Here is a 115343-nt window from a genome sequence, read left to right as displayed (position 1 = left end):
CATGATCTTCGGTGACGGCGCGGGCGCGGTCGTGGTCGGACCCGCCGAGGAGAACGGCATCTCGCCGACCGTGTGGGGCTCCGACGGCGAGAACGCCGAAGCCATCGCGCAGGACGTCGACTTCCTGGAATTCATGAACAAGGCGCAGCGCCTGCAGGGCACCGACCCGGCGGTCGAGGCGGTCGGCCGGATGTCGCTGCACATGGAGGGCCCCAAGGTCTTCCGCTGGGCCGCGGTCACGCTGCCGCGCGCGCTCTCCAGCGCCATCGAGCTGTCGGGGGTGGCCAAGGAGGACATCGAGGTGTTCATCCCGCATCAGGCCAATGCCCGCATCAACGAGCTGATGAAGAAGAATCTCGGTCTCGCCGAGGACATTCCGATGGCCAACGACATCGAGAACACCGGCAACACCTCCGCCGCCTCCATCCCGCTGGCGATGGAGGAGATGCTGGTGACCGGTAAGGCCAAGGGTGGCCAGCTGGCGCTGCTGCTCGGCTTCGGCGCGGGCCTGTCCTACGCGGGTCAGGTCGCGGTGCTGCCCCCGGCCCCGGCCGAGCCGTCGTTCTGATTCATGCCCAACCTCTTTCGCGCCGCGTTCGCCGGTGCCGCCGCGCTGACGGTGTTCGGCGCGGTCACCGGTCGCGAGAAACTCCAGTGGGCCGCGAAGCCGCTGCTGATGCCGCTGCTGGCCGCCGATGTGGCGGTCAACGGTAGGGACCTGGATCCGGCCGATCGCGCCGTGCTGCTGGGTGCGCTGGCTGCGGCGACCGTCGGCGACGTGCTGCTCATCGACCCGGACGACGATCGCCGATTGATCACGGGCGCTTCGTCTTTCGCGGTCATGCAGACCGGGTACTCGTGGCTGTGGTTCCGGCGCGGCGGTCGGCCGCGCGCGCAGATCGCCGGCCCTCGGGTGGCGGCCTGGCTGGGTGCGGCGACGCTGATGCGGTTCAAGGCGCCGAGTGTGGCGCTGCCGCTCACCGTCTACGGTGCGACCCTGGGCACCGCGGCGACGCTGGCGTCCGATCCTGGGCTGGCCCGGGACGCGAAGAACATCGCGGGCGTGAACATTCCGAACTCGGATCCGCGCAGCCGGTTGGCGGTCGGCGCATTGCTGTTCACGCTGTCCGACGGATTGATCGTGCTGCGGCGAATTTTCGCGCGCGGCGAGAAGTCGCGGCGGGTCACCGAGGGCGTCATTCTCGGGACGTATGCGGCCGCGCAGTATCTGCTCGCGGATCCGCGAGCACACCGCGGATAACGAGTTCTCCTGCTCCGAAACGAGATCCGGCAGCCGAATTGGATTCGACTGCCGGATCTCGTTGTTCGTTTATCCCCGAGGGATCAGGGCAGGACCTGCGGAATGACATCCGGGGCCACCGCGCCGACGATCAGGCCGACCAGCGCGCCCTGGAAGGCCGGGCCGAGCATGCACAGCGGGATGAGCGGAATTCCGATGATGGTCACACCGCACACCACGGCGCCGAACGCCGCGCCGACAATGGCGCCGGCGGCCGCGCCATTACCCAGCGGATCATGGTTGGCGGCATTGGGATTGGTGGTGATGTCCTGCAGCGCAACCGGCTGCGCGGATTCCGGGGCGGCGGGCGCGTCCGGGGTGACGGCGGCATCGGCGATGGTCTGGACGATGGCGACCGGCTGCTGGGCGGCGACGGGCGCGGCCGCGGAAGCGGTGCCCGAGCTCGCGAACATGGCGGCGACGGCCAGCGGCATCGCCGCGACGAGAGCCTTACGGCCGAACTTCCCAATGGTGTTACGCATGATTTTTCCTGTCCTCCAGGCCCCCGCACGCTGAACTCAGATGGCGTGCAAAACGTTTCGAGTTGCCAATGCAACGGAACAAGTTCTATCCGAAAGCTCTCACCGAATCAAGTCTGTTCCCTGCTATTCGGTGAAAGCGGAATTGTGTTCGCCGCCACCGTCTCCGGTCAGTGCGCGGAGATCGCGGTCAAAAGGTCGCGTCCACCGGCGGATTCTTCCCACCAGGCGGTGTGGCCGAGGAAGTAGTCGGCATAGGCGATTTCGGCGTTCTTCTCATTCCCGCCGGGGATGACGCCGAGAAAGTAGTCGATCTCGGAGAGTTCGTACTCGCAATGGGCGAGTGGAATCAATGCCGGCAATGCATTTCGTTCGGGAATGGTCAAGGGGCGTACCGATTCGTATGCCGATACGAGTGCGCGCACCTGATCGGTGCGTATCCGCGCGGGTCCGCCGTCGCGAATCGAAATCCAGTCCACGGCACAGCGTTCGACGGCGATGGCGAGATCGTGGACCGCGGTGGTGCGGTCGCAGAGGCCGAAGTCGATGACGGTCGAGACCTCGCGGTCACGCCACAGCAGGTTGGTGCCGTGCCAATCGTTGTGTGTCCACAGCGGTTCCAGCTCGGCGAGCAGCGGACGCAGTCGCTCGGCGGCGGGGAGTTGAACGCGCGTGACGTCGCCGCGCCAGTCGCGGGCGGCGAGGAACCCGCCGAGCGCGGGGCGCTGTTCGGCGCGAACCTGTATCGCGGCAAGCGGATCCGTGGCGGCGAACAGGGCGAGGCCCGCGAGCAGTGGGCGGGGTCGGCGGGCCGGTGCGTCGTATCCGGCGGCGGCGAGGTGCAGGCGGGCGAGCATCCTCCCAGCCGCTGCGGCGTCGTCGAGCGAACGGTAGGGGGTCCAGGAGAAGACGCCCGCGTATTCGTCGACGCCGCCGCCGAATTCCTGCACCTCGTAGGTGAATTCGCCGCGTTCGAGGGTGCGCGGTACGGCGGGGATCGGAATGCCGCGGGCGCGTAGGTGATCCATGAAGCCGTGTTCCTCGCTCAGGGCTTCGGCGTCGCGCAGGGCGCGGGGGAGGCGTTTGACGATGACCGCGCGGCCGTCGGGCAGCCGGACCCGCGCGGTCGCCGAGAGCGGTCGCGGACTGCGCCATTCGATGACCGCGCGCCCGGCGGCATCGGTATGTCCCGCAACGGTTTCCACGCCGACCGCCGCACTCGCCTCGGCGGCTGTCAGGGGTGGCCAATCGGGTTCGACCAGGGCGTCGTGCCCCATGCCGAACACTCGATCCGCCCCGGCGGTCACCGGGTCAGGCTCGCTGCCGCTGCACGGACACCAGGAGCGCGGTCACCGCCGCGGCGATCAGGAACGAGAACAGCGAGGCCGACGACCACCAGCCCGGATGCACGTGCAGGGTGTCCTGCGCGTCGGTCCAGAATTTCGTCCACCAGCTGATGGAGCCCGGATTGAACAGCTGGTAGGTGACGAATCCGATGGCCCACGGCAGCAGCATGAGCGGCCGGGCGGGGGAATGCTGGGTGAGGTCCCAGCCGCGGCGGCCGCGCCCGAAGAAGTAGTCGACGATGAGCACCGCGCACAGCGGCACGAACACCGAGCCGATCAGCACCAGGAAGTTGGCGTAGCTGGTGAAGTCGTGCACCGGCAGCGCCAGCAGCGTGACCGCGAGCCCGACCAGCCCGGCCAGCAGTCGGCGGTCGACGCGCGGCAGCAGGTTCTGGATCGACATGGCGGTCGAGTAGATGTTGGCGAAGGACTGATCCGATTCGCGCAGCACCAGGACCGCGAAGAACAGCCAGCCCGCGGTCACACCGAGGAACGAGTCGAAGATCTTGCCGGAGTCGCCGCCCGATTGCAGGATGGCGATGATGCCCAGCAGATAGCACCAGATCTGCGCGATCGAGTAGCCGGTGACGGTGGCCCCGGCGGCGGTCTTGGCGGAGCGGGAGTGCCGGGTGTAGTCGGCGGCCAGCGGCACGAACGAGATCGACACCGCGAGCGCCGAGTCGACGGCGGGCCAGAAGCCGCTCCAGCTGGTCTGCGGTTGCGCCGGAATCGGTTGGCGCAGTAGCTGAACCGTGAAGTAGAGCATGGCGATGGCGACCGCCGCCGACACGTACTTGCGCAGTGCGCGCACCGAGCTCAACGGCCAGATGGCCATGGTGGTGGACAGGATGCCCGCGGCCACGATGACGATCCAGTGCGGGACCTTGTCATGGGTGAGCGCGGAGACACCCAGCGCGATGACGGTCAGCTCGTACACGCCCCAGCCGATGCACTGCACGATGTTCGCGGCGGTCGGCAGGTAGGAGAGCTTGGTGCCGAACAGTCCGCGCAGCACCGCCATGGCGGGTGCGCCGGTGAGGGTGCCGACCGCGCCGGGTCCGGCGACCATGGCCGCGCCGAGGACGGTGCCGAGCACGGTGGCCAGCAGGGCGCCCGCGATGGGCAGCGGCAGGGTCTGTCCGGCGGGCAGCAGCACCACGGCCGCACCGCTGAAGCCGATCAGGCTGACGCCCAGGTTCAGCCAGAACGCCGCCTGATCGGTGAACCCGAGGGTGCGTGGCGGCGCGGTGTCGAGCACCAGCGGCGCTTCCTGGTGGTCCGGTTTGTCGGCGATCGTCATGGTGTCCGATGCTACGACCAGGATGGGGCGAATCGGGCAGCCAGCCCTGTTGCCCGATGCATATATCTCACGAGGTCACAGGCACAGGATGATGCGGTCGCGGTTGTGCGGGTCGACGCGGATCGAAATCGTGCCGCCCACCGCGATTCTCGGCTTCACCACCGGTTCCACGTCGAAGACGATGCTGCCGTAATAGGTTTCCGAGCCCGGCACCACCAGTTCGAGGTCGAGGGCGGTGATCTCGGTGCAGTGGTCGGTGCGCTGGAGTGGATGCACGCCTTCGATATTGGCCCAGCCCTCGAGGCCGCGGCGGCGCAGGCGGCGGTCGGAACGGGTGGGGCGCTGGGCGAGCAGCATGCCCAGTCCGGCGAAGGTGCCGAAGAGTCCGACCAGGGTGATCACCTGGACGGGGACGGTTCCGGGTGGGGTGAGCGGCATCAGCCAGCCCAGCCAGAGGCCGAGGGCCAAGAGGTATGCGGCGGTCACGCCGAGCACGGTGCGGGCAATGCGCGCGTGGTCCATGACACCCTCCAACCACGGCTGCCGGAACTCCAGGATAGTCCCGAATGCGGTGCGGGGTGGCGGTATCGGTCGAGGTCAGGCTGGGGTTCGTAGCGCGGTCAGCGCGTCGAGGTCGAGGGGCAGGGGTAGGCCGTCCAGATCGAGGGTGACCCGGCCGGTGTACACACCGTTCGGTTCGTAGGTCTGGTGCCGCAGCCGATACACGGTGAGCCGCGACGTCGCCTCGATGTCCAGCAGCCAGTAGTGCGCGATGCCGGCCTCCGCGTACTCCGCGAACTTCATCACCCGATCGGTGCGTCGCGAACCCGGCGACACGATCTCGATGGCGGCCAGCACATCCGGCGGCCGCACCCGGGTGGCGTGGTCGGCCCCTGCGTCACCGCCCACCACCAGCACATCCGGCACCCGCACGGTCGGCGGCGTGCCGTCGTCGATGATCAATTCGATGCGCGCCATGGCGGCCACCCGCCGCGGCAGCGCCGGCTCCAGCTGAGCGGCCAAGCGCCACACCGCGAGTTGATGCCGCGGCGGCTGCGGCGCCACCAGCAGCACCCCGTCCACGAGTTCGCGGCAGTGCCGATTGTTCTCCGGCAGCAGCGACCACTCGGCCAGGGTGATCAGATGATTCGGCCAATACGCAACCGATTTCAGCAATTCCGCGGAACTCGACGCAGGCATGGACCCAGTCTTCCACGCTCGGCAACTACGCAGCGACGTTTCAACCCTTCAACCGCAAAACGGCCAGGACTCGCCGGTGATGCGAATCCGACGGCGGCAGTTCGAGCTTGCTGAAGATATTGCCGATGTGTTTTTCCACAGCCCGCTCGCTCACCGTCAGTGCCTGCGCGATGGCCGAATTGGACAGGCCCTGGGCCATGGATTCGAGCACCTCGCGTTCGCGCGGGGTCAGCCGGGCCAGTGAATCCTGTTGCCGGGCAGCGCCCATCAGCTGGCTGACCACCTCGGGATCCAGCGCGGTGCCGCCGGTGGCGACCCGGTGCAGGGCGTCGACGAAGTCGCCGATATCGGCGACCCGGTCCTTGAGCAGGTAGCCGACGCCGCTCGCGCCGGAGGCCAGTAGCTCGGTGGCGTAGCGGGTTTCGATCCACTGCGAGAACACCAGCACGCCGGTGCTCGGATGTGAGCGGCGCAGGGCGAGCGCGGCCAGCAGACCCTCGTCGGTGAAGCTGGGCGGCATCCGGACGTCGACCACGGCGACATCCGGCACATGTTCGGCGACCGCCGCGTGCAGACCGGTCGGATCGCCGACGGCGGCGGCGATTTCGAACCCGCGTTCCGCCAGCAGCGCGGTGAGCCCGTCGCGCAGGATGGCATTGTCCTCCGCGATCACCACGCGCAGCGGTCGATCCGTCGTGTCCATGCCCCCGATCATCGCGGGCCCGCGATCGGCAGCAGCAGGGTGACCACGGTCGGACCGCCCACCGGACTGTCCACCAGCAGCGACCCGTCCACCGAGCGCGCCCGTGCCGCCAGTCCCGAAAGACCGCCCACCACAACGGTTTCCCCCGAAACCTCGGTGGGTTGCAGTGCACCGCCCTGACCGTTGTCGCGCACGCTGACCGCCAGCAGGTCCGCACCCGACGGCAGCACCGCCACCCAGATCCGTTCCGCACCAGCGTGTTTCACCACATTGGTGAGCAGCTCGGCAACCGAGAAGTAGGCGATGGTCTCGATGGCCGGACTCGGCCGCACCGGCAACACCACCCGCAGCTCCACCGGGATCGCGCACCGCGCCGCCAGGGTTTCCAGCGCCGGTCCCAGCCCGAGATCCAGTGCGGGCGGGTGAATGCCGCGCACCAGTTCCCGCAGTTCGGTCAGCGCCTCCTTGGAACCGATGCGGGCCTGCGTCACCAGTTCGATGGCGTCGTCGCCGACCACCATCCGTTCCTCGGCGCGGCCCAGCATCATCGCGATGCTGACCAGCCGGGCCTGGGTGCCGTCGTGCAGGTCCCGTTCCAGGCGGCGCAGGGTGGCGGTGGAATCGTCGACCACGGCGCGACGGCTCTCCTGCAATTCGGCCACCCTGCGGTCGCGGGCGGTCGGGGTGAGCAGCCAGTACGACAGCGCCCGATGCAGCAGGCAGACGCCATGGACCAGCCACGGCAGCAGGAAGCAGCCGAGGATCCCGACGATCGCGACACCCAGCACCCGCGGCCAGGTTTCGACGTAGACGTCGCCGAACTGCATCATCGAATGGTGGGCGACGCCGTGCGAATCCACATTGGTCGGGTTGAACACCGCCCACACGATCGGGGAGACGGCGACCAGGACGGTGACCGCGACCACGATCAGCACCGTGTAGCCGAGCACCACGCCGAGCACGAACTCGAACAGCAGGAAGGCCAGCGCCCGCCAGCTGGCGCGATCGGTGAAAACGCTGCGCAGCCAGCCGATCGGGCCCGGCGCGGCCACGAACGGCGGCGGCTCGGGCAGCACGGTATCGAGCAGCGCCCGGGCCAGCCAGCGATAGACGCGGCCCCAGACCCGTCCGCCCAGCAGCACCGTCGCCAGTACCGGGACACCGATCACCAGGATCGAAAGGTACAGCGCGCCACCGAAACCCGCGAACAGGTAGACGGTCGCGACCAGGCCCAGCGCGAAAACGGCCAGCAGATAACCGAATTCCTTCCAGGTCCGGGCTCGGAACGGGGTCGCGAGGAAGACGCGCAGCCCGCCGAGCGCGGACTGTGCCGGAGTCGCGCCGTGCGGTGAACCCGTCGAATCGGGCGCGATATGGGGTGGAACGGCCGTCTCGGTCATGCCTACATCGTGGCGGTCGGGTGGGTGCGCGGGCGATGGTGCGGGCCCGGAAATCCGGGGTGTAGCCAGCACCACCCCCTAGCATCGACGCCATGACCTACGACCTGCCGGGCGCCGGCCCGAAGCCGGAGGACGACAAGCCCAAGCCCGAGGACGGTCAGCCGTCGGGCGGGCCGTCGCTGGAGAAGAACCCCGGCAGCGTGCAGGACAGCCCGGCCGCTGCCCAGTCCGGGACCGCACCGGAAACACCGGGCTACCCGCAGTACGGCGCCGGGTCCGCACCCGCGTACGACGCGCCCCCGCCGGGATACGGAACTCCGGCACCGGGCTACGACGCGGGCACCGGAACCCCGGGCGGCTACGACCTGCCGCCGGGCTTCGGTGCGGGACAGCAGCCGTACGGCACACCACAGGGGTACGGCACTCCGCCGGGCTACGGCGCACCGCAGGGATACGGTGCGACACCGGAATTCGGCGCCCCGCAGGGCTACGGCGCGAGCCAGGAATTCGGTCAGCCGGGATACGGCCAGCAGGCCTACGGTCAACCGCAGGCGTACGGCCAGCAGGGCTACGGCGCACCCGGTTACGTGCCGCCGAACCCGTATCCGCCCGCGCCGGGCCAGAACTGGGGCGCGGCCGGTTACTACCCCGGGCAGGCGTATTACGGTGCGCGCCAAGATCATCCGATGGCGATCATGGTGCTGATCCTCGGCGTCCTGAGCATCGTGCTGTGCCAGTTGATCGGACCGGTGGCCTGGGTGCTGGGCGCGAAGGCGCGCCGCGAGATCCAGGAGTCCAACGGCGCGCTCGGCGGCAGCGGCATGGTGACCGCGGGGTGGATCTGCGGCATCGTCGCGACCGGCATCATGATCGCCGCGGTGGTGTTCTTCGTGGTCCTGGCCGTGATCGGTGCGGCCTCCAGCTGAGGCGGCCGCTAGCATCGCCCGGGTGAGTTCCGCCCCGACAGCCGATGACACCCCCGGTCCGACCGAATGGGGTGAGCATCCGCACGGGGTGGGCCCCTGGCGTGCGGAGTACGACACCGAGCCGCCCGCCGACCCGCGCCTGGATCCGGAGTTGCTGGCGCACGGTGACCGCCGCAACGTGGTGGACGCCTACCGGTATTGGCGGCGGGAGGCGATCGTGGCCGATATCGACGCGCGCCGGCACCCGTTCCATGTCGCCATCGAGAACTTCGGCCACGACGCGAATATCGGCACGGTGGTGCGGACCGCGAACGCCTTCGCGGCGGCCGCGGTTCACATCGTCGGGCGCAAGCGCTGGAATCGCCGGGGCGCCATGGTCACCGACCGCTATCAGCACATCCATCATCACGAGGACACCGCCGCGCTGCTGGATTTCGCGGTCGCGCACGGGCTCACCGTGGTGGCGGTCGACAATGTGCCCGGTTCGGTGCCGATCGAGACCGCGCAGCTGCCGCGCGACTGCCTGCTGCTGTTCGGCCAGGAGGGTCCGGGCGTCACCGATGCCGCCAAACAGGCCGCCCGCCAGACCGTCTCGATCGCGCAATTCGGGTCCACCCGCAGCATCAATGCGGGTGTCGCCGCAGGTATAGCCATGCACGCCTGGATTCGACAGCACGCGGACCTGACGACCGCCTGGTAGCGCCGGTATTCAGGAGTGTCGTAACAAAATGGCCACAGTCGGGGGCATCCGGCAGGCAAGATAAGTCCTATGACTTCGCGGACCGGGCGCAATATCGAGCCGACCGCTGCCCTCTGGTCGGAGCGGGCGGATCTGGCGGAGTCGGCCATCCTTTCCAGACATCTGCGCACGTTGGTGGGGGTGCCGGGCACCCAGCTGGGGGTGGTCGGCTGGCCCGCGACCAAGCGGGAGCGGCTGTTCGCCTTCTGGCACTACTGGTGGCAGGCGCACCTGGTCGACTGCGCGGTGGATGCCGCGAACCGCGCCCCGACCCCCGCGCGGCAGCGTCGGCTGTGGTCGATCGCGCACGGCATGCGGATGCGCAATATCACCGGCTGGACCAACAACTACTACGACGATATGGCTTGGCTGACAATCTCTCTGGAGCGCGCCGAGCGCACCCAGGGGGTCAGCGAGGTGCGCGGTGCGCTGCTGGCTCTGGAGAAGGCTCTGGTCAACGGGTTCGAACCGCAGTTCGGCGCGGTGCCGTGGCGTAAGGGTTCGGACTTCTTCAACGCCCCTGCCAACGGTCCGGTCGGTATCGCGATGGCCCGGCTGGGTCGCTACGGCCGCGCCCAGGAGATCGCCGACTGGCTCGACGAACACCTGCGCGACAAGGAGACCGGTCTCATCTTCGACGGTATCCACCTACCCTCCGGCGAGGTCGAGACCCCGGTCTACAGCTACTGCCAGGGCGTGGTGCTGGGCCTGGAAACCGAACTGGCCGTGCACACCGGGGAACCCCGCCACACCGAGCGCGCACTGCGGCTGATCGACGCCATCGACGAGCACCTCACCGCGGGCGGCATCGTGACCGGTGACGGTGGCGGCGACGGCGGCCTGTTCAACGGCATCCTGATCCGCTACGTCGCGCTGGCCGCAGTGATGCTGCCCGGCGACGAGACCGTGCACATCGACGCCCGGCGCAAGGCCGCCACCATCGTGCGCAGGTCCGCGACCGCCGCCTGGGAGCACCGCCTCGACGTCGAGGGGGAGCCGTTGTTCGGCGCGGACTGGCGGCAGCCCGCCCGGCTGCCCGGCATCGCGGGCGCGGGCATCTTCGAGGGCGGTTCGGTGAGCGCCTCGCGCAGCCCGGAACGCGATCTGTCCGTTCAGCTTTCGGGTTGGAAACTGATGGAGGCCGCGCACACGGTGACGGCCGCCGGACTCTAGGCTCCGCGTCCCCACACGTCCGGCACGGTCGCGGCTTCCGACCCGTCGAGGTCGAAATCCTCTGCGGGGCGCGCCATTTCCGCCCGGTACTGGCGCAGACCGAGCAGCGTGCCGAGCACCAGCCCGACGATCAGCGTGCCGATCACCACGGGCATCAGCCAGGAGATGTTCTCCAGGAAACTGCCCGCGTAGTAGCCGATCAGCAGCAGTACCGGAGCCCAGATGATCGCGCCGACGGTCGAGGCGATGGTGTATTTGCGGTGGTCCATGCCGGCCGCGCCCGCCACCAGCGGGCACAGCGTGCGCACCCACGGAATCCAGCGGGCCACCAGCACGGCCAGGAACCCGTGGCGGTGCAGCAATTCCGTCACCCGGCCCAGATTCCGGGTGTTGATGTATTTGCCGTTCTTGCGCGCGACTATGTGATGCCCGGTGCGCTGCCCGACCACATAGCCGACCTGATTGCCCGCGATGGCGGCGATCATGGTGCCGACGGCCAGCGCCCACACCTGGGCCTCGCCGTTGAGCTGGGAGGCCATCACGACACCGGCGGTGATGAGCATGGAGTCACCGGGCAGGAACAATCCGATGATGAGCGCGCACTCGAGGAAAACGAAGGTGAGCACTACCGTCCAGACCAGCACCGGCCCGGCTGTCTCCAGCGGTCCGAAGCCGCCGGAGGCGAAGGTTAGCGGGGTGGTGGACACCGATGGCTCAGCGGTTCGGCTCGTTCGCCGTGGCGGCCAGCTCCGGCTGCTCGGGGACGGATCCGCGGTGCAGCAGGCTCTTCGCCACCGTGATGATGCCCGGCAGGATCGAGATCAACACGATGAGCAGGAAGATGGCTTCGACGTTCTTGCGAATGAATTCGACGTTGCCGAGGAAGTATCCGAGGATGGTGACGCCGCCGCCCCACAGCACCGCGCCGATGATGTCGACCAGCGCGAACTTGCGGTAGTCCATCTTCGAGACACCGGCCAGCACCGGCATGAACGTGCGCACGATGGGCACGAAGCGGGCCAGCACGATGGTCTTGGGGCCGTGCTTCTCGAAGAAGGCGTGCGTCTCGGTGAGATAGCGCTGCTTGAAGAAGCGGGTGTCTTCCTTCTTGAACAGCGCGGGCCCGATGGTCCGGCCTATCCAATAGCCGCTCTGATCGCCGAGCCAGGCGACGAAGGCCGTCGCGGGCACCAGCCACCAGATGTTCATCCCGGCCGGCGGATGCGCCTGAGCCGCCAGCAGACCGCCAGTGAACAACAGCGAGTCGCCGGGCAGGATCGGGAACAGCAGACCGGTCTCGATGAAAACGATGACGAGGATCGCCGGGAGCACCGCGTGCGACAACCACGTCTCCGTCAGGAGGTGCATGGGGTCCAAGATCGCGGGCAGCGCGGCGTTGGTCGTCACGGCATCGGATACGGCCAGCAAGGTCACGGCCACCACAGTACCGGTACCTCGGACATCACACCCAACCTCGAAGCAACCTCACGAACTTGTGGGGTATCAGAGGCCATTGGCCAGGAGAAAACGTGCTGCCTTATCGTGTCAGCTGACAGAATTTGTCGTACGCGCCACACACAATGGAGGTCACTGTGCCCATCGCGACTCCGGAGATCTACGCCGAGATGATTGCTCGGGCCAAGCAGAACTCCTTCGCGTACCCCGCGATCAACGTCACGTCTTCGGAGACCATCAACGCGGCCATCAAGGGCTTCGCGGACGCGGGCAGCGACGGCATCATCCAGTTCTCCACCGGCGGTGCGGAATTCGGTTCGGGTCTGGGCGTCAAGGACATGGTCGTCGGCGCGACCGCGCTGGCCGAGTTCGCGTATGTGGTCGCGGCGCGTTACGACGTGACGATCGCGCTGCACACCGACCACTGCCCGAAAGACAAGCTGGACACCTTCGTTCGTCCGCTGCTGGCCATTTCGGCCGAGCGCGTGAAGAACGGTCAGCTGCCGCTTTTCCAGTCGCACATGTGGGACGGTTCCGCGATCCCGATCGACGAGAACCTGGAAATCGCCAAGGAACTGCTGAAGCAGGCGCACGCGGCGAACATCATCCTCGAGGTCGAGATCGGTGTCGTCGGCGGTGAAGAGGACGGCGTCGAGGCCGAGATCAACGAGAAGCTCTACACCTCGCCCGAGGACTTCGAGAAGACCATCGACGCGCTGGGTTCCGGTGAGAACGGCAAGTACCTGCTGGCCGCCACCTTCGGCAACGTGCACGGCGTCTACAAGCCGGGCAATGTGGTGCTCAAGCCCGAGGTGCTGGCCGAGGGCCAGCGGGTCGCCGCCGCCAAGCTGGGTCTGGGCGCGGACGCGCAGCCGTTCGACTTCGTCTTCCACGGCGGTTCGGGCTCGCTGAAGTCGGAGATCGAGGACTCGCTGCGCTACGGCGTGGTGAAGATGAACGTCGACACCGACACCCAGTACGCCTTCACCCGTCCGGTCGCCGGGCACATGTTCGCCAACTACGACGGCGTGCTGAAGATCGACGGTGAGGTCGGCAACAAGAAGGTCTACGACCCGCGCAGCTACCTCAAGAAGGCGGAGACCTCGATGGCCGCCCGCGTGCTCGAAGCGTGCAACGACCTGAACTCGGCGGGACGTTCGATCAGCGCCAAGTAAGCTCAACGGTCGGGATCGTGCTGAAATCGGTTCGATCCGGGCAATTTTCGAGCGGCGGGCGCGCCGCGGTCTCTATCGAGGCAGGTGGCATGACTGTCGATGTGCGGGTCCTGGGCCCCGTGCAGCTGTTGGTCGCCGGCCGGTCCGTACCGGTCGGTGGCCCCAAGCCGCGTGCGCTGCTGGCGGCGCTCACGGTGAACCGGCGGCGTGCGGTGTCCTCACAGGCGCTGGCCGATATCGTCTGGAACGACGATCCACCGGATTCCTATCAGGCCAGTCTGCAGGTGTTCGTCTCGAACATCCGCAAGACGCTGCGCACGGCCGGGGTCGATCCGGTGGCGTTGCTGCGCACCGAATCCTCCGGCTATCGCCTCGAAATCGACGATGACGAATGCGATCTCGGACGGTTCGAGACGCTGCGCCGCGAGGGCGCGGAAGCGGCCGCCGTCGGCGATCCCAACAGTGCCGCCCGGCTTTTCGGTGAGGCGCTGGGCGAATGGAGCGGCCGCGCCCTCGACGATCTGTCGGGGCTGGGGTTCGCGGAGAGCTTCGCCACCGCCATGGACGAGGAGCGGCTGCTGGTCGCCTCCGCCCGCATCGACTCCGAGATCTCGCTGGGCCGAGCCTCTTCGGTCGTCGGCGAACTGGTGTCGATGACCAACGCGCACCCGCTGCGGGAACCACTGTGGGCGCAGTTGATCACCGCCCTCTATCTTTCCGGCCGCCAGGCCGACGCGCTGGACGCGTGCCGCCGGGTGCGCACCGTGCTCGCCGACGAGCTCGGCATCGATCCGGGTCCGGCGCTGGTCGCGCTGGAGCAGAAGGTGCTGCGTCAGGAACCGTTGAGCACCGGCCAGATTCACGAGGTCGAGCGGATGGCGAAGGCCATGACCGAGACCGTCACCGAGATGCCGCGGGCGGTGCGGGCCGGGCAGTTGCGAATGGCCGACGGCCGGGTCGCCCCGATCGCGGCTTCCGGCATGAAGATCGGCCGGATGACCGACAACGATCTGGTGCTGGAGGATCCGAAGGCCAGCCGCTATCACGCCCAGATCACTCCGAGCCGGGCCGGGCTGCTGATCAAGGATCTGCATTCGGCCAACGGCGTTTTCATCAACGAGGAGTCGATCGAGTCGGCGGCGGTGCTGGCCGACGGGGACGCCATCCGCATCGGCAGCACGGTGCTGATCTTCCAAGCCCTGCGCTGACCGGGCGCATTCGCTGTATTACGCTGCTGCACCGTTGGTTTCGGTACCCGGGGTGGTAGCGGTACGGCGTGTGTCTCGATTCGGTCGAGATCGGCGCAGTGCCGGTGATTCGCCGGGTTCCGGGGGTAGGGTCGCGCCCGGATGTGTCCGGGAAGCGGAGAATGTCGAGAGGTTGAGTGCATGGCCAAGCGGCTGCTGGCAGCTGCGGGGGCAGTCGTTTTCGGGGCGGGAGTGATGGTCGGGCTCGGTCGGCCGATCGCGGCGGCGGATCCGGATCCCGCTGCGGCCGCGACCGTTCCGGGTATCGGGCCCTGCTCGACCGACGCGAAACCGCAGCATGAATCGCTGGTCCCCAAGACCATCGAGATGCCGCTGTCGTATCCGGTGGTCACCGTCGACACCGGGCCGCTGCCGGAGAACACCAAGCGGGTCAAGATGGAACTGCCGTCGGACCCGTGCGTGAACCCGTGCCCGGATCTCACCGACGGCCCGGCCCCCGCGCCGACCCTGCCCGAACAGCTGGGTTTGCCGCGCCTGATCCTGCGGCCGCAACCGTTCAATTTCGCGTTCCCCAACCCGAATCCGCAGCCGCTGCCGCCCGGACCGGCCCCGGTGAACCCGCCCGTCGAGGCCGCGCCGCAGGTTCCGGCCCGCGCGGTCCCGCAGATCTCGAACGTCACCGAGACGGCCAAGCTGACGGGTGCGAACTCGGTGAACCGCACCGACAAGCGCTGGCAGGTGCAGGGCACCGATCTGGGCATCATGTGGGAGTCCGCGCCCGACGAGATCGCCATCGCCTTCGGTGACACCGTCGGCCACGACTTCCATCCGCCGGGCGGCATGGGCGACGACTGGCGCTCGAACCTGTTGGCGTTCAGCAAGAATCGCGACCTGTCGCAGGGCGTCACCTTCGACCACATGGTGACCGACGACCGCTGCCACGCCTCGGAACTGCTGAGCAGCCGCAAGATGGACAATATCGAGATCACCACCATCCCGACCTCGGGCTTCGCCATCGGCGACCGGCAGTACATGAGCTACATGTCGATCCGCACCTGGAACTCGATTCCCGGCACCTGGTACACCAACTACGGCGGCATCGCCTACTCCGACGACCACGGCGAACACTGGACCAAGGACCCGTACGCCAAGTGGGACAACATCTTCGGCGTCTCCAACTTCCAGGTCGCGGCCATGGTGCCGCAGGGCGACTGGGTGTACATGTACGGCATCCCCAATACCCGCCTGGGCTCGGTCGGGCTGGCGCGGGTGCCCCGCGACCAGGTCCTCAACGTCACCGCCTACCAGTACTGGAAAGACGGCGCGTGGATTCCGGCGCGTGACGGGCTCGTCGACGTCTCACCGGTGGTCGACGCTCCGGCCGCCGAACTTTCGGTGCGCTACGACGCCGACCGCAAGGTGTGGCAGATGAGCTACCTGGACACCGCGAAAGCCGCTCTGGTGGTGCGTGAATCGGATTCGCCGCAGGGTGTCTGGTCCGACAGCGCGGTCACCGTGAGTGCGCTGCAATTCCCGGAGCTGTACGGCGGGTTCATCCACCCCTGGTCGACCGGTAAGGACCTGTACTTCACCATGTCGACCTGGAGTGACTACAACGTCTACCTGATGCACGCGACGCTGGGCTGATCAGTCGCGTTGCGGGACAGCCGAAAACAGAGCGGGCCGCGCGAAACGCGCGGCCCGCTCGATGTTTTCGGGATCTCAGCTCAGCCGGATCTCGGCGACGGCGCGGCCGAAGAGCTTCTTGCCCTCCGAGGTCGCGCCGAGAACCACGGTGGCCGTGCCGTTCTCGGTGTCGACCGACTTCACCTTGCCGGTGAACTCGACGACGGTCGGCGCGGTGGGCTCGACCGGCACGAAGCCGGAGAACCGCACGCTGAACTTGCCGATGGCGGCCGGGTCGCCCAGCCAGTCGGTGAGGTAGCCCGCGGTCAGGCCCATGGTGAGCATGCCGTGCGCGACCACGGTCGGCAGGCCGACCAGTTTGGCCGCGGTGTCGCTGAAGTGGATCGGATTCGGGTCGCCGGAGACGCCCGCGTAGTTCACCAGGTCGCCGCGGGTGACGGGGACCTTGGCCGCGGGTAGCTCGCTACCGGCGGCGACGGTGTCCCGGGTGGGGACGGTGTGCACCGGGCGGGCGGGCGCGGGGGCGGCCAGCTCGGCCACCTCGTCGGGCGCCAGCAGGATCAGGGCGTTGGGGTCGGCCTCGGACTCGCCGGGGACCGCGACATGGCCGTGCATGACCACGCCGGTCACCGTCTGCACCATGGCCGGATCGATCTCGACGCCCTTGCGGGCCACGATGGTGGTGGTGGCGACCAGGACCGGCAGCACGTCGGCGTCGGTGAGGGTGACCTTGACACTGATGAAGTCGTTGTCGCCGAAGCTGCGGATGCTGTCGACCACCACGTCCACGCCCAGGCGGTCCTCGGCCAGGATCGGGCGGTGGTATTCGAAGACCTGATCGGTCTGCAGGATCTGCGAGACGTCGTACTCGGTGAGCACGGTGCCGATCAGCGAGCGGGTGGTGGCCGCGCCGATCACCGACGCGAAGGTCGGCGAGGCGATCAGGCCGCCGTGGCCGAGTTCGAGGGCGGCGGCCTCGCGGTGGTGGGCGGGGTGGTTGTTGCGGACGGCGCGCGCGAATTCGCGGACCTTCTCCCGGCCGACGTCGTAGTGGTCGCGAACCCGGAAGTGACGGCCGACCAGTTCGGTTGCCGTGGGGCCGGTCTCCGCTGCGGCGACCGCCGCCAGAATTTCTGCTGCCGTTTCCGGCATGATGTCCGCTGCCGTTTCCGGCATGGTGTCTTCTCCCTGCAAATCGATACCCGGTGGGCCCGCGTCGGTGCGGCATGTGCACGGCGATCCGATGGCGTGCACTACAGCGCGGCGGCTTTGCAGCCGCAGCACCGTTCCGCGAACGCGGAACGGGCCGACATGGCTGGCCCAGACAATCCGACGTATATTACCGGCGGGTTGGACCAGTGACCAGGGCTTTGTGATGTTCATCGCGACCGGGGCCGCGAATGCTTCACTTACCGGTTTGCGGGTCGCACACCTTCCACGATCCACCGTCATTGCGGAGATCGAAGGTGCGCGCCGAGGTCTTCGACGGGTCCGCGGCGGTGTACACGGTGGCCTGCGCCATCGCGGTATCGCCGGTGACCTTGACCGCGTCGACGCTCTTCACCAGCGGAATGCTCTTCTGGTCCTTGGACGTTCGGTACACGCCCGCGAACTGATCCGCCGAGATGTTCTGGTAGAAGTCGTGCTGCGCGCCACAGGTAACCGACCGCAGGGTATCCAGATTGCCGCTGGACAGCGCATCCGTGTACGAGGTGATCGACTTCTGCACCAACGCTTCCGGCGAATTGTTGTTGCTGTGCTGCACGACTCCGAACACCACGCCCGCGATGGCGATCACCGCGACCGCGGCCGCCGCCACGATCATCCACAGCTTCTTCGACCCGCGCCCGGCCTGCGCCGGGGCGGCATCGGCCACCTCACCGGCGGCAGGCACCCGCAACGGCTGCGCCACCGGCCGATCCCCACCGGGAACCCCTTGCGGCCCAACCTGACCCGGCCCACCCGCCGGTCCCTGCGCACCCGCACCGACCGGTCCGGGCCCGCCCTGCCCGGGCGCGATACCGCCGGGCGCACCGTTGTTCCCCTGCGGCCCACCGGGACCCTGCGCTGCACCCGCACCGACCCGCTGCGGCCCCACCAGTCGCGGCCCGCCGATCGGCTGCCCCGGCATGGTCGGCTGCATATCCGCGGGTGAGGGCGCGCTGGCCGGTCGCCGCGGCCCCATGGGCGGCCGCGGCGGTGCGGGACGAGTCTCGTCGACGCCACCCTCCTCCGGCCGATTCCCCTGCGGCCCGACATTCCGCGGCCCCACATTGCCGCGCGGCGACTGCGGCAACTTGCTGACCGCCCGCCCCTGCGGCCCCGAAACCCGCATCTTCTGCGTCGCCTGATCCCCGGTGACGATCGGCAACGCAGTAGTGGCGTCATCCATCCCCGCCGGGAACTTCTTGATCACAACAGTTTCCGAGTCCCCACCCGACCCCTGCTGCCCGCCGTCACCTTCCCCGTCGGCCTCACTCTGCCGCGCACCCGCGCCGCCATCAGCCGACTCACCCTGCTGCCCAACACCTCCGGGCCCATTCGCAGCCCCGCCGCTGTTGGCCGCGCCGCTGTTGCCCGGTGCACTGCTGCTGCCCTGCGCCCCTTCACGTCCCGCCGCGCCGGATTTCTCAGTCGCACCACCGTTATCGGTAGCGCCCCCGGAACCTCCCGACGCCTGGCTCTTCCCGGCCGCAGTTGGGTCACCGGTTCCACCATTGCCTGCCGTATTGCCGCCACCGGCCGCACCCGCGTCCGCGCCGCCACCGACAGTCCGCCCCGCGATAGCCGCACCGGCAGCAGCCGCGGCAGCAGTCCGCCCCGCCACACTGTCAGCGCCCTTACCCGCCGCCTGCCCCGACTTACCCTCTCCAGCAGGCGTTCCACTCTGCTGCCCAGCCTTCGCCGCCCCACCCCGCTCGGGCCGCTGAATCGGAATGAACTGCGTAGGAGCATCATCCGCCCCCGCACGCACACCACCCGACTGCTGCTTGCCCACGTTCGCCCCTTGCCCGCCCGGGGCAGACTGCTGTCCACCGGCTCCGGGCTGCTGCACGCGAGACGCACCCTGCTGCCCACCCGAAGCGGACTGCTGTCCACCACCGTTTGGAGCATCCTGCGGCGCATCAGTGTTCGAGGCCTGGTTTCCCGCGGCAGACGGCTGTCCGCCCTGACCTGGGCGCTGAACATTCGACACGGGCTGCTGCCCGCCGACGCCGGGGCGCTGAATATTCGTCACAGGCTGCTGGCGAGCGGCTCCGGAGGGCTGATTGCCACCCGAGTTCGGCTGCTGCGTACCCGGACCGGACTGCTGCCCAACAGGATTCGACTGCTGATTGCCCGCGACCGGCGGCTGCCCGCCTTGTCCCGGTCGCTGCACGTTGGGGACAGGCCGTTGCCCGCCAACTCCTGCCGGCTGGTTGTCACCCGAATTCGACTGCTGAGCACCGGCACCGGGGCCCGACTGCTGTCCGGCGGGAGCGGACTGTCCGCCGAGGTTCGACCGCTGTCCGCCCGGGCCACCCTGCGACGCACCGGCATTCGGCTGCTGGCTTCTTGCGGCGGGAGGCTGGCTACCGGAGCCCGGGCGCTGCGTGTTCGGCGCACTCGGCTGTCCGGGGGCTCCCGAGGGCTGGTTGCCACTCGCGGTCGGCTGGTTCGGGGTGGGCTGGGGGCCGGAGGCGCCCTGGCCGGGGCGGCGGATCTGGATCATCTGGGTGGTGCTGTCGGCCGGGGGCTCCGGGGCGGGGTTGCTCGGGGGAGTTGAGACTGGGCGGTTGGCCTTGTTGGCGGGGGTTGCCGTGGGGCCCCCGGCGCGGGGGGTTTCGTAGTGGATGGTGGCGAAGCCGGGCTTGGCGGGCGGGTTGGCCTGGGCCGGAGCGGGATTCGCGGTGCCACGGGTGGGGAGGGCCGGGCCGCGGGCGGGGATCACCTCGGTGGCGGCGGTGTCGGCGGGGGAGTCGGCCGGGGTCTCGGCGGCGGGGGCCGCCTGGTCCGCCGGGGCCGGGGTGCTCGCGTTCGTGTCCGTGCCAGTGCCTTCAGGGCGGCCTGCCGGGTGGGCAGGGCCTTGTGGCTGCTGGTCGTCGTTCGTGTCGGACACGCGCTACCCCTCACTTCGGCGGAGATGTGATTCGACGGTCAGCCTACTGAGCATTCCGGGCGTCGGTGCAGAATGATCGGCATGACCTCCTTCGGTGGCCTGCTCGGCCCGCAGCCCGTCCTCCTTCCGGAATTCACCGACGCGGAAGACGCGCTGCTCGAGAAAGCGGACCCGGTGCAGGTCGCGGCCGCTCATCCGACCGCGTCGATAGCCTGGGCCTACCTGGCCGAAGCCGCCTTCGAGCGGGGTGAAGCCGCCGACGGCGAGATCAACCACGACATTATCGCGGCCTACGCGTTCGCCCGCACCGGCTACCACCGCGGCCTGGATCTGTTGCGTCGCAACGGCTGGAAGGGATTCGGCCCGGTGCCGTGGAGCCACGAGCCGAATCAAGGTTTTCTGCGGAGTGTCGGCGTGCTGGCCAAGGCGGCCCGCGCCATCGGCGAGACCGACGAGTACGCCCGCTGCCTGGACCTGCTGGAGGACTGCGACCCGCGGGCCGCCGCCGAACTCGGCCTGGACTGAATTGACCAGTGGCCTAGGCGAAACCCTCGACGCTGCCCGCGAGAGCAGCGTCATGCGCATGCGCAAGGCGGCCGACCGGGTGCGGTCGTCCTTGCTGCCGATCGCCCAGTGTGCGATCGGCGCCGGAGTGGCCTGGTTCATCGCGCACGATGTCATCGGCCACGAGCATCCATTCTTCGCACCGATGGCGGCGATGATCTCCATCGGTGTCTCCTTCGGCGCCCGGCTGCGGCGCGCGGTCGAGTTGATCGTCGGGGTGGCGGTCGGCATCGGCATCGGCGACCTGTTCGTCACCCAGGTGGGCACCGGCGGCTGGCAGATCGTGCTGCTGGTGTTGATCGCCATGAGCGCGGCCGTCTTCCTCGACGGCGGCCCGGTGATCACCATGCAGGCCGCAAGTTCCGCGGTGCTGGTGGCGACCCTCTATCCACCGGGCAACGGCGGTGCCGCATTGCGCATGATCGACGCGCTGGTCGGCGGCCTGGTGGGCATCGTGGTGGTGGCCGCCATCCCGCTGCATCCGGTGCGCCGAGCCCGTGAGCAGGCGGCCGGGATCCTCGGGGTGATGGGCGCCGCTCTCACCGAATGCGCGGACGGCCTGCTGGAACAGGATTCGACGAAGATCAAGACCGCGCTGGAGGCCGCTCGCGGCACCCAGGGTTCCATCGACGCGCTCCGCAACACGCTCGAGGGCAGCCGCGAGATCATTCGAATGTCCCCGCTGTACTGGAACTCTCGCTCACGCCTGCAACGGCTGCGCGACGCCTCCGATCCGCTCGACAACGCGGTCCGCAATTCGCGGGTCCTGCTGCGCCGCGCCCTCACCTCGGTGCGCGACGACGAGGTGCTCAATCCCGGCCTGATCGTCGAGGTCGAGAAGCTCGGTCAGGCAGTCGATGTGGTGCGCCGGATGATGCTCGCCGACCCGGACGAGAAACCCGATCCGGCGGAGGCGACCCGCGTGCTGCGCTCGGTCGGCAAGGCCGCGACCAAGGACCTGGTCGAGGGCGCGGGCCTGTCCGCGCACGTGGTGTTCGCGCAAACCCGTTCCATCGTGGTCGATCTCATGCAGGTGTGCGGCATGCGCCGCCTGTCGGCGATGGCCCTGCTGCCGCCGACGGTCCCGCACCCGTACGTGACGCCGATCGACTGAAACGTGAGTAGCGCACTACTCGCGCCGATCCGACTGTGCCGCTCTACCGTTCGAAGCACAGGCCGGACTCACGAGGGGTAAGCCCGGCTCCCCGGATTCGCGACCGCGCCGTCGCGAATGGGGCCGCCCGGTTCTTCGGAGTCATCCGGGCGGCCCACCCGCGGGTCAGGTCCAGAAGCGGGTCAACCGGCTGCCCATCGACCACCAGCCGCCCTGCAGCCCCGACAGTTCGAACAGCCAGTTGATGGAGTCGAAGAAGATCTGGTTGAGCTGCGGCGTGAACAGCAGCGCGAACAGGATCAGAATGCCGAACGGCTTGATCTGATCCAGCGATCGCCGCGTCTGATAGCTCAGCGACGGCTCGATGATCCCGTACCCGTCGGTGCCCGGGATCGGCAGCAGGTTCAGCACGGTCGCCGTGATCTGCAGGAACGCAAGGTAACTCAGCCCGAACCAGAACGACTCGTGCGAATTCAGGCTTCCGTAGAACCGCACGATCACCAGCAGCACGACCGCGCACACCGCGTTCACGGCAGGTCCGGCCGCACTGAGGATCCGCTGCGTGCGTGGACTGAAATTGTGCGAGTGCACGTACACCGCGCCACCCGGCAGCGCGAACCCGCCCAGCGCGATGAACAGCACCGGCAGCCCGATCGACAGCAGCGGGTGACTGTATTTCAACGGGTTCAACGTCAGATACCCGCGCATCTCGACCTCGCGGTCCCCGGCCCGCCACCCCACGAAGGCGTGCGCGAACTCGTGCAGGCAGACCGTCACGATCCAGCCCGCGACGACCATGATGAAGACCCCGAATTGAGCCTGCCGCGTGCCGTATTCGGCGTCCCAGGCCAGGGCCCCGCCCGCGACCGTGATCAGCACGACGAGCAGGAAGATCGGACTGGGCCGGATCGCTCCGGTGGCCCGCCCCACGGCGCTCGGATAGTTCACGTCTGCTGCTCCCGTCGAGCGGTCGGCCGGATGGCGCGGTCGGTTACGGACCGGTCGTCCGCGTCCCCATTCTGCGGGGTGATCAGCGAACCAGCAGCCACGGCTCGTGGTTGCGATAGAAAGTCGATCGTTTCACGACCCGATCGGTGGTGATCCCGTCCCGGGTGACGATGCCGCCGCTGGTCCCCAGCTGCACGGCCCGGCCTTCGACCCAGCGCTTCTTGCGCAGCCCGCGCTGCACGGTGGCCTGTAGTCCCGGCAGTTCCGGCATCGGCGAAATGTGCAGGGCCGCAACCTTTCCGGTGAACAACCGGGTGTCGTCGACGTAGGCCTCGCCCTCGAGTTTCGCGCCCTGTTCGCCGACGATGGTGGCGCGGCCGATCAGCACCTTGCCGGTGTCGTCGCGGATCAGCGGGGTCTCGGTGGCCTTGCCGTCGATGGCGCGTTTGGCGGCCGCGGATCCGGTGCCGGTCTCGTAGGCGCGCGACCCGTAGGTGCGGTCGACGGGCACGTAGCCGATCTCGACGTGCAGGCGTTCGGTGCGCAGCAGGTGGGTGAGCACCGCGGCCAGTCCGGCGTCCTCACCGAGCACGATCAGCCGGGGCAGGCTGTCGGCGGCCATCACGGGCAGCAGTTCGTCCAGCGCGCTGGTATCGGGAATCGCCGCGGTCTGGGTCAGGGGCAGGGATGCCAGGGCAATGGGTACGGGCGCGCCGTCGCAGCGGAGAACATGGGTACTCAACTGCCGAACACCCTCCTCTGGATCACGGACACCACTCGCCTCGCTGCGTCTTTCGATGGAACCCCCTGCCGGCTCCCTCTCCCCGTGCCACCATAGCTCTGTCGCACAGGCCGTGCCGTTCTCAATGCGCATCCGTTACGTCTGATTCGCCAGTGGGCGGGCCGCACACCTGCCCGGATGTGGCCATCCAGTAAACTGACCCTCCGGCCACCGCCTTCTGACGGCGGGTAGCTGCAGCATCGTGGGTGCTGCGCGTCGATCCCGTAGGAGACACCACATGCCGGCAATCGTGCTGATCGGCGCCCAGTGGGGCGACGAAGGCAAGGGCAAAGCAACCGATCTGCTCGGCGACCGCGTGCAATGGGTGGTCCGCTACCAGGGCGGCAACAACGCCGGTCACACCGTCGTGCTGCCCAACGGTGAGAGCTTCGCGCTGCATCTGATCCCGTCCGGCATCCTCACCCCCGATGTGACCAACGTCATCGGCAACGGCGTCGTGGTGGATCCGGGTGTGCTGCTGGCCGAACTGGCCGGTCTGGAAGAGCGCGGCGTGGACACCTCCCGCCTGCTGCTCTCCGCGGACGCGCACCTGATCATGCCGTACCACGTGGCCATCGATAAGGTCACCGAGCGCTTCCTGGGCAACAAGAAGATCGGCACCACCGGCCGTGGCATCGGCCCCTGCTACCAGGACAAGGTGGCGCGCGTCGGCGTCCGCGTCGCGGACGTGCTGGACGAGAAGATCCTCACCCAGAAGGTCGAGGCCGCACTGGAATTCAAGAACCAGGTGCTGGTGAAGATCTACAACCGCCGCGCGCTGGACCCGCAGCAGGTGGTGGACGAGGTGCTGGAGAAGGCGGAGGGCTTCAAGCACCGCATCGCCGACTCGCGGCTGCTGCTCAACGAGGCCCTGGAGCGCGACGAGATCGTGCTGCTGGAGGGTTCGCAGGGCACCCTGCTGGACGTCGACCACGGCACCTACCCGTACGTGACCTCCTCGAACCCGACCGCGGGCGGCGCGGCCGTGGGCGCGGGCGTCGGCCCGAACAAGATCACCACGGTGCTCGGCATCCTGAAGGCGTACACCACCCGCGTCGGCTCGGGCCCGTTCCCGACCGAACTGTTCGACGAGTCCGGCACCTACCTGGCCAAGACCGGCGGTGAGGTCGGCGTCACCACGGGCCGCGCGCGCCGCACCGGTTGGTTCGACGCCGTGATCGCCCGCTACGCCACCCGCGTCAACGGCATCACCGATTACTTCCTCACCAAGCTGGACGTGCTCTCCAGTCTGGACACCGTCCCGATCTGCGTCGCCTACGAGATCGACGGCGAGCGGGTCGAGCAGATGCCGACCACGCAGACCGACTTCCACCACGCCAAGCCCATCTACGAGGAGATGCCGGGCTGGTGGGAGGACATCTCCGGGGCCCGCACCTTCGAGGATCTGCCCGCCAACGCGCAGGCGTACGTGAAGCGGCTGGAAGAGCTTTCGGGCGCGCGCATGTCGTGCATCGGTGTCGGCCCGGGCCGCGACCAGACCATCGTCCGGCACGACATCCTGGCCTGATCAACGGTCGTACAACGTGATTCGCCCCGGCGCATTCGATTGCGCTGGGGGCGAGTCGTTTTCAGGCCCGGCTCTGGGTGGCCGCCGTAGTCGGTTCGAGCACGCTCTGCAGTGGCGCGATGGCCGCGGTGAGCGCGTCGCCGCCGTCGGTCCAGCTCACGCCCGCGGGCTGCGAGGTGAGCACCACCACGGCGTAGCGCAGCGGCTGGCCGGCGCCGGTGCCGACCAGGCCGGTGGTGTCGAGGGTGGTCTCGTCGTCGAGGGTCATCCAGCCCTGCTTGATCGCCCAGCTGTCACCGGTGAGTCCGTCGGGGATGCCGAAGAACTGGTCGGTGCCGTCGGCGGCGGTCTGCTCCGCGCCGCCGAGCGCGTTCATCAGGATGTCGCGGGACGGTTCGGGGACCACCGTGGTGATGTAGTGGTAGACGCTGACCACGTCCGCCGGGGTCATCAGGGTCTCGCCCCATTCGTCGGGGTCGGTGGGCGCCTGGGTGCCGGTCAGGCCGATCAGGTCGACCATCCGGTTCACGATGTCGTTGCCGCCGTTGGCATCCCACAGGCCGTCGGCGATGTCGTCGTCGCTGGCCGAGAGCATCTGCGAGACCTCCGCCGCGGTATCCGAATCCGGTTGCCAGCCTTGGCTGTCGAACGCGTCGAGGGCGATCAGCAGCTTCACGACGGACGCGGTGTAGAACTGCTGCCCGGTGTCGAGGCCGACGAGCGTCGCGCCGGTGGTGGTGTCGGTGACGTCGATGCCGACCTGGGTGCCGGGTTCGGCGGACTGGATGGCCGCCTGCATCTGCTGCGCCAGCTGGGTCGCCGCGGCCGGGGTCAGCGCCGTCGCGGACTGCGCGCTCGCGGCGGTGGTGGAACCGGTGCCGGACTTGGCCGCGATCGCCGCCGTCGCAGCGGTCGTGGCGGGTGTCGCCACGGTGTGGTGTGCGTCCGCGATGGCGATCGGCGCACCCCACAGTGCCGCAGCCGACACCGCCGCCACGCACACCCCGGCGGGCACCGCCCGCCGCCACTGCACCCCCGCACGCTTCCGGTTTCGACTCATACCTGGTTAATCGTTCGGGGGCTGCCTGCATACGGTGAGCCAGCTGCGAGAAAGCTGTGAGACTTCGCGCCGGGAATCAGTAGCAGGTGAGCGGCGACAACGGGTCTCCGGCGTGCGGCGTGAGACCCACGTAAGCGGCGGCGATGGACTTCACCGCGATGCGGATATCGGCTTCCTCGTGGGTGAACGGCAGCCGGATGAACCGCTCGAACGCGCCCTGCACACCGAACCGGGGTCCGGCCGCCAGCAGCACACCGTGATTGGGTGCGGTGGCGGCGAGCGCGGTGGAAACGGGCGCGGGCAGCTGCGCCCACAGCGACATGCCGCCGACGCCCGGCGTGACCCGCCAGTCGGGAAGGTCCTCGCTGAGCGCGTCGAGCAGGGTGGTGCGGCGCGAACGCAGCTGCTGCCGCCGGTTGGTGAGGATCTCGTCGGCGTGCCGCAGCAGGTGGACGGTGGCCAGCTGGTCCATGACGGGCGTGCCGAGGTCCACGGTGGAGCGGGTGCCGAGCAGCTTGGTGATCAACGGCTGATTGGCGCGCACCCAGCCGACCCGCAGGCCGCCCCAGAACGACTTCGACGCCGAACCGATGGTGACGATCTCCGAGCCGCGCGCGAAAGCCGCCACGGGCGGCGGGGATTCGAGCTCGGTGAGGTTCAGGTCCACCATGGATTCGTCGACGATCACCGTCATCCGGGTCTCGCGGGCGATGGCCGCGAGTTCCGCGCGGCCCTCGACGTCCAGCAGGTGGCCGGTGGGGTTGTTGAAATCGGGGATCAGGTAGGCGACGCTGGCCGCGGTCTGCCTTGCGGCACTGCGGATTCCGTCGAGATCCCAGCCGTCGGGCCGCATCGGCACCGGCACCGGGCGCGCGCCGACATCGCGGATCGCCTCGATGGCGTTCGGGTAGGTGGGGTGCTCGATGAGGACCCGTTCGGCCGGGGTGGTGAGCACATTGAGCAGCAGGCGCAGGCCGTGCTGTGCGCCCAGGGTGATGAGGATCTGGTCGGGTTCGGTGGGCAGGCCGCGGTCGGTGTAGCGGCGCGCGAGGGCCTCGCGCAGCATGAGCACGCCGACCGGGTCCATGCCGTGGGTGCCGAGGTAGGTCGGAAGACCTTGCAGCGCAAAGGAGTATGCCTCGGTCATCTGCACCGGGGCGGCCATCGCGGCATAGGTCATGTCGATGGTCGGGACCTCCGGCTGCGCCATCATGGCCAGGATGCTGCGTGCCGGTTTGGTGCCGTCGTGCACGACGGTCGGCGGCAGCGCCACCGTGCTGCGCGAGCCCTGCCTGCTGATCAGGTAGCCGTGTTCGCGCAGCAGCGTGTACGCGGAGGTGACGGTGGTGCGGCTGACGGCGAGGCTGGTGGCCAGGTCGCGTTCGCTGGGTAGCGCCACTCCGAGTGGTGCGCGCCCGTCGTGGATGAGCAGTCGAATGCTCTCCGCCAGTGCCACATACGCGGGCCGTGCCGTCCGCTTGCCATTGTCCGCGGCCCGGGTGGGCTCGGTCGGAGCGGTGGATTCGTCGTGCCGCCACCGGCCCAGGTCGCGGGTGAGGCTGGCCGCCCCGATCACTCGTGTTGCCATACAGGCCAGTATCAGGGCACTGGATATTTTCTTCAAGTCCAGCTGGATTCACCATTGGGTGCATGCTCGCACTGCTCGCCTCCCTCCTGATCGTCGCCGTGTTCGCCGGCGCGGTTTACTACTTCGCCCCGAAATCCGGCGAACGCTGGGGTGTCATGCTGGAGCGCTACCGCCCGCACGCCCCCATGTCGGACTGGTCAGTCGGCGAATTCGAATCGTCGCGCCAGCACGCGGACCTGGCCGCCCTGGCCGCCCGCCAACCCGACCCGAACCCCACCGCCTGGCCCCGCCGTCTGCGCCGAGCCGCCCCCGCGGTCTCTCGCCTCTCCGAAATCCCGTGCCGGGGAGAAACGGTCCAGTTTTAACCAACTGGCCCGCAACAAGTCCACCTGCTCGGACTGGCCTGCCCACCCGATCGTGCTGCGCGGTCTGTCGGACCCAGCAGGCACACTGGGTGGCATGTCCGCCCCGGCCCGCCCCCAGGCGTCGGCGACGCTCTTCGACACCGCGATCGGCACCTGCGCCATCGCCTGGAGCGCCACCGGCGTACTGCGCTTCGCCTTCCCGGAACCCGACCTGGAAGACGTCCGCGACTACATCCTGCACAAGCACCGACTCGTAGACATCCAGGAAACCGCCCCGGACGCGGAGATCACCCGCGTGATCGACGGAGTCCGAGCCCACCTCGCCGGCAACCTCGACGACCTCCGCTGGATCCCCCTGGCCCCCAACCTCTTCAACGATTTCGACCGAGCCGTCTACACCGTCACCCGAGCCATAGACCCCGGCCACACCCTCAGCTACGGCACCGTCGCAACCCGCATCGGCCACCCCGGCGGCGCCCAAGCCGTCGGACAATCCCTGGGCCGCAACCCCATTCCCCTGATCATCCCCTGCCACCGAGTCCTCGCTGCCGACAACGCCCTGACCGGCTTCTCCGCCCCCGGCGGCATCGACACCAAGGTGCGCCTACTCGAAATCGAACGCACCCCCGGCTTCGGCGAACCCACCCTGTTCTGAATCGCGCGGTCAGGCTCCGGCTTTGACGATCGGGCCGTAGTAGACGACCGGGAAGCCGGTGCCGGTGCAGAAGACCCAGACGTCCGCGCCGGGGGTGAAGTGCAGGTAGAGCGGGCGGTTGGTGACCATTCCGGTGACGGGGTCGGAGCCGACGAAGGGGGGTTGGAGGCTCCAGCCGCCGCAGTTCCACCACTCGTTCTCGGGGACGTCGATGCGGATTACGCCGCCGGGTTCCGGGGTGGGAACCGGCGTGGCGGAAGCGGTCTGGGCGGTGAGGAGGCCGGTCGCGAGGACGGCTCCGGTCAGGGCTGCGGTACGTAGTGCGGTTTTCATTCGATTCCCCAATGGTGTGGTCGGGCGGCGGAAAAGCTCGGTGCCGCTGGCTGATTCGAGGCGGTCAGAGGGCTCCGCCGAGGAAGAAGCCGGCGCTTCCGCCGGCCGCGCCGCCGAGGGCGCCGCCGATGGCTGCTGCGGGGAGGCCGACTGCCGCGGCTCCGGCGGCCGCGCCTACGGCGGCGCCGATGAGGGCGCCGCCGGCCATGCCGCCGGGGATGTCGATGGGGGCGGTCCAGGGCAGGACGGTGGCGCTGATCGTGCCGAGGCCGAAGCCGATCGCGGTGCCGACGGCGGCACCGGCCAGGCCGCCCGCGATTCCGCCCGCAACTGCGACGGGGATGCCTGCGGCGGCTGCGCCGAGGCCGGCGCCGATGATGCCGCCGCCCAGGGTGCCCGCGGCGATCTTGTCGGAGCGGCTCGGGTTGACGCCGATGGAGTTCAGGCCGGTGGCGAGGGCGGCCTCGGTGTTGGCGGCTACGCCGTTCACGGTGTCGAGGGCCGGGTCGGGGAGTTGGTCCGGAGCGGGGGCGGTGAAGTCGCCGATGCGGACGGTGCGGGGCGGCGGGGCGATCGGGGCCACCGGGGCCACGGGGGCGGGGGCGTGCAGGGCGCCCAGGTCGACCGCCGGGGCCACGTCCCGGTTGGGGATCGGGCGGTAGTTGGCCGGGATCGGGTAGTCGGATTGCGGCTGCGGCTGGACCTGCGGCGCAAGGGGATTCGGGGTGGTGGTGACGCCGGGCTGTACCGGGCGGGGCTGGTGGCCGAGGCGGTCCTGGTCGGCGGCGGGGGTGGTGACGCCGGGCTGTACGGGGCTGGAGGTGATCGCGCGGGGGCCGGTGATGCCGTCGCCGGGGTTACCGGCGGCGGGCGGCTGTGCGCCTTCGGCGGGTGCGGCGGCCTCGGGGCCCGAGTGGCCGGGTGCCGGGTGGCCGGGTGTCTGCGGCGAGCTGGACTGCCCCGCTGCGGTATTCGGCGCGGCGGTGTCGGCCGCGTGGTCGGTGGTGCTGGAGCAGCCCACTGCGACCGCGAGCGGGATCGCGCCCGCGATGACGATGCGCCGGGCGATTCCGGCCTTCATTCCCTGATGCCGACGACTCACGTCGAAACACCCACCTTCCGAACATTATTCGATCGACTCGGCCCTGCGGGCCGTCCTGTCACATTTGGTGATTCGCACTCGGCTGGCGGCCGGCGTGCCGCACTTCCGGTAGGCGGGGCCGTCCGATCCGCGCGAAGACGAATCGGAGGACCTGCCGAGAACCGCACTCGATCAGCGAATCGGCTTACCGGACAGCGCTTCTGGATCGACCTGGCGATTGTCGTGCCGATGGCCGCCGGACCGCTCCTCGCCGTAATTTCAGGGGTGCGAACCTGCCGCCGCCCGCGCTCGGGCGGCGGCCGAAGAACTAGAACGCGCCGTTGACGACCGTGTCGACGTCCGCGCCACCGATGACCGCACCGATGCCGCCGCCGACCACACCGCCGACCACCGCGACCGGAATGCCCACGACCGCAGCGCCGATCGCCGCACCGGCCGCGGCCCCGGCCGCAGCGCCGACACCGAGTCCGATGAGCGCGCCGCCGCCGACCATCGCCGGTGCCTCGGGCACCGCGATGGCGGCACCGATCCCGCCGGTGGCGGCGGCTGCCGCGCCCGCGGTCGCCACGAGCACGCCGGTGCCGATGCCCGCACCGATGGCCGCGCCCGCGGCCGCGCCGGCCAGGCCGCCGATGCCGGCTCCGACCAAGCCGCCGCCGATAGCGGCCGCACCACCCAGCAGTGCGGCACCGGTGACCGCGCCCGCAGCGCCCATGGCGGAGATCTTGTCGGAGCGCGACGGGTTGACGCCGACCGACTGCAAGAAGGTTGATGCTCCCGCTTCGAGATTGGCGGACGCGTCGTTGACCGGGTTCAGGATGTCGTCCGGCACCTCGTCGGGAGCCGGGGTGTAGAAGTCGCCGATCCGCACGGTGCGTGGCGGGGGCGCGATGGGTGCGACCGGTGCCACGGGCTCGGGGTAGTGCAGTTCCTGCCAGTTCACGGCGGGGGCCGGTTCGGTCTGGACCGGGACGGGCCGGTGGTTCTCCGGCACGACGTATTCGACCTGCGGCGAGGTCGGTGCCGTCGGACCGACGGTGGTGCCGGGCTGCCGCGATTCGGAATTACCGGCCGCACCCGGTGAACCCGCGCCGGGCGCGATGACCCCGGGCTGCGGCACGGCCTGCGCGACCGAGGCGCAGGCGATGGCCATGGCCACCGGCAGCACGCCGACGGCGGGACGGATGGCGTTGCGGAATACGCCGGTATTCATTTCTCGATGCCGACGGGTCACGCCGAAAACACCACCCTCATCAGATTGGAACGTCTCCCCTGTGGCGTCCAGCAGGCCACTCGGCGGGATGTTAACTGATAGGAAGCTGTGTGATCCAGTGCGGAAATCGGCTAGGGCACCCGTGACGTAAAAGGGCGAGACATTTCACACATAAGTCCAGGTAGTCGACGTGTCAACCACCTTCCGGGCTTAATTATCCAATTTGCCCGAAGATGACCCGCTCCGCATGAGATCCGCGAGCGCTTCCCGATCAGTGACGTCGAGCTTGATGCACGCCCGATACAGATGCCCCTCGACGGTGCGCACCGACACCGTCAGCCGATCCGCGATCTGCCGGTTGGACAGTCCGGCCGCGACCAGGTTGGCGATCTCGCGTTCCCGCGAGGTCAGCGGGAGCGGTTGCGCGGACTGTCGCAGCGCGGGCGTGGACGCCCCGCCGCAGGCGGCGGCCAGCCGGTTGGCGGCGGCCGCGGACTCCAGTAGCCGCCGCCGATCCCCGGCGCGTTCGTGGGCGTCGGCCGCCTGCGCGGCCGCGTCCGCCGCCGACAGCAGCGCCCCGATGTCCTCGAATTCGGCTGCGGCGGTGTCCAATCCGGGTCCGTCGTGGGCGGCGACGGCGACCGCGTGCCGGGCCTGCGCCTGCACCAGGCGGCCGTCGATGCGGGCGGCCAGGTCGGCGAGCCGCCCGGCCACCGTGTGGTCGCCGAAGCGGGCCGCGGTGTGCAGCGCGATGGCCTCGATGGCGTGCTGATGCGACCGTGCCGCCAGGTCGGCGGCGCTGAGCGCGAGCCGGATGGCCGGGGTGACGGTGCCCTCGGCGGCGGCCTGCTGGGCGCGCGCGAGTTCGAGCAGGGGTTCGTAGACGGCGCTGTGCCGTCCGCCGCGTTCGGCCGCGGCGGCGATGGATTCGGCGGCGTCGGAGGCCCGCCCCAGCGCCGAATACGCTTCGGCCAGGCGGAGTCTCGCCGGGAACATCCAGGCGGCCGCGCCCTCGGTGGTGAGGGCCGCGAGGGCCTGTTCCAGGTTGTCGATGCCCTGCGGGAAGTGTCCCTGGGCCACGTCGACGGTGCCCTGCAGGATCTTGGTCATGCCCCAGGCCAGGTATTGGCCGGGGGAGGAGTAGCCGTAAGAGCTACTGGCGCAACGTCTCGCGGCGTCGAGTTCGCCGGTGAAGGTGAGCGCCAGCACCTCCGCGTGCGTGGACATGAACCGGTTGAGCCCGTCGATATGCGATTCGACCGCGTGCCCGCGGGCCGCGTACCGGCTGGCGGCCTCGCCGCGCCCCATCAGCGCCAGCGCGAGTCCGCCGCCGAAGGCCGCCCACCACACCGCCCACGGGGGTGCGTCGGTGGCGGCCATGACGGGTTCGGCGAGCGCGAACGCCTCGTCGAGCTTGTTCTCGTTGACCGCGGTCGCGGAGGCCAGACCGTCCAGGGTGGCAACGACTTTCGGGTGTTTCGCCCGGCTGCGCACCTGTTCGAGGACGGCGTCGGCGCGGTCGGCGTCGCCCATGGACCACAGCAGGTTGGAGACCCGGGTGCTGCCCCAGCGGGCCAGCTGCACCTCGTTCAGCTGGTCGGGGTCGAATCCGGCGAGGGTGCGTTCGGCTTCGATGCGATGCCCCTGCCACAGCAGGGCCCGGGCCAGCAGGTCGGCGGCCTCGACGCCACCGCGGCGTTCCACGGCGGCGCGCGCGAAGCGTTCGCCCAGTGGCAGATTCGCCAGTCCGATGGCGTCCGCGGCGGCGGCCTCGAACAGTTCGAGGTCCGCGGATTTGTCGCTGTCCAAAGCCAATTCGGCGAGCCGGATGCGTTCGGCGGCGGAGTGCACCGGCCGGTCCTTGAGCGAGGAGTACAGCCGTCCGCGCAGTCGCCGTGCCGACGCGATGCCCAGGCGCCGCCGGATCACCTCGCCGAACAGCGGGTGGTTGTAGCGCACCAGCAGCTGGCGGCTGTGCTCGACAATCCTGATGAGACCGCGTGATTCGGCCGATTCGACGGCCTCGTCCCCGGCGAGTTCGGACAGCACGTCGAGGTCGATGGGTTCGCAGAAGGTGAGCAGTTCCAGCACCCGCAGTACCGCTTCGGGCAGCTGCTCCACCCGATCCTCCAGCAGCGCAGCCAGTTCCGAGGTGACCGCGGCCCGCCCGCGCAGCTGCCACACCCCGTTGACCTGCCGCAGCGTCCCGGCTTCCAGCGCGCCCTCGATGAGGTGACGCAGGAAAAGCGCGTTGCCGCCGGAGGATTCCCACATCAGGTTGGCGGTGAAGCCTTCGAGTTGCCCGCCGAGCATGGATTCCGCGAGTTCGATGCTCTGCCGCTGGGTGAACGGCCGCAGGTCCATGCGCAGCAGGTGCCCGTCCTTCCACAGCGAGGTGACCGCGTCGGGCACCTGGACGCCGCTGCGCACGGTGGCGACGATGTGGGCGGCCTTGTCGATGGCCAGTTGCAGCAGCAGGGTGGCGGAGAGCTGGTCGAGCAGGTGGGCGTCGTCGACGCCGATGATGGTGTGCCCGTCGGCGAGCAGGGCTTCGCGGGCGGCGGCCATGAAGGTGACCGGGTCGTGCGCGGTGTAGACGCCGACCATGTGCGCGAAGACGCCGAGTGGGATGCTGCGCGCGGATTCGGTGCCCGCGACCCAGCGGATATTGCCGCCGACGGCGGCGGTGGCCTGCCGGGCGAGGGTGGTTTTGCCCACTCCCGCGTCGCCGGTGAGGACGGTGCCGACCACGTCGTTGCCGGTGAGTGCCGAGGTGATCGCTTCGAGTTCGCTCTCCCGCTCGACCATCGGCCAGTTCCGAGCCATGGGTTCAACTGTAGTGCGCGAGGGCTTCGTGAGCAGTGGGAACGACCGCCGGGGGAACCGGCGATTTATTCGTTGACCAGCCGTAATCCGGGGCTGCGGACCTGTCGGCGGTCGACCAGCCAGACCATGACGGTCTGGTCGGCGGCCGGGTCGAGGGTCGCCACCTCGATCTCGACCTCGCCGCGCAGCGGGTGCGCGACGGTCAGCACCAGCGAGCGGCGATCGGTGACCAGGTGCTCACGCCAGCGCCGATCGAACTCGGGGTACCGACTCAGGGTGGCGATGGTCGATTCGATGGCGGTGTCGTCCGGGAAGCGGGTCTGCGCCGCACGCAGCGCGGAGGCCACCAGGTCGGCGAGGGCCGACCAGTTCAGGAAGACCTTCTGCGCCGCCGGATGCGCGAAGACGTAGACCGCGAAGTTGCCGTGGATCTCGTCGTCGAAAAGGCCGAGGGGTTCGGCGAAGTCGCGCCAAGCCGGGTTGTAGGCCAGCAGGTTCTGCCAGCGGCCGATCATGAAGGCCGGGGTGGGCTGGAGGGCGTCGATGACGGCCTGCACGGTCTCGGAGACCTCTTCGCGAGCCTGCCCGCTGGCGGGGCAGCTGGTCTTCTGTTCCATGCTCATGGCCAGCTGCCCGAAGTGATGGCGTTCGATCTCGTTGAGCCGCAAGGCTTCCGCGAGTGCGCCGAGCACCGCCATGGAGGGGTTGGTGTCGCGTCCCTGTTCCAGGCGGGCCAGGTAGTCCGCGCTGACTCCGGCGAGGGCGGCGACTTCCTCGCGGCGCAGGCCGGGGGTGCGCCGGCGGCGGCCAGCGGGCAGGCCGACGGTTTCGGGTTGCAGCTGGGCGCGCCGGGCGATCAGGAATTCGGCGAAGTCGGATCGGGACACCACTCCATAGTGCCTGTTCCCGGTCTTGTTATCCCAGCCCTGTCAGTCCCTGGATCACCACGGTGTGGATAAGCGGACCGAAGTCCGGTTATGGTGGTTGACATGACGACTTCCGAGCAGACCACTCTCGCACCCGGCGCCTGGACCCTCGACGCGGCCCACTCCTCGGTCAACTTCACCGTGAAGCACCTGGGCATCTCCAAGGTCCGCGGCCGTTTCAACCGGTTCGAGACCGCCTTCGTGGTGGACAACACCGGTGCCGCCGCCATCGAGGCCACCATCTGGTTCGACTCCTTCGACACCGGCAACGAGATGCGCGACGGCCACGTCCGCAGCGCCGACATCCTCGATGTCGAGAACCGCCCGCACCTGACCTTCCGCGTACCGGAGCCGGTCGCGCTGACCGAGGAGTTCCAGGTCGTCGGCGAGGCCACCATCGGCGGCATCACCAAGCCGGTCACCCTCGACGTCGAGTGGGGCGGCGTGCAGGTCTTCCCGCAGGACAACAAGGAGCACGCCGGCTTCAACGCCACCGGCACCATCAAGCGCAGCGAGTTCGAGGTGGCCCCCGGCCTGCCGACCGCCATGCTCAGCGACAAGATCGCCATCGAGCTGGACATCCAGCTCGTCGCGCCGGACGCGTAAGCTTCGACGCTCGGACCCCGAATCATCAAGCGGCGGCATCGTTTACGATGCCGCCGCTCGGCTGTTTTCGGGATTTTCTAGTCGGCCCAGACCGTTTCGATCGGGGTGCCCTCGTTCGGCGGCGGGGTCGGCACGGCGGACGGGGTGCGCGAGAACCGCGGCGCGGGTGCGTGCTGCACCACGCCGTCGAGTTCGATGAGTCCGGTGCGGGCCTGGATGTGCGGGTTCTGCTCGGCCTCGGTGAAGGTCAGTACGGGTGTGGTGCAGGCGTCGGTGTGCTCGAAGATGGCCCACCACTCGTCGCGGGTCCGGGTCTTGATCTTGTCGGTGAACAGCTTGCGCAGCTGGTCCTGCCCGGCCGGATCCAGCTGATGCGGCAGGCCTTCGGGATCGATCTCGAGGCCCTTCAGGAATTCCGCGTAGAACTGCGGCTCGATGCAGCCGACGGCCAGGTACTTGCCGTCGGACGTCTCGTAGGTGTCGTAGAACGCCATGCCGGTGTCGAGCAGGTTGGTGCCGCGTTCATCGGACCACAGTCCCATGCCCTTCATGCCCCAGATCATGTGCGACAGCGACAGTGCGCCGTCGATCATGGCCGCGTCGATGACCTGGCCCTGCCCGGAGTTCTGCCGTTCCACCAGCGCGGCCAGGATGCCGAAGACCAGGAACATGGAGCCGCCGCCGAAGTCGCCGACCATGTTCAGCGGCGGGACCGGCCGTTCGCCCTTGCGGCCGATGGCGTTGAGCACACCGGTCAGCGAGATGTAGTTGATGTCGTGTCCGGCGCGGTCCGACAGCGGGCCGAACTGTCCCCAGCCGGTCATCCGGCCGTACACCAGGCGCGGATTGCGTTGCAGCGCAACGTCGGGACCCAGGCCCATGCGCTCGGTGACGCCGGGGCGGAAGCCTTCGAGCAGCACGTCGGCCTTCTCGATGAGCCCGAGCACCTTCTCGATGTCGGCGGGATCCTTCAGGTTGGCCTCGACGATGGTGCGTCCGCGCCACTGCGGCCGTTCCATGAAGCCCGGGAACTGCCCGGCGCGCTGTACCCGCACCACGTCCGCGCCGAGGTCGGCGAGCAGCAGCGCCGCGTGGGGGCCGGGCCCGATCCCGGCCAGTTCGACAACGCGGACGCCCGCGAGCGGGCCCTGCCTGGTGGATGAAGTGCTCACGTTCTGCCTCGTTCATCGTCGAATCGGCGCACCGGCTCACAGCGCCGGTATTGACGCTATGACAATAACGCGGACCCGGTGCGGCCTGGCAAGCCGGGCACGGCCATCCGGGGACCCGGTCGGCTGTCCGTTTCCGCGCGCATGCCCGACAATGCGGGGACGAGGCGAACGAAGGAGTCCGGGTGAGCGCGTGGGGCGAGCTGCTGGTCGGCTTGGCGATCCTGATCGGGTTGGCGGGCATCGTGGTGCCGATCCTGCCCGGGGTGATTCTCATCTTCGCGGCAGTGCTGGTCTGGGCGATCCTCACCGGCGGGTCCGCCGCCTGGACCGTATTCGCCGTCTGCACAGTGTTTCTCGTGCTCAGCGGTGTCATCAAGTACACCTGGCCCGGTCGCAAATTGAAGGCCGCGGGAGTGCCGAACCGTGCCCTGCTGGTCGGCGCGGTGTTCGGCATCGTCGGCTTCTTCATGGTCCCGGTCGTCGGCCTGTTCCTGGGTTTCGTTCTGGGCGTTTACCTTTGGGAACTCTGGCGATTGCGCGCCCAGGGACCCGCCTGGACCTCCACCGTGCACGCGCTCAAGGGCGCGGGTCTGTCGATGCTGATCGAACTCTTCGGCGGCCTGCTGGCGGCCGGGACCTGGCTGCTGGGCGCGGTCCTGATCTAGCGCACGGGGGACGGCGCGACTCGCCGCCCGGGCGGTGTGCTGCCCGATAAAGAAGACCGATCGGTGTTCTATTGGGTTGCGCCCGAGGGAGGTACTCATGCGCGGCCCGTCGCTTCCGCTCACCCGCGACACCCTGCTGTCGCCGGTCGTCCTGCCCGCGCTGATCGCGGCCGCGATGCTGCTGCCGATCCAGCCCGCCACCGCCGGTCCCGTCTTCGACGGTGCGACCCTGCTGGCCACCAATGTCGAAGGCGCGGGCGCTCGTTTGGCCCTGTCCTCCGGAAAGTTCGTCGAGGACACCGCGAATGGCTGGATCGACGTGGTGGACCGCAACGGTCGGCTCGTCGAACAGGTGGTGCCGCAGGTCCTCGTCGACGGCGTGGTGATGCCGCTGGAATTGACCATCGGCGGTGCGGGCAGGGAACTTTCGGCACGGGTGATGGGTGTGGTCACCGAGGGCGCGCGGATCGCGGCGAGCGGAGTGCGGCGGGCGGGTGCGGCCGCGGAGGCCTGCGTCGACAAGGGACTGTCGACCGCGGTGGTCGCGGGCCTCATCGCCGCCATCACCGGTGGGCTGCTCGCGGTGCTGTCGCTGAACCCGGTCGGCATTCTGACCGCGGCGGCGCTGGCCGGGATGGCGGGCGCGTGGAGCGGTTTCACCGAGGGCTGCGCCCGGGGCGCGCTGGAGAGTTTGCAGCATCCCGAGGCGACCTCGGTGCACGAGCTCGATCAGATCGCGCTCTGAGCCGAGCGCTTCCGGACTAGCCGCGTTTGCGGCGGCGCGGGTCGATGATCGGCAGCGGAAGGGTGTCCGGCGCAGGCTGTTTCGCCAGGTCCGCGACCGGTAGCCGCAGGGTCGGCGATTCCCCGGTGGCCCTCGGCGGGGTGCGGTCCGGATCCGCGAGCCGGGTCACCCGGGCGGGCAGGCCGTAGAAGGCGCGGGCATTGTCGTCCAGGACGCGGCGCAGGTCGGAGCCCACCGCGTCGCCGATCAGGTCGATATCGGTATTGCGGAACGGGCGGCCCGCACGGGTGCCGGGCAGGTCCGAGCCGAACATCAGCGCCTCGGGGTTGACGGTGTGGATTTTGCGCAGTGCCGCACCGATATTCATCGACACCCGCCCGAATCCGGAGGCCTTCACCTTGGCCCCGCGGTCGACCAGGTTGAGCAGGTACGGCAGGCAGTCGTCGGACATGCCCATGTGATCGATGGACAGTTTCGGCAACTTGGTGATGACCGGTTCCAGCGAGCCCAGCATGGAGCCGTCGATGTAGAGCTCGACGTGCCAGCCCGCCAGCTCGTAGGCGCGCAGCGCCAGCATGGTGAGCCCGACGATGTCGCCGCCGCCGCGCTTGAGGTTGAAGCGGATGGCCCGCACCCCGGCCCGGTTCAGGTCGATGATCTCCGCGTCGGAGGTGTCGATGTGCAGGTTGGTGACGCCCACCCAGTTGTCGCCGAGTTCGCCGAGCGCGGCCAGCAGGTAGCTCTGATCGTTGCCCTGGAAGGAGCCGCTGACCACCGCACCACCGTCGATATCGAAGCGCGCCATCCGGCGGCGATAGTCGGCGATGGTGTAGGGGTCGGGCAGGTAGCCCTCGTTCTCGATCAGCGGGAACCGCGGATCGATGATGTGGACATGGGCATCGAACACCAGATCAGCATGCCTCAGAACGGTGACATGTGTGGATGACCTTGTCCGGCTGGCGGATTCGTGCTGGTCACAGCACCCCGCCCGCCGGTTCGGTCTCCTCGGTCAGTCGGCGGTGACGATCTTGCCGGGCTCGCTGGCGGCGAGCATCTCGTCGCGCTCGACGACCTTGACGCGCTCGCGGCCCTGCGGCTCGCCCAGGGCGCGCTCGTGCGCGTCGAGGCGGTACCAACCGGCCCACGTGGTGAACGGGACGCCCTTGGACTCCAGGAACGCGGTGACCGCGTCGAGTTCCGGCTCGGGGGCCGGGGCGAAGTTCGCGGCGTCGTCGAGCAGGCAGGCGATGGTCTCGTTGGCGTCGCCCTTGGTGTGGCCGATGAGGCCGACCGGGCCGCGCTTGATCCAGCCGGTGACGTAGGTGGCGGGCTCGTAGCGGGCGGAGCCGTCGGCGTCCTCGTCGACCAGCACGCGGCCGGCCTCGTTGGGGACGGTCCCGGCCTGCTCGTCGAAGGGCAGCGCGGGGATGTTCTGCGACAGGTAGCCGACCGCGCGGTAGACGGCCTGGATGTCCCAGTCCTTGAATTCGCCGGTGCCCTTGCAGTTTCCGGTGCCGTCGAGCTGGGTGCGCTCGGTGCGCAGACCGGTCACCTTGCCGTCGGTGCCGACGATCTCCGAGGGGCTCTCGAAGAAGTGCAGGAACAGCTTGTGCGGGCGGTCGCCGACATCGCGAATGGCCCACTGCTCCAACGTATTGCAGATCATGTCGACCTGCTTGGAGTGGCGGCGCGCGGCCTCGGAGCCCTCGTCGTAGTCGATGTCCTCGGGCGCGACGATGACCTCGATGGTCGGCGAGTGATCGAGCTCGCGCAGTTCCAGCGGGGTGAACTTGGCCTGCGCGGGACCGCGGCGGCCGAACACGTGCACCTCGAGGGCCTTGTTGGCCTTCAAGCCGTCGTAGACGTTCGGCGGGATCTCGGTCGGCAGCAGTTCGTCGCCGGTCTTGGCCAGCACGCGCGCCACGTCCAGGGCGACGTTGCCGACGCCGAGGACCGCGACCTTCTCCGCGTCCAGCGGCCAGGTGCGCGGCACGTCCGGGTGGCCGTCGTACCAGGACACGAAGTCCGCGGCACCGAAGGAACCGTCGAGGTCGATGCCCGGAACCTCCAGGGCCCGATCGGCATTCGCGCCGGTGGAGAAGATGACCGCGTCGTAGAAGCGGCGCAGATCCTCGAGGGTGATGTCGACGCCGTAGTCGATATTGCCCAGCAGCCGGACCTGGTCCTTGTCGAGCACCTTGTGCAGGGCGGTGATGATGCCCTTGATACGCGGGTGGTCGGGGGCGACGCCGTAGCGGATGAGGCCGAACGGCGCGGGCATGCGCTCGTACAGATCGATGCTCACGTCCGCATCGGACTTCATCAACGCATCGGCGGCGTAAATACCGGCCGGTCCGGCGCCCACGATCGCAATGCGTAGCGGGCGGGTCGCTGCACTCTGTTCGGTCATTCTTCCGCGCACCCTTTGGGTCGAAACTAACTTGCCGTCAATACTCAGCCGTCGTTCTTAGCTTAGGCTAAGTTGACGCCCTGGCTCCGGGTACCCTCGTTGGCCCCCGACGCTGCAGCGTTGCTGCGATGTACTGCTATTCCGCACCTGGGGCGGAAATTGTGCTGATTCTATCGGTGACTCACGCCGTGCTCCGCGCGCAGGGCGGTGAACTGTGGGAATGCCGTGCGTCCGGGCGGGCGTCGACCAGGCATGATCAAGCCATGAGCGACGTCGAGGAAACCCCGGCCGAAATCGATCAGGGCGACAACCGCAGCATGTGGCCGTTCCTGGTCGCGGCCGGTCTGATCGTCTTCGTGGTGCTCGGCATCGTGATAGCGACCCTGGTGTCGCCGGTTGAGAAGAATGTCACAGATTCCGATCGGCTCTCGCTCGTGGCCACCCGGTTCATCGCGGTCGCCGACGGCACCGACAAATCCGGTGAGTCCTACGCCTGCAAGGACTTCGACGCGAACCGCTCCCCGCTGCGCGTCGCGCAGGCCACCGGACGCCAGATCACCTTCGACAAGCTCACCGATGCCGCCGTCGACGGCGACAAGGCCACTGCCCAGGTGAGTTTCACCGTCGACGGGCTGCAATCCACCTCGACATGGCACTTCACCCGGGCGGATTCCGCCTGGTCGGTGTGTAATTAGGGATTTCGGCCGCTGACCGATGGAAACGTTTGACACCGGGGCCTCGGGTTGGGCAATCTCATCCCAGGTCATGAGTATCAGCGCCAAGCCCCGGCTCGCTGATCGGCAACCCTCCTCCGCGGTGGGGTGCTCCGGGTGACGACCTGGCCACGCGTCGAACCACGACGCGGCAAGTGCGGATTCACAGGAGGTACAGGTGAGCTACGCGGGTGATATCACGCCCAAACAGGCGTGGGAGCTGTTGCGCGACAACCCGGACGCGGTGCTGATCGACGTGCGCACGGAAGCCGAATGGCGTTTCGTCGGCGTGCCCGACACCAGCGGCATCGGCCGACCCACCGCGCTGATCGAGTGGGTCGACGCCACCGGCACGCGCAACGATCGCTTCACCGACCAGTTGCAGCAGGCGCTCGGTGAGCGTGCCGCCGACTCGGACGCGCCGGTGATCTTCATCTGCCGGTCCGGCCAGCGCTCCATCGGCGCGGCCACCACCGCCACCACCCTCGGCATCGCACCGTCCTTCAACGTCGTCGACGGTTTCGAGGGCGGGCTGGACGGGCAGGGCCATCGCGGCGTCACCGGTTGGCGTGCCGACGGCCTGCCATGGAGGCAGTCATGATTCACGGTGGTTCGTTCGAGCGTCCGCTGCCCGAGGGCGTCGGCCCCGCCACGCTCGGCGTGCGCGGCGGCACCCGGCGCAGCGGCTACGACGAGACCTCGGAGGCGCTGTTCCTCAATTCGGGTTTCGTCTACGAGAGCGCCGAGGCGGCCGAGGCCGCCTTCACCGGCGAGATCGAGCACTTCGTCTACTCGCGCTACGGCAATCCGACGGTCGCCATGTTCGAGGAGCGACTGCGGCTGATCGACGGCGCGGAAGCGTGTTTCGCCACCGCCTCCGGCATGTCCGCGGTGTTCACCGCGCTGGGCGCGCTGCTCGGCGCCGGTGATCGACTGGTGGCCGCGCGCAGCCTGTTCGGCTCCTGCTTCGTGGTCGCCAACGAGATCCTGCCGCGCTGGGGCGTGGAGACCGTCTTCGTCGACGGCGAGGACCTCGACCAGTGGGAGCGGGCGCTGTCGGTGCCGACCCAGGCCGTGTTCTTCGAGACCCCGTCCAATCCGATGCAGGCGCTCACCGATGTCCGCGCGGTCTCCGACCTCGCGCACGCGGCGGGCGCGAAAGTGGTGCTGGACAACGTCTTCGCCACTCCGCTGCTGCAGCGGGGCTTCGATCTCGGCGCGGATATCACCGTGTACTCGGGCACCAAGCACATCGACGGCCAGGGCCGGGTGCTCGGCGGCGCGATCCTCGGGCCGAAGGACTACATCGACGGCCCGGTGAAAACCCTTATGCGCCATACCGGTCCGGCCATGAGCCCGTTCAACGCCTGGACGCTGCTCAAGGGTCTGGAGACCATGCCGCTGCGGCTGCGCCAGTCGGTCGAGTCCGCGCTGCGGCTGGCCGAGTTCCTGGAGAGCCACCCGGCCGTGGCGTGGGTGAAGTACCCGTTCCTGTCCTCGCACCCGCAGTACGAGCTGGCCCAGCGCCAGATGTCGGGCGGCGGCACGGTGATCACCTTCGAACTGAAGGCTCCCGAGCACGAGGCCAAGAAGCGCGCCTTCGAGGTGCTCAACGGGCTGCGCATCATCGACATCTCCAACAACCTGGGCGACGCCAAGTCGCTGATCACCCATCCGGCCACCACCACGCACCGCGCGATGGGGCCGGAAGGCCGTGCGGCCGTTGGCATCACGGACGGCGTGGTGCGGCTGTCGGTCGGGCTGGAAGACATCGAGGATCTGCTCAACGACCTCGATCGCGCCCTGGGCTGATCGAAAACTGTCCAAGAAAGGCCGGAACCCACGAGGGTTCCGGCCTTTCTCGCGTTTCGAAGAGCCATTGACAGCATCCTGTCAAAGATGACAGTATGCTGTCATGATGAAGACCGTGCACCTGGCCGTCTACGACACCTTTTCCGACTGGGAGCCCGGCCACGCGACCGCGCACATCAACCGCCCGCTGTGGCATCGCGAGCCGGGAACCTGGCAGGTGAAGACGGTCGGACCCACCGCTGAACCGGTCACCTCGATGGGTGGCATGCGCGTCACGCCGGACGTCGTGCTCGCGGATCTGAAGCCCGCCGACAGTGCCATGCTGATCCTGCCGGGCCTGGCCCTGGAAGCGGATCCCGCCGCGTTCGGCCCCTTCGGCGCGAAGGCGCGCGAGTTCCTGGCGGCCGGTGTGCCGGTGGCCGCCATCTGCGGCGCCACCTTCGGTCTCGCGGCCGAGGGCCTGCTGAACGACCGCCCGCACACCAGCAACGCGGCGGAATACCTTGCCTACAGCGGATACTCGGGCGGCGAACACTTCGTCTACGAACCGGCCGTCACCGACGGTGATCTGATCACCGCGACCGGCACCCGCCCGGTGGAATTCGCCCGCGCCATCCTGGGCCGCCTCGACATCTTCGAACCGCACATCCTGGAAGCCTGGTACCAGCTCTACGGAAACAACGATCCCGCAGGCTTTTTCGCGCTCGCCGAGTACGAGGCCGGTCGTACGGCCGCGACGGTATGACGGCCGACGGTCAGCGGCTGTTCGCCACCGCGGCGGTCACCTCGTTCAAGCTGAACGGCCAATTCCTTTCCATCGCCGAGGAATTGGCCAAGCCGTCGGGTATCACGGTGGCCTGGTGGCAGGTATTGGGCGCGGTGCTGCACGAACCGCTGCCGGTGGCCGGTATCGCCCGGGAGATGGGCATCACCCGACAGAGCGTGCAGCGCGTCGCCGATCTGCTGGTCGACAAGGGCTTCGCCGAGTATCACCCGAACCCGGCGCATCGCCGCGCCAAACTGGTGGCCATCACCGAAGCCGGTCACGACGCGGTGCGCGCCATCGATCCCCAGCATGCCGCCATGGCGAAGCGGCTGGTGGCGCAGCTCGGAATCGATGAGCTGGCCCGCATCGTGGACGCGCTGACCACTTTGTCCGCCGCGCTGGACGCCCTCGAATAGCTCAGGGGGACAAGCGAACAGCTCAGGCGGAGAACGGATCCTTGGTCTTGCCGACGAGCGAGGCGACCGACGGCAGGATCGAGGTCGGGCGGTAGGGGAACTGTTCGACCAGGGCCGGGGTGGAGATGCCGGTGGTGACCAGGATGGTGCGCATGCCCGCCTCCAGGCCCGCGATGACGTCGGTGTCCATCCGGTCGCCGATCATCACGGTGGAGCGGGAGTGCGCGTCGATGCGGCGCAGGGCCGAACGCATCATCAGGGGATTGGGCTTGCCGACGTAGTAGGGCTTCTTGCCGGTGGCCTGGGTGATGAGGGCGGCGACCGAGCCGGTGGCGGGCAGGATGCCTTCGCGGGAGGGACCGGTGGCGTCGGGGTTGGTGGCGATGAAGCGGGCGCCGGCGGCGATCAGCCGGATGGCGGTGGTGATGGCTTCGAAACTGTAGGTGCGGGTTTCGCCGAGCACCACGTAGTCCGGATCGGAATCGGTGAGTACGTAACCGATTTCGTGCAGCGCGGTGGTGAGGCCGGATTCGCCGACCACGTAGGCGGTGCCCTCGGGGCGCTGTTCGTGCAGGAAGTTGGCGGTGGCCAGCGCGGAGGTCCAGATGGATTCGATGGGGATGTCCAGGCCGGTGTGCTTGAGCCGGGCCTGCAGATCGCGCGCGGTGTAGATCGAATTGTTCGTCAAGACCAGGAACGGGATGGCGTTGTCGCGCAGTTCGGCGAGGAACTGGTCGGCTCCCGGGACCATGTGATTCTCGTGGACCAGCACACCGTCCATGTCGGTGAGGTAGGACAGGATCGGGTCTGCGCTAGAAGTGGTCACGCCGCACATTCTCCGCTATCGGGCGGGGGAGTGCTCATATATTCCGGCTCTGACTGACCGTCCGACCAGTCTCATCCCTGGAATATCGTCCCCCGACCCCGGGTTCGACCCGTCGGGTGTGACCCCTGCCGCATCCCGTCCCGCCGCTGACCTATGGTGCGAGGTATGGCCGTTCCATGCCGGTTTGTCACCACGCGCGATGCCCGGCACTCAGGACGGTCGAGCGGGAGGTTGGGCCCGTACAACCCAAGCGCAGCAACGCGACAGGAGTGCCGCAGGTGAAGAACCTCAAGCTCGGATACAAGGCATCGGCCGAACAATTCGGCCCGCGCGAACTGGTGGAGCTGGCGGTGTCGGTCGAGGCGCACGGCCTCGACAGCGCCACGGTCAGCGATCACTTCCAGCCCTGGCGGCACAACGGCGGGCACGCGCCGTTCTCGCTGGCCTGGATGGCCGCGGTCGGCGAGCGCACCAAGCGCATCCAGCTCGGCACCTCGGTGCTGACCCCGACCTTCCGCTACAACCCGGCCGTGATCGCACAGGCCTTCGCCACCATGGGCTGCCTGTACCCCGACCGCATCATGCTCGGTGTCGGTTCCGGTGAGGCGCTCAACGAGATCGCCACCGGCTTCCAGGGCGAATGGCCGGAATTCAAGGAGCGTTTCGCGCGCCTGCGCGAGTCGGTCGACCTGATGCGCGCGCTGTGGACCGGTGAGCGCACCGACTTCGACGGCCAGTACTACCGAACCGTCGGCGCGTCGATCTACGACGTGCCCAAGGGTGGCATCCCCGTCTACATCGCCGCGGGCGGTCCGCTGGTGGCCCGCTACGCCGGTCGCGCGGGCGACGGCTTCATCTGCACCTCGGGCAAGGGCATGGACCTCTACACCGAGAAGCTGATGCCCGCCGTCGAGGAGGGCGCGGCCAAGGCCGGGCGCACCATCGACGACATCGACCGGATGATCGAGATCAAGATCTCCTACGACACCGATCCCGCTCTGGCACTGGAGAACACGCGCTTCTGGGCCCCGCTGTCGCTGACCCCGGAGCAGAAGCACTCCATCACCGACCCGATCGAGATGGAGGCCGCCGCCGACGCGCTGCCGATCGAGCAGATCGCCAAGCGCTGGATCGTGGCCAGCGATCCGGACGAGGCCGTCGCGCAGATCAAGCCGTACCTGGACGCCGGGCTCAACCACCTGGTCTTCCACGCGCCGGGCCACGATCAGCCGCGCTTCCTGGACCTGTTCCAGCGCGACCTCGCACCGCGCCTGCGCGCGCTGGCATAAGTACCGCACGACACAGCCGACGCGACGGCGTCCGGGCCCGGAGGCTATGGGCAAATGTCCTCCGCCGGACGCCGTTTCGCGCTTCGGAACCGGGCTCCGAGCGGGACATATGTCATGTGATTGCAGTCGCTTCACCAGCGTCCCGGGTATCGGTCGCGCCGGAAACCCCTGCTGAGACCGGCCGAACGGGATTGATAGCTGACATGCATCAATCGGCTCACCTGTCGTGTTGTCCGGCAGACGCGGAAATCGGCCCATAACGGTCGGTAGTCTTTCGCTCATGGCTGCCACCACGGTTTCCAGCGTGTACATCGCGTCCCCCGAGGGCGACACCGGCAAGTCGACGGTGGCCCTCGGCGTCCTGCAGGCCATGGCGGCCACCACCCCGCGGGTCGGAGTCTTCCGGCCCATCACGCGCTCGGCGACGGGCCGTGACTACATCGTCGAGCTGCTGCTCGAGCACTCCACCGCCGACGTCGACTACGACCAGGCCACCGGCGTCACCTACGAACAGGTGCACGAGGATCCGGACGCGGCGATCAGTGAGATCGTCATGCGCTATCACGCGGTCGCCAAGCAGTGCGACGCCGTGCTCATCGTCGGCAGCGACTACACCGATGTCGCCAGCCCCAGCGAACTGCGCTACAACGCCCGCATCGCCGTCAACCTCGGCGCGCCCGTGCTGCTGGTGGTGCGCGGAATGGGCCGCACCTCAGAGGAATTGACGCATCTGGTGGAGCTGTGCCGCAGCGAACTCGTCGCCGAGCACGCCAAACTGGTGGCCGTCATCGCCAACCGCTGCGAGCCCGAACAGCTCCAGGCCGACGCCGCCGCTCTGAAGGCGGCCTGCGCGGTGCCGTCCTGGGCGCTGCCGGAGGTGCCGCTGCTGCAGGCCCCCACCATGGAGGAGCTGCGCGAGGCCATCGACGGCCAGATGTACAGCGGCGACCCGGAACTCATGCAGCGCGAAGCCCTCGAGGTGATCGTGGGCGGCATGACCGCCGAGCACATTCTGGAACGGCTCACCGACGGCGTCGCCGTCATCACCCCCGGCGACCGCTCCGACGTGCTGCTGGCGCTGGTGAACGCCCATGAGGCCGAAGGCTTTCCGTCGCTGGCGGGCATCATCATGAACGGCGACATGCTGCCGGAGCCGTCCATCGCCCGGCTGATGGCGGGCCTCAAACCCAAGCTGCCCATCCTCTCGACCCAGCTCGGCACCTACGAGACCGCGAAGGCCACCGCGCTGACCCGCGGCCGGGTGTCGCTGTCGAGCATCCGCAAGGTGGACACCGCGCTGGCGCTGATGGAGGAGCGGGTCGACCCGCGGGAACTGTTGCAGCAGATCGAGATTCCGATCCCCAACATCGTCACCCCGCAGATGTTCGAATACCAGCTCATCGAGCGCGCCCGCAACGACCGCAAGCGCATCGTGCTGCCCGAGGGCGACGACGACCGCATCCTGCGGGCCGCCGGTCGCGTGCTGCAGCGCAAGATCGCGGATCTCACCATCCTCGGTGACGAGACCAGCGTGCGCGGCCGGGCCGCCGAACTCGGCGTCGACATCGAGGCCGCCGAGGTGCTCGATCCCCACACCTGTCCGCTGCGCGACGAGTTCGCCGAGGAGTACGCCCGGCTGCGCGCCCACAAGGGCATGACGGTCGATCGCGCGCGCGAATTCATGAGTGACATATCGTATTTCGGCACCATGATGGTGCACATGGGGGTCGCCGACGGCATGGTGTCGGGTGCGGCGCACACCACCGCGCACACCATCCGGCCGTCCTTCGAGATCATCAAGACCGAGCCGGGCGTCTCGACGGTGTCCAGTGTGTTCCTGATGTGCCTCAGCGATCGGGTGCTGGCCTACGGCGACTGCGCCGTGGTGCCGGATCCGACCTCGGATCAGCTGGCCGATATCGCGATCTCCTCGGCCCGCACCGCCGCCCAGTTCGGCATCGAGCCGCGGGTGGCCATGCTCTCCTACTCGACCGGTGAGTCCGGGACCGGTGCGGATGTGGACAAGGTGCGCTCCGCCACCAAGCTGGTGCACGACCGTGCGCCGGAACTGTTGGTGGAGGGCCCGATTCAGTACGACGCGGCGATCGAGCCCGCGGTCGCCAAGACCAAGCTGCCCAATTCCGCGGTGGCCGGTCAGGCGACGGTTTTCATCTTCCCGGATCTCAATACGGGGAACAACACCTACAAAGCGGTGCAGCGCAGCGCCGGCGCGGTGGCCATCGGCCCCGTGCTGCAGGGGCTGCGCAAGCCGGTGAACGACCTTTCGCGCGGCGCGCTCGTCGCCGACATCGTGAACACCGTTGCCATCACCGCCATTCAAGCGCAACAGGAGGCGTCATGAAGGTTCTGGTGATCAACTCCGGATCCTCGTCCATCAAATACCAGCTGGTGGATCCGGCGACCGCGGAGGTCGCCGCGTCCGGTGTCGTGCAGCGCATCGGCGAAGAGGTCGAGCCCGATGTGGTGACCGTCGAACACAGCTGTGGCGACCGGACTTTCGAGTATCGGGGTTCCATCGCCGATCACGCGGCGGGCCTGCACGTGGTGTTCGATCTGTTCACCGCCGCCGGCCAGGATCTGGCGCACGCCGATCTGGGCGCGGTCGGGCATCGGGTGGTGCACGGCGGCGAGGTGTTCTACCAGCCCACCGTCATCGACGACACCGTGGTGAAGGCCATCGAGGACCTGTCCGCCCTTGCCCCGCTGCACAATCCGCCCAACGTCATCGGCATCGAGAGCGCTCGCGCGCTGCTGCCGGACGTCCCGCAGGTCGCGGTGTTCGACACCGCGTTCTTCCATCAGCTGCCGGCGGCCGCCAAGACCTACGCCATCGACGCGGAAGTCGCTGCCGCGCACGGGATCCGCAAGTACGGCTTCCACGGCACCTCGCACGACTACGTGTCCGGGCAGGCCGCCGAATTCCTGGGCCGCGAGCGCGCGGATCTCAACCAGATCGTGCTGCACCTGGGCAACGGCGCGTCCGCCTCGGCGATCCGCGCGGGCCGGGCGGTGGACACCACCATGGGCCTGACGCCGCTGGAGGGCCTGGTCATGGGCACCCGCTCCGGTGATCTGGATCCGGGCATCATCTTCCATCTGATCCGCACCGCGGGCATGGATGTGGACGATGTCGACGCGCTGCTCAACCGGCACTCCGGCATCAAGGGCATCTCCGGCGTCAACGACTTCCGGGAGCTGGGCCAGCTCATCGAAACCGGCCATCCCACCGCGAAATTGGCGTTCGACGTCTACATCCACCGGCTGCGCCGCTATATCGGCGCGTACCTGATCGAGCTGGGCCGGGTGGACGCCATCACCTTCACCGCCGGGGTCGGCGAGAACGACGCCCGGGTGCGGGCGGAGGCGCTGGCAGGGCTGGAACGCTACGGCATCCGCGTCGACGCGGACCGCAACGCGGAGCGCAGCCGGGTGGCCCGGCGTATCTCGGCCGACGACTCCGAGATCGCGGTGCTGGTGGTGCCGACCAACGAGGAGCTCGCCATCGCGCGCGCCTCGGCCGAGCTGGTCGGCTGAACGACTTACTGCCGGGACAGGTTCATGAAAACATCATGATCATCCCGGCAGGGTGATACCCGGCTCCGGTTCCTCCGGGCCGCCCGGAACCCGTGTCGCACCACGCACAACCGCGGTAGGTACGACTTCCCTCGCCTGTTCCGTCGATCCCCGGCTGCCCCTGGGATCGCCGCGGTCCGCGACACGGGATCCTTCCGGTCTCGTTGTCAGAACCAGGATTTCGCGCGCACCGCGTTGGCCAGGTCGACGAGGGCGTACCGGTGCGAGCGGGCGGGTGCGGAGCGGGCCAGCCCGCGCAGCCCGGTTTCGATGCCGCGCCGCAGGTCGGTTTCGGTGAACGGCGATCCGAACAGCTTGGCCTCCACCGACTTCGGTGTGTTCCCGCCCTGCACCCAGCCCAGAGCGATGCCCAGCGCCAGGATCCGCAGCTGCGCCGCACGCCCTTCGCCGGGCGGCAGTCCCTGCACCCGCGCCGCCGCCACCTGGAGGGTCGACTCGTCCAATTCCGTTGCGGGAGCACAGGTCAGCAGCATGAGGATGGCGGTCATCCGGGCCTCGGCGTAGTGCCGGGAGGCGGGCGGCACCTGATCGAGCGCGTGCACCGCCGCCGTGATGTTCCCGGCCGCGGCCAGTTGCCGGGCCAGCCCGAAGGCGGCGCTCACCACGCCGCGGTCGGTGCGCCAGACGGTGGCGTAGTAGTTCTCGGCGTAGACCCGCCACTGCTCCGGATCGTCGGAATCCCAGTGTTGCAGAATCAGTTCCGCAGTGGCCGCCAGCGCCAGCTTGGGCGCGATCTCGCCGGGCAGCGCCTCCAGGACGGCGTCGAAGCGGGCGAACGCGCGCTCGAATTCCAGCTCCAGCAGTTCGGTCAGGCCCAGGTACCAGTCGACGCGCCAGTCCGGTGCGGCCGGTCGCGGTTCGTCGTCGAGGCGGGCCAGCAGCATCCGTGCCGCGGCGGGCTCACCGAGATCCAGGTGGGCACGAACCTCGGCCAGGGTGACCTCGACCTCGAAAGTCTCAGGTGCGCCGCCGGGTTCGGCTCCGGCGCGTTGCCGGGCGTGCCGCAGCTCGTCGAGGGCGTGCCGGGGTTCGGGGTGCGCGGCTCCGGCCAGCAGCGGCGCGGACGGATCGCCCGGATCGATGATGGGCACCGGCAGCGCGGCCACCACGTCGGCGGGGCGCAACAGGGTGTCGCGCGGGATGCCGTCGATGATGCCGTCGGTCTGCGCGATCACCTCGCCGGTGCCGAAGCTGGTGCGCGGCGGGCTGAACAGCGACGAGAGCTGCGGATGCTCGGTGCCGGTCTCGACCGCCAGGATCTCGCGCAGGACGCCGGTGAGCTGCCCGGCCAGCACCCGCGCGGTGGGGAAGCGGCGGTCCGGGTCGGGGTGGGTGGCGCGCAGCAGCAGCCGGTAGAGGAACTCGTGCCGGGCCAGCACCGGCTGGGTGCCCGGATCGGGGATGCCGTCGCAGTAGGCGCCCTGCTGCATCGGCATGCGCAGGGTGAGCACGGCCAGCGCGCGCCCCACCGTGTAGATGTCGGAGGCCACGGTCGGCCCGGTGTGCCCGATCTCGGGGGCCTGATATCCCCTGGTGCCGTACAGGTTTCCGTACGCCTCGAACTGCGCCACCGCGCCCAGGTCGATGAGCTCGACCCGATCGCTGGTGATCATGATGTTGTCGGGTTTGAGGTCGTTGTAGGCCAGGCCCACCGAATGCAGATAGTCCAGTGCCGGAAGGATTTCCAGCAGGTAGGCGATGGCCTCGGTGACCGGCATGCGGTCGGTGGCGCTGTGATGGTCGAGCAGATCGCGCAGCGAATGCCCGCCCACGTACTCCATCACGATGTAGCCGATGGGCACCCCGTCCGGCCCCGGATTCTCCACGAAGTTGTGGATCTTCACGATGCTCGGATGCACCACCTCGGCCAGGAACTGCCGCTCGGCCAGCGCGACCGCCTGCGCCTCGGCGTCACCGGCGTGCAGCAGGCCCTTGAGCACCACCCAGCGGTCGCTGACATTGCGGTCGATGGCCAGGTAGATCCAGCCCAGGCCGCCGTGTGCGATGCAGCCCTGGATCTCGTACTGTCCGGCCACCCGGTCGCCGGGGTGCAGCGACGGCCGGAAATCGTATGGCGCGCCGCAGGTTTCGCAGGTGCCGGCGGTGGCGGCCGGACCGACCGCGGTGGCCCGCCCCACCGGTTTGCCGCAGCGCCAGCAGAATCGCCGCCCCTCGGCGACCATCGGATCGTCCAAGACGGCGGCTTCCGGATCCACCGGCGCCACCGCCGGGATCGGCACCAGCCCGGCCCCGAGTCGGCGCACGGTCGGCCGGGTGCGGGCCATCCGCGCGGTCCGCTGCGAGGGACGGGTGGGGGTGCGGGTCTCGGGGTCGCGCGCCGAATCATCCTGTCCCGCAACGGCCGACTCACCCTGTCCCGCGACGCCGGGATCGAGATCGGGTTCGGCCGGTGCCGGATCGAATTCCCCGGTGCTGACCCGCCGGGTCGCCTCGGTTTCGGTGCGCGTGGTGGCAGCGGTGGGCACGCCCGCGCCGAATCGTTCGGTGGCGCGGGTGGATTCGCCGTCGGCGGCGGGGTGGTCGGGCTCGGACGGTGTGGTCATCGTCAGTCCTGGTACCTCGGGGGCGGCGGGACGGCGGCGGTGCCGAGTTCGGTGCTCAGCCAGCGCTGGTAGAGGCGATTCCAGGTGCCGTCGCCGCGAATGCGCTCCAGGGTGCCGTTGACGAATCGGACCAGGTCGTCGGCACCCTTGGCGATGCCGATCCCGTACTCCTCGGTGCTCAGGTTCGGACCCACCACCGAGGTGGCCGGATCCTGTTCGGCCAGACCGGCCAGCAGCGTGTCGTCGGTGCTGATCGCGTCGACCTGCCGCTGCTGCAGCACCACCAGGCAGTCGGCCCAGCTTGGCACGGTGAGGATCGACGCGGCGGGTTGCTCGCGTCGCAACAGATCCAGCGAGGTGGTGCCGCTGACCACGCACACCCGCTTGCCCGCCAGATCGGCGAGCCCGGTGATGCCGGAGCTGGGCACCGTGAGGATCCGCTGATGCGCCTGCAGATACGGCGTGGAGAACGTGACCGTCTGTCGCCGTTCGCAATTGATGGTCATGGTCTTGATCACCACGTCCACCGTGTGTTCCTGCAGCGCGCGTTCGCGATCCGCGGAGCCCAGGATCCGGTACTCGATCTGGCCCGGATCCCCGAGCAGGTCGCGGGCCACCTCGCGGGCGATGTCGACGTCGAAGCCGGACAGGGTGCCGGAGGTCGGATCCCGGAAGCTGAACAGATTGCTGCCCGGATCGAGGCCGACCAGCAGCCGGCCGCGCGCCCGGATGGCATCGATGTCGGGGCCGCCGCGGGCGGTGTCGGGGCGCAGGCTGATCGTCGGGTCCCCGCAGGTCGCGGGGGCGGGCGGGGCCGGAACCTGGGTCTGGACGGGGACCGCGCCCGACGGCAGCGGCGGTTCCACATAGCTGGGCGCGTGCGAGGACGGTGCGGGCGGCGCGCCATCCTCGGCGCAGGCGGCGGTCAGCGCCACCGCCGCGGTCAGGGTGGGAATGATCAAGGCGCGCAACGAGATCCGGGTCATCGGTACTCCCGCAGTCGCGGCCACAGTCCCGCCGCCACCAGCACCGCGGCGGCGGTGCTCAGCATCAGCGCGCCGGGGCCCAGCAGATCGAGGGTGCGGGCGGCGTGTGAGCTGTCGGTGCGCAGCATGTCGCGGGATTCGGTGATGCCCTCGCCCAGGGCCCGGTCCAGGGCGTCGGTCTGCGCGGCGGCCTCGGCCGCGCCCGGCCCGGTCGCGACGGCGGCGGCACCGACGAAATCGCCCTTCGAGAGTGCGTCGTTCATGCGCTGGTGCGCGGCCTGCCACTGGTCGAGCGCGGTGCTCGCGGTCTTGACGTCGCCCGCGCCCGGCAGATCGGATCCGTAGTGCGACAGGATGTTCCGCAGTTCGACGATGGCGGCGTCGTAGGTCCGGTCGTAGTCGGCGCTGGTGTCGCGGCGCACCAGCTTGAGGGTTTCGGCGGTGCGGGCCTGCTGCGCCAGGATCCGCCCGGTGGTGAGTGCGGCGGTCGGCGTGCTGCCGCGGTCGCGCGAGTGCACGGTGTCGACGGCGGAGATGAATCCGGCGATCACCGTCCAACCCAGCAGCACCACCATGGTCGCGGTGGCCAGCAGCAGCCCCAGGTTGAGCACCCGCTGCCAGTGCCGGAACAGGAAGTACTGCGCCGCGGCCAGTGCCGCCACCGCCAGCAGCGGCAGGATGATCGCTGCCCACGGCGGTCGCACGTGATTGCGCTGGGTGGCGGTGATGGCCGCGGCCCGATGTTCTTGCAGCTCCTGGGCTTTCGGCAACATGGTGCCCTGCATCAGGTTGGACGCCTCGCTCAGATACGCCGCCCCGACCGGTTGTCCGCTGCGATTGTTGGCGCGCGCCGTCTCGATGATGCCGCTGTACACCGGAAGCGCGGTGGCGATCCCGCTGCGCAACTGCGTATCCGCGTCGCCGCCACTGCGATTGGACTGGGTCACCAGTTCGTCGGCGGCCTCGCCGAGTGCCTGGTTGTAGCGGTCACGCACCGGTTTCGGTTCCACGCCACCGGAAATGAACGCGGTGCCCGCGGAGGCGTCGGCCACCGACAGCGAGGTGTAGAGCCGCTGCGCCGAATACGCGTCCGGTTCGGAGCGATCCAGCAGGCTGTCGAGGGCGTGTTGCCGGTTGGTCACCGACGTGGCGGTCACGATGCCCGCCACCCCGCACAGGCTCAACAGCACCAGTCCGACGGCGATCAACCGGGCCGGTGAGGAGCGCACGAAGGTGCGCATCTCGGTGGTCGCCAGGCGTTCCCGCCAGGCCGAGGCGGCCGCGTCGGGCGGCAGCTCGTCCGCACTCGACTGCTCGGTGCGAGTCATCCTCACCTCCCACTGGCCGAATCGAACGACCGACTTGCTGATATCGGATGAGCTTATTGTGGACGTACCGATGCCGTGCCGTGGGAGCACCCGCCGCGCGCCCGGCCCGGGAAAGCGGTGACAGATGGGATTGCGAAGATGCGTGGTGACGGCGACGGCTGGGCCGAGAGCCCCGATGGCACCCGCCAGTGGGGCCGCTTCGGGGCCGCTGGACTGTTGCTGCGCGCCCCGCTGACCGGTGGCGGCTCCGCGGTACTGCTGCATCATCGGGCGGCCTGGACCCATCAGGGCGGCACCTGGGCGCTGCCCGGCGGCGCCCGCGACAGCCACGAGACCACCGTGCACGCCGCCGTCCGCGAGGCCGAGGAGGAGGCGGGCATCGCCGCCGGTTCCATTCGGGTGCGCGGGTCCCGGGTCACCGCCACCGCCCCCAGCGGCTGGACGTACACCACGGTCATCGCCGATGCCGCCGACCGCCTGCGCACCCGCGGCAACCTGGAGAGCAAGGAACTGGTCTGGGTGCCGGAGGACGAGGTCGAGGACCGGGCGCTGCATCCCGGTTTCGCCGCCGCCTGGCCCGCGCTGCGCGCCACCCCGACCCGGGTGAGCCTCGACGGCCTGCCCGACACCGCGGCGGTGGCGGCCGCGTTGCCGCGCACCCTGGATCTGGCCGACCACGGCTTCGTCTGGCTCTATAGCCAGCCGGGGACCAACGGCCACGCGGCGAACGGAAGCGGCGGGCGCACCGCCCGATTCGGCGAGCCGGACCCGACCACCGAACCGGCCGATTTGGCCGGAAATGTGTTGATCCTCACTCTGGCCCAGGTGTTGTCTTGAAGGCGTGAGTACGCGCGAGGTTCCCACCTACTGCCGGATCTGCGAGCCGCTGTGCGGACTCGTCGCCACCGTCGAGGACGGGAAGCTGGTGCGGCTGCGAGCCGACAAGCAGCATCCGCTCTCGCGCGGCAACGCCTGTCCGAAGGGCATTGCGTTCACCGAGATTCAAAATGATCCCGACCGGGTGCTGTACCCGCTGCGACGGGTCCGGGGCGGCGGTGAATCCGATTCGGCGGCAGGCGAGTTCGAACGGGTCTCCTGGGACGAGGCGCTCGACGATATCGGGGCGCGGCTGCGCGGGATCATCGGCGAGCACGGAAACGAAAGCCTCGGCTGGTATTTCGGCAATCCCTCCTCGTTCTCCTATTCACACACCCTGTGGATGCTGGGTTTCCAGCTCGCCGCGGGTCTGCGGCACGTGTATTCCGCTGGCTCGCAGGACATCAACAATCGGTTCGTGGCCAGCCAGCTGCTCTACGGTTCGCCGACCTCGGTACCGGTGCCGGATCTGGACCGCACCGACTTCCTGCTCATGGTGGGTGCGAATCCCGTTGTCTCGCACGGCAGCGCGATGAGCGTGCCGCGCATCCGGGAGAAGCTGACCGCGATCACCAAGCGCGGCGGCCGGGTGGTGGTGGTCGATCCGCGGCATTCGGAGACGGCGCGACTGTTCGAGCACGTGGGCGTGCGCCCCGACGGTGACGCCTGGCTGCTGGCCGCGCTGCTGCAGGTGATCTTCGAGGAGGATCTCGCCGATGCCCCGGCGCTGCGGCAGCAGGCGGCGGGTGTGCGCGAATTGCGGGACGCGGTAGCTGGATTCACGCCCGAGCAGACCTCGGCGGTGACCGGTGTCGACCCGGATCGGGTCCGGGAGCTGGCCCGCGACCTCGCCCGCGCGAAGTCCGCCGCGGTCTACGGCCGCACCGGCACCTGCCTGGGCCGTCACGCCACCCTGGTCGCCTTCCTGCTCGACGCGCTCGCACTGGTCACCGGGAATCTGGATTCGCCCGGCGGCTCGGTGTTCGGTAAGGAACTGGTGGCTGTCTCGGAACTCAATGCCCGCCTGGGCCTGATCGGCTACGGCAAGCATCGCTCCCGGGTCGGCGGATTCCCGGATGTGCTGGGCACCTTCCCGGCCGCCATCATGGCCAAGGAGATCACCACCCCGGGATCCGGGCAGCTGCGTGCCCTGTTCACGTCGGCGGGCAATCCGGTGTCCTCGGTCCCCAACGGCCGCGAATTGTCCGCCGCGCTGGGGCAACTGGATCTGTTCGTGTCCATCGACCTGTATGTCAACGAGACCAACCGCACCGCCGACTACATCCTGCCGGCCACCACGTTCCTGGAACGCGACGACATCCCGCTGCCGTTCGCCGCGCTGTCGCCGATCCCGTACACCCAGTACACCGAGGCTGTGGTTGCGCCCTACGGTGAGGCCCGGGAGGAATGGCGGATCATCGACGCCATCGCCACCCGAATCGGCGTGCAGCCCTTCGCCGCCGGGCCCGCGCGCCCCTTCGGACGCTTGCTGAGCGGCCTGCGCACCCGCGTGCCCGGTCTGTCCTCGGCTCGTCCCACTCCGCAGCTGCTGGTCGACCTGGCGGTGCGCACCGGTCCTTACGGCGACCGATTCGGCCTGCGCCGCAAGGGCATCAGCCTCCGCATGCTGCGCCGTCACCCGCACGGCCTGATCCTGGCGGACGGAATCTCCACCGGGGTGCTCCGAAAAGTAGTGCAGCACAAAGGCAATCGGGTGCAGCTCGCTCCCGCCGAGATCATCGCCGAACTACGTGAGCTGACCGAACTGCCCGCCGACCCCACCTACCCGCTGCGGGTGATCGGCCTGCGCGAACTCAAATCCCACAATTCGTGGATGCACAATGCCGAGCAGCTCATGCGCGGCGACCGTGAGCACGCCGCCCGCATCAACCCCAAAGACGCTGCCGTAGCGGGCATCTCCGACGGACAGCGCTGCCAGGTCAGCTCCCCGCACGGCACCATCGAGATCACCGCGCGGCTCACCGACGAGATGATCGAGGGCGCGGTCGCCATCCCGCACGGCTGGGGTCACCGCGGCGGCTGGCGGCGGGCCAACGCGGCGGGCGGCGCGAACGTGAACGAGCTGATGTCGAGTGCGGTCGCCGACGTGGAACGCCTCGCGGGCATGTCCAACCTGAACGGCGTCCCCATCCGCCTCGACCCGCTGCCCGCCTAGCGGCCGTCGTTCTCCAGGCTGTCGTTCTCCAAGATTCGCTGCTTGATGGCGCGCGCGGCGGCCGTCGGGTCGGCGGCCTCGGTGATGGCCCGTACCACCACGATTCGGGTCGCGCCCGCGTCGAGGACCTCCGGCAGGCGGGCGTCGTCGATGCCGCCGATGGCGAACCACGGGCGGCTGGTGTGCGAGTCGGCCGTCGACCGGACCAGGTCGATGCCCGCGGGGGTGCGGCCGGGTTTGGTGGGGGTGGCGTACACCGGTCCGGTGCAGAAGTAGTCGATGTGCTCGTCCACGGCGGCCAGTCCGGCCTGCGCGCGATTGTGGGTGGAGCGGCCGATGACCACGTCGGGGCCCAGGATCTGGCGGGCGTACCAGGGCGGCAGGTCACCCTGACCCAGGTGCAGCACATCCACTCCGGCGGCCAGTCCGATATCGGCGCGGTCGTTGCACGACACCAGCGCCCCGTGGCGGCGGGCGGCGGCTTTGAGTTCGGCGAGCACCCCGAGTTCGGCCTTGGCCTCGAGCGGGCCGAACTGCTTCTCCCCGGGCGAGCCCTTGTCGCGCAGCTGAATGATGTCGACGCCGCCGGCCAGTGCGGCCTCGGCGAACGCGGCCAGGTCGCCCTTGTCCCGGCGGGCATCGGTACAGAGGTAGAGCCGGGCGGTCGCCAGGCGTTCCCGCGGCGATATCGGCCGGTTCGGGTGGGAGGGTTGCACGGGCTCGACGGTAGTCGCGCTACCGTGGTGTGGCGAACCGGCGCGGTGGCGCGTCGTCGGCGTGGCGTTGCTCCGAGCCTTTGCCGGACGCCATGTTTCGAGAAAGATATATGCAGGTCCCGGGCGTGCCCGGGCGAGTTAGGTGGATTCGCGTGCGGACTCTGGCCGTTGTCGGCGGCGGTGTGATCGGGCTGTCGGCGGCATGGCGTGCCGCCGCGGCGGGCTGGACCGTCACCCTCTTCGACCCGGCCGTGGGATCCGGCTCCTCCTGGGTTGCGGGCGGCATGCTGGCCCCGCTCTCGGAGGGCTGGCCCGGTGAGGACGCCGCCCTCGAATTCGGGGCCGCGTCCCTGCTGCGCTGGCCCGGTTTCGCCGCCGAGTTGCGGGCGAGCACCGGCGTCGACGTCTTCGTCGCCGACCAGACCCTGACCGTCGCCCTGGACGCCGCCGACGCGGCCGACCTGCGCACCATCGCCGATTTCGTGAACGCCCACCGGCTGCCCGCCCTCGCGGATTCCGTTGGGCCCGAATCGGATTCCCCACTGCGCCTGCTGGATCGCGCCGGGGTGCGGGCGGCGGAACCGAGCCTGGGCCGCGCGGTGCGCGCCGGACTGCTGGCCACCGCCGAACCCGCCGTCGACAACCGCGCCCTGGTCACCGCGCTGCGAACCGCCTGCGCCGCAGCCGGTGTCGAGTTCCGTCCCGAAACCGTCCGTGACCTGGCCGAGCTGCCGCACGACCGGATCCTGCTGGCCGCCGGTGCGGCGAGCGCCGCGCTCTGGCCGGGCCTGCCGGTGCGTCCGGTGAAGGGCGAGATCCTGCGCCTGCGCCGCCGCCCCAGCGCCCCGCCCCCGCCGAGCCGGGTGATCCGGGCCCGGGTGCACGGCCGCCCCGTATATCTTGTGCCGAGGGGTGACGGACTGGTGCTGGGTGCCACACAATACGAAGTCGGGTTCGACAGCGCGGTCACCGTGGCCGGCGTGCGCGACCTGATCACCGATGCCGAATCGGTGCTGCCCGGCATCGGGGAGTACGAGTTCGCCGAGGCCATCGCGGGCGCGCGCCCGGGCTCGCCGGACAACCTGCCGCTGATCGGCCACCTGGACGACCACGTGCTGGTGGCAACGGGCCACGGCCGCAACGGAATTCTCGACACCCCGGTCACCGCCGACGCCGTGCTGGCACTGCTCGCCGACGGCGAACTGCCGGAGGCCAAGGCCGCGGACCCGAGCCGTTTCACTGCCGCACCGCTGTATTCAGGAGGAGTTCGATGACCGCAATTCCGGTGGGCGTCACCGTGAACGGGGAGGACCACGTCTTCCCCGACCCGCTGAGCGTTCGCGAGTTGCTGACCCGGCTGAACCTGCCCTGCCAGGGCGTGGCACTGGCCGTGGACGGCGCGCTGTTCCCGAAGTCGCGTTGGGACGAGCCGGTCGGTCGCGGCTGGGAGATCGAGGTGCTGACGGCGGTGCAGGGTGGTTAGCGATCCGCTGATCGACCCGCTGGTGATCGCGGGCCGCGAGTTCGGCTCCCGCCTGATCATGGGCACCGGCGGCGCGGAGAACCTCGCCGTGCTGGAGGAAGCGCTGCTCGCCTCCGGCACCGAACTGACCACCGTCGCAATGCGCCGGGTGGACGCGGCGGGCGGCACCGGTGTGCTGGATCTGTTGAAGCGCCTGGAGATCGCCCCGCTGCCGAACACCGCGGGCTGCCGCACCGCCGCCGAGGCCGTGCTCACCGCACAGCTCGGCCGCGAGGCGCTCGAGACCGAGTGGGTGAAGCTCGAGGTCATCGCCGACGAGCGCACCCTGCTCCCGGATGCCATCGAATTGGTCAGCGCCGCAGAGCAATTGGTCGACGACGGCTTCATCGTGCTGCCCTACACCACCGACGACCCGGTGCTGGCCAAACGCCTCGAGGACATCGGCTGCGCGGCCGTCATGCCGCTGGGCTCGCCGATCGGCACCGGCCTCGGCATCGGCAATCCGCACAATATCGAGATGATCGTGGCCGCGGCAGGCGTCCCGGTGATCCTGGACGCGGGAATCGGCACCGCCAGCGACGCGGCCCTGGCCATGGAGCTGGGCTGCTCGGCGGTACTGCTGGCCACGGCCGTCACCCGGGCCCGGCAGCCCGCGCTGATGGCCGCCGCCATGGCCCGCGCGGTCGAGGGCGGCCGGCTGGCGCGGCAGGCGGGCCGGATTCCCAAGCGATTCTGGGCGCAGGCCTCCTCGCCCGGATTCTGATCTGAACCCCCAGGACCGTCCGGGACGTATTCATCCTCAGGTATGAGCGACGCGCGACCAGCGATCGATAGTGCGCGCTCCCGACTCGAGGAAGACTGGTCCGCATGATCGAACTCAGGGGCCTGACCAAACACTACGGCCAGACCGTCGCGGTGTCGGACCTGTCGTTCACGGTTCGCGCGGGGCAGGTGACCGGCTTCCTCGGCCCGAACGGGGCGGGCAAGTCGACCACCATGCGGATGATTCTCGGGCTGGACCAGCCGACCTCCGGTACCGCGCTGATCAACGGCAAGCCGTATCAAGAGCTGAAGCGTCCACTCGAGAGCGTGGGCGCGCTACTGGACGCGAAGTGGGTGCATCCCAACCGTTCCGCGCGCTCACACCTGCGCTGGATGGCGGCGTCCAACAACATTCCCGCCTCCCGGGTGGAGGAGGTGCTGCGCCTGGTCGGCCTCTCCGAGGTGGCCAACAAGAGCGCGGGCGGCTTCTCGCTCGGCATGTCGCAGCGACTCGGCCTGGCCGGAGCGCTGCTGGGCGACCCGCAGGTGCTGCTGTTCGACGAGCCGGTCAACGGCCTCGATCCGGAGGGCATCCTGTGGATCCGCCGCTTCATGCAGCGGCTGGCGGCGGAGGGTCGCACCGTGCTGGTGTCGAGCCATCTGCTCTCCGAGATGTCTTTGACCGCAGAGCATCTCATCGTCATCGGGATGGGCAAGCTGATGGCGGACATGAGCACCAAGGAATTCATCGAGAAGGCTTCGGAGCAGTCCGTGCGGGTGCGCAGCCCGCAGCTGGATCAGCTGCGCAGCCTGCTCACCTCCAACGGCATGACCGTCCGCGAGGACGGCGCCGACTCCGAGGGTCCGGCCCTGGTCGTCGCCGGTGTCACCAGTGACGCGGTCGGCAAGCTGGCCGGTGGCAACGACATCACGCTCTACGAGCTGTCGCCGCAGCGGGCCTCGCTGGAGGAGGCGTTCATTCGGATGACCGGTGGTGCGGTGCAGTACCACGGTGCAGGCTTCGATCAGGTTATGGGAGGTGCGCTCTGATGGGAGTGCTTGCGGCAGAACGAATCAAGCTCACCTCGACCCGGTCGCCGTGGTGGTGCTCGGCCATCGTGGTGGCGCTGGGACTGGGCCTCTCGGCGTTGATCGCCGGGGTGTCGCGGTCGACCAAGACCGGTGAACATTCACAGTTGCTGGATGTTTCCTCGTCTGTGACAAGTGTCAGTGGTTTCGGTGTCCTGGTGCTCATGATCATGGCGACCCTGTCGGTCACCAGCGAGTACCGCTTCGGGATCATCCGCACCACCTTCCTGGCCACCCCGCAGCGCACCAAGGTGATCACCGTGAAGGCCGCCCTGCTGGGCGGCTACGCCCTGGTCCTCACCGCGGTCCTGTGCGTCGCGGCCTACCTGATCACCCGCGCGGTGTACGGCTCCGCGCCGGGCCTGCAGCTGTCCACCTCCGAGGAGTGGCGGGCGCTGCTCGGGGTGCCGATCTACGCGCTGCTGTGCGTGTTCCTGGCGGTCGGCGTGGGTGTGCTGCTGCGGCAGTCGGCGGCGGCGATCTCGCTGCTCATCCTGTGGCCGCTGGTGCTGGAGTCCCTGCTGAGCGCGTTCGGTACCTTCGGACGTAATGTGGGTCCGTTCCTGCCGTTCCACAATGTGCAGCGGTTCTACACCATGGGCGACGTGTCGGGGAACTGGCACTGGGGCCCGTGGGGGAGCCTGATCTACTTCGCGGCCTTCGTCGCGGTCGTGTTCGCCGCCGCGCTGTTCACCCTGAACAAGCGCGACGCATAGACCCTGCCCGGGGAGCCGCCGGCCACTGCCCGGCACGGCGGCGCGCATCGGCCCGATACGGAATCTCCGTATCGGGCCGATGTCATGCTCGGGGATCTCGCTGACCCGGCTGCGACCGGCGTCACAGCCAGTGCTAACAGAACGTGAAGGTTTTGTCACCGGGTGATAAGGGTATGGCCGTCCCCCTGGCCGGTCGGTAGCATCGCCTCAGCAACCAAACACTCGAGCTATCGGCGGGCCCAACGATGTGGCCGCCCGCACCGATCGGGAGGTGTCAGGTGGCAATCATTAATCCGTCCCAGGGACAAGCACTGGGCTACGCTCTGGGCGTGAGCGAACGACCCTCCGACGGCGGTGAACGCGCCTCCGACGCGAACCGCTCGGAAGGTTTGGGAACCGATCGTGGCCGCGGACGCGGCGCGAACGGGGGACGGGCGCGCGAACCCCGCATCGATCCCGATGTGGTGATCCCGCTGGTCCCGGCCGAACTTTCCGAGGACCTCGAGGAATCCGAATCCGGCCGCCGCCGGGGCGGACGGTTCTCGGGGCAGCTCTCGGCCGTCGTCAATGCCGCGAATCAGCGCAACGACATCATCGGTCTGGTCCGCAAGGCCCGCGAGAATCTGCCGGGCGACCCGGCCTTCGGTGATCCGCTGTCGGTGTCCGGTCCCGGCGGCGCCCGTGCGATGGCGCGCGCGGCCGACAAGCTGGTCGGCGACTCGCCCAGTGCCGCACGTGAATTGGGTTTCGGCGCGCTACAGGTGTGGCAGGCGATGCTGGAGCGGGTCGGCAAGGGCCGCGGCACCCAGGAGATCACCATCATGTTCACCGACCTGGTGGCCTTCTCGAGCTGGTCGCTCTCGGCCGGTGACGAGGTCACCCTGGATCTGCTGCGCCGGGTCGCCAAGGCCATCGAGCCGCCGATCGTGGATCGCGGCGGCCAGGTGGTCAAGCGCATGGGTGACGGCGTGATGGCGGTGTTCCCGTCCGCGGACCGGGCGGTGCGTGCCGCGGTGGCGGCCAAGGAGAACCTGTCGGCGGTCACGGTGGACGGCTACCGGCCGCAGATGCGCCTGGGCCTGCACACCGGCAGCCCGCGCGAGATCGGCGGGGACTGGCTCGGCATCGACGTCAATATCGCCGCGCGCGTGATGGAGGCGGGCGGCAACGGCAACACCATGATCTCGGGCGTGACGCTGGACTCGTTGAAGCCGGAGACCCTCGAGGAGCTCGGGATGGGCGTAAAGCCTTATCGCCGCAGCTTTTTCGCGGCCCCGCTCAGCGGTGTCCCCGAGGACCTGCGGATCTTCCGGCTCGAGGCCGAATAGTTCAGCTCACCAGGTACAGGATCGCGCCCGCTGCCGCGAGCACTCCGCAGACGCCGAGTGCGACGGCAACCGGGCGCGAAGTCTTGAACAAGGAGTACGCGCCGCCGAAGAGGAATCCGGCGAGCGCGAGCAGAATGACTGTGGTGACGTCTGAGGACACCCGGATAGTTTGCCCGAAGAGTGCGGTAGGTCGGACGACCGGTCCTGACCTGGGTTTCCGGCAAATAACAAGCACGCAGGCTTGATTTTTTCATGCCCTGATGTGACCCTGTAACCGACCGCAGCGAAGCAGCTGCGCCGACGGCTCCCATGCCGGGCATGGGTGCACAGGGAGGCCCGCCATGAGTCAGCTCGCCGAAAACCCGGATCTGATTCGGATCGGCAACTGTTCCGGCTTCTACGGCGACCGCGCCAGCGCCATGCGCGAAATGCTCGAGGGCGGTCAGCTCGACGTGCTCACCGGCGACTATCTGGCCGAACTCACCATGCTGATCCTGGGCCGCGACCGGATGAAGGACGCGAACCTCGGCTACGCCAAGACCTTCGTGCGACAGCTGGAGGACAGCCTCGGCCTGGCCCTGGAAAAGGGCGTCAAGATCGTCACCAATGCGGGCGGACTGAATCCGGCCGGGCTGGCGCAGCGGGTGCGCGAGGTGGCCGAGAAGCTCGGGCTCGCACCGAAGGTCGCGTATGTGACCGGTGACGACCTGCTGGCACGCGCCGGGGAACTGGGGCTGGGCGCACCGCTCACCGCCAATGCCTACCTGGGCGCGTGGGGCATCGCGGACTGCTTGACCGCGGGCGCGGACATCGTGGTGACCGGGCGGGTCACCGACGCCTCCGTGGTGGTCGGACCCGCCGCCGCGCACTTCGGCTGGGGCCGAAGCGATTACGACGCGCTGGCGGGCGCGGTGGTGGCCGGGCACGTCATCGAGTGCAGCACCCAGGCCACCGGCGGCAACTTCGCCTTCTTCACCGAGATCGCCGATCTGGGTCGCCCCGGTTTCCCGATCGCCGAGGTGCGCCGCGACGGCAGCAGCGTCATCACCAAGCACGAGGGCACCGGCGGCGCGGTCACGGTCGACACCGTCAAAGCCCAGCTCATGTACGAGATCCAGACCGCGCGCTACGCCGGACCGGACGTCACCACCCGCCTCGACAGCATCCAGGTGAGCCCGGACGGCCCCGACCGGGTGCTGATCAGCGGTGTCACCGGTGAGGCGCCACCGCCGCTGACCAAGGTCTCCACCAACACCATCGGCGGGTTCCGCAACGAGATGGAGTTCATCCTCACCGGCCTGGACATCGAGGCGAAAGCCGAACTGGCGCAGCGTCAGCTGGAATCCTGGCTGACGGTGCGGCCCGCCGGATTGGAGTGGACGCTGGCCCGCCTGGACCGTCCCGACGCCGACACCGAGGAGCAGGCCAGCGCGCTGCTGCGCTGCGTGGTCCGCGACCCGGACCCGAACAAGGTCGGGCGTAGCTTCTCCAGTGTCGCAGTCGAATTGGCGCTGGCCAGCTTCCCGGGCTTCTCCCTGACGGCCCCTCCCGGCAACGGCGGCCCGTACGGCGTGTTCACCCCGGGATACGTGGATTCCAAGGAGATTCCGCACACCGCGGTGCTGCCGGACGGCTCCGAGGTGGCGATCGCCCCGGCCGGGGAAACCCTGGAACTCGACGTGGTCGCCGAACCGGCGCTGCCGCAACCGCTTCCGGCGAGCAACACCACCCGCGTCCCGCTGGGCACCATCGCGCTGGCCCGCAGCGGCGACAAGGGCGGCAACGCCAATATCGGCGTCTGGGTCCGCACCGAGGAGCAGTGGCGCTGGCTGGTGCACACGCTGACCGTCGACGAACTGCGTCGCCTGCTCCCGGAAACCGCCGAACTGCCCGTCACCCGCCATGTGCTCCCGAACCTGCGGGCACTCAACTTCATCGTCGAGGGCCTGCTCGGCGAGGGCGTGGCCTATCAGGCCCGTTTCGATCCCCAGGCCAAGGGGCTCGGCGAATGGCTGCGGGCCCGGCACATCGAGATCCCCGTGGAGCTGCTGCCATGACCTATGTAGACCCCTGGAAGACGCCCGAGCGGCGGGAATTGCGTGCCACCGTGCGCGGATTCGCGGAGCGCGAGGTACTGCCCTATCTCGACGAGTGGGAGCGGGCCGGCGAGCTGCCGCGCGACCTGCACAAGAAGGCCGGTGCGCTGGGGCTGCTCGGCATCCAGTTCCCCGAGTCCGCGGGCGGTTCCGGCGGCGACGGCATCGACGCGGCCATCGTGGCCGAGGAGATGCACTACGCGGGCGGCTCGGGCGGGTTGTTCGCCTCCCTGTTCACCTGTGGAATCGCGGTGCCGCACATCATCGCCTCGGGCAACGAGGACCACATCGAGCGCTGGGTGAAGCCGACGCTGGCGGGCGAGAAGATCGGGTCGCTGGCCATCACCGAGCCCGGTGGCGGTTCGGACGTCGGGCATCTGCGGACCACCGCGGTACGTGACGGCGACGAGTACATCGTCAACGGGTCGAAGACGTTCATCACCTCGGGTACGCGCGCCGACTACGTGGTGACCGCGGTGCGCACGGGTGGGCCTGGCGCGGGCGGTGTTTCGCTGCTGGTGGTGGAGGCGGGCACGCCCGGATTCACCGTCAGCCGCAAGCTGGAGAAGATGGGCTGGCTGTGCTCCGACACCGCCGAACTGTCGTATGTGGATGTGCGGGTGCCGGTTTCGAACCTGGTGGGTGCGGAGAACAGCGGATTCGCCCAGATCGCACAGGCTTTCGTGAGTGAGCGGGTGGGGCTGGCCGTGCAGGGGTACGGGCACGCGCAGCGCTGCCTGGACCTGACCCTGCGGTGGGTGCGTGATCGCGAGACCTTCGGCCGCCCGCTGATCAGCCGCCAGGCCGTGCAGAACACGCTGTCGGAGATGGCGCGTCGCATCGACGTGACGCGCGTGTACACGCATCAGCTGGCGGAGCGGGCCGCGCGCGGTGAGACCGACCTCATCGCCGAGGTGTGCTTCGCCAAGAACACCGCCGTGGAGACCGCGGAATGGGTTGCCCACCAGGCGGTGCAGCTCTTCGGCGGCCTGGGCTACATGCGGGAGTCCGAAGTCGAACGGCACTACCGCGATGTCCGCATCCTGGGCATCGGCGGCGGCACCAACGAGATCCTGACCAGCCTCGCGGCCAAGCGATTGGGGTTCCAGTCTTGAGTATTCTGCGCACGTCCCTGGATGCGAACTCCGCGGACTATCAGGCGGCGGCCGAGGCCATGACGGCCAAGCTGGCCGAGGTGGAGGTCGAGTACGCCAAGAACATCGCGGGCGGCGGCCCCGAGAAGATGGCGCGGCATCGCAAGCGCGGCAAGCTGACCGCGCGCGAGCGCATCGAACTGCTCGTCGACGAGGATTCGCCGTTCCTGGAGCTGGCCCCGCTGGCCGCCTGGGGCAGCGACTTCCACGTCGGTGCGAGCGTGATCGCCGGTATCGGTGTGGTCGAGGGCGTCGAGTGCATGATCGTCGCACCGGATCCGACCGTGCGCGGCGGCACCTCGAACCCGTGGACGCTGCGCAAGACCCTGCGCATGAACGACATCGCGATGGAGAATCGCCTGCCGTGCATCAGCCTGGTCGAGTCCGGCGGCGCGGATCTGCCGACCCAGAAAGAGGTCTTCGTTCCCGGCGGCCGCATGTTCCGGGATCTGACCAGGCTCTCGGCGGCCGGAATCCCCACCATCGCACTGGTTTTCGGCAACTCGACCGCCGGTGGCGCGTACATCCCCGGCATGTCGGACTACACGGTCATGATCAAGGAGCGCTCCAAGGTGTTCCTGGGCGGCCCGCCGCTGGTGAAGATGGCCACCGGTGAGGAGTCCGACGACGAGTCGCTGGGTGGCGCCGAAATGCACGCCCGCACTTCGGGTCTGGCCGACTACCTGGCCGTCGACGAGCAGGACGCGATCCGCCTGGGCCGCAACATCATCAAGCGCCTCAACTGGCAGAAGCAGGGTCCGGCGGCGCGGCCGCTCGATCAGATCATCGAACCGCTCTTCGACCAGGACGAACTGCTGGGCATCGTGCCGAGCGACCTGAAGATCCCGTTCGATCCGCGCGAGGTCATCGCCCGCGTGGTCGACGGCTCCGATTTCGACGAGTTCAAGCCGCTCTACGGTTCCAGCCTGGTCACCGGCTGGGCCGAGCTGCACGGCTACCCGGTCGGCATCCTGGCCAATGCCCGCGGCGTGCTGTTCTCCGAGGAGGCCCAGAAGGCCACCCAGTTCATCCAGCTGGCCAACCAGTCGAACACGCCACTGTTGTTCCTGCACAACACCACCGGCTACATGGTCGGCAAGGAGTACGAGCAGGGCGGCATCATCAAGCACGGCGCGATGATGATCAACGCGGTCTCCAATTCGAAGGTGCCGCACATCTCGCTGCTGATGGGCGCGTCCTACGGCGCGGGCCACTACGGCATGTGCGGTCGCGCCTATGATCCGCGTTTCGTGTTCGCCTGGCCGAGCGCGAAATCCGCCGTCATGGGCGGCGCGCAGCTGGCGGGCGTCATCTCCATCGTCGGCCGTGCCGCCAACGAGGCGCGCGGGGTGCCGTTCAACGAGGAGCAGGATGCCGGACTGCGCGCCATGATCGAGGCGCAGATCGAGGCCGAATCGCTGCCCATGTTCATGTCGGGCCGCCTCTACGACGACGGCGTCATCGACCCGCGTGACACCCGCACGGTCTTGGGAATGGCGTTGTCCGCCATCCACAATTCCCCGATCAAGGGCGCCGAGGGCTTCGGCGTCTTCCGGATGTGAGGGCCGAGATGAGCAACCCGAAGGGCACCGTGATCACCAACGTGCTGGTCGCCAATCGCGGCGAGATCGCGCGGCGGGTGTTCGCCACCTGCCGTCGCATGGGCATCGCGACGACCGCCGTGTACTCCGACGCCGACGCGCACGCGCCGCACGTCGCCGAGGCCGACGCGGCGATTCGCCTGCCCGGCAACACCCCTGGCGAGACCTACCTGCGGTCCGACCTGATCATCGAGGCCGCGCTGGCCGCCGGTGCCGACGCGATCCACCCCGGCTACGGATTCCTTTCCGAGAACGCCGAATTCGCGAAGGCGGTGCTGGCCGCCGGGCTGACCTGGATCGGTCCGCCGGTCGCGGCGATCGAGCAGATGGGCTCCAAGGTGGAGTCCAAGAAGATGATGGACGCCGCCGGTGTCCCGGTGCTGAAGCAGCTGGATCCGGCCGAGGTCACCGCCGATCTGCTGCCGGTGCTGATCAAGGCGTCGGCGGGCGGTGGCGGTCGCGGCATGCGCGTGGTGCGCGAATTGTCGGAGCTGACACCGCAGATCGAGGCCGCGCAGCGCGAGGCCGCCTCCGCGTTCGGCGATCCGACCGTGTTCTGCGAGCGCTACCTGGAGACCGGCCGTCACATCGAGGTGCAGGTCATGGCCGACACCCAGGGCACGGTGTGGGCGGTCGGCGAGCGTGAGTGCTCGATTCAGCGCCGCCATCAGAAGGTGGTCGAGGAGGCCCCGTCGCCGCTGGTCGAGAAGATCGACGGAATGCGGGCGCGGCTGTTCGAGGCGGCGCGACTGGCCTCGGAGGCCATCGGCTACGAGGGCGCCGGCACCGTCGAGTTCCTGGCCGACGAGAAGGGTGACTTCTTCTTCCTGGAGATGAATACCCGTCTCCAGGTGGAACATCCGGTCACCGAGCAGGTGACGGGCCTGGACCTGGTGCGGTTGCAGTTGCAGGTGGCTTCCGGCCGCCCGCTGCCCGCACACCAGCCCGAGATGCGCGGCCACTCCATCGAGGTGCGCCTCTACGCCGAGGATCCCGCCCACGACTGGCAGCCGCAGTCCGGCACCGTCCACCGGCTCCGAATCCCCGGTACGCTGGGCGAATTCACCGTGCTGACCGAGCCGGGCGTGCGCCTGGACACCGGCATCGTGGATGGTTCCGTGGTGGGCGTGCACTACGACCCCATGCTGTCGAAGGTGATCTCCTTCGCCGAAACCCGCGACGAGGCAGCGCATCTGCTGGCGAGTGCGTTGCAGCGCGCCGAGATCCACGGCCTGGTCACCAACCGCGACCTGCTGGTGCGGGTGCTGCGGCATCCGGCGTTCCTGGCCGGTGACACCGACACCGCGTTCTTCGCCACCCACGATCTGGAAAAGCTTTCCGCGCCACTGGTTTCCGAGGCGGACGAGAAGTTGTTCATCGTGGCGGCGGCCCTGTCCGATGCGGCCGCCAACCGCGCTGTGGCCCGAATCGGCGCGGGTCTGCCCGGCGGCTGGCGCAATCTGCCGTCGCAGCCGCAGTCCAAGTCCTACGAGTCGCGCCTGACCGGCAAGCACGAGGTGCGCTACCGCGTCACCCGCGCCGGTCTCGCGGCCGAGGGCTTCGACGGGCTCGAATTGGTCGAGGCCACACCGGATTCCGTCACCCTGCTGGTGCCCGGCGAGCGCGGCAGTGTGCGCCGAGTGTTCCGGATCGCCCGCTACGGCGACCTGGTGGCCGTGGATTCCCCGCTGGGCCCGGTGGCGGTGCGCCGCCTGCCGCGCTTCGAGGATCCGGCCGATCAGGTGGCCGAGGGCTCGCTGCTGGCCCCGATGCCGGGCGCGGTCATCCGCCTCGGCGCGGCGGCCGGTGACCGGGTCGAGAAGGGGCAGCCCATCCTCTGGCTGGAGGCCATGAAGATGGAGCACACCATCGCGGCCCCCACCACGGGCATCCTCACCGAATTGAACGTTTCAGCAGGTCAGCAGGTCGAGGTCGGCACGGTGCTGGCCGTTGTCCACAGCGAAGAGCGGGAGTAGCCCAATGAGTTTCATCGAGACCGACGAGCAGAAGGCGCTGCGCGAAGCCGTGGCCAAGCTGGCCGCCAAGTACAACTTCCGCGATTACGCCGGACCCAAGGCGCGCCGCAACGAGCCGTTCGACGAGCTGTGGGACGAGGCGGGCAAGCTCGGCTTCCTGGGCGTCAACCTGCCCGAGGAGTACGGCGGCGGTGGCGCGGGCATCTACGAATTGGCGCTGGTGCAGGAGGAATTGGCGGCGCGCGGCTGCGGCCTGCTGCTGATGGTGGTCTCCCCGGCCATCTGCGGCACCATCATCACCAAGTACGGCACCGAGGCGCAGAAGCAGGAGTGGCTGACCAAGCTGGCCGACGGTTCCGGCAAGATGGTCTTCGGCATCACCGAGCCGGACGCGGGCTCCAACTCGCACAAGATCACCACCACCGCCCGCCGTGACGGCGACGACTGGATCCTCAACGGCCGCAAGATCTTCATCTCCGGTGTGGATCAGGCCGAGGCCGTGCTGATCGTGGCCCGCTCCGAGAACGCCAAGACCGGCAACCTGCAGCCCGCCCTGTTCATCGTCCCCACCGACGCCCCCGGCTTCGTGAAGACGAAGCAGGAGATGGACATCATCGAGCCGGACAACCAGTTCACGCTGTTCCTCGACGACGTCCGGCTGCCCGCGACCGCGCTGGTCGGTCAGGAGGACGCGGCCATCGCGCAGTTGTTCGCGGGCCTCAACCCGGAGCGCATCATGGGCGCGGCCATGGCGATCGGCATGGGCCGCTACGCCATCGACGCGGCCGTGACCTACGCCAAGGAGCGCGCGGTGTGGAAGGGCGCGCCGATCGGCTCGCACCAGGGCATCTCGCATCCGCTCGCGCAGGTGAAGATCGAGCTGGAACTGGCCAAGGTGATGATGCAGAAGGCCGCGTTCCTCTACGACTCCGGCGACGACTTCGGCGCGGCCGAGGCGGCGAACATGGCGAAATACGCTGCGGCCGAAGCGAGTATCAAGGCCCTCGATCAGGCCATCCAGACGCACGGCGGCGCCGGTCTGACCTCCGACGTGGGCCTGGCGGGCATGCTGGCCGCGTCCCGCATCGCGCGGGTGGCGCCGGTCAGCCGGGAGATGATTCTCAACTTCGTGGCCCAGCACTCGCTGGGTCTGCCCCGGTCGTACTGATCGCCGAAAACCAACAGCAGCAGGAGTATTCGATGAGTGAGACACCGGACGCGCCGTTCGTGCGTTACGAGGTGCGCGACGGATTCGCGGTGCTGACCCTGGATTCGCCGCACAACCGCAATGCCCTGTCCTCGCGACTGGTGACCGAGTTGCTCGCCGGTCTGGGGCGAGCGGCCGTCGACGACGCGGTGCGCGGCGTGGTGCTCACCCACACCGGCAATACCTTCTGCGCGGGTGCGGATCTCAAGGAGGCGGTGGACGCGGATCCGGCGGCCGCCGCCGATATCCGCACCCGGTGGATGATCTCGGTGCTGCGCGACATCCTCACCATGCCGAAACCCGTTGTCGCGCAGGTGGACGGCAATGTCCGCGCGGGCGGCATGGGCATCATCGCCGCCTGCGATCTGGTGATCGCCGGGCGCGGCAGCAGTTTCGCGCTCACCGAGGTGCGGATCGGGCTGGCCCCGTTCATGATCTCGCTGACCCTGCTGCCGCGCATGACCGCCCGCTCGGCGGCGCGCTACTTCCAGACCGGCGAGACCTTCGACGCGGCCGAGGCCGAACGGATCGGCCTCATCAGTGTGGCCGCCGACGACCCGGCCGCCGAGACCGCGCGCCTGCTCGGCGAACTGCGCAAGGGCGCACCGCAGGGCCTGGCCGAGGCCAAGCAACTGGTGAACGCCGACCTGCTCGCGGCCTTCGACCGAGGTGCGGAGGAGCTGGCCAAACGCTCCGCGAGTTTCTTCGGCACCCCCGAGGTGATCGAGGGCATCACGGCCTTCATGCAGCGCCGTCCGCCCAGCTGGGCAGAATAGGCAACCATGGCCACACCCCACGAACCCAAGCAGGACCGCAGCCGGGCCACCCGGCAGCGGCTGCTGGAGGCGACCATCGACTGCCTGGCCCAGACCGGCTGGGCGGCCGCCACGGTCGCCGTCGTCGCCGAGCGCGCGGGGGTGTCGCGCGGTGCCGCCCAGCATCATTTCCCGACCCGCGAGGATCTGATCACGGCGGCGCTGGAGTACATGTTCGATACCCGGATGGACCAGGCCAAGGCCGACGCCCTCTCGGTCGCCGAGGTGGCGCAGGGCGTGGCCCGCACCGAGGCGCTGGTCTCGGGGCTGGTCGAGTCCTACACCAGCCCGCTGTTCAAGGCGGCGCTACAGGTGTGGACGCATGCCGCGGCCGATCCGGCGCTGCGCGAACGCATCGTCCCCATGGAGGCGCGCTTCGGTCGCATCTCGCATCGGATGGCGGTGGAGGCGCTGGGCGTCGACGACTCCGATCCGGTCACCCACCATCTGGTGCAGGCCACCCTGGATCTGGCGCGCGGTCTCGGGCTGGCCGACGTGCTCACCGATGATTCGGTGCGCCGCAAGGAGATCGTGCAGCAGTGGGCGTCCACGCTGCACGCGGCGCTGCCCGCCCCGCGCTGAACCGGTCTCGCGTCAGAAGCCGAAAACCTCTGCCAGGCAGATGAATTCGTCGTCCCAGCAGTGTTCGATGGCTTCCCGTTCGGGATCGGGCAGTCCGGGATCCCAGCCGACGCTGCGCCAGAAGGCTTCTCGGTGCTCATCGCTGAGGGGGTACGGCGTGCCCATACGGCATCCCTTGATCGTGACCGTCGTCACAATCAATCGTAGAGATCATCGCGAATCCCGCTGCCGAATCGTCGCGCCGGGCAAGGGAAGACATGGAAAAGGAGCGTCCGTACCGGAGGGTACGAACGCTCCTTCCTGACGACGGTTGACGAGCCCGCCGGGTCTCTACGTCTTCGGTGAGGTCAGGTCGTAGAGGGTGACCCCGTCCACGTCCTGAGAGTTGAAGTGCTGCTTCACCCATGCGGTGATCTGCGCACTCTGGCTCTGGTCGGCACCGCTGTCACCACCGCGTCCCGGACCCTGCTGGGAGCCGCTGATGAAGTAGTGGATCCGGCCCACCTGCACGTATTCCTGGAACTGCGCCAGCGTCGGGGACGGGTCGCTGCCGTTGAAGCCGCCGACCGGCATCACCGGCAGCTGCGCCGCCAGCTGGAAGCCCGCCGCCGCATTGGAACTCACGGTCGCCGCCACCCAGGTGTAGTCCGAGCCGTCGGCCTCCAGCAGCGCGGTGACCCTGGCGCTCGGATTGCTCGCACCCATCACGCCACCGGCCGCGCCGCCGCCCATGCCACCGAAACCGCCGGTGCCGCTCTCGTTTCCGTGGTTCGCGCCGGTGCCCTGGCCGCCGAAGCCGCCCTGGCCACCGTGCTGCATGCCACCGTCCGGCGCGCCGTTGCCGTGCTGCATGCCACCGTTCGGCATGCCGCCACGTTCGCCGCCGCCGCGCGGACCGCCGCCACCCCAGCCGCCGCGCACCGCGGGCCCGGCCGAGGGCATCGGCCCCTGATGCGCGGTCGCGAGACCGTCGACCGCGTAGGCGATCGGTCCGCTCAGCGCGACCAGCACCGCGGCCGCACCGGCCACCAGTGCCACCCGCCGGGGCAGTTTGATCAGCAGCAGCGCGGTGACCGCGATACCGCCGATCAGCACCGCCCAGCGCAGCCACGGCACGAAGGAGTCGCTGCGGGACAGGATGATCCACGCGGTCCAGACGGTGAGGCCCAGTGCCAGTGCGGCACTCAGCCGCACCCACAGCACCTCGCGGTGCTCCCAGGCCTGCACGATGCCGATGCCGACCAGGGCGGCGACCGCCGGGGCCAGCGCCACCGTGTAGTACGGGTGGAAGATGCCCTTCATGAAGCTGAACACCAGCCCGGTGCCCAGCAGCCAGCCGCCGAACAGGATCAGCGTGGCGCGGCGCGGATCGGTGCGGGACAGCTTGCCGCGCAGGGCGAGTCCGACCACCAGCGCGACCAGTGCGGCCGGGATGAGCCAGGCGATCTGACCGGCCTGCGCCGGTTCGAACAGCCGCCCGATGCCGGGCGTGCCCCACATGCCGCCGCCCCCGGTGGGCATATCGCCGCCGCGTCCGCCGGTGCTGCCGACCTCGTCGCCGTTGAGGCGGCCCAGGCCGTTGTAGCCGAAGGTCAGCTCCAGGATCGAGTTGTGCTGCGAGCCACCGAAGTACGGGCGATCGCTCGCGGGCCACAGCTCGGCGATCAGCACCCACCAGCCCGCGCCCGCCACCATGGCCGCGCCCGCCGCGAACAGCTGCGCGATCCGCTTGCCGAGCTTCGGGGGACCGGCCACCAGGTAGGTCAGGGCCAGCGCCGGAACGATCAGCAGCACTTGCAGCTGCTTGGTCAGGAAGCCGAATCCCATCAGCACGCCGGTGATCACCAGCCAGCGCCAGCGGCCGTCGCTGACGGCGCGGGTCATGGCCCAGGCCGACGCGATCATCAGGAACACCAGCATGGCGTCCGGGTTGTTGAACCGGAACATCACCGCCGCGATCGGCGTGACGGCGAGCACCAGGCCCGCCAGCAGTCCGGCGCTGGGGCCGAACGACTTTCGCACCGTGGCCCACAGCAGGGCCACCGCGGCGACGCCCAGCAGTGCCTGCGGCAGCAGCATGCTCCAGCTGTGCAGACCGAAGATCCGGACCGAGATCTCCATGGGCCACAGCGACAATGGCGTCTTGTCGACGGTGATGGAGTTGGCGGCATCGGAGGAGCCGAAGAAGAACGCCTTCCACGACACCGATCCGGCCTGCACGGCGGCCGCGTAGAACGAGTTGGCCCAGCCGTTGCTCGACAGGTTCCACAGGTACGCGACGGCGGTGCCGACGAGCAGTGCTGCCAGTGCGAAGTATTCGCGCCGATCGGCGCGCAGGGCCGGAGCCTGCGCGGGTGGCGAGACGAGCGGTGGTTCGATCAGGGTCGCGGTCATCGTTCGCCTCCTCTGTTCTCGTGACCGGTCGCGGTCTCGGCGGACCGGGCCGGAATGTCCCACAGCGGGAACCGCCCGTGTTCGGGCTCGCACCGGCCGCGGAAGCGGACCGGTGCGGTGTGGAATCCGTCGTCCGTATTCGCCTGTGGCACAGGCGAGAACGGGATCAAAGAGCGCCCTCGGTGGGCGTCCGATGCTTGGGGGCGCCGGCATTGCGGAAGACCCAGCGCAGGCCGACGAAGCGCAGCAGGGTGGCAACCAGGTTGGCCACGACCAGCACCACCAGCTCCAGGTGCACCGCGGAATCCGGGGCCCAGTGATGCAGGGCGAACAGCGAACCGCTGGTCAGGAACAGGCCGATGCCGAAGAGGATCAGGCCCTGGAAGTGATGCGACACCGCCGCGGTCGCGCCGCGCACGCCGAAGGTGAAGGCGCGGTTGGCGGCGGTATTGCCGACCGCGGTGACCAGCAGCGCCAGGAAGTTGGCGACCTGCGCACCGGTGAAGCCCTGGAGAACCACGTACAGCAGCAGGTAGGCCAGGGTGGAGGTGACGCCGATGATGCCGAAACGCACCAGCTGTCCGACCATGCCGAGCGGAACGCCTTCCATCAGCGGTTCACGGCCGATGGCCGCGCGCAGATCGTTGATCGGCATGTGCCCGGAGGTGAGCGCGCGCCCGACCCGCCAGACGCCGAGCAGGTCCTTGCGGGCGGTGTCGACGATGTCGACGCTGGAGTCCGGATCGTCGATCCAGTCCACCGGGACCTCGTGGATGCGCAGGCCGATGCGCTCGGCCAGCACCAGCAGTTCGGTGTCGAAGAACCATTCGCCGTCCTCGACCAGCGGCAGCACCAGCTTGGCGACCTCGCCGCGCATGGCCTTGAAACCGCACTGCGCGTCGGAGAACTTGGCCTGCAGCGAGGTGCGCAGGATCAGGTTGTAGCAGCGGGAGATGAACTCGCGCTTGGGACCGCGCACCACCCGCGAGGACTTGGCCAGCCGGGTGCCGATGGCCAGATCCGAGTGGCCCGACACCAGCGGCGCGACCAGCGGCAGCAGCGCGTTGAGGTCGGTGGAGAGGTCGACGTCCATGTACGCCACGACTTCGGCGTCGGAGTTCTGCCACACCTCGCGCAGGGCGCGACCGCGGCCCTTGCGGTCCAGGTGCACCACCCGGACGCCGTCGAGGGACTCCGAGAGCTCCTTGGCGACGGCCAGGGTGGTGTCGGTGGAAGCGTTGTCCGCGATGGTGATTCGCGCGGTGAACGGGAAGTTGAGCTTCAGGAACGCGTGCAGTCTGCGAACGCAGGGACCGAGGTCGGTCTCCTCGTTGTAGACGGGGACCACCACGTCCACGACGGGGGCGGTCACTGCTGATGCGGGTTCCGCCGCCCGCACGGCGGTCACGGTGTCGTTCATACTGACCAAACTCGATCATCGAACTCACATCGAGCTGCGGTCCAGCTGGGAGGTTCCTGGGAGGCGTGACCTCAGCTATTTCGGATCGACACTCAGCCGCCACAGCGGCGAGACCGGACCGTGGCCCGCACCCAGGTCGTAAGAGGCCTCCAAGCAGCGGAAAGTCCACTCCTTGGCGAAGCCGACCGCGTCCGGAACCGAGTAGCCGTGTGCCAGTGCGCAGCAGATGGCGGCTGCCAGGGTGTCGCCGCCGCCGTGATCGTTCCCGGTGGCCAGGCGGCGGGCGGGCAGCTCGTGGAAGGTGTCGCCGTCGAAGAGCAGATCGGTGCTCTGCTCGGAGGTGCGCAGGTGCCCGCCCTTGACGATGGCCCACTGCGGGCCCAGCGCGATGAGCGCCTCGGCGGCCTTGCGGGCCGACGCGTCGTCGATCACGTCGATGCCGGTGATGAGCCGGACCTCGTCGAGGTTGGGGGTGACGACGGTGGCCAGCGGAATCAGGGTGTGGCGCACCGCGTCCAGGGCTTCGGCGTGCAGCAGGGCGTCGCCGTGCATGGAGGCGGCGACCGGGTCGACGACGAGCGGGATGCCGCCCTGGCGTCCGATGCCGACCTCGCGGCAGACGCCCGCGACGGCCTCGATGATGGCGGTGGAGGCCAGCATGCCGGTCTTGGCCGCGCCGATTCCGATGTCGCCCACCACGGTTCGCACCTGCCCGGCGACGATCTCCGGGGGGATCTCGTGGAAAGCGCTGACGCCGAGCGTGTTCTGCACGGTTACCGCGGCCACCGCGACGCAGGCGTGCACGCCGCACAGCGCCATGGTCCGGGAGTCGGCCTGGATTCCGGCACCGCCGCCGGAGTCGGTCCCGGCGATGGTGAGCGCGCGAACCGGAGTGGTGCCGTTGGGGGCAAGCGGTAGGAGTTCCACGTCACAGACCCTAGTCGGCCGGTATCGGCCCCCGCGTTCCGGTCTAAATGAAAACGGTTACCATTAGCAACATGACTGCAGCCCAGCCTCCCGCCCTGCCCGTGACCGTGCTCTCCGGATTTCTCGGGGCGGGCAAGACCACCCTGCTCAACCACATCCTGGCCAACCGGGACGGCCGCCGGGTGGCGGTCATCGTCAACGACATGAGCGAGGTGAACATCGACGCGGCGCTGGTCGCGGGGCAGGGGCACCTGGATCGGACCGAGGAGAAGCTCGTCGAGCTGACCAACGGGTGCATCTGCTGCACGCTGCGCGAGGACCTCATCGAGTCGGTGGGGAAGCTGGCGCGGGAGGGCCGCTTCGATCAGCTGGTCATCGAATCCACCGGGATCTCCGAGCCGATGCCGGTGGCGGCGACCTTCGAGTGGGAGTTCGAGGACGGCTTCCGGCTCGGCGAACTCGCGCGGCTGGACACCATGGTGACCGTGGTCGACGCCTCCACGTTCCTGGCGGAGATCGTGAAGGGTCAGGCGCTGGCCGAACGCGATATGCAGGCGGGGGAGGGTGACGCGCGCACCATCGCCGACCTGCTCATCGACCAGGTGGAATTCGCGAATGTGCTGGTGCTCAACAAGACCGACCTGGTGAGCGAGAACGCCGTCGGCACAGTCGAAGCCACCATCCGGCGCTTGAATCCCACTGCGCGCGTGCTGCGTTCCACCCGCGGCGTCGTCGACCTCGCCGAGGTGCTCGGCACCGGCCGCTACAACCCCGACCTGGCGGCCCAATTCGACGGCTGGGACGAGGAACTCGCGGGCGGGCACCCGCCCGAGACCGAGGAGTACGGCATCAGCAGCCTCACCTTCACCGCCGACCGTCCCTTCCACCCCGAACGACTGGACAACGCACTGTCCCAGCTCAATCGGCTACTGCGCAGCAAGGGCTTCTTCTGGCTGGCCAGCCGTCCCGGCCTCGCCGCCATCTGGTCGCAGGCGGGCCCCAATCTCACCTTCGAGGCGGGGGCCTACTGGTCGGCGCTGGACATGACTCCCGGCCAGGAGATCGTGTTCATCGGCATCAAGCTGGACCGTCCCCACGTGCGGGATCTGCTCACCTCCGCGCTGCTCACCGATGCCGAACTCGCTGCGGGCCAGCAGGAATGGCTGACCTACGCCGACCCGTTCCCGTCCTGGGGCGAGGCCCACGAGCACGCGTAGCGCCACCGCGTGTTCGGCCACCGGCGTGGCGAAGGTGGTGACCTTGGAGTTCGCTGCGGGTCCGGGGCGAATCCGTTGACAACCCGTGTGACGGTCGTTACGAATGTCTGCGAATCCCGTCGAACGGCTGACGGGGTCGGTTGTCGATAGGACCGGGTATGCGGCGTTCGGGTCAGTTCGGGTACGTCGCGGCGTTCGGGGCGGGTGCGGCGGTGGTGCTGCTCACGTCGATGGCGTCGCCCGCGCACGCCGACGCGGTGGCCGCACCGGTCACCATGGTCGCCACCGACTGCACGGAAGTCACCACCACCCTGCCGATTCCGATCGAGCAGGCGGCGGCCGCCCTGCCCGCGGGCTATGTTCCGGAGAGCCTCGCCGGATTCACCTCCAGCGCACCGGATCTCCCCGGCCCCGGCGGCCTGATCGTCGGCACCCTGGATTGCCGCCACGGCATCCTCGACGGCGCCGACATCGGCGCTTTCCAGGAGAGCGACCGCGGCATCGTGGTCCGCGCCCGCGACAACACCCCCGGCCTCCAGCTCTACACGGTCGACTTCCTGTCAACCGCACCCGATCTGGTGCACGCCCTCGACGCCGCCGGTTTCCCGGCCCGCCTCACCCCGAACATCCTCGCCACCGCCAACGGCGCGGGCATCGCCGAGGGCCTCACCATCCAGGTCGGCGCACCGATGTCCACCCCGGTCCCGCTACCGCTGGCGACCTCCTGGCACGGCGCCGCCGCCCTGCGCAACAACCGCCTCGGCTACACGGCGAGCATGGGAATCGGTTCCGCCACCACGTCTCCCGGCACCCCGATCGCCCCGCTGATGGCCGGCACCAACGGCACCGGCGTCGGCATCATCGCCCACTTCGACGACACCTTCACTCTCACCCCGTGACCCGCCCCTCGGTGAGGGCGCGGTGGCGGAGCTGCTCGAGTTCGATGAACCCGTCGATCAGCGTGGTGTAGACCCGTTCGACCAGCGTCGGATCCACACCGTGCTGTACCGCCAGCTCGCGGAGTCCAGCCATCATCCGGATGCGCCGGTCGGGTGCGCGGACCTCTTCGGGGTTGCGTTTGAAGGTCGCCGCGCGCATCACCAATTGCTGTCGGGCGCCGAGCAATTCGATGATCTGGGCGTCGATCCCGTCGATTTCGCGGCGGACATCTTCCAGAGACATGGGTCTCGATCCTTTCGATTCGAGACCGCCGCTGGCGCACAGCCGGAAGCGTCGTGACGGATCGGCTGTCGCACGCGACGGCCGATACACAAGCGCGATTCAGGGCCGCCGGAACTCCGGCCACCACCAGGACTGCGCCACCAACATCACCCGGCAATCCAACCACAGCCCGAAGCCGTTCGCACGCAAGGGAATGCTCGCGGTTCCCATTCGTACAAGTGGAGCTGGCGCGCCGCTGGCTATTGTTCGGAATATGGCTACCCGATCGGGGCTCTCGATGCGCCCACAGCCGATGATCGCTGTTCGCGATGTGCGCGCGTCCAGTGCTTGGTACCAGCGGGTGCTGGGGGCGAGTAGTGGACACGGCGGGGACGAGTACGAGCAGCTGCTGGTGGAGGGGCAGCTGATCATGCAGTTGCACCGGCTCGACTGCGGGCATCACCACGGGACGATCGGGGATCCCGCGCTGCCGGTGGGCAATGGCATCGCATTGTGGTTCGAGACGGACTATTTCGAGGCCGCGGTGCGTCGCATCCGCCAATTCGGTGCATCGGTGGCGACCGATGCACACCTCAATCCCAACTCCGGGCACCGCGAGATATGGCTGCGGGACCCGGATTCCTACCTGGTGGTGCTCGCCGAATCGTGACGGCACCGCGTCCCGAATCAGGCCAGGGCGCTGAAGAATTCGCGAATATCGGCGAGCAGGACGTCGGTGGCCTCGTGCGCCGCGTAGTGCCCGGCGGCATCGTTGGGGCTGGTCGAGCGGGCCGAGTTCACGTCGTAGGCGTGCCAGCTGACGATGTTCTTGTGGTCGCGTTCGGCGAAGCGGCGAATGGACTGGAAGTCGCCCTTGAACATGGCCAGGGCGGTGGGGGTGGTGGTGGGTTCGGTGGGGCGGTCGGTGTCGTGGGCGTCCGCGTAGTAGGAGCGGGTCGAGGAGCCGCCGGTGGCGGTGAGCCAGTAGAGGGCGATATTGCCGATCACGAACTCGGCGTCGAGCGTCTCGCTGAAGAGCTGGGCGTTCCAGGCGAGCAGGCCCAGCGGTGAGTCCGCGAGGGCGAAGGCGAGGGTCTGCGGCTGCTGACTGTGCAGGGTGTTGAACGCCATCTTGTTCTCGTGGAACCACTGCAGGTGGGCGAGCCCGGCCTGATCGTCCTCGGACAGGCCCGCGAACTCGGCCGGATCACCCGACGGGAACGAGAACAGCTGCGTCACATGGACTCCCAGCACCCGGTCGGGGGCGATGCGGCCGATCTCGGGGGAGACCATGGACCCGCCGTCGTTGCCGATCGCGCCGTAGCGCTGGTACCCGAGCCGGTCCATCAGCTCGACCCAGGCGCGGGCGGTGCGGCGGGTGCCCCAGCCGCCGCTGCGGGTCGGACCGGAGAAGCCGAAGCCGGGCAGCGACGGGAGCACCACGTGGAAGGCGGGGGCGTCGGCGGATTCCGGCTCGGTGAGCGGGGCGATGAGGTCCAGGTACTCCAGGACCGAGCCGGGCCAGCCGTGGGTGAGGATGACCGGGGTGGCGTCCGCCCGGCTGGAGCGCACGTGCAGGAAGTGGATGTCCTCACCGTCGATCTCGGTGGTGAACTGCGGGTAGGCGTTCAGCTTGGTTTCCAGTGCGCGCCAGTCGAATTCGTTCAGCCAGTAGTCGGCCAGTCCCCGGACGCGGTCGTTGGTGACGCCGTACGCGTCGCCGACACCCGGCAGCTCGTTCGGGAACAGTGCCCGCCGCAGCCGGTCGTCGAGGTCGTCGAGCTGGGCCTGCGGGATGGCGACGGTGAAGGGGCGGATCGCGGTGGTGGTCATCATTCTCTCCTTTGTGGAACGGAATGTTTCGTTCTGTTCCAACCGTAACGGAACGGACCATTCCGTTCAAGTGGTATTCTCGGATTCATGCCGAAGACCACCGAAGTCGCAGCTCAGCGCGCCTTGCCCGGACGCAAGGCGCAGGCGGCCCGCAATGACGAACTCATCCTGGCGGCCGCCCGCGACGTGTTCCTGTCCGAGCCGAAGGCCCCGATCTCGGCGGTCGCCGAACGCGCGGGCGTCGGCATCAGCGCGCTGTATCGCCGCTACCCCAGCAAGGAGGAGCTGCTGCGCACCCTCTGCTACGACGGGCTGCGCCGCTACAACACGGAAGCCGAAGCGGCCCTGGAGATTCCGGACGGCTGGGCGGCGCTGGTCGACTTTCTGCGCCGCGTGGTCGACGCCGACGTGCACTCCCTGACGGTGCACCTGGCGGGCACCTTCACCCCGGACGAATCGATTCTGCCGGAGGTCATGCGCTCGGCCGAACTCAACGACGAACTGCTGCGCCGCGCGCAAGCCGCCGGCCGCCTGCGCCCCGGCGTCACCACCGCCGACCTGGGCCTGATCCTCGAGGCCTGCGCCGCGGTCACGCTCCCGGACGCCGAACGCACCACCCAGCTGCGCCGCCGCGTCCTCGCCCTGCTCGTCGACGGCCTGGCCGCCGGAGGTGAACTCCCCGGCCCCCCGCCCGTGCCCGGCGAGTTCGCGGGCCGCTGGCGGCGCACCGGATAGCGTGGGCGGCATGGAGATCCTGGCGTACGGCGTGCAGGTCGACGAGAAGCCGCTGCTGCGGGCCGCCTTCGCGGGGCAGCACGAGCTGCGGCTGCTGGAGGAGTTCCTCAACCGCAATACCGCGCCGCTCGCGGCGGGCTACGAGGTCGTCTCCACCAGCGTCAACGCCGAGCTGGACGGCGCGGTGCTGCGGATCCTGGCGGCGGGCGGGACGCGCATGATCGCCCAGCGCTCAACGGGTTTCAACAATATCGACCTGGAGGTGGCGGCGGAGCTCGGGCTGACGGTGGCGCGGGTCTCCTATTATTCGCCGTACGCGGTGGCCGAATTCGCGTGGACGCTGGCAATGGCGGTGAACCGCAGGCTGATTCGCGCCGCCAACCGCACCCGTGAGTTCGATTTCCGCCTGGACGGGTTGATGGGCCGTGATATTCACGGCATGACGGTCGGCGTGATCGGCACCGGCAAGATCGGCGAGTGCTTCGCGCGCATCGCGCACGGGTTCGGTACCCGGTTGCTGGGCTGGGATGTGGCCGAGAATCCTTGCTGCCGTGACGAATTGGGGATGAAGTACACCGAGCTGGAAGTACTGCTCGCCGAATCCGACATCGCCGACGACACCCTGGCCCGGCTGATGACCATGCCGAACGTGCTGGTCACCTCGCATCAGGCCTACTTCACCGATACCGCGGTCGGACAGATCGTGGACGCCACCGTCGGCAATGTCGAGGACTACCTGTCCGGCCGCCGATCCGAGAACACGCTGGTTCCCGTTCGCTGAAGCTGTCGATTTCCGTCGCGCGGCTCCGACCAACGGTCGAGGAATACCGGACCGGAAAGGATTGTCATGAACTGGACTCTCGAAGTGCTCGTCGTCCCCGTCACGGACATCGATCGCGCCAAGGACTTCTACAGCACCAAGCTCGGCTTCCACGTCGACCACGATGTGCAGCCCGCTCCGGGCGTGCGCATCTGCCAGCTCACCCCACCCGGCTCCGGCTGCTCCATCGTGATCGGCGAGGGCGCGGTCCCGAAGATGGAGCCCGGTTACCTGAAGGGCATGCAGCTGATCGTGCCCGATATCAAGCGAGCCCACGCCGAGTTGGTCGAGCGCGGTGTGGAATGCGGCGAGATCCAGGTGCTCGGCGAGAACCCCGCCGACGTCGCCGACCCCCTCGACAATGTCGGCTTCATCTTCTTCGACGATCCGGACGGCAACAGCTGGGCCGTGCAGCAGATCTCGACCCGCCCCTGAACATGATTCGGGGCGGACGACCCGAAAGTCATCCGCCCCGAACAGGTTTCGAACTAGCTCACGACACGACCGGCAGGTACACCTGGTTGCCGGTGGTGGCGAATTCGGCGGACTTCTCGGCCATGCCCGCCTCGATGGCGGCCACGTCGGTTAGGCCCTGCTTCTCGGCGTAGTCGCGGACGTCCTGCGAGATGCGCATGGAGCAGAACTTGGGGCCGCACATGGAGCAGAAGTGCGCGGTCTTGGCGGGTTCGGCGGGCATCGTCTCGTCGTGGTACTCCCGCGCGGTGTCGGGGTCCAGGGAGAGGTTGAACTGGTCCGTCCAGCGGAATTCGAAGCGCGCCTTGGACAGTTCGTTGTCGCGGTCCTGGGCGCGCGGGTGCTGCTTGGCCAGGTCGGCGGAGTGGGCGGCGATCTTGTAGGTGATCACGCCGACCTTCACGTCGTCGCGGTTGGGCAGGCCCAGGTGCTCCTTGGGCGTGACGTAGCAGAGCATGGCGGTGCCCGCCTGCGCGATGATGGCCGCGCCGATGGCCGAGGTGATGTGGTCGTAGGCGGGCGCGATGTCGGTGGCCAGCGGGCCGAGGGTGTAGAAGGGCGCCTCCTCGCAGAGCTCCTCCTCGAGGCGCACGTTCTCCACGATCTTGTGCATGGGCACGTGGCCGGGGCCCTCGATCATCACCTGCACGCCATAGGATTTCGCGATCTTGGTGAGCTCGCCGAGGGTGCGCAGTTCGGCGAACTGGGCCTCGTCGTTGGCGTCGGCGATGGAGCCGGGACGCAGGCCGTCACCCAGCGAGAAGGTGATGTCGTAGCGGGCCAGGATCTCGCAGAGTTCCGCGAAGTTGGTGTACAGGAACGATTCCTGGTGATGCGCCAGGCACCACGCCGCCATGATCGACCCGCCGCGCGAGACGATGCCGGTGACCCGCTTGGCGGTCAGCGGCACGTAGCGCAGCAGCACGCCCGCGTGCACCGTCATGTAGTCGACGCCCTGCTCGGCCTGCTCGATCACGGTGTCGCGGTACATCTCCCAGGTGAGCTTGGTGGGATCACCGTTCACCTTCTCCAGGGCCTGGTAGATCGGCACGGTGCCGACCGGGACCGGGGAGTTGCGCAGGATCCACTCGCGGGTCTCGTGAATGTTCTTGCCGGTGGACAGATCCATGATGGTGTCGGCGCCCCAGCGGGTGGCCCACACCATCTTCTCCACCTCCTCGGCGATGGAGGAGCTGACGGCCGAGTTGCCGATATTCGCGTTGATCTTCACCGCGAACTTCTTGCCGATGATCATCGGCTCGGACTCCGGGTGGTTGTGGTTGGCCGGGATGACCGCGCGTCCGGCGGCCACCTCGTCACGCACCAGCTCCGGCGAAACCCCTTCGCGCGCCGCGATATAGCGCATCTCGTTGGTGATCACGCCCTGGCGCGCCCAGTTGAGCTGGGTCGGCGGGCCGTCGACCCGGGGCTTGTCCCACTCGTCGCGCAGCTTGGGCAGCCCGCCCTCGAGGTCGATGGCGGCGGTGTCGTCGGTGTACGGACCGGAGGTGTCGTACACGTCGAAATGTTCACCGTTGGTGAGGTTGATGCGGCGCAGCGGAACCCGCAGGGTCACGCCCTCGCCCTCGACCTGCTCGTAGAATTTGACGCTGCCCTGAATGGGGCCGGTGGTCACGGTGTCGACCGGTGCGGAACTGCTGGGGACACGACTCGAAGACATGGGGTGAATCCTCCCTACGCCGGCATTACCCGGTCAGGTTCATACGGTCGACGGCCCTAGCCGTCCTCTCAGCCCGCTGGTGCGAGCCCCCGTTGGCATACGTAACTTTCCGCAGCCGACCATACAGGCCCGCCGCAACCCCCGAGGCCGAGCGCCGGAAGATATACGGAACACGCATGCCCGGCCGATGGTCGGCCGGGCATGCGTCGCGGAAGCGGTCGAGAGTGCTTACCGCTCCTGCGGTCCGATCGGCCAGCCGAGTGCGCCGAACGCGGCGTTGAGTGAGATCTCGGTCTGGGTGGCGAGGGCATCGAGGCTGCCGAGCATGGTGATCACGTCATCGGTCCGGCAGCCCGCCGGGTCGGCAGCGCCGGGGGCGAGCCGGGATTTGATCCAGTTGAAGGCGTCCGCCATGCCGAGCGTGGTCAGCGTCAGATGCTCGCTGAGGTGATCGCGCTTGTAGTACACGGAGGTGCCGCCGTCGCACCACTGCCGCACCATGCGGTCGTTGGTGTACCAGGGCACCGCCTCGTCGTAGACGCCCTGATAGACCATCATCGGCGCGGTCGGCGGATTACTGCCCAGCACAGTCGAATCGAAGACCTCCTTGATGTCGGGCAGGGCCAGGAAGTCGGCGATCGGGATGGTCAGCATGCGCTGGTAGTCGGTGAACATCAGGTTCAGCACATTGCGCACCAGGCACTGGTGGGTGGTGCGATCCATGATCGCGCGGCCCTCCGGGGTCAGGTACCGGTCGGCGGTCTCGGCGAACTTCGGGTAGGCGTTGCGCAGCGAGGCCATGCCGACGCCGATCAGGCTGGCGAACATGGAACCGTTGACGTGCAACAGGGATTCGACATCCGAGACCGGCGCGCCCATCGCCATGCCCTTGATGTTCAGCTCCGGCGCGTAGGTCGGCTGCATCTCCGCGGCCCAGCCGGTGCCCATGCCGCCGCCGGAGTAACCCCACAGTGCGACAGGCGTATTCGCGCCGTCAAGGCCCAGCGGCCGGAAGCTCTCGGCGGCGCGCACGCTGTCGAGGATCAGGTAGCCGGGTTCCTTGGCGACCGCCAGATGTCCTTGCAGCCCTTCGTAATCGGGCACATTGATGGCATAGCCCTGACTGATCGACGCCGCCAGTTCCAGGTATTCGACGGTCGAGTGGATGCCTTCGAGCGCGGGCAGCCCGCCGCCCTGCTGCAGGATGTAGGAGGGTGCGCACGCGGGTGACGTGCTGTCGTAGAAGAACTGGTGCGATACCAGCGGCCGGCCGTGCGAGGTATCGGCCCCCTCGGGAATCGCGACCGTGGTCGCCGCCACCGCGGGCTGGCCGTTCAGGTCGGTGGTGCGGTAGAGCAGCTGCCAGGAGCGCACGTGCACCGGCAGCACGGTGAGCACCGCCAGCTGGACTTCGCGAGTGCGCAGAATGGTGCCCGGATCGGTGGCCTCGAAGCCGTCGGGCGCTTGATAGAACGGATCCACATCGATCGGTTGTGGTTGCGCCGCCGCCGATCCGGCGGTGACACCCCCGAGCAGCACGGCCGAAGCCGCCGTCAAAGCCGTCGCGAGGGCGACCGCGGTGTACCGCCGCCATCCCCGTCTTCGGCGATCCCCATTGATAGCCACGTCTCTGTTCCCTTCCTCATCGACGTGACATGGATTACAACACGGTGACCAGTTACCGACAAGATGTCTTTCTGAAATGATGATGGCTATCGTCTAGGCATGTCCCGCAGCAACTCTGCCGCGGCGCCCGACCGGACTCCCGCCAGGCGCCGGATCCGCGGCCTCGATGCCGACGAGCGCAGCGCCCAGCGCCGCCGTCAACTGCTCACCGCGGCCACCGAACTCTTTGCCCGGCAAAGCTATTCGGGCACCTCGATCGAACAGATCTGTCAGGCCGCCTTCGTCGGTACCAAAGGCTTCTACGACCACTTCGAGAGCAAGGAAGCCTGCTATACCGCGCTGCTCGACCAGATCACCCGGGGCATCCAGCAAAGCGTGCTCCTCGCCGCCACCGAGACCGCCGGGCGGCCGTGGCCGGAACGCCGCCACGCCGTGCTGGCCGCCTTCGTGAACGCCATCGCCGACGACCCCCGGCTGGCCAAGGTCACCTTCGGTGAGGCGGGCGGCATCTCGCCCGCGGTCGAGGCCCAGCGGCGCAGTAACCGGCGCTGGTCGGCGGCGTTCCTGGCGCAGCAGTGGCGCGGCGGCGAAATATCCGATGACGCAAGGGAACTGGCGCTCGCGCTGGCCACCATCGGCGGGCTGTTCGAACTGATCGCGGACTGGCTGCACCACCACGACGACGGCGGTGCGATGGATTCCGTCGACCGGCTCGTCGGCAATCTGAACCACTTCATGGCGGTGATCGACGCCGGTCGGACCGCGATCCGCTAGTCGCCACGCCCGGCGAGCATCAGCTCGTGCAGGGTGTCGCGCAGCCAGCGGTGCGCGGGATCCGCGTCGTGGCGCGGATGCCAGGCCAAACTGTATGGCAGCGGCGGAGTTTCGACCGGCAGCTCGAACACCACCAGGCCCAGCCGCTCGGCCAGGCCGCTCGCGCACGACGGCAGATTGCCGACGAGATCGCTGTCCAGCAGGAAGAACAGCGAGCTCGGATACCCGGACACGGTGGCCCGCACCGTGCGATGCAGGCCGTGCTCCGCCAGCGCCGTGTCGATCGGACCGGTGAGCCTGCCGCGCCGCGACACCAGCAGCGGGCGTGCCACCGCGTAGTCCGCGAGCTCGATTCGGTTGTCGCGCAGCAGCGGATGACCACGACGCGCCACGCCGACCATCCGATCCACGAACACCGGCCGGAGCTGGATCTCGGGCTCGCGTGAATCGATGATGCCGAGCTCGAGATCGGCCCGGCCCTCGCGCAGCATCGGCAGATCGAACGGGCTCTCCGGCAGGAAGCGCAGCCGCAGACCGGGTGCCTCGACCGCCGCCCGCTCGATCAGGCCCGGACCGTACACGGCGGCCATGGCGTCGGGGGCCAGTACCGCGAAGTCGCGCGTGGTGGTGCGGATGTCGGTGGCGTGTGCCGCCGTGAACAGTCGCTGCACCCGATCCACCAGTTCCCGGACCTCGGGCTCGATGGTCAGGGCATGCGGGGTGGGTGTCATGGCGCGGCCCGCTCGCACCAGGATCGGATCCCCGAGGGTGCGCCGCAATCGCCCCAGCGCCCGGCTCACCGCGGGCTCCGACAGATGCAGCCGTTCGGCGGCCGCCGTCACGCTGTGCTCGATGAGCAGCGCGTCCAGCACCACCAGCAGGTTCAGGTCCAGGCCGCGTAGCTCGCGCGATTGCGTCTCGTGCATATATTCGATGATAAAGATGCATTTGAGTAATCAGATCTCCGGCCCTACCGTGGAACAGGTGGCGCTCAGCTGAGGCGAAGTATCCGACACCAGAGCGGATTCGTCTGTGCCGCAGTCCATTCCACTCGCTCGGCCGGTATCCGGCCGAGTCGGCCCGGCCGCGCCGCCAGCGACCGCATGATTCCGGGAACCGCCGTCTCGGCGCGTTTCGAACAGAATTCGACCCCACGGCTCCTCGCCGGTGGCGGATTCCGGCCGAAACGCGCCGGGGCGCAGTCGGATCGGCGGCAGCGGGACGGCCCGGCCGTCACCCCCCGATCTCGAGGAGTCCCAGTCATGTCCACCGTCGTGTCCCCGGCTCCGGCCGACGAATTGCGTCGCGCCGGTCCGTCCCGCGCCACCTTGCTCGCCCTGTGCGCCTGCGTCATGGTGGCCCAGAGCATGGTCGCCGCCATCAACCTGGCCATTCCGGTGCTGGCCGCGTCGTCGCTGCATCCGCGACCCTCGGAACTGCTGTGGGTGGTGGACGCGTATGTGATCGTCTTTGCCGCGCTGCTGATTCCGGCCGGTGCGCTCGCGGATCGCTTCGGGCGCAAGGGAGTACTGATGAGCGGGCTCATGCTGTTCGCGGTGGGTGCGGCACTGAGTGCGGCGGCGGCCGCGCCCGCGTTGCTGATCGCGGGGCGGGCACTGTCGGGGGCCGGGGCGGCGATGATCACGCCGACCACGCTGTCGATCCTGGTGCAGCTCTCGCCCGACCCGAGGGCGCGGGCGCACGCGCTCGCGACCTGGACGCTGTCACTGGGACTCGGTGGGGCGCTGGGCAATATCGGTGGCGGGCTGTTGCAGCAGTATCTGCCGTGGCGGGCGCTGTTCCTGGTGATGGCTCCGCTGGGGTTGGTGCTGGCCGGGGTGGTCGCGGCGGTGACGCCGAAAACGCCTCGGCGCGAAGCGAATCAGGATCCGGTGGGGGCGCTGTTGCTCATCCTCGGGTCGACGGCGGTGCTCTACGGCATCATCGAGGGGCCATCGCACGGCTGGGGTTCGGCGACGGTGCTGAGCGCGTTCGGTCTCGGCGTGGCGCTGCTGGCCGGGCTGGTGTGGCATTCGCTGCGCAGCCCGCATCCGCTGGTCGATCCGCGGGTGTTCCGGTCGCCGGGCCTGCGGGCCGCGGTGCTCGGCACCGCCACCACGTTCTTCGGGCTGTTCGCGCTGTTCTTCGTGAACTCCCAATATCTCCAGTACATCAAGGGTTTCACGCCCGCCGCCGCCGGAATCGCCATCGTGCCGCTGACCATCGGGATGATCCTGATCCCGCGCTGGGCCATGCGGTTGCAGGCCCGGACCGGCCCGCGCCTCCCGGCGGCGGGTGGACTGGCCGTGATCGGCGCCGGCCTGCTGCTGGTCGCCACCGCGGACGAGAACACGCCGTACCCGCTCTACGCGGTGTACCTGGTGCTGCTTTCTATCGGCATGGGACTGGCCTCGCCGGTGCTGACCGGCGGCGTCATGGCCAACCTGCCAGCCGACCGCTCCGGGATGGGAGCCGGATTGAACTCCGCGGCAAGAGAATTCGGTGCGGCCACCGGGGTCGCGGTGCTGGGCACCATCATGGCTTCACACTCGGGGGCCGGAGCCCATGACCCGGCCGCCTTCACCGATGCCATGGGTGTCGGCCTCGGCGTCATCGGCGGACTGGTGCTGCTCGCCGCCCTGACGGTGTGCGTCGGCTACCGGGCCCGCGCCTGAGGTGTCCTCCTCGAACCCGATCCGCTTGTGCAGCGCCGCAAGCGGTTTCGGGGCCCACCAGTTGCCGGTGGACAGCAGCCGCATGAGCGCCGGGGCCAGCAGACCGCGAATGATGGTGGCGTCGGAGATGACGGCCAGCGCCAGCCCGATGCCGAACAGCTTCATGGGCGCGACCTCGGAGGTCGCCACCGACAGCAGCACCACCGCCATCAAACCCGCGGCGGCGGTGAAGATCCGGCCGGTGCGGGCGACGCCGAGCGCCACCGAACGGGTGTTGGCCTCGGGGCTGCGGTCGGAGGCCAGCCACTCCTCGCGGATGCGCGAGAGCAGGAACACCTCGTAGTCCATCGACATGCCGAAGGCCAGGCAGAACATCAGGATCGGCATGAACAGGTCGATGCTGCCGGTGGCGGTGAAACCCAGCAGGCTCGACAGGTGGCCCTGCTCGAAGATCCAGATCATCGCGCCGAAGGTCGCGGTGAGCGACAGCAGGTTGAGCACCAGCGCCTTCAGTGGCAGCACCACGCTGCCGGTGAACAGGAACAGCAGGATCAGGGTGATGACCGCGATCAGCCCGGCGGCCAGGGGAATCCGGCTGATCACCGAGTCCATGGTGTCCTGGTTCAGCGCACCCGCACCGCCGAAGAGGGCATCGCCCGGCGCGGGGACCGCGCGCAGGTCCGCCAGCTGCTGCTTCCCCTCGGCGGAGAAGGGCGCGATCTTGGTGACGATCGTCAGATAGGCGCCGGCGGGCTGGATCATCTCCGTGATCCCGGAGGCCATCGCGGCCCCGTTCACGTAGATGCCGGAGCCGGAGAGCACCGCCGCCACCCCGTGGACCTTGGACAGACCCTGCGCGTAGGTGGCGAGTTCCCCTGGCGCGCCCTGGAATCCGGGCAGCGCCACCACCGCGCTCGACGCCATATCGGCCCCGAAGTCCTGCCGCAGCGCGTCACCCACCTGACGGCTGGAGGCGGTCGTGCTGATCACCCGGTCGTCGGGGGTGCCGAAATGTGCTGTCAGGAAGGGTGATCCGAGGGTGATCAGCAGACCCGCCGCGATCACCGCGACCGGCAGCGCGCGCCGCATCACGGCGGTGACCAGCTTGTACCAGAATGTCTGCTCCGGCGGCTTCACGACTACGGGTCCGCGACCCAGCAGGCGGCGGAACGGTGTCCGCAGGTCCCAGGCGTTCACCCGGTCGCCGAGCAGCACCAGGGCGGCGGGCAGCAGCACCACCGACGCGGCCACCGCGGCGACCACCACCGCGACACCCGCGTAGGCGAAGGATTTGAAGAACGGCTGCGGGAACACCGCCAGCGCGGCCAGTGCCAAAGCGACTGTCAGACCGGAGAACACGACGGTGCGGCCGGCGGTCTGCACCGAGCGCAGCACGGCCGCCCGGCTGTCGCGGCCCGCGGCCAGCTCCTCGCGGTAACGGCTGACTATGAACAGGCTGTAGTCGATGGCCAGCGCGAGGCCCAGCGCGCTGGTCATATTGAGCGCGAAGATGGAGACGTCCATGATCTTCGTCAGCCCGCGCAGGATGCCGAGTGTCGCGGCGATCGAGAACAGGCCGACGCCGATCGGCAGTGCCGCGGCGATCACGCTGCCGAACACCAGGATCAGCAGCAGACCCGACACCGGAACCGCGATGGTCTCGGCCAGCAGCAGATCCTGCTGCACCTGATTGTTGATGTCGGAGAAGCTGCCCGCCATGCCGCCGACCCGCACCTGCACGCCGTCGTGGTCGCCGTTGTACTGCTGCGACAGCAGCGCTGCGCGGTTCTGCACCGCGGTATCGGATCCGGTGAGGGTGGCCATGATCAGGCCGCGCTTACCGTCCTTGCTCTTCAACTGCGTGGCCAGATCGGGCCGTTCCGCGCCGCTGGTCCAGTAAGACTGCACGCCGATCACGGTCGGGTCCTGGGAGAGCTCGTCGGTGAGGGTCTGGGCCTGATCGCGGACCGCGGGACTGTCGACGCTGTCGCCGCTCACCATGACCAGCAGGTTCGGGTTGCCGCCGGGGAAGTTGGTGTAGATGAAGCCGTTGGCGCGCACCGACTCCAGATCATTGGTCAGGTAGCCGCCGCCGACCATGTGCTCGCGCGCGGACGCGCCGAAGCCGCCGGAGATGATCATCAGCAGCAGTGCGGTCACCAGGACCAATCGTGGGCGCGCCATGGCAAACCGGGCAAGACTGGTCAACATTGACGGCACCCTCCGAAGTCTTCGACTTCGGAACGTTAACGTTCCGGTTCTGACCGGAGTAGGGGCAGTGACGATGGTCATGGGCATAGCGCCCGGCTATCGCCCCGAGGTCAGGCGGGTTTGACGGTGCCGCGCACCTCGCCGAGGGTCAGCCGGGTCCCGTCCAGGGCCGGGGCCGACGCGGTGATGACCACCTCGTCGCCGTCCTGAAGGAAGGTGCGCTGCACCCCGTTGACCGTGACCGGGTCGGTGCCCGCCCAGGTGATCTCCATCAGCGAACCGCGTTCGGCGCGTTCGGGACCCGAGACGGTGCCCGAGGCGAACAGGTCGCCGGTGCGGGTGGACGCCCCGTTCACCGTCATGTGCGCGAGCATCTGCGCGGGCGACCAGTACATGCGGCGGTACGGCGGCGTCGAGACCACCTGACCGTTCCACGCCACCGTCAACTCGATGTCCAGGCCCCAGGGGTCGGTGTCGCGCAGGTAGGGGAGTGGCTCGGGATCCTGCGGCGGCAGTGGAATGCGCGCCTTCGCCAGCGCGTCCAGGGGAGTCACCCACGCGGACAGCGAGGTTGCGAACGACTTGCCCAGGAACGGGCCCAGCGGCTGCCCCTCCCAGGCCTGGATATCGCGTGCCGACCAGTCGTCGACCAGCGCCACCCCGAATACGTGGGCATCGAAATCGCCGGTGCCCAAGGGGGTGCCGAGCGGCGAGCCCGCGCCCACCACGAAACCCAGCTCGGCCTCGATGTCCAGGCGGCGACTCGGACCGAAATCCGGTGTGTCCGAATCGGTTTTGCGCTGTCCGCTCGGTCGGGCGATCTCGGTGCCCGACACCACCACGGTGCCGGAGCGGCCGTGATAGCCGACCGGCAGATGACGCCAATTCGGCAGCAGCGCATCGCCGTTCGGCCGCAGCATGCGGCCCAGCGCGGTGGCGTGGTCGAGACTCGCATAGAAGTCGACGTAGTCGCCGATCTCGATCGGCAGGTCCAGCGACACCGCGTGTATCGGATGCACCGCCGCCGCCGGTAGTTCCGCATCCGCGGCCACCGTCACCCGCTCGCGCACCTCCCGCCAGCACTGCGGTCCCTGTGTCATGAAGGCGTTCAGGCTGGGCTGGGCGAACATCGGATCATCCAGCGCGACAGCCAGATCGATCACCGAATCACCGAGCCGCACCCCCACCCGAGGCTGCTCGCCCATCGGCCGGAACACCCCGTAGGGCAGATGGGTCCGCCCGAAACCGGAACCCGCCGGCACCTCGATCCGCACGCGGCTGTTCAACACCACACCTCGTCCCCTGTCACAGTCACCCGCACTCAGATCCATTCCGCCGGGCCGCGACCCGACCAGGTCCAGGCGTATCCCGGATCCTCACAGGCCAGCGCGCCCTCACCCAGTTGCAGCGGGTGGAAGGTGTCGACCATGACCGCGAGCTCGTCGAAGAACTCCAGGCCGATGCTGCGCTCGTAGGCCCCCGGCTGCGGCCCGTGCGCGTACCCGCCCGGATGCACCGACACCGAACCCTGGCCGATCCCGGATCCCTTGCGCGCCTCGTAGTTTCCGCCGCAGTAGAACATGATCTCGTCGGAGTCCACATTGGAGTGGTAGTAGGGCACCGGAATCGAGAGCGGGTGGTAGTCGACCTTGCGCGGCACGAAATTGCAGACCACGAAGTTGTTGCCCTCGAACGCCTGATGCGCGGGCGGCGGCTGATGCACGCGGCCGGTGATCGGCTCGAAATCGGCGATATCGAAGGTGAACGGGTACAGGCAGCCGTCCCAGCCGACCACATCGAAGGGGTGCTGCGCGTAAATCAGGCTGGTGCCGACGATTTCACCGGCGGGCCGGTGCTTGACCAGCACCTCGACATTCTCGCCCGCCTGGTGCAGCGGCTCGGCGGGAGCGTGCAGATCGCGCTCGCAGTAGGGCGCGTGCTCGAGGAACTGGCCGAACTTCGAGAGGTAGCGCTTGGGCGGCACGATGTGGCCGGTGCCCTCGATCACGTAGGCGCGCAATGGTTCCGGGCCGTCCGGCACCCAGCGGTGGGTGGTGGCCCGGGGTAGCAGTACCTGGTGACCCTGCCGCACCGGCAGCGCGCCGAAGACGGTTTCCACCCGGCCGCTGCCGGATTCGATGTAGACCAGCTCGTCACCGACGGCATTGCGGTAGAGCGGGGATTCGCGCAGCGCCGCCACGTAGGAGAGGCGGACGTCGGCATTGCCGAGCAACAGGCGGCGGCCGGTCACCACATCGCTGTCGCCCGGTTTGTCGCCGAGGAACAGTTCGTGCAGTTTCAAATGCCGGTGGCGCAGCGGATGATTCGGCACCAGCCGCTGCGCGGGCAGTCGCCACACCGTCGAATCCACAATGGCCGGAGGCAATCCCCGGTGATAGAGCAGCGACGAATCGCCGGAGAAGCCCTCTTCTCCCATCAGCTCTTCGTAATACAGCGTGCCCGCCGCGTCACGATGCTGCGTGTGCCGCTTGGGCGGCACCGAACCCACCTGCCGATAGAACGTCACCGCCGCGCCTCCCGCTGACCGATGGCCCCTTTTCCATCGTAGCCATCCGGTTGCGGAATGGACCGCGGATCGGAGAGGTGTGCTCAGGCGTTGCGCGCGAGCCGTTCAGGCATTGCGGAGGGCGCGGTAGACGGCCGCGCCGACGAATTCGCCGAGGGTGTCCGGGTCCCAGTCGCCCGGTTCCGACAGGATGGTGCGGACCGCGCCCTCACCGGCGGAAACCCACAGTTCGACCAGGGCGGGCAGCTTGCGTTCGGCGTCCTGTGTGCCCCACGCCTTCAGGGTCGGGCGCAGCCGCCGGGTGCAGCGTTCCAGGGCGAGTGCGCGGCCTTTGCCGAACGAATCGGCAACGGCCGGATCGGGATTCCCGTACAGCAGCCGCCAGGTTTCCGGCCGCGCGGACACCGTGTGCAGCAGCGCGCGGAAGCCCTCCACGAACACCGCCTCGTCGGCCTCGACCCGGCGGCGCGGCAGCGTCTCGAGCACGCCGTGCACCAGGTAGTCCTCCTCGCGCCGGATGAGCGACTCGATGAGCTCCACCCGATCGGCGAAGCAGGCGTAGACGACCGGGCGGGTGACCTTCATGCGGTCGGCGACCGCGGCGATGGTGACCGCGGCGATGCCGTCGGCGACGGCGATCTCCAGCGCGGTGTCGAGGACCTGCGGGCGACGGCGTTCGGGACCCAGATGCCGCGCGCGCTGGCGTGGTCGTGTCGCCGAATCGGTGCCCATGCGCACCGACGATAGCAGCGGCCGACAAGATCGTTTCCTACAGTGGTGTAGAAAAATGCTACATTCACGAAGGAAGCCACCCGGAGGAGCCGAGGACGCCCCCGGCCGGAGGAGACGGATCCTGATGAGCCAGAGCCTGTTCAACCCGAAGACCTGCGAATTCACCGAATTCGACACCGAGACCCGACGCCTGCTGCGCGCCACCGTGGACTACTTCGAAGCCTTCGGGAAAACCCGTCTGCTGGCCGACAACCGGGACCGGATCTGGTATTCGGACTTCCTGGACTTCGTCAAGCGGGAACGGGTCTTCGCGACCTTCCTGACCCCGGCCGCGGAAGCCGCGGGCGACCCGAACAAGCGCTGGGACACCGCGCGCAACGCCATGCTGAGCAAGATCCTCGGCTTCTACGGCATGCAGTACTGGTACGTCTGGCAGGTCACCATCCTCGGCCTCGGGCCGATCTGGCAGAGCGCCAATGTCGAAGCCAAGGCGCGCGCCGCCGCCCTGCTGGAATCCGGGCAGATCTTCGCCTTCGGCCTGTCCGAACGCGACCACGGCGCCGACATCTACTCCACCGACATGGTGCTCGAGCCCAAGCGCGGTGGCGGGTACGCCGCGACCGGCAGCAAGTACTACATCGGCAACGGCAATCTGGCGGGCATGGTGTCGGTGTTCGGTCGCCGCGCCGACAAGCCGATCATCGACTCCGCGGACTTTCAGCGGAAGATGACCGAGGAGGAGTACTCCGGCTACCTGTTCTTCGCCGCGGAGTCCGGGCACAAGAACTACAAGCTGGTCAAGAACGTCGTCGACTCCCAGATGTACGTCGCCGCTTTCGATCTCGACAAGTACCCGGTCGCGGAATCCGATGTGCTGCACACCGGTCGGGCCGCCTTCGACGCCGCCATGAACACCGTCAATATCGGCAAGTTCAACCTCGGTTTCGGCGCGGTGGGCTCGTGTGAGCACGCGCTGTTCGAGGCCGTCACCCACGCGCACAAGCGAGTCCTGTTCGGGCACAAGGTGACCGAGTTCCCGCAGGTGAAATCGCTGCTGGCGGACAGCTACGCGCGACTGATCGGCATGAAGCTCTACAGCGAGCGGGCCATCGACTACATGCGCTCGGCCGATGACGACGACCGTCGCTACCTGCTGTTCAACGCCATCGAGAAGATGTCGGTCACCCGGCACGGTCAGAAGCTCTACGAGGACCTGGCCGACGTGATCGCCGCGCGCGGCTTCGAGAACGACATGTACTTCCCGATGGCCATGACCGGCATGTTCGGCCTGCCCCGGCTCGAGGGCACCGTGCACGTGAACATGGCGCTGTCGCTGAAGTTCATGCCCAACTACATGTTCCATCCCGCCGACGCCGGACTGGCCGCGCTGCGCTACCTGCCCGGTGCGGGCGTCGCGCCCAAGGGTGCGGTGCGCGCGGTGTCGGGCGCGCTGAGCTGGACCAGCCGCCGCGCCAGCGGTCCCGCGGCCAAGGCCGTGCCCGCGCTGAAGAGCGAATTCCGCCGTGCCGCACACGCTCCCGTGCCGACGCGGCGCGATGCCGCCGACGACGAGTTCCTGTTCCGGCAGGGTCCCAGCAGCGGGCTGGGCAAGATCCGCTTCAGCGACTGGCGTCCGGTCTTCGAGAAGTTCGCGCACATCCCGAATGTCGCGGTCTTCCTGGAGCAGGCGCTCGCACTGCAGACGCTGCTGGCCGCCGCCACCCCGACCGCCGCGCAGCAGCAGGACGTGGACTTCCTCTTCGCGCTCGGCGAGCTGTTCACCCAGCTGCCCTACGCGCAGCTGATCCTGGAGCAGGCCGAGATCGAGGGCGCGGACGAATCGGTCCTCGACCAGCTCTTCGACCTGTTCGTGCGCGACTTCTCCAAGCACGCGCTGACGCTGCACACCAAGCCCACCGCGACCAAGGCGCAACAGGTCCGCGCCCTGGATCTGGTGCGCCGCCCGGTCGCCGACCTGGCCCGCTTCGATCGGGTATCTGAGCAGGTCCGGGCCCTGGCCGGGGTCTACGAAATGAATCCCTGATCGTGCCCGACGCGGGCCGGTCAACCCCGGCCCGCAAATGCTACATTCGTGAATGAAAGTTCCTCGGGGCCGGAGCGCTGCCCCGAGGAACTCGACCATCAGTTCTGCAAAGGAGCAGCACGATGACGACTACGTCCGCGCGTCCCCAGTTCGCCGCCCCCGCTCGCACCATCCGCGAGGTCGACTACGGGTTCTTCGGACCCGGCTCGCCGACCTGGAAGGTGTGGACCGCACCCACCGCGCTCATCGGCTTCCAGCGTGCCGTCACCCTCGAGCACTTCGACCCGGATCTCACCGCGGCCGTCGCCGATGTCGGTGGCATCTACAGCGATCCGCGCGGACGGCTCGACCACACCTTCGCCTACTTCCTGATCGCCGCCGTCGCCGACAGTCGGATGGCCATCGAGGCCTCCGAGCACCTGATGCAGGTGCACGCCAAGGCCACCGGCATCGAGCCGATCAGCGGAAAGCGTTACAGCGCAAACAATCCCGACTCGCAGCTGTGGATCCACGTCACCGGCTGGCACTCGGTGCTCAAGTGCTACGAGATGTACGGCCCCGGACCGCTGAGCCCGGAGGAGGAGCAGCAGTACTGGGCCGAGTGCGTCGTCGCCGCCGAATTGCAGACCTGCCGCCCGTCCGACGTGCCCACCTCGCGCGCCGAGGTCCGCGAGTACTTCGAGCAGGTGCGGCCCAAGCTGTGCAGCTCCGAACGTGCCCGCCGCGGCATGCACTACCTGCTGTTCACGCCCTCGGAGAAGGGCATGAAGCTGTGGGCGGGCAGCCGTCTGGTCGCTCCCGCGGCCATCGCCACCCTGCCGAAGTGGATGCGGGAGACCGGTGGTTTCGACCAGCCCGGCGCGCTCGATCTGGCCTACCGGCCCGCGGTCCGCGCGGCCATGGCGGCGCTGCGGAACGACCGGCTCGAGGGCCGCGTCGCGAAGAACTTCATCGGTGCCATGACCGGTCGCCTGCTCACCGAGCACATGCGAGCCGGGGTTCCGCGGAATCCGGTGACGGTCACTCCGGCGCAGGCCAAGGAACTGTACGGGCGCGCGGCGCGCTCAACCGGATAACGGCACGGTTAACTTTTCGGTGTTTTTGCCGGTCGTTGAGGGCTTTTCCGGTTAAGAGGCATGCCTACGCTTGCGTAACGTGACGGGCGTACGGCAACCTTCGCTTGATCTTAAAGACCGCTTGATCTGTCGAGACTCAGCCGAGGAGGCCCTTCCGTGTCCCATTACAAGGCGAACTTGCGAGACATCGAGTTCAATCTGTTTGAGGTCCTGGGCATCGGTGAAGTGCTGGATTCGGGCGCCTACGGCGACCTGGACGCCGACACCGCGCGCGAGATGCTCGCCGAGGCCAAGCGCCTGGCCGAGGGCCCGATCGCGGCGTCCTTCGTCGACGGCGACCGCAACCCGGTCGAGTTCCTGCCGGATCAGCACACCATCACCGTGCCGGAATCGCTGAAGAAGACCGTCGCCGCCGTCAACGAGGCCGGGTACTCGGGCCTCGGCATGGCCGAGGCGATGGGCGGGGTGCCCGCACCCAACGCGCTCATCTGGGGCATCCAGGAAATGATCGTGGCCGCCAACAACTCGGCCTCCTTCTTCAACATGGGCCCGCTCATGCACAAGGTGCTCTTCGACGAGGGCACCGAGGAGCAGCAGCGCTGGGCCGCGCACGCGTGGGAGCACCGCTGGGGCGGCACCATGGTGCTGACCGAGCCCGACGCCGGATCCGACGTCGGCATGGGCCGCACCAAGGCCGTGCAGCAGCCCGACGGGCAGTGGCACATCGAGGGCGTCAAGCGCTTCATCTCCGGCGGCGACGTCGGCGACACCGCCGACAACATCTTCCACCTGGTGCTGGCCCGCCCCGAAGGCGCCGGACCGGGCACCAAGGGCCTATCCCTGTTCGTGGTGCCGCGCTTCCTGTTCGACTCCGAGACAATGGAACTCGGCGCCAAGAACGGCGCGCTGGTGACCGGCGTCGAGCACAAGATGGGCATCAAGTCCTCGCCCACCTGTGAGATCACCTTCGGCGGCGACGTCCCGGCCATCGGATACCTGGTCGGCGACAAGCACAATGGCATCGCGCAGATGTTCAAGGTCATCGAGAACGCGCGAATGATGGTGGGCACCAAGGCCACCGGCGCGCTGTCCACCGGCTACCTGAACGCGCTGGAGTACGCCAAGCAGCGCGTGCAGGGTGCCGACCTGACCCAGATGACCGACAAGGCCGCCCCGCGCGTCACCATCACCCACCACCCCGATGTGCGTCGGTCGCTGGCCACCCAGAAGGCGTACGCCGAGGGCCTGCGCGCGCTGTACCTGTACTGCGCCTCGCACCAGAACGCCGATGTGGCACAGGCCAATTACGGCATCGACGCCGAGCTCGCCGAGCGGGTCAACGACCTGCTGCTGCCGATCGTGAAGGGCTGCGGTTCCGACCGCGCCTACGAATCGCTCACCGAATCGCTGCAGACCCTGGGCGGCTCCGGCTACCTGCAGGACTACCCGATCGAGCAGTACATCCGCGACTGCAAGATCGACTCGCTCTACGAGGGCACCACCGCCATCCAGGCGCAGGACTTCTTCTTCCGCAAGATCATTCGCGACAAGGGCCAGGCCCTCGCGCACGTCTCCGGGCTGATCCAGAAGTTCGTCGACGCCGGGCCCGACCAGTTCAAGATCGAGCGCGGACTGCTCGGCGCGGCGCTGGCCGACGTGCAGGCGATGGCCGCCACCCTCACCGGGTACCTGATGGCCGCGCAGGAGAACGTCGAGGAGATCTACAAGGTCGGCCTCGGCTCGGTCCGATTCCTCTACGCCGTCGGCGATCTCGTCATCGGCTGGCGACTGCTCGAGCTGGCCGCCGTCGCGCAGGCCGCGCTGGACGCGGGCGCGGCCGAGAAGGACAAGAACTTCTACACCGGCAAGGTCGCCGTGGCGTCCTTCTTCGCCAAGAACAAGCTGCCGCTGATCAGCGGTGTGCGCGCCGTCGTCGAGACCATCGACAACGACATCATGAAGCTCGACGAAGCGGCCTTCTAGCCCGGCCAAAAATCGCGACTTGCGTGTCCCCCCGGTGTGTTTCGGCGACGCACCGGGGGGACACGCTGGTTCTGGTCGTGACCTGCTGTGTCGAGTCGGAGGTAGCGGGTACAACTACCGCATGGTGTTCCCGGTTTCCTTCGGCTGGATTCAGCTGTTGCTGCTGGTGCTCGGCATCGGCGCACTCGTTCTGCTCGTCACCGCGGTGTTCAAGGCGCGCAAGGTCGGCTGGCGGGTGCTGGCCGGGCGCGGGACGGGCGCGGTCGGGCTGGTGCTCGTCGCCGTGGTGATCCTTTGGATCACCACCCTGCTACAGACCTTCCTCGGCCTCACCGGCGAGATCAAGGCCGCGCACGTGATCGTCAAACCCGTTGCGGGGCAGGAACACATGATGGACGTGGACCTGCTGCTCTACGGCGACAAGGACCACGACGAGCAGCACATGACCTACCAGGTCGAAGGCGACATGTGGGTGCTGCAGGCCAATATCGTGGAGCTCGAGCCGTGGGTCAACGCCATGGGCTTCCACTCCGGCTACAAGGTGACCCGCGTCTACGGCCAGCGCATGGACGGCATCGCCACCAAGCAGAACCAGATCTTCCTCAACGGCGGCGACGGCGACTTCTTCAAGGACATGAAGGACCAGACCTGGTACACCAAGCCTTTCGTGCGCTCCGCCTACGGCAACGCGGTCATCGCCACGCCGGGCACCTACGACGTGTACATCTCCCGCGACGCCATCAAGACCCGACCGGCCTAACCGGGCGGTAGGCGCGGCCGTCAGTCGGCCAGCTCGGCGACCACGGGCGCATGATCGCTGGCGCCCTTGCCCTTTCGCTCCTCGCGGTCCACGTTCGCCTCGGTGACGCGGGCCGCCAGGGCGGGGGAGGCCAGGATGAAATCGATGCGCATGCCCTCCTTGCGGGGGAAACGCAGCTGGGTGTAATCCCAGTAGGTGTAGACGCCGGGGCCCGGGTGGAAGGGCCGCATCACGTCGGTGAAACCGGCCTCGGCGAAGGCCTCGAAGGCGTCGCGTTCCGGTTCGGAGACATGGGTTTTGCCCTCGAAGAGCTCCGGGGACCAGACATCGAGATCGGTGGGGGCGATATTCCAGTCGCCGACCAGGGCGAGCTGCGCCTCCGGATCGTCGGCCAGCCACTTCGCGCCCGCGGTCCGCAGGGCGGCAAGCCATTCCAGCTTGTAGGTGTAGTGCGGGTCTGTCAGGGCTCGGCCGTTGGGCACGTAGAGGCTCCACACCCGGACGCCGCCGCAGGTCGCCGCGATGGCGCGCGCCTCCACAGTCGGTGTGCTCAACAGGGTTTCACCGGCGTCCTTGTCGAAACCGGGCTGCTCCGGGAAGGCGATCTCGACATCCGCGATACCCACCCGCGAGGCGATGGCCACCCCGTTCCACTGGTTGTAGCCGGCGTGCGCGACCTCGTACCCGGCTGCCTCGAAGGCCTCGAACGGGAACTGTTCGTCCTTGCACTTGGTTTCCTGCATGGCCAGCACGTCGATGTCGGCGCGATCCAGCCACGCCAGCACCCGATCCTGCCGGGTGCGAATCGAATTCACGTTCCAGGTTGCGATCCGCACGGGAAACCTTTCGGGTACAGGGTCTTTCGAGATCTTGCGAGGGAGAGAACCGGTCAGGGGGCGGCGTAGCGGTAGCCGTGATGCTCCACGAAACCGAGCTCCTGATACATCGCCAGCGCCGTGTCGTTGTCATTGCTCACCTGCACGTACGCGTGCGTCGCACCGCGCGCCTGCCCCCAGCGGATCATCTCCGCGCACACCAGCGAACCCAGCCCGTGCCTGCGATGCCCGGAGGCCACCGCCACACACGTCAAGCCTACCCACTTGCGGCCGTCGGGAGCCGTGGTCACCGCGGCCCGCCCGATCGCCAGCGGGGTGGGCAAACCCACTGTCGCGAAGGTGACTTCGCCGTCGCGCACCGCGGTCAGCACCTCCACCACCGGCAGCGCCGCCACCTCGGAGTCGCCACCGCGATGCCGGTGCATCGAGAGCCACGCGCCGTCCGGTTCGGTGGTGAACCGCACCATCGACGGACCCGGCGGCAACACCAGCGTGTCGATGTCGACCGCCAGCACCTGGGTCTCGCTCCAGGTGCGCCAGTCCGCGGGCACCGTGACCAGCCGGTCCGGGACCTGCACCTGTAACGGCAGGCCGTGCGCGAAATACCACTCGGTCATGCGCTGCACCGTCTCCGCGGTGATCTGCGCGGGCCCGTCCGAACCACCCAGCGGCAGTGCGGAATTCGCGCGCCCGGTGTAGCCGTCACCGGCGCGCAGCAGCCAGCCCTCGACCCAGGAGCGGTGCAGGCCGGGCCAGCCGTCGGCGGCCGCGGCCTCCAGCGCGCGGATCTCGCTGGTCCGAATCGGCCTGGGCCCGATCGGTTTCCACGCCACCACCCGATCCGCGGCGACCGCCACCACCTGGCCGTCCGCGGTGCGCACGGTCAGCGGATCGGTCGCGATCAGTTCGCCGATCACATCGGTCAGCGGTTGCGGGTAGCCCTCGGGCAGGCGGTAGCGAACCACCACCCGCTTGCCGATCGGCGGGAGTCCGGATTCGGTCATCTGAAATCAGTCGTCGATGTCGTCGTGGCCGAACGGGTCCGGCACCGTGCCCGGGATCCAGCTCAGACCGGGTGTGCCCCAGCCGTTGCGCTTGATCGCCTTCTTGGCGGCGCGGGCGTTGCGGCCGATCAGGACGTCGGTGTAGAGGAAGCCGTCGAGGTGTCCGACCTCGTGCTGCAGCATGCGGGCGAAGAAGCCGTGGCCCTCGAGCTCGACCGGCTCGCCCTTCTCGTCGGTCCCGGTGACTCTCGCCCAGTCCGCGCGACCGGTCGGGAACTGCTCGCCCGGCACCGACAGGCAGCCCTCCTCGTCGTCATCGGGATCGGGCATGGTCTCGGGAATCGCGGAGGTCTCCAGGATCGGGTTGATCACCACACCCCGGCGGCGCGCGAGCAGCTTGCCGTCTTCGCTCTCGTCCGGGCAGTCGTAGACGAACAGTCGCTGGGACACGCCCACCTGATTGGCGGCCAGGCCCACGCCATTGGCGATATCGAGGGTTTCGAACATGTCCGCGATCAGCTCCGACAGTTCCTGCGGTGTCTGCGTGACCTTCTCGGTCGGGTTGTGCAGAACCGGGTCACCGACGATGACAATCGGGAGAATAGCCATGTGAGCAGCGTACTAGGTGCGATTGCCGCCCCTTCGCTCCGGTTCTGCGCGCGTGCCGGACGCCCGCCGGACAGTGGTCGACACACCGGCGCTGTCTCAGAAACACGCCGTGCGGTACGCGCCGTGATGTCCGGGCCGCGTGGTTGAATGAGCCACGACGCAATAAGCACCATATTCGTCTGGTGACCACTCGGCGAGGGAGCACTATGGACAGCGCAGCGGCACGCGACATTTCCGCAAGCGAGGACGGCCCTTCCGCGAGCCAGGATGTCCCGGCCACCGCCGCCAACTCCGATGTGGATGGCGCACACGGCCTTTCCCGGCGCGAACTCGACATCCTCGACTTCGAGCGGAAGTGGTGGAAGTACGCCGGCGCGAAGGAAGAGGCGATCCGGGAACTCTTCGACCTCTCGCCCACCCGCTACTACCAGGTGCTGAACGCCGTCGTCGACAAGCCCGAAGCGCTCGCCGCGGACCCCATGCTGGTCAAGCGTCTGCGACGGTTGCGCGCCAGCCGCCAGAAGACCAGGGCCGCACGCCGTCTCGGTTTCCAGGTGTGAGCGCACGCCAGGGCGTGTCCACTCCACTAGGCTCGGCGCTGTGAGCAACCCGAATTCGCCCGCCGGCGGTCCGCCGCTGCGAGCTCTGGCGATGGTCCTGATCGCGCTTGCCATCGTTTTCGCCGGGCTGGGCGCGATGTCACTGTCGAGCTCGGACTCCTCCGACGCGGGGGCAGCCTCGAGTTCCGGTGCGTCCTCGACCAGTGCCGCGCCCGCAACCACTGCGCCGCAGCAGAATTCGGCCCAGGCCACCACCGCGCCGGTCGCGCCCAGCAGTGCGGCGGCGACGACCACGGTGGCGCCCACCACCACGGCCCCGCCGACCACGACGGCAGCGCCGACCACCACGCCCGAGGCGGCCGGGGTCGACAAGTCCCTTCCCGTACGGGTTTTGAACAACGGCGTGGTCCCGGGCCTGGCCGCCAAGACCGGCGGTCAGCTCACCGGCGAGGGTTTCAACGTCACCGAGGTCGGCAACTACCCCGGCGGTGTGATCTCGAAAACGACCGTGTACTACGGCAGTTCGCCGAAGGAGCAGGCGTTGGCCCAGGCCATCGCGAGCGAACTCGGCTGCTCGGCGGAACCCCGCTTCCCCGGAATCTCGGACTCGCCCGCAGGTGTCATCGTCATCGTCACCGGCAATTGACCCGCGCCCGGCCCCTGCACACGGCCTGGTGATCGCTCTGGCATCATCTTGTCCGGTACGACCCATGTCTACCGAGCAGTACCCGTAAACTCGAACTCGGTACTCGTAAAGGAGTTCCCCGATGGCCCCGTCCACAACTCGTCGTTCGAACTGGCGAATTGTTGCTCCGGTGCTCGCGGTCGCGGCCCTCGGCCTCACCGCCTGCTCCAACAGCCAGGAATCGAGCGACGTCAAGGGGACGACCCCGCCGGTGTTCACCAGCTCGCCCGCCCCGGCCGGAACCCCCAGCGGTCTGGGCAACACGTCCGAGCCCCGGGATTCCGTCAGCGCGACCCTGAAGGATTCCAGCGGCGCCACCATCGGCACCGCCACCTTCACCAACACCGGTGGCCACCTCGAGGTGGTCGTCGAGGCGCACGGCCTCAAGCCCGGCTTCCACGGCCTGCACATCCACCAGATCGGCAAGTGCGAGCCCAACTCCACCGCCCCCGCGGGTGGCGCTCCCGGCGACTTCCTGTCCGCCGGTGGCCATCTGCAGGTCGGCGACAACAACACGCATCCGGCCAGCGGTGACCTCACTTCGCTCGAGGTCCTCAAGGACGGCACTGCCAAGCTGACCACCACCACCGACGCCGTCACCCTGGACGACATCAAGGGCAAGGCCCTGATGATCCACGCCGGCGCGGACAACTTCGGGAACATCCCAACCCGCTACGCGCCCGCTCCGGACGCGGAGACCCTCGCCACCGGTGACGCCGGGGCCCGGGTCGCGTGCGGTGTCGTCGCCTAACCCCTCGAGGTGAGCCATGGCCGGGCCGGGCAATTCGAAGAAGGTCCACTTCAACTCGTCGCCCCGGCCCACGCTCGGCGTGGAATGGGAAGTCGCGCTCGTCGACAAGACGACCCGCGACCTGTCCAACACCGCCGCAGCGGTTTTCGAGGCCTGCCCTGATCTGCACTCCGGGGACCGCCACCCGCAGATCACCAAGGAACTGCTGAAGAACACCGTCGAACTGGTGTCCGGCGTGCACGACACCGTCGGCGAGGTGGTCGACGAGCTGCGCGCCACACAGGACGCCGTGCGCCGCGTCGCCGACCCGCTCGGCGTCGACCTGTTCTGCGCCGGGACGCACCCCTTCGCGCAGTGGTCGACCCAACAGCTCACGCGCAGTGTGCATTACGACGAACTCATCGAACGCACCCAGTGGTGGGGCCGCCAGATGCTGATCTGGGGCGTGCACGTGCACGTCGGAATCTCGCACCCGGACAAGGTGTTCCCGATCCTCAACCACCTGCTGCCGTCCTACCCGCACCTGCTGGCGCTGTCCGCCTCCTCGCCCATGTGGGCCGGGGTCGACACCGGCTACGCCAGCAACCGGGCGCTGATGTTCCAGCAGCTGCCCACCGCCGGACTGCCCTTCCAGTTCGACAACTGGTCGCAGTTCGAGGGTTACGTGTACGACCAGACCAAAACCGGTGTGTTCGAACAACTCGGCGGCATGCACTGGGACATCCGGCCCGCACCCAAGTGGGGCACCATCGAGGTCCGCATCTGCGACGGCACCCCCAGCAAGGCCGAACTGTCCGCGCTGGTCGCGCTGATCCACTGCCTCATCGTGGATCTCGACCGCCGCGTCGAATCCGGCGAGACCCTGCCCGACATCCTGCCGCCCTGGCATGTGCAGGAAAACAAGTGGCGCGCAGCACGTTACGGGCTCGACGCCATCGTCATCACCGACGCCGACAGCAACGAGCGACTGGTCACCGACGACCTGATGGACATGCTCAACCGGCTCGAACCCACCGCCAAGAGCCTCGGCTGCGAGAACGAACTGGCACTGGTCGCCGACATCCCCAAGCGGGGCGCGTCCTATCAGCGGCAGCGCCGCGTCGCCGCGGCCGCCCAGGGCGATCTGGTGGCCGTGGTGGACTCGCTGGTGCACGAGCTCGAGCAGTAGCTCCGCAGGGCTCGGGAGGTGACTCCGCGGGCAACAGCATCCTGGTGTCCGGCAGGTCGAATCGCGGCGAATCCCGGGTTGCCACTGTGTGATTTGCGTTACTGAGGGACGCGTCCGCCGTACGCCGTGGCCAGGGCGATATCGCCGTGAACGGGCCGTGTTCACCCGGTTCGGGGGTTGCTGTTCAACTGGCCACGGTGCCCGCGTTCACGCGGCGTTTACTATGTCTGGGTGCTGCTCGACGATCCGCGTCCCGATTTCGGCGGTGGGGCACGCCGGATCACGATGCCGTCGCGGCGGCTGTTGCTCACGGCGGTGCTCATCGCGGTACCCGTGCTGCTCATCGGACTGCAGATCTTCTCCTCACAGCACCACTACTTCGGGCCGCTCGAGAGCCTGAAGAACGACTTCGTGGGCGACCCCAAATCCTTCACCGTGCCGTGGGCCGGGCTCGGGCTGGCGCTGATCGGACTGTCCTGGCGCAATCGCGGCATCGCCGTCGCGGCCGCGCTCGGCATCGACCTTGTCTACCAGGCGATTCGGACCATGCACGGCGGACCGCTCGCCATGGGCAACGGGCCCGTCCTGGTACTGACCGGCATCGTGGCGCTCGCGCTGTGGAAATGGCAAGGCGCGCAACGGACCAACGCCCTGCACGCCGCCGCGCTCGGCCTGCTGCTGGTGCTGTCCAACAAGGTCGCCGACACCTGGCTCGCCATCACCGTGCTGGCCGGGCCGCGCGTCCTCGACGAACACGTGGTGCTCGTCGACCACGCCCTCGGCGACCCCTCCTGGATGATGGGGCAGGCGCTGGAATTCCTCGGCCCGGTGGCCTCGGCCGTCCTGCACTGGGTCTACATCGAACTGCCGGTCGGCGCGATGGTGGTGACCATCTGGCAGCTGCGCAATGTGGTGCCCACCGGGATCTGGCCGCGGCACTACCTGGTGCGCACCTTCCTGACCCTCGGGCTGATCGGGCCCATCTTCTACATCGTGTTCCCGGTCGTGGGGCCGATTTTCGCGTTCGGCGCGGACGGGCACGCCTTCTCGCTGGGCCACTACTGGCCCGATATCGTGCCGCCCGTCGACCTCACCCCGGGCTCCATCACCTTCGACCGCTTCACCCCGCGCAACTGCATGCCGTCGCTGCACACCGCGTGGGCGCTGTCGCTGTTCATCCACTCCCGCCGCGACGCCGACGGCAATCCCGCGCCGCGCTGGCTGCGCTGGGGCGGCGCCTTCTGGCTGATCGCCACCCTGTCGGCGACCCTCGGCTTCGGCTACCACTACGGGGCGGACCTGCTCGCGGGCGCGGTGCTGTGCCTGACCGTCGAATCCGCGCTGCGCGCACCGGAACGCGGCTGGGACCGTGCCCGGATCCAGCTGGTCGCGGCCGGAGCGGCACTGTTCGCCGGACTGCTGCTGTCCTACCGGTACCTGTCGTTCGCCTTCGCCGCGCATCCCGCGCCCGCGGGACTGCTCGTGCTCGGACTGTTCGTCGCGTTCGTGGCGGCCTTCTACCGCACCTGGTTCGCGCCCGCGGTCCTGCCGATCACGGTGGAATCCGCCGCCCGGGTCTGATCCGGGGTTCAGATCGCCGGATCGGAATCCGATTCCGGCACGCCGGAATTCGCGGGTTCGGGCAGCGGGCGATTGCGGCGCAGCAGGATCAGCCCGCCCAGACAGCCGAGCGCGATCAGCACCGACGTCCACGCGGGCGCCGAGGTGGCCTGCGCGCTCACCGTGCACACCGCCGATTGATCCGAGCGGATGGCGTACTCGCCGCGAGACACGAAGTCGCGCATGCCGAGTACCGCCGAGGGGACGAAAATGACCATCGTGCCCAGCACCCGACTGGGCACATACCGCGCGGTCGCTCCCATCAGACCGAAACCGACCAGCCACGACACCACCGCCGCACTGCCCACGATCAGCCACGCCTGACTGGTGTCCGGGGTCAGCGCGGTCGACACACCCAGCACCGCCAGCGCCACCAGACAGGCCAGCGGCGCACCGCGCCGGGTGCCGGTCCACATGCCGAACGCCGTCACCGCGACCAGCACCGGAATCGACCAGGCGGGCAGCTCGGCCGCGATGGTCGCCGAACCCACCGCGCTCAGCGCCACCGCCGTCAGCACCACCTCACCGTCCCGGCCGGGCAGCAGCATGGCCGCGATCAGGCCGGTGGCGACCGCGGTGAGCACCGCCAGGCCGACACTGGCCGCGGTGCCGCCGTGCCGGGACAGCCACTCCGCGCTGGCGAGGGTGACCATCACCAGCACCACGCCCGAAAGGATCGGCGCCAGCGGCAGTTCCACCGAGGCCCGCTGCGCGGCGGGCCGATGTCGGTTGGCCAGCACGCCGATCCCGGCCAGCGCCACGGCCAGGGCGATCATCCAGATCGGCGGCATGTCGGTGGCGTGCCAGTGCTCGCCGGTGAGATCGTCGGACGAGCCGCCCACGCGCGGAACCGGATTCACCGAACCCAGCAGCAGGCTGATCAGGATGCCGAGCGTCCACGCGAATGCGGGCAGCCGATGGTGCAGCACCGCCGCGCCGAGCGCGCCCAGCACCACGCCGCCCGCGATCGAGTCGATGAAGTTCATGGTGGACAGCGAGGAGTGCGGATCGGTGGTGTGCCCGAAGACGTGATTGATCAGCAGCACCAGCAGCCCGCCGAAGGTGGTGGCCCAGGCGGCGGTGGTGCTGGCCAGCGTGGTCACCAGCACCGCGACGATCATGGCGATGAGCGCGCCCGCCGCGATCGCGCGGGGCAGGCTGTAGGCCAGCAGATCCAGCTGTAGGGCGGAAGTCTTTGAAGTCCAGCCGAAATCGATGGGTAGGGCCAGCGCCAGACCGGCCACGGTTGCTGTCACCAGAGCCGTGATCGTCTCGGTGGCGACCTGATACGACCTCACCTGGGTGAAACTACCGGTCAGTCGCTTACCGATCGGTCCGACTCGCCTGCAATGCGAAGTTTGCTAATCCGACGCTGCCCGCTGCGCGGCGAACAATCGCAGCGACTCCACCTGCACCGGATCCAGCGACGGCCGCACCGCCGCCTGCGCCGCCGCCACATCCGCCGCCGTCACGTCCGCGGCGTCCACGTCCCGCCGCATGGCCGCCAGCGCCGCCTCGCGCAGCAGTGCCGAACAGTCCGCGGCCGAATAGCCGTCCAGCGCCTCGGCCAGCGCGCGCAGATCGACATCCTTCGCCAGCGGCACCGACTTCGCCGCCGTCCGCAGAATCTCCGCGCGCGCCGCCCCGTCCGGCGGCGGCACGAACACCAGCCGCTCCATCCGGCCCGGCCGGGTGAGGGCCGGATCGATCAGCTCCGGCCGGTTCGTCGCCCCGACCACCACCACATCGCGCAGCGGCTCCACCCCGTCCAACTCGGTCAGCAGCGCCGCCACCACCCGGTCGGCGACCCCCGAATCACTGGACTGCCCGCGCCGCGGCGCGAGCGCGTCCACCTCGTCGAGGAAGATCAGCGACGGCGCGGAATCGCGTGCCCGCTGGAACAACTCGCGCACCGCCCGCTCCGAGGACCCCACCCATTTGTCCATCAGCTCCGCGCCCTTGACCGCGTGCACGCTCAACTGCCCGGTCCCCGCCAGCGCCCGCACCAGGAACGTCTTGCCGCAGCCCGGCGGCCCGTAGAGCAGCACCCCGCGCGGCGGCTCGATACCCAGCCGCGCGAACGAATCCGGATGCCGCAGCGGCCACAGCACCGCCTCGGTGAGCGCCTGCTTGGTCTCCACCATGTCGCCGACATCGTCGAGGCTGAGGCTGCCGATGGCCAATTCCTCCGAACCGGAACGTGACAGGGGGCGGATCACCCGCAGCGCGCCCAGTAGATCGTCCTGTCGCAGCTGCGGTGTCGACCTGTCCCGGCTGGCCCGCAGCGCCGCCTGCAAGGCCGCCTCGCGGACCAGGGCCGCCAGGTCGGTCACCACGAATCCCGGTGTGCGGGACGCGATCTCGTCGAGCTTCAGATCCGCGGTGGGTGCAGTGCGCAGCAACTGCTCGAGCAGGGCCGCCCGCACCCCCGCCTTGGGCAGCGGCAGCGACACCTCCCGATCGAAGAGGTCGGGCGCGCGCAGCCGGGTATCGATCGCCACCGCGTTCGAGGTGGTCGCCAGCACTGCGACCGTCGCCGTGGCCACCGCGCCGCGCAACTGCGCGAGGATCATCGTCGAGACCGGGCCCGCCTCGGCGGGCAGCAGCATGTCGATATCGGTGATGATCAGGACACCGCCCGCGCCGGAACAGATCTCGTCGACCGCCGCGCTGACCTGCCGCAGCCGGTTGCCGTCCTCGGTCGCGCCCACCAGCGGGCCGTCCAGCTCCACCACCCGCCGCGTCCCGACCACCGCCCGGGCCAGCGTCGCCTTGCCGACGCCCACCGGGCCGGTGATCAGCACCCCCAGATGTGAGGACGCGCCAAGAGTTTTCAACAGCGCGGGCTCGTCGAGCGCCAGGTTGAGCCACTCCGTCAGCTTCGCGGCCTGCGTCTGCACCCCGGCCAGATCCGCCACCGCGACCGCTGCCACCGGAGCCGCGGACGGCGGCCGGGCCGCCTCGGGCGCGGGGGCCGCGACGCCGAAGGTGTCGTGCGGCGTCTCCAGCACGGCGATACCCGGACCCCACACCACCGCGCTGTTGGGCTGCACGCTCACCGGACCCGACGCCGGATCGGTCGCCGTCACCGTCAGCAACTCCGAGGTCGTCGCGATCCCGAAGTGCGAAAGCGCCTCGCGGGCAGCCGAAGTGCCGCTGCCCGGCCCCAGATCGCGCGGCCGCAACGACACCACGTCGCCGACGGTCACGACCTTGCCGAGCAGCGCCTGCCGCAGTGTCGACTCCGGGATGGTGCTGGTCGCCAGCGGCGAACCGGTCACCGAAAGTTGTTTGGCCCCATACACGGTCACCGGCGCGACCGTCACCGACGCGCTGTCGCGGACCCCCGCGTTGGACAGCGTCACATCATCGAGCAGCACGATCCCGCGCGGCGTCGAGCGCGGCGCGACCGCCACCACCGCGGCCGTCCGCCGCGACCCGATCACCGCGATGCCGTCCCATTCCCGCAACCCCAGCGCGGTCATGGCCTCCGGATGCAACCGCACCAGCCCGCTGCGGGCATCGGCGGCCGAGATATTCAGGCGAGCAGTCAGCACGAGTTCCGGCACGCGTTCAATTCTGCCCGCCGCTGCCGCCGGAAACGTCAGCCCGTGCGAATTACGAACCCGGCCGGACCAGGTCGACGGCCGGGTTCCAGGTCAGCGCTGGCCCGGACGGCGCAGGCGCAGGCGAGCGGTGGTGACGCGGGGGACGCGCGGCACCCGACCGGCGAGCGGGCGCTGGCGGCGGTTGGCGCGGCGCTGAGCGCGACGCTCGGCCGGCTTGTGGCTCCAGGTCTCCGGACGAGCGGCCACCCAGCGTGCCGAGTGCACGGCGAACGGGATGTGCACGATATACAGGGCGACCAGGGCCATCATCAGGATCAGCGGGTAGGTGACCAGCAGCGCGGCGGCCAGGGCCACCAGCACCAGCAGGATCGGCGCGTTGCGCGGGGCCACCGATACCGACTTGACGGCCAGCGTCGGCAGCGTGCTCACGCACAGCAGACCGGTCAGCACCGTCCACACCGCGACCGCGGGGAAGCTCACCCACCAGCCGTCGTGGAACTGCTCCGACAGCGCGATCGGCAGCAGCACGATCAACGCCCCGGCCGGAGCCGGTACGCCGGTGAAATACTCACGCTGCCAATCGGGCCGGGAGTCGTCGTCCATCAGCGTGTTGAAGCGGGCCAGCCGCAACACCATGCAGACCGCGAACATCAGCGCGATGATCCAGCCCACGCTGTCCGCGTGCAGGAACGTCACGTACAGCACCAGCGCGGGCGCGACACCGAAGGCGATGGCGTCGGAGAGCGAATCCAGTTCCGCGCCCATCTTGCTGGTCGCGTCCAGCATCCGGGCGATGCGCCCGTCCAGCATGTCGAAGATGGCGGCCGCGCCGACCAGGGCCAGCGCGATGGCCAGCTGACCCTCCATGGCGAACTTGACCGACGACAGACCCGAGCACAGTCCCAGAATGGTGACCATGCTCGGCAGCAGCCGGATGGTGCGGTTGCGGCGGCGCGCGAGCGGCGCGGGCGCGAGTTGCTCCATCATGAATCCAGTTCGGCCAGCACCGTTTCCGCGCCGATGGTCCGCTGCCCGGGGGTGACCAGCAACCTGGTCCCGGCCGGGAAGTAGGTGTCCACGCGGGAGCCGAAACGGATCAGGCCGTAGGTGTCGCCGATGGCCAGCTTGTCACCCGGCTTCGCCTCGCACACGATGCGCCGCGCCAGCAGGCCCGCGATCTGCACCACCACGATCCGTTGTCCCGCTTCGGTTTCCAGCACCATCGAATTGCGCTCGTTGGCATCGCTGGCCTCGGGCAGATCCGCGGAGAGGAATTTGCCCTTCTGATAGGCGATCTGCTCGACCACACCGGCCACCGGCACCCGCTGCACGTGCACGTCCAGCACCGACAGGAAGATGCTCACGCGCGGCAGCGGCGCGTCGCCCAGGCCGAGTTCGGCGGGCGGAATCGCGGTATCGACCAGTGCCACTTCACCGTCGGCGGGCGCGACCACCACACCGGGCCGGTTCGGCGGCACCCGGTTCGGATGCCGGAAGAAGGTGGCGGTGGCGGCGGCCGCGAGCAGTCCGGTGCGGCGCAACCACTTTCGCCGGAAGCCCAGGGTCGCCACCGCGAGCGGTGCGGCCACGAACGGCAGCCCCGCGGGATGTAGCGGCGGAACGGCTTTGCGGATCAGATCGGCGACGTGACCGAGGCCGGTCTGTTCCGGAGTGCCGGGCGGGGTGGGTCGGCGGGCCACAGGCTCCTCTTTCATGCGCGGATGGGGGCGGTCAGGGACCGCGATCACACGATACGGGAAGCCGGTCGCGCACTCGCGTTCTCGGTCCGCGCACCGGGGTGTGAGCCAGCGGCGGATGACCTTCGATT

Annotated in this window: 105 protein-coding genes, 1 pseudogene and 2 riboswitches (1 of these 108 running past the window's edge); of the genes and pseudogenes, 57 read left to right on the top strand and 49 right to left on the bottom strand. The window is 68.8% G+C overall.

Annotated elements, in window-relative coordinates; genetic code table 11:
* Together OG300_RS30320 and OG300_RS30315 are read left to right on the top strand one after the other, a co-directional pair.
* A protein-coding gene (locus tag OG300_RS30320) for a beta-ketoacyl-ACP synthase 3 (protein WP_405486823.1) crosses the window boundary here: on the top strand, positions 1–568 show its 3' portion. The gene continues 491 nt to the left of window position 1, outside the view; only the last 568 of its 1059 coding nucleotides appear in the window; its start codon lies off the left edge, out of view; its stop codon occupies positions 566–568.
* A 3-nt stretch (positions 569–571) separates the two neighbouring features.
* Positions 572–1261: a lysoplasmalogenase gene (locus tag OG300_RS30315; RefSeq protein WP_405486821.1), complete on the top strand. Its 690-nt coding sequence runs from the start codon at positions 572–574 to the stop codon at positions 1259–1261.
* 83 nt (positions 1262–1344) lie between these two features.
* Here the strand turns inward: OG300_RS30315 and OG300_RS30310 are convergent, their stop codons facing one another.
* The 7 genes from OG300_RS30310 to OG300_RS30280 form a co-directional block, all read right to left on the bottom strand.
* Positions 1345–1782: a hypothetical protein gene (locus OG300_RS30310; protein ID WP_405486819.1), complete on the bottom strand. Its 438-nt coding sequence runs from the start codon at positions 1780–1782 to the stop codon at positions 1345–1347.
* A 167-nt stretch (positions 1783–1949) separates the two neighbouring features.
* The gene (locus OG300_RS30305; RefSeq protein ID WP_405486817.1) at positions 1950–3086 is read right to left on the bottom strand and encodes a phosphotransferase enzyme family protein; all 1137 of its coding nucleotides are present in this window, start codon (positions 3084–3086) and stop codon (positions 1950–1952) included.
* A 4-nt stretch (positions 3087–3090) separates the two neighbouring features.
* The gene (locus tag OG300_RS30300) at positions 3091–4425 is read right to left on the bottom strand and encodes a purine-cytosine permease family protein (protein WP_405486815.1); all 1335 of its coding nucleotides are present in this window, start codon (positions 4423–4425) and stop codon (positions 3091–3093) included.
* A 75-nt stretch (positions 4426–4500) separates the two neighbouring features.
* Positions 4501–4947: a hypothetical protein gene (locus tag OG300_RS30295; protein WP_405486813.1), complete on the bottom strand. Its 447-nt coding sequence runs from the start codon at positions 4945–4947 to the stop codon at positions 4501–4503.
* A 75-nt stretch (positions 4948–5022) separates the two neighbouring features.
* On the bottom strand, positions 5023–5625 hold the full coding sequence (locus OG300_RS30290; RefSeq protein WP_405486811.1) for a Uma2 family endonuclease: 603 nt from the start codon (positions 5623–5625) through the stop codon (positions 5023–5025).
* Positions 5626–5665: 40 nt separating this feature from the next.
* Positions 5666–6307 carry a LuxR C-terminal-related transcriptional regulator gene (locus OG300_RS30285; protein ID WP_405498734.1) on the bottom strand — a complete coding sequence of 214 codons (642 nt, stop codon included), beginning with the start codon at positions 6305–6307 and terminating at the stop codon, positions 5666–5668.
* A gap of 29 nt (positions 6308–6336) precedes the next feature.
* Complete coding sequence (locus OG300_RS30280; protein ID WP_405486809.1) at positions 6337–7728, bottom strand: sensor histidine kinase; 1392 nt, start codon at positions 7726–7728, stop codon at positions 6337–6339.
* A gap of 92 nt (positions 7729–7820) precedes the next feature.
* On the opposite strand from OG300_RS30280, the gene OG300_RS30275 reads away from it, so the two are divergent.
* The 3 genes from OG300_RS30275 (at position 7821) to OG300_RS30265 (ending at position 10566) form a co-directional block, all read left to right on the top strand.
* On the top strand, positions 7821–8654 hold the full coding sequence (locus OG300_RS30275) for a hypothetical protein (protein ID WP_405486807.1): 834 nt from the start codon (positions 7821–7823) through the stop codon (positions 8652–8654).
* A gap of 22 nt (positions 8655–8676) precedes the next feature.
* A complete protein-coding gene (locus tag OG300_RS30270; protein ID WP_405486805.1) occupies positions 8677–9354 on the top strand; it encodes a TrmH family RNA methyltransferase in 678 nt (225 codons plus the stop codon).
* Between the two features lie 69 nt (positions 9355–9423).
* Positions 9424–10566: a glycoside hydrolase family 76 protein gene (locus tag OG300_RS30265; RefSeq protein ID WP_405486803.1), complete on the top strand. Its 1143-nt coding sequence runs from the start codon at positions 9424–9426 to the stop codon at positions 10564–10566.
* On the opposite strand, the gene OG300_RS30260 is transcribed toward OG300_RS30265, so the two are convergent.
* Both OG300_RS30260 and OG300_RS30255 read right to left on the bottom strand, forming a co-directional pair.
* Positions 10563–11273, bottom strand: coding sequence for a DedA family protein (locus OG300_RS30260; RefSeq protein ID WP_405486801.1), 711 nt, complete (start codon positions 11271–11273; stop codon positions 10563–10565). The two genes, OG300_RS30265 and OG300_RS30260, sit on opposite strands and share 4 nt — an antisense overlap.
* A 7-nt stretch (positions 11274–11280) precedes the next feature.
* Positions 11281–11934: a DedA family protein gene (locus OG300_RS30255; RefSeq protein ID WP_405498733.1), complete on the bottom strand. Its 654-nt coding sequence runs from the start codon at positions 11932–11934 to the stop codon at positions 11281–11283.
* Positions 11935–12158: 224 nt separating this feature from the next.
* Between OG300_RS30255 and fbaA the strand changes: the two genes are divergently transcribed.
* From fbaA to OG300_RS30240, 3 genes are all read left to right on the top strand, one after another.
* A complete protein-coding gene (gene fbaA / locus OG300_RS30250) occupies positions 12159–13196 on the top strand; it encodes a class II fructose-bisphosphate aldolase (protein WP_405486799.1) in 1038 nt (345 codons plus the stop codon).
* A gap of 89 nt (positions 13197–13285) precedes the next feature.
* Positions 13286–14404, top strand: a complete 1119-nt coding sequence (locus OG300_RS30245; RefSeq protein ID WP_405486797.1) for a BTAD domain-containing putative transcriptional regulator — start codon at positions 13286–13288, stop codon at positions 14402–14404.
* Between the two features lie 180 nt (positions 14405–14584).
* A complete protein-coding gene (locus tag OG300_RS30240) occupies positions 14585–16051 on the top strand; it encodes a DUF4185 domain-containing protein (protein WP_405486795.1) in 1467 nt (488 codons plus the stop codon).
* Between the two features lie 75 nt (positions 16052–16126).
* On the opposite strand, the gene OG300_RS30235 is transcribed toward OG300_RS30240, so the two are convergent.
* Both OG300_RS30235 and OG300_RS30230 read right to left on the bottom strand, forming a co-directional pair.
* Positions 16127–17227, bottom strand: a complete 1101-nt coding sequence (locus OG300_RS30235; RefSeq protein ID WP_405486793.1) for a fused (3R)-hydroxyacyl-ACP dehydratase subunits HadA/HadB — start codon at positions 17225–17227, stop codon at positions 16127–16129.
* A 229-nt stretch (positions 17228–17456) separates the two neighbouring features.
* On the bottom strand, positions 17457–18467 hold the full coding sequence (locus tag OG300_RS30230; protein ID WP_405486791.1) for a hypothetical protein: 1011 nt from the start codon (positions 18465–18467) through the stop codon (positions 17457–17459).
* Positions 18468–19058: 591 nt separating this feature from the next.
* Between OG300_RS30230 and OG300_RS30225 the strand changes: the two genes are divergently transcribed.
* The 3 genes from OG300_RS30225 to OG300_RS30215 all read left to right on the top strand — a co-directional run bounded on the left by OG300_RS30225 (position 19059) and on the right by OG300_RS30215 (position 21828).
* Positions 19059–19817 (top strand): hypothetical protein, encoded by a 759-nt coding sequence (locus OG300_RS30225; protein WP_405486789.1) that lies wholly within the window; start codon positions 19059–19061, stop codon positions 19815–19817.
* 414 nt (positions 19818–20231) lie between these two features.
* Positions 20232–20675, top strand: coding sequence for a DUF3151 domain-containing protein (locus OG300_RS30220; RefSeq protein ID WP_405486787.1), 444 nt, complete (start codon positions 20232–20234; stop codon positions 20673–20675).
* 58 nt (positions 20676–20733) lie between these two features.
* Entirely contained in the window at positions 20734–21828 is a 1095-nt protein-coding gene (locus OG300_RS30215) for an FUSC family protein (protein ID WP_405498732.1), read from the top strand.
* 165 nt (positions 21829–21993) lie between these two features.
* Here the strand turns inward: OG300_RS30215 and OG300_RS30210 are convergent, their stop codons facing one another.
* Together OG300_RS30210 and OG300_RS30205 are read right to left on the bottom strand one after the other, a co-directional pair.
* Positions 21994–22776: a site-2 protease family protein gene (locus OG300_RS30210; protein ID WP_405486785.1), complete on the bottom strand. Its 783-nt coding sequence runs from the start codon at positions 22774–22776 to the stop codon at positions 21994–21996.
* 82 nt (positions 22777–22858) lie between these two features.
* Positions 22859–23518, bottom strand: coding sequence for a hypothetical protein (locus OG300_RS30205; RefSeq protein ID WP_405486783.1), 660 nt, complete (start codon positions 23516–23518; stop codon positions 22859–22861).
* A 277-nt stretch (positions 23519–23795) separates the two neighbouring features.
* Here OG300_RS30205 and OG300_RS30200 point away from each other — a divergent pair, with 277 nt between their 5' ends.
* The gene (locus OG300_RS30200; RefSeq protein WP_405486781.1) at positions 23796–25085 is read left to right on the top strand and encodes an adenylosuccinate synthase; all 1290 of its coding nucleotides are present in this window, start codon (positions 23796–23798) and stop codon (positions 25083–25085) included.
* A 61-nt stretch (positions 25086–25146) separates the two neighbouring features.
* Here the strand turns inward: OG300_RS30200 and OG300_RS30195 are convergent, their stop codons facing one another.
* Both OG300_RS30195 and OG300_RS30190 read right to left on the bottom strand, forming a co-directional pair.
* Positions 25147–26145 carry a hypothetical protein gene (locus tag OG300_RS30195; RefSeq protein WP_405486779.1) on the bottom strand — a complete coding sequence of 333 codons (999 nt, stop codon included), beginning with the start codon at positions 26143–26145 and terminating at the stop codon, positions 25147–25149.
* Positions 26146–26221: 76 nt separating this feature from the next.
* Positions 26222–27733: a PLP-dependent aminotransferase family protein gene (locus OG300_RS30190; protein WP_405486777.1), complete on the bottom strand. Its 1512-nt coding sequence runs from the start codon at positions 27731–27733 to the stop codon at positions 26222–26224.
* 62 nt (positions 27734–27795) lie between these two features.
* Between OG300_RS30190 and OG300_RS30185 the strand changes: the two genes are divergently transcribed.
* Both OG300_RS30185 and OG300_RS30180 read left to right on the top strand, forming a co-directional pair.
* Positions 27796–28098 (top strand): hypothetical protein, encoded by a 303-nt coding sequence (locus OG300_RS30185; protein ID WP_405486775.1) that lies wholly within the window; start codon positions 27796–27798, stop codon positions 28096–28098.
* A gap of 94 nt (positions 28099–28192) precedes the next feature.
* The gene (locus OG300_RS30180; RefSeq protein ID WP_405486773.1) at positions 28193–28753 is read left to right on the top strand and encodes a methylated-DNA--[protein]-cysteine S-methyltransferase; all 561 of its coding nucleotides are present in this window, start codon (positions 28193–28195) and stop codon (positions 28751–28753) included.
* A gap of 9 nt (positions 28754–28762) precedes the next feature.
* On the opposite strand, the gene OG300_RS30175 is transcribed toward OG300_RS30180, so the two are convergent.
* The 5 genes from OG300_RS30175 to OG300_RS30155 all read right to left on the bottom strand — a co-directional run bounded on the left by OG300_RS30175 (position 28763) and on the right by OG300_RS30155 (position 35114).
* Entirely contained in the window at positions 28763–29086 is a 324-nt protein-coding gene (locus OG300_RS30175; RefSeq protein ID WP_405486771.1) for a hypothetical protein, read from the bottom strand.
* A gap of 64 nt (positions 29087–29150) precedes the next feature.
* On the bottom strand, positions 29151–30188 hold the full coding sequence (locus OG300_RS30170; protein ID WP_405486769.1) for a hypothetical protein: 1038 nt from the start codon (positions 30186–30188) through the stop codon (positions 29151–29153).
* Between the two features lie 307 nt (positions 30189–30495).
* Complete coding sequence (locus OG300_RS30165) at positions 30496–31401, bottom strand: hypothetical protein (protein ID WP_405486767.1); 906 nt, start codon at positions 31399–31401, stop codon at positions 30496–30498.
* A gap of 210 nt (positions 31402–31611) precedes the next feature.
* Positions 31612–34227: a LuxR C-terminal-related transcriptional regulator gene (locus tag OG300_RS30160; RefSeq protein ID WP_405486765.1), complete on the bottom strand. Its 2616-nt coding sequence runs from the start codon at positions 34225–34227 to the stop codon at positions 31612–31614.
* A gap of 65 nt (positions 34228–34292) precedes the next feature.
* Positions 34293–35114 carry a helix-turn-helix transcriptional regulator gene (locus OG300_RS30155; RefSeq protein WP_405486763.1) on the bottom strand — a complete coding sequence of 274 codons (822 nt, stop codon included), beginning with the start codon at positions 35112–35114 and terminating at the stop codon, positions 34293–34295.
* A gap of 102 nt (positions 35115–35216) precedes the next feature.
* On the opposite strand from OG300_RS30155, the gene OG300_RS30150 reads away from it, so the two are divergent.
* Positions 35217–35759: a YceI family protein gene (locus OG300_RS30150; protein ID WP_405486761.1), complete on the top strand. Its 543-nt coding sequence runs from the start codon at positions 35217–35219 to the stop codon at positions 35757–35759.
* Between the two features lie 77 nt (positions 35760–35836).
* On the opposite strand, the gene OG300_RS30145 is transcribed toward OG300_RS30150, so the two are convergent.
* The gene (locus tag OG300_RS30145; RefSeq protein ID WP_405486759.1) at positions 35837–36931 is read right to left on the bottom strand and encodes a CaiB/BaiF CoA transferase family protein; all 1095 of its coding nucleotides are present in this window, start codon (positions 36929–36931) and stop codon (positions 35837–35839) included.
* Between the two features lie 182 nt (positions 36932–37113).
* Here OG300_RS30145 and OG300_RS30140 point away from each other — a divergent pair, with 182 nt between their 5' ends.
* Together OG300_RS30140 and OG300_RS30135 are read left to right on the top strand one after the other, a co-directional pair.
* Positions 37114–37596: a DUF456 domain-containing protein gene (locus OG300_RS30140; RefSeq protein WP_405486758.1), complete on the top strand. Its 483-nt coding sequence runs from the start codon at positions 37114–37116 to the stop codon at positions 37594–37596.
* Between the two features lie 97 nt (positions 37597–37693).
* A complete protein-coding gene (locus tag OG300_RS30135) occupies positions 37694–38341 on the top strand; it encodes a hypothetical protein (RefSeq protein WP_405486756.1) in 648 nt (215 codons plus the stop codon).
* A 16-nt stretch (positions 38342–38357) separates the two neighbouring features.
* Here the strand turns inward: OG300_RS30135 and OG300_RS30130 are convergent, their stop codons facing one another.
* Both OG300_RS30130 and OG300_RS30125 read right to left on the bottom strand, forming a co-directional pair.
* Positions 38358–39248 carry an amidohydrolase family protein gene (locus OG300_RS30130; RefSeq protein WP_405486754.1) on the bottom strand — a complete coding sequence of 297 codons (891 nt, stop codon included), beginning with the start codon at positions 39246–39248 and terminating at the stop codon, positions 38358–38360.
* Between the two features lie 102 nt (positions 39249–39350).
* Entirely contained in the window at positions 39351–40751 is a 1401-nt protein-coding gene (locus tag OG300_RS30125; RefSeq protein ID WP_405486752.1) for an FAD-dependent oxidoreductase, read from the bottom strand.
* Positions 40752–41014: 263 nt separating this feature from the next.
* Here OG300_RS30125 and OG300_RS30120 point away from each other — a divergent pair, with 263 nt between their 5' ends.
* From OG300_RS30120 to OG300_RS30100, 5 genes are all read left to right on the top strand, one after another.
* Entirely contained in the window at positions 41015–41446 is a 432-nt protein-coding gene (locus tag OG300_RS30120; RefSeq protein WP_405486750.1) for a hypothetical protein, read from the top strand.
* A 66-nt stretch (positions 41447–41512) separates the two neighbouring features.
* A riboswitch (SAM riboswitch) is annotated at positions 41513–41628 on the top strand.
* Positions 41629–41642: 14 nt separating this feature from the next.
* Positions 41643–42065, top strand: coding sequence for a rhodanese-like domain-containing protein (locus tag OG300_RS30115; RefSeq protein ID WP_405486748.1), 423 nt, complete (start codon positions 41643–41645; stop codon positions 42063–42065).
* Complete coding sequence (locus OG300_RS30110) at positions 42062–43276, top strand: O-succinylhomoserine sulfhydrylase (protein WP_405486746.1); 1215 nt, start codon at positions 42062–42064, stop codon at positions 43274–43276. Before OG300_RS30115 ends, OG300_RS30110 begins: the two co-directional genes overlap by 4 nt.
* A gap of 103 nt (positions 43277–43379) precedes the next feature.
* Positions 43380–44021, top strand: a complete 642-nt coding sequence (locus tag OG300_RS30105; RefSeq protein ID WP_405486744.1) for a type 1 glutamine amidotransferase family protein — start codon at positions 43380–43382, stop codon at positions 44019–44021.
* Positions 44018–44458 (top strand): MarR family winged helix-turn-helix transcriptional regulator, encoded by a 441-nt coding sequence (locus tag OG300_RS30100; RefSeq protein ID WP_405486742.1) that lies wholly within the window; start codon positions 44018–44020, stop codon positions 44456–44458. Before OG300_RS30105 ends, OG300_RS30100 begins: the two co-directional genes overlap by 4 nt.
* Positions 44459–44480: 22 nt before the next feature.
* On the opposite strand, the gene OG300_RS30095 is transcribed toward OG300_RS30100, so the two are convergent.
* The gene (locus OG300_RS30095; RefSeq protein WP_405498731.1) at positions 44481–45239 is read right to left on the bottom strand and encodes an HAD-IIA family hydrolase; all 759 of its coding nucleotides are present in this window, start codon (positions 45237–45239) and stop codon (positions 44481–44483) included.
* A gap of 323 nt (positions 45240–45562) precedes the next feature.
* Between OG300_RS30095 and fgd the strand changes: the two genes are divergently transcribed.
* From fgd to OG300_RS30080, 3 genes are all read left to right on the top strand, one after another.
* The gene (gene fgd, locus OG300_RS30090) at positions 45563–46573 is read left to right on the top strand and encodes a glucose-6-phosphate dehydrogenase (coenzyme-F420) (RefSeq protein ID WP_405486740.1); all 1011 of its coding nucleotides are present in this window, start codon (positions 45563–45565) and stop codon (positions 46571–46573) included.
* Positions 46574–46853: 280 nt separating this feature from the next.
* A complete protein-coding gene (gene pta / locus OG300_RS30085; protein WP_405486738.1) occupies positions 46854–48935 on the top strand; it encodes a phosphate acetyltransferase in 2082 nt (693 codons plus the stop codon).
* Positions 48932–50128: an acetate kinase gene (locus tag OG300_RS30080; protein WP_405486736.1), complete on the top strand. Its 1197-nt coding sequence runs from the start codon at positions 48932–48934 to the stop codon at positions 50126–50128. Before pta ends, OG300_RS30080 begins: the two co-directional genes overlap by 4 nt.
* Before the next feature lie 206 nt (positions 50129–50334).
* Here the strand turns inward: OG300_RS30080 and OG300_RS30075 are convergent, their stop codons facing one another.
* From OG300_RS30075 to OG300_RS30065, 3 genes are read right to left on the bottom strand one after another with little or no spacing between them, the layout of a single operon-like run.
* On the bottom strand, positions 50335–52752 hold the full coding sequence (locus tag OG300_RS30075) for a serine/threonine-protein kinase PknG (RefSeq protein ID WP_405486734.1): 2418 nt from the start codon (positions 52750–52752) through the stop codon (positions 50335–50337).
* 2 nt (positions 52753–52754) lie between these two features.
* Complete coding sequence (locus OG300_RS30070; RefSeq protein ID WP_405486732.1) at positions 52755–53738, bottom strand: glutamate ABC transporter substrate-binding protein; 984 nt, start codon at positions 53736–53738, stop codon at positions 52755–52757.
* Entirely contained in the window at positions 53735–55066 is a 1332-nt protein-coding gene (locus OG300_RS30065) for a hypothetical protein (RefSeq protein WP_405486730.1), read from the bottom strand. Before OG300_RS30065 ends, OG300_RS30070 begins: the two co-directional genes overlap by 4 nt.
* A gap of 138 nt (positions 55067–55204) precedes the next feature.
* Between OG300_RS30065 and OG300_RS30060 the strand changes: the two genes are divergently transcribed.
* Both OG300_RS30060 and OG300_RS30055 read left to right on the top strand, forming a co-directional pair.
* Positions 55205–55903 (top strand): NUDIX domain-containing protein, encoded by a 699-nt coding sequence (locus tag OG300_RS30060; RefSeq protein ID WP_405486729.1) that lies wholly within the window; start codon positions 55205–55207, stop codon positions 55901–55903.
* A 4-nt stretch (positions 55904–55907) separates the two neighbouring features.
* Complete coding sequence (locus OG300_RS30055) at positions 55908–58118, top strand: molybdopterin-dependent oxidoreductase (RefSeq protein ID WP_405486727.1); 2211 nt, start codon at positions 55908–55910, stop codon at positions 58116–58118.
* On the opposite strand, the gene thiE is transcribed toward OG300_RS30055, so the two are convergent.
* Entirely contained in the window at positions 58115–58834 is a 720-nt protein-coding gene (gene thiE, locus OG300_RS30050) for a thiamine phosphate synthase (RefSeq protein ID WP_405486725.1), read from the bottom strand. The two genes, OG300_RS30055 and thiE, sit on opposite strands and share 4 nt — an antisense overlap.
* A gap of 152 nt (positions 58835–58986) precedes the next feature.
* Here thiE and thiO point away from each other — a divergent pair, with 152 nt between their 5' ends.
* The 6 genes from thiO to OG300_RS30020 all read left to right on the top strand — a co-directional run bounded on the left by thiO (position 58987) and on the right by OG300_RS30020 (position 64212).
* On the top strand, positions 58987–60108 hold the full coding sequence (gene thiO / locus OG300_RS30045; RefSeq protein ID WP_405486723.1) for a glycine oxidase ThiO: 1122 nt from the start codon (positions 58987–58989) through the stop codon (positions 60106–60108).
* Positions 60105–60317 carry a sulfur carrier protein ThiS gene (thiS, locus tag OG300_RS30040; protein WP_405486721.1) on the top strand — a complete coding sequence of 71 codons (213 nt, stop codon included), beginning with the start codon at positions 60105–60107 and terminating at the stop codon, positions 60315–60317. Before thiO ends, thiS begins: the two co-directional genes overlap by 4 nt.
* Positions 60310–61080, top strand: a complete 771-nt coding sequence (locus OG300_RS30035; RefSeq protein WP_405486719.1) for a thiazole synthase — start codon at positions 60310–60312, stop codon at positions 61078–61080. Before thiS ends, OG300_RS30035 begins: the two co-directional genes overlap by 8 nt.
* A gap of 104 nt (positions 61081–61184) precedes the next feature.
* Positions 61185–62129: an ATP-binding cassette domain-containing protein gene (locus OG300_RS30030; RefSeq protein ID WP_405486717.1), complete on the top strand. Its 945-nt coding sequence runs from the start codon at positions 61185–61187 to the stop codon at positions 62127–62129.
* Positions 62129–62884, top strand: a complete 756-nt coding sequence (locus tag OG300_RS30025; protein WP_405486715.1) for an ABC transporter permease — start codon at positions 62129–62131, stop codon at positions 62882–62884. The genes OG300_RS30030 and OG300_RS30025 overlap by 1 nt, the downstream gene beginning before the upstream one ends.
* 590 nt (positions 62885–63474) lie before the next feature.
* Positions 63475–64212, top strand: coding sequence for an adenylate/guanylate cyclase domain-containing protein (locus tag OG300_RS30020; RefSeq protein WP_405498730.1), 738 nt, complete (start codon positions 63475–63477; stop codon positions 64210–64212).
* 1 nt (position 64213) lies between these two features.
* Here the strand turns inward: OG300_RS30020 and OG300_RS30015 are convergent, their stop codons facing one another.
* Entirely contained in the window at positions 64214–64372 is a 159-nt protein-coding gene (locus tag OG300_RS30015) for a hypothetical protein (protein WP_405486713.1), read from the bottom strand.
* A 181-nt stretch (positions 64373–64553) separates the two neighbouring features.
* Between OG300_RS30015 and OG300_RS30010 the strand changes: the two genes are divergently transcribed.
* The 7 genes from OG300_RS30010 to OG300_RS29980 are packed head-to-tail and all read left to right on the top strand — an operon-like array spanning position 64554 to position 73643.
* The gene (locus OG300_RS30010; RefSeq protein WP_405486711.1) at positions 64554–66269 is read left to right on the top strand and encodes an acyclic terpene utilization AtuA family protein; all 1716 of its coding nucleotides are present in this window, start codon (positions 64554–64556) and stop codon (positions 66267–66269) included.
* A complete protein-coding gene (locus OG300_RS30005) occupies positions 66266–67423 on the top strand; it encodes an acyl-CoA dehydrogenase family protein (RefSeq protein WP_405486709.1) in 1158 nt (385 codons plus the stop codon). Before OG300_RS30010 ends, OG300_RS30005 begins: the two co-directional genes overlap by 4 nt.
* Positions 67420–69024 carry an acyl-CoA carboxylase subunit beta gene (locus tag OG300_RS30000; protein ID WP_405486707.1) on the top strand — a complete coding sequence of 535 codons (1605 nt, stop codon included), beginning with the start codon at positions 67420–67422 and terminating at the stop codon, positions 69022–69024. Before OG300_RS30005 ends, OG300_RS30000 begins: the two co-directional genes overlap by 4 nt.
* Before the next feature lie 8 nt (positions 69025–69032).
* Positions 69033–71039: an acetyl/propionyl/methylcrotonyl-CoA carboxylase subunit alpha gene (locus OG300_RS29995; RefSeq protein WP_405486705.1), complete on the top strand. Its 2007-nt coding sequence runs from the start codon at positions 69033–69035 to the stop codon at positions 71037–71039.
* A gap of 4 nt (positions 71040–71043) precedes the next feature.
* On the top strand, positions 71044–72207 hold the full coding sequence (locus OG300_RS29990) for an acyl-CoA dehydrogenase family protein (protein WP_405486703.1): 1164 nt from the start codon (positions 71044–71046) through the stop codon (positions 72205–72207).
* Positions 72208–72239: 32 nt separating this feature from the next.
* A complete protein-coding gene (locus OG300_RS29985) occupies positions 72240–73022 on the top strand; it encodes an enoyl-CoA hydratase family protein (protein ID WP_405486701.1) in 783 nt (260 codons plus the stop codon).
* Between the two features lie 6 nt (positions 73023–73028).
* Positions 73029–73643 carry a TetR/AcrR family transcriptional regulator gene (locus tag OG300_RS29980; RefSeq protein WP_405486699.1) on the top strand — a complete coding sequence of 205 codons (615 nt, stop codon included), beginning with the start codon at positions 73029–73031 and terminating at the stop codon, positions 73641–73643.
* Between the two features lie 12 nt (positions 73644–73655).
* Here OG300_RS29980 and OG300_RS29975 read toward each other — a convergent pair whose 3' ends face one another.
* From OG300_RS29975 to thiD, 4 genes are all read right to left on the bottom strand, one after another.
* Positions 73656–73808: a hypothetical protein gene (locus OG300_RS29975; RefSeq protein WP_405486697.1), complete on the bottom strand. Its 153-nt coding sequence runs from the start codon at positions 73806–73808 to the stop codon at positions 73656–73658.
* A 165-nt stretch (positions 73809–73973) separates the two neighbouring features.
* Positions 73974–76037 carry a glycosyltransferase family 39 protein gene (locus OG300_RS29970; protein ID WP_405486695.1) on the bottom strand — a complete coding sequence of 688 codons (2064 nt, stop codon included), beginning with the start codon at positions 76035–76037 and terminating at the stop codon, positions 73974–73976.
* A 166-nt stretch (positions 76038–76203) separates the two neighbouring features.
* A complete protein-coding gene (locus OG300_RS29965; protein WP_405486693.1) occupies positions 76204–77457 on the bottom strand; it encodes a glycosyltransferase in 1254 nt (417 codons plus the stop codon).
* A 75-nt stretch (positions 77458–77532) separates the two neighbouring features.
* The gene (thiD, locus tag OG300_RS29960; protein WP_405486691.1) at positions 77533–78384 is read right to left on the bottom strand and encodes a bifunctional hydroxymethylpyrimidine kinase/phosphomethylpyrimidine kinase; all 852 of its coding nucleotides are present in this window, start codon (positions 78382–78384) and stop codon (positions 77533–77535) included.
* A gap of 71 nt (positions 78385–78455) precedes the next feature.
* On the opposite strand from thiD, the gene OG300_RS29955 reads away from it, so the two are divergent.
* Complete coding sequence (locus tag OG300_RS29955; RefSeq protein ID WP_405486689.1) at positions 78456–79601, top strand: GTP-binding protein; 1146 nt, start codon at positions 78456–78458, stop codon at positions 79599–79601.
* A 158-nt stretch (positions 79602–79759) separates the two neighbouring features.
* Positions 79760–80500 carry a hypothetical protein gene (locus tag OG300_RS29950; protein ID WP_405486687.1) on the top strand — a complete coding sequence of 247 codons (741 nt, stop codon included), beginning with the start codon at positions 79760–79762 and terminating at the stop codon, positions 80498–80500.
* On the opposite strand, the gene OG300_RS29945 is transcribed toward OG300_RS29950, so the two are convergent.
* On the bottom strand, positions 80490–80783 hold the full coding sequence (locus tag OG300_RS29945; protein ID WP_405486685.1) for a chorismate mutase: 294 nt from the start codon (positions 80781–80783) through the stop codon (positions 80490–80492). The genes OG300_RS29950 and OG300_RS29945 overlap by 11 nt on opposite strands.
* A gap of 253 nt (positions 80784–81036) precedes the next feature.
* On the opposite strand from OG300_RS29945, the gene OG300_RS29940 reads away from it, so the two are divergent.
* Positions 81037–81432: a VOC family protein gene (locus OG300_RS29940; RefSeq protein ID WP_405486683.1), complete on the top strand. Its 396-nt coding sequence runs from the start codon at positions 81037–81039 to the stop codon at positions 81430–81432.
* A gap of 17 nt (positions 81433–81449) precedes the next feature.
* On the opposite strand, the gene OG300_RS29935 is transcribed toward OG300_RS29940, so the two are convergent.
* A complete protein-coding gene (locus tag OG300_RS29935; protein WP_405486681.1) occupies positions 81450–82595 on the bottom strand; it encodes an epoxide hydrolase family protein in 1146 nt (381 codons plus the stop codon).
* 87 nt (positions 82596–82682) lie between these two features.
* Here OG300_RS29935 and OG300_RS29930 point away from each other — a divergent pair, with 87 nt between their 5' ends.
* The 3 genes from OG300_RS29930 to OG300_RS29920 all read left to right on the top strand — a co-directional run bounded on the left by OG300_RS29930 (position 82683) and on the right by OG300_RS29920 (position 84585).
* Positions 82683–83330, top strand: a complete 648-nt coding sequence (locus OG300_RS29930) for a TetR/AcrR family transcriptional regulator (protein WP_405486679.1) — start codon at positions 82683–82685, stop codon at positions 83328–83330.
* A gap of 10 nt (positions 83331–83340) precedes the next feature.
* Positions 83341–84111, top strand: coding sequence for an NAD(P)-dependent oxidoreductase (locus OG300_RS29925; RefSeq protein ID WP_405486677.1), 771 nt, complete (start codon positions 83341–83343; stop codon positions 84109–84111).
* Positions 84112–84177: 66 nt separating this feature from the next.
* Positions 84178–84585: a VOC family protein gene (locus OG300_RS29920; protein WP_405486675.1), complete on the top strand. Its 408-nt coding sequence runs from the start codon at positions 84178–84180 to the stop codon at positions 84583–84585.
* Positions 84586–84643: 58 nt separating this feature from the next.
* Here the strand turns inward: OG300_RS29920 and thiC are convergent, their stop codons facing one another.
* Together thiC and OG300_RS29910 are read right to left on the bottom strand one after the other, a co-directional pair.
* Complete coding sequence (thiC, locus tag OG300_RS29915; protein WP_405486673.1) at positions 84644–86305, bottom strand: phosphomethylpyrimidine synthase ThiC; 1662 nt, start codon at positions 86303–86305, stop codon at positions 84644–84646.
* Positions 86300–86408, bottom strand: a riboswitch (TPP riboswitch). Its footprint overlaps the gene before it by 6 nt.
* Positions 86409–86533: 125 nt before the next feature.
* Complete coding sequence (locus tag OG300_RS29910; protein WP_405486671.1) at positions 86534–87931, bottom strand: lipase family protein; 1398 nt, start codon at positions 87929–87931, stop codon at positions 86534–86536.
* 99 nt (positions 87932–88030) lie between these two features.
* Between OG300_RS29910 and OG300_RS29905 the strand changes: the two genes are divergently transcribed.
* The gene (locus OG300_RS29905) at positions 88031–88705 is read left to right on the top strand and encodes a TetR/AcrR family transcriptional regulator (protein WP_405486669.1); all 675 of its coding nucleotides are present in this window, start codon (positions 88031–88033) and stop codon (positions 88703–88705) included.
* On the opposite strand, the gene OG300_RS29900 is transcribed toward OG300_RS29905, so the two are convergent.
* Positions 88702–89631, bottom strand: coding sequence for a LysR family transcriptional regulator (locus OG300_RS29900; RefSeq protein ID WP_405486667.1), 930 nt, complete (start codon positions 89629–89631; stop codon positions 88702–88704). The two genes, OG300_RS29905 and OG300_RS29900, sit on opposite strands and share 4 nt — an antisense overlap.
* 177 nt (positions 89632–89808) lie before the next feature.
* On the opposite strand from OG300_RS29900, the pseudogene OG300_RS29895 reads away from it, so the two are divergent.
* Positions 89809–91209 (top strand): annotated as a pseudogene (locus OG300_RS29895) (MFS transporter); the annotation flags it as partial.
* Positions 91210–91248: 39 nt separating this feature from the next.
* Here the strand turns inward: OG300_RS29895 and OG300_RS29890 are convergent.
* The 4 genes from OG300_RS29890 to OG300_RS29875 form a co-directional block, all read right to left on the bottom strand.
* Positions 91249–93591: an MMPL family transporter gene (locus tag OG300_RS29890; protein ID WP_405486665.1), complete on the bottom strand. Its 2343-nt coding sequence runs from the start codon at positions 93589–93591 to the stop codon at positions 91249–91251.
* A gap of 110 nt (positions 93592–93701) precedes the next feature.
* Positions 93702–94922, bottom strand: a complete 1221-nt coding sequence (gene fahA, locus OG300_RS29885) for a fumarylacetoacetase (protein ID WP_405486663.1) — start codon at positions 94920–94922, stop codon at positions 93702–93704.
* Positions 94913–96118, bottom strand: a complete 1206-nt coding sequence (locus OG300_RS29880) for a homogentisate 1,2-dioxygenase (RefSeq protein ID WP_405486661.1) — start codon at positions 96116–96118, stop codon at positions 94913–94915. The genes fahA and OG300_RS29880 overlap by 10 nt, the downstream gene beginning before the upstream one ends.
* Before the next feature lie 105 nt (positions 96119–96223).
* Complete coding sequence (locus tag OG300_RS29875) at positions 96224–96850, bottom strand: TetR family transcriptional regulator (RefSeq protein WP_405486659.1); 627 nt, start codon at positions 96848–96850, stop codon at positions 96224–96226.
* 124 nt (positions 96851–96974) lie between these two features.
* Between OG300_RS29875 and OG300_RS29870 the strand changes: the two genes are divergently transcribed.
* The 4 genes from OG300_RS29870 to OG300_RS29855 all read left to right on the top strand — a co-directional run bounded on the left by OG300_RS29870 (position 96975) and on the right by OG300_RS29855 (position 102713).
* Positions 96975–98894, top strand: coding sequence for an acyl-CoA dehydrogenase (locus OG300_RS29870; protein ID WP_405486657.1), 1920 nt, complete (start codon positions 96975–96977; stop codon positions 98892–98894).
* A gap of 122 nt (positions 98895–99016) precedes the next feature.
* Positions 99017–99970 carry an oxygenase MpaB family protein gene (locus OG300_RS29865; protein WP_405486655.1) on the top strand — a complete coding sequence of 318 codons (954 nt, stop codon included), beginning with the start codon at positions 99017–99019 and terminating at the stop codon, positions 99968–99970.
* 156 nt (positions 99971–100126) lie between these two features.
* Complete coding sequence (locus tag OG300_RS29860) at positions 100127–101953, top strand: acyl-CoA dehydrogenase (RefSeq protein WP_405486653.1); 1827 nt, start codon at positions 100127–100129, stop codon at positions 101951–101953.
* Positions 101954–102074: 121 nt separating this feature from the next.
* Positions 102075–102713 carry a hypothetical protein gene (locus OG300_RS29855; protein WP_405486651.1) on the top strand — a complete coding sequence of 213 codons (639 nt, stop codon included), beginning with the start codon at positions 102075–102077 and terminating at the stop codon, positions 102711–102713.
* Between the two features lie 20 nt (positions 102714–102733).
* Here OG300_RS29855 and OG300_RS29850 read toward each other — a convergent pair whose 3' ends face one another.
* Genes OG300_RS29850 through OG300_RS29840 form a run of 3 tightly spaced genes read right to left on the bottom strand, consistent with a single transcriptional unit; the run spans position 102734 to position 105162 of the window.
* The gene (locus OG300_RS29850; RefSeq protein ID WP_405486649.1) at positions 102734–103549 is read right to left on the bottom strand and encodes an exodeoxyribonuclease III; all 816 of its coding nucleotides are present in this window, start codon (positions 103547–103549) and stop codon (positions 102734–102736) included.
* Between the two features lie 53 nt (positions 103550–103602).
* Positions 103603–104553: a GNAT family N-acetyltransferase gene (locus OG300_RS29845; protein WP_405486647.1), complete on the bottom strand. Its 951-nt coding sequence runs from the start codon at positions 104551–104553 to the stop codon at positions 103603–103605.
* Between the two features lie 6 nt (positions 104554–104559).
* Positions 104560–105162, bottom strand: a complete 603-nt coding sequence (locus OG300_RS29840; protein WP_405486645.1) for a peptide deformylase — start codon at positions 105160–105162, stop codon at positions 104560–104562.
* Between the two features lie 206 nt (positions 105163–105368).
* On the opposite strand from OG300_RS29840, the gene OG300_RS29835 reads away from it, so the two are divergent.
* From OG300_RS29835 to OG300_RS29815, 5 genes are all read left to right on the top strand, one after another.
* Entirely contained in the window at positions 105369–105722 is a 354-nt protein-coding gene (locus OG300_RS29835; RefSeq protein WP_405486643.1) for a DUF3263 domain-containing protein, read from the top strand.
* 40 nt (positions 105723–105762) lie between these two features.
* Positions 105763–106368 carry a LytR C-terminal domain-containing protein gene (locus OG300_RS29830; RefSeq protein ID WP_405486641.1) on the top strand — a complete coding sequence of 202 codons (606 nt, stop codon included), beginning with the start codon at positions 105763–105765 and terminating at the stop codon, positions 106366–106368.
* 121 nt (positions 106369–106489) lie between these two features.
* Positions 106490–107158 carry a superoxide dismutase[Cu-Zn] gene (gene sodC, locus OG300_RS29825; protein WP_405486639.1) on the top strand — a complete coding sequence of 223 codons (669 nt, stop codon included), beginning with the start codon at positions 106490–106492 and terminating at the stop codon, positions 107156–107158.
* Between the two features lie 16 nt (positions 107159–107174).
* Complete coding sequence (locus tag OG300_RS29820) at positions 107175–108326, top strand: glutamate--cysteine ligase (protein ID WP_405486637.1); 1152 nt, start codon at positions 107175–107177, stop codon at positions 108324–108326.
* A gap of 285 nt (positions 108327–108611) precedes the next feature.
* On the top strand, positions 108612–109907 hold the full coding sequence (locus tag OG300_RS29815; RefSeq protein WP_405498729.1) for a DUF5933 domain-containing protein: 1296 nt from the start codon (positions 108612–108614) through the stop codon (positions 109905–109907).
* A gap of 8 nt (positions 109908–109915) precedes the next feature.
* On the opposite strand, the gene OG300_RS29810 is transcribed toward OG300_RS29815, so the two are convergent.
* The 4 genes from OG300_RS29810 to OG300_RS29795 form a co-directional block, all read right to left on the bottom strand.
* Entirely contained in the window at positions 109916–111244 is a 1329-nt protein-coding gene (locus tag OG300_RS29810) for a hypothetical protein (RefSeq protein ID WP_405486635.1), read from the bottom strand.
* A gap of 63 nt (positions 111245–111307) precedes the next feature.
* Complete coding sequence (locus tag OG300_RS29805) at positions 111308–113515, bottom strand: AAA family ATPase (protein ID WP_405486633.1); 2208 nt, start codon at positions 113513–113515, stop codon at positions 111308–111310.
* A gap of 90 nt (positions 113516–113605) precedes the next feature.
* Positions 113606–114502, bottom strand: a complete 897-nt coding sequence (gene pssA / locus OG300_RS29800; protein WP_405486631.1) for a CDP-diacylglycerol--serine O-phosphatidyltransferase — start codon at positions 114500–114502, stop codon at positions 113606–113608.
* Positions 114499–115215 (bottom strand): phosphatidylserine decarboxylase, encoded by a 717-nt coding sequence (locus OG300_RS29795; protein WP_405498728.1) that lies wholly within the window; start codon positions 115213–115215, stop codon positions 114499–114501. Before OG300_RS29795 ends, pssA begins: the two co-directional genes overlap by 4 nt.
* Positions 115216–115343 lie beyond the last annotated feature (128 nt).

It is taken from the genome of Nocardia sp. NBC_00511, assembly GCF_045161165.1.
Lineage (GTDB): Bacteria > Actinomycetota > Actinomycetes > Mycobacteriales > Mycobacteriaceae > Nocardia.
The sequence above is the reverse complement of the archived record's forward strand: the minus strand, read 5'-3'. Positions and strand labels throughout refer to the sequence as shown.

Coding starts and splice junctions, on each gene's coding strand:
- OG300_RS30315 (WP_405486821.1), top strand. CDS start 572: ATGCCCAACCTCTTTCGCGCCGCGTTCGCCGGTGCCGCCGCGCTGACG.
- OG300_RS30310 (WP_405486819.1), bottom strand. CDS start 1,782: ATGCGTAACACCATTGGGAAGTTCGGCCGTAAGGCTCTCGTCGCGGCG.
- OG300_RS30300 (WP_405486815.1), bottom strand. CDS start 4,425: ATGACGATCGCCGACAAACCGGACCACCAGGAAGCGCCGCTGGTGCTC.
- OG300_RS30295 (WP_405486813.1), bottom strand. CDS start 4,947: ATGGACCACGCGCGCATTGCCCGCACCGTGCTCGGCGTGACCGCCGCA.
- OG300_RS30290 (WP_405486811.1), bottom strand. CDS start 5,625: ATGCCTGCGTCGAGTTCCGCGGAATTGCTGAAATCGGTTGCGTATTGG.
- OG300_RS30280 (WP_405486809.1), bottom strand. CDS start 7,728: ATGACCGAGACGGCCGTTCCACCCCATATCGCGCCCGATTCGACGGGT.
- OG300_RS30275 (WP_405486807.1), top strand. CDS start 7,821: ATGACCTACGACCTGCCGGGCGCCGGCCCGAAGCCGGAGGACGACAAG.
- OG300_RS30265 (WP_405486803.1), top strand. CDS start 9,424: ATGACTTCGCGGACCGGGCGCAATATCGAGCCGACCGCTGCCCTCTGG.
- OG300_RS30255 (WP_405498733.1), bottom strand. CDS start 11,934: ATGCACCTCCTGACGGAGACGTGGTTGTCGCACGCGGTGCTCCCGGCG.
- OG300_RS30245 (WP_405486797.1), top strand. CDS start 13,286: ATGACTGTCGATGTGCGGGTCCTGGGCCCCGTGCAGCTGTTGGTCGCC.
- OG300_RS30240 (WP_405486795.1), top strand. CDS start 14,585: ATGGCCAAGCGGCTGCTGGCAGCTGCGGGGGCAGTCGTTTTCGGGGCG.
- OG300_RS30235 (WP_405486793.1), bottom strand. CDS start 17,227: ATGCCGGAAACGGCAGCGGACATCATGCCGGAAACGGCAGCAGAAATT.
- OG300_RS30220 (WP_405486787.1), top strand. CDS start 20,232: ATGACCTCCTTCGGTGGCCTGCTCGGCCCGCAGCCCGTCCTCCTTCCG.
- OG300_RS30215 (WP_405498732.1), top strand. CDS start 20,734: ATGCGCAAGGCGGCCGACCGGGTGCGGTCGTCCTTGCTGCCGATCGCC.
- OG300_RS30200 (WP_405486781.1), top strand. CDS start 23,796: ATGCCGGCAATCGTGCTGATCGGCGCCCAGTGGGGCGACGAAGGCAAG.
- OG300_RS30195 (WP_405486779.1), bottom strand. CDS start 26,145: ATGAGTCGAAACCGGAAGCGTGCGGGGGTGCAGTGGCGGCGGGCGGTG.
- OG300_RS30190 (WP_405486777.1), bottom strand. CDS start 27,733: ATGGCAACACGAGTGATCGGGGCGGCCAGCCTCACCCGCGACCTGGGC.
- OG300_RS30185 (WP_405486775.1), top strand. CDS start 27,796: ATGCTCGCACTGCTCGCCTCCCTCCTGATCGTCGCCGTGTTCGCCGGC.
- OG300_RS30180 (WP_405486773.1), top strand. CDS start 28,193: ATGTCCGCCCCGGCCCGCCCCCAGGCGTCGGCGACGCTCTTCGACACC.
- OG300_RS30175 (WP_405486771.1), bottom strand. CDS start 29,086: ATGAAAACCGCACTACGTACCGCAGCCCTGACCGGAGCCGTCCTCGCG.
- OG300_RS30165 (WP_405486767.1), bottom strand. CDS start 31,401: ATGAATACCGGCGTATTCCGCAACGCCATCCGTCCCGCCGTCGGCGTG.
- OG300_RS30160 (WP_405486765.1), bottom strand. CDS start 34,227: ATGGCTCGGAACTGGCCGATGGTCGAGCGGGAGAGCGAACTCGAAGCG.
- OG300_RS30150 (WP_405486761.1), top strand. CDS start 35,217: ATGACGACTTCCGAGCAGACCACTCTCGCACCCGGCGCCTGGACCCTC.
- OG300_RS30135 (WP_405486756.1), top strand. CDS start 37,694: ATGCGCGGCCCGTCGCTTCCGCTCACCCGCGACACCCTGCTGTCGCCG.
- OG300_RS30125 (WP_405486752.1), bottom strand. CDS start 40,751: ATGACCGAACAGAGTGCAGCGACCCGCCCGCTACGCATTGCGATCGTG.
- OG300_RS30120 (WP_405486750.1), top strand. CDS start 41,015: ATGAGCGACGTCGAGGAAACCCCGGCCGAAATCGATCAGGGCGACAAC.
- OG300_RS30110 (WP_405486746.1), top strand. CDS start 42,062: ATGATTCACGGTGGTTCGTTCGAGCGTCCGCTGCCCGAGGGCGTCGGC.
- OG300_RS30105 (WP_405486744.1), top strand. CDS start 43,380: ATGATGAAGACCGTGCACCTGGCCGTCTACGACACCTTTTCCGACTGG.
- OG300_RS30100 (WP_405486742.1), top strand. CDS start 44,018: ATGACGGCCGACGGTCAGCGGCTGTTCGCCACCGCGGCGGTCACCTCG.
- OG300_RS30095 (WP_405498731.1), bottom strand. CDS start 45,239: ATGGACGGTGTGCTGGTCCACGAGAATCACATGGTCCCGGGAGCCGAC.
- pta (WP_405486738.1), top strand. CDS start 46,854: ATGGCTGCCACCACGGTTTCCAGCGTGTACATCGCGTCCCCCGAGGGC.
- OG300_RS30080 (WP_405486736.1), top strand. CDS start 48,932: ATGAAGGTTCTGGTGATCAACTCCGGATCCTCGTCCATCAAATACCAG.
- OG300_RS30075 (WP_405486734.1), bottom strand. CDS start 52,752: ATGACCACACCGTCCGAGCCCGACCACCCCGCCGCCGACGGCGAATCC.
- OG300_RS30070 (WP_405486732.1), bottom strand. CDS start 53,738: ATGACCCGGATCTCGTTGCGCGCCTTGATCATTCCCACCCTGACCGCG.
- OG300_RS30065 (WP_405486730.1), bottom strand. CDS start 55,066: ATGACTCGCACCGAGCAGTCGAGTGCGGACGAGCTGCCGCCCGACGCG.
- OG300_RS30060 (WP_405486729.1), top strand. CDS start 55,205: ATGCGTGGTGACGGCGACGGCTGGGCCGAGAGCCCCGATGGCACCCGC.
- thiS (WP_405486721.1), top strand. CDS start 60,105: ATGACCGCAATTCCGGTGGGCGTCACCGTGAACGGGGAGGACCACGTC.
- OG300_RS30030 (WP_405486717.1), top strand. CDS start 61,185: ATGATCGAACTCAGGGGCCTGACCAAACACTACGGCCAGACCGTCGCG.
- OG300_RS30025 (WP_405486715.1), top strand. CDS start 62,129: ATGGGAGTGCTTGCGGCAGAACGAATCAAGCTCACCTCGACCCGGTCG.
- OG300_RS30010 (WP_405486711.1), top strand. CDS start 64,554: ATGAGTCAGCTCGCCGAAAACCCGGATCTGATTCGGATCGGCAACTGT.
- OG300_RS30005 (WP_405486709.1), top strand. CDS start 66,266: ATGACCTATGTAGACCCCTGGAAGACGCCCGAGCGGCGGGAATTGCGT.
- OG300_RS29995 (WP_405486705.1), top strand. CDS start 69,033: ATGAGCAACCCGAAGGGCACCGTGATCACCAACGTGCTGGTCGCCAAT.
- OG300_RS29990 (WP_405486703.1), top strand. CDS start 71,044: ATGAGTTTCATCGAGACCGACGAGCAGAAGGCGCTGCGCGAAGCCGTG.
- OG300_RS29985 (WP_405486701.1), top strand. CDS start 72,240: ATGAGTGAGACACCGGACGCGCCGTTCGTGCGTTACGAGGTGCGCGAC.
- OG300_RS29980 (WP_405486699.1), top strand. CDS start 73,029: ATGGCCACACCCCACGAACCCAAGCAGGACCGCAGCCGGGCCACCCGG.
- OG300_RS29975 (WP_405486697.1), bottom strand. CDS start 73,808: ATGGGCACGCCGTACCCCCTCAGCGATGAGCACCGAGAAGCCTTCTGG.
- OG300_RS29970 (WP_405486695.1), bottom strand. CDS start 76,037: ATGACCGCGACCCTGATCGAACCACCGCTCGTCTCGCCACCCGCGCAG.
- OG300_RS29965 (WP_405486693.1), bottom strand. CDS start 77,457: ATGAACGACACCGTGACCGCCGTGCGGGCGGCGGAACCCGCATCAGCA.
- OG300_RS29955 (WP_405486689.1), top strand. CDS start 78,456: ATGACTGCAGCCCAGCCTCCCGCCCTGCCCGTGACCGTGCTCTCCGGA.
- OG300_RS29950 (WP_405486687.1), top strand. CDS start 79,760: ATGCGGCGTTCGGGTCAGTTCGGGTACGTCGCGGCGTTCGGGGCGGGT.
- OG300_RS29945 (WP_405486685.1), bottom strand. CDS start 80,783: ATGTCTCTGGAAGATGTCCGCCGCGAAATCGACGGGATCGACGCCCAG.
- OG300_RS29940 (WP_405486683.1), top strand. CDS start 81,037: ATGGCTACCCGATCGGGGCTCTCGATGCGCCCACAGCCGATGATCGCT.
- OG300_RS29935 (WP_405486681.1), bottom strand. CDS start 82,595: ATGACCACCACCGCGATCCGCCCCTTCACCGTCGCCATCCCGCAGGCC.
- OG300_RS29930 (WP_405486679.1), top strand. CDS start 82,683: ATGCCGAAGACCACCGAAGTCGCAGCTCAGCGCGCCTTGCCCGGACGC.
- OG300_RS29925 (WP_405486677.1), top strand. CDS start 83,341: ATGGAGATCCTGGCGTACGGCGTGCAGGTCGACGAGAAGCCGCTGCTG.
- OG300_RS29920 (WP_405486675.1), top strand. CDS start 84,178: ATGAACTGGACTCTCGAAGTGCTCGTCGTCCCCGTCACGGACATCGAT.
- thiC (WP_405486673.1), bottom strand. CDS start 86,305: ATGTCTTCGAGTCGTGTCCCCAGCAGTTCCGCACCGGTCGACACCGTG.
- OG300_RS29905 (WP_405486669.1), top strand. CDS start 88,031: ATGTCCCGCAGCAACTCTGCCGCGGCGCCCGACCGGACTCCCGCCAGG.
- OG300_RS29900 (WP_405486667.1), bottom strand. CDS start 89,631: ATGCACGAGACGCAATCGCGCGAGCTACGCGGCCTGGACCTGAACCTG.
- OG300_RS29890 (WP_405486665.1), bottom strand. CDS start 93,591: ATGTTGACCAGTCTTGCCCGGTTTGCCATGGCGCGCCCACGATTGGTC.
- fahA (WP_405486663.1), bottom strand. CDS start 94,922: ATGGATCTGAGTGCGGGTGACTGTGACAGGGGACGAGGTGTGGTGTTG.
- OG300_RS29875 (WP_405486659.1), bottom strand. CDS start 96,850: ATGGGCACCGATTCGGCGACACGACCACGCCAGCGCGCGCGGCATCTG.
- OG300_RS29870 (WP_405486657.1), top strand. CDS start 96,975: ATGAGCCAGAGCCTGTTCAACCCGAAGACCTGCGAATTCACCGAATTC.
- OG300_RS29865 (WP_405486655.1), top strand. CDS start 99,017: ATGACGACTACGTCCGCGCGTCCCCAGTTCGCCGCCCCCGCTCGCACC.
- OG300_RS29855 (WP_405486651.1), top strand. CDS start 102,075: ATGGTGTTCCCGGTTTCCTTCGGCTGGATTCAGCTGTTGCTGCTGGTG.
- OG300_RS29845 (WP_405486647.1), bottom strand. CDS start 104,553: ATGACCGAATCCGGACTCCCGCCGATCGGCAAGCGGGTGGTGGTTCGC.
- OG300_RS29840 (WP_405486645.1), bottom strand. CDS start 105,162: ATGGCTATTCTCCCGATTGTCATCGTCGGTGACCCGGTTCTGCACAAC.
- OG300_RS29835 (WP_405486643.1), top strand. CDS start 105,369: ATGGACAGCGCAGCGGCACGCGACATTTCCGCAAGCGAGGACGGCCCT.
- sodC (WP_405486639.1), top strand. CDS start 106,490: ATGGCCCCGTCCACAACTCGTCGTTCGAACTGGCGAATTGTTGCTCCG.
- OG300_RS29820 (WP_405486637.1), top strand. CDS start 107,175: ATGGCCGGGCCGGGCAATTCGAAGAAGGTCCACTTCAACTCGTCGCCC.
- OG300_RS29815 (WP_405498729.1), top strand. CDS start 108,612: ATGCCGTCGCGGCGGCTGTTGCTCACGGCGGTGCTCATCGCGGTACCC.
- pssA (WP_405486631.1), bottom strand. CDS start 114,502: ATGATGGAGCAACTCGCGCCCGCGCCGCTCGCGCGCCGCCGCAACCGC.